Here is a 115343-nt window from a genome sequence, read left to right as displayed (position 1 = left end):
GATCAACGTGGTCATGTTTCCGAGTGAGTCCCTTTTGAGTAAAGCTACCATTGACGCCGCCGCGACGCAGGTAACGAACGCCGTTGCCGCGCTGTTCAGCGTGATCAGAACGATCGATCCTACAGCGGCCGGGGCGATTGCGAGGAATATCCACGACACAGCCGTCTGCGCTTTTCCGCGCATCATTATTGCAAAAACGATGACACTCGCCGCAAAAGCGAGCAACGTCGCTATCGCGCAGCCGACCGTTCCGTATCCCGGGATCAGGAGCATGTTGCCGATAACATTGACCAACGCGGCGGCGATGGCAGCGGTCATCGGAACGTAGGTCATCGACAGGGCATTTGCTCGGACCGCGTAGCCGATGGTTGCGGGCAGTGCAACCGCCGAGGCGGCAAGCAGTATCCATAGCGGAACACCGGCGGCGGAATATTCCGGGCCAAAGATCAACGGTATCGCATAATTTCCCGCGAGGCCGATCACCGCACACGCGACGCCCCAGCCGAGCGTCAGTACTGGCAGGACATTGCGAAAATAGTTCTGGGTGCGCGTGTCTTGATCCTCGGTTTGCAGCGTGATGAACAACGGCAGCAGGACCGTATTTGCGAGCGTTGGAAGCTGCATCGCGATGCCGTTGATCTGCGTGGCGACGGAATAAACACCGAGGTCGGAGGTCGAGAGGAATTTCGAGACGAACGCCGCATCGACGTAACTTCCCGACAGATAACCGACCAGCGTGAACGGCAGCAGCGGCAGCGAGAACAAGACGATCTTCTTCGCGATCCCGATCCCCAGCCTAAAGCGGCGGAAGACGAGATTTCGCAGCATTACCAACCCCACAACGGCCATCAACGCCGGTGCGGCAATATAGCATGCGACGACCGACGAGAATTCGAGTCCGCCCGTCGCGATCAGCCCGACGATGCCGAGGACGATCAGCAGGCGTTCGAGCATCTGAAGAAAGCCCTGTGCTCGCAGCATCTTTGCCGCCTGCAGGCTCATCTGCATGTGAACCCAGACGGCCGTAAATGCAAAGTGCGAAAGCACAAGCGGAAAAGCTGCCCACGTGAGCTTGAGCCAATCTCCAACGGGGCCAAACCAGTATTGCCCAAGCAGGCCGACGACGAAGAGGTTCACCGCGAGCATCACAAGCCGCGTCCAGAATGTCGCCGCGATCGCGCCGGCATCGACAAATTCCTCAACGCCATAACGCACGACGGCGACGCACGTCCAATTAACAAAGATCTGCGCGATCTGCGACGCCGCAATGATCGCCACCAGCGACCCGTAACCGCTGCTGCCGAAATACCGCGTGATCAGCCACACGGCCACAAACGAAAACAACGCACTGAATGCCTGAAAGGCGATCAGCGACACATAGTTTCGCGGCGCATTGCGAATGTCCCAGTCAGAGCTTCGTCGCTCAGAATTGTCGGGTGTCACGGAGAAAGTGTATTGACTCAGTCAGATTCGGTCAACGCGAGACCGCCACCTGTTCAAAGCCATCGGCGCACTTGCCGGCAATAATCTTCATACTCGCCGCCAAATTCACGCCGGCAGCGAGGCTCTTCGTGAAGGACTATGAATAGATTGAACGCGACGAAAACTATCGCAGCATATATCGCCAGCGCAAGACTCCAAAAGAATACGATCTCGCCGATCATGATCAGCATCACGCCCACATACATCGGATTTCGCGAATACCGATAGAATCCGCGAATGACGAGTTTCTTTGTCGGGTCGAGCGGTGAGAGCGTTCCTCGACCATCAGTCGCAAAACGTAGAATGCAGGACCCGGCTATAACGACGCCAAGCATCGCGAGAGCCGTCGCACCTAGATGCCTCACATTCCAAGCTCCCGGCACGATCTCACTATCCGTATATCTGAGTATCAAGTACGGGACCAGCCCAACAACAACACCAGGTTGCAGGATCGTAAAAAATAGATTTCTGAGCAAAAGCGATAACACGTCAGTTCAGCGTTGCGAAAGATTTTTCGGCGTTTCTCGATCCATACGCGTCAACATATAGTAATAACCCAGAAAGGCGAATTATGAATGTAAAATTTTCTGTTCTGATTTCATCTCTTTTCAGCATTCTGCTCCTCAGTGCTTCTGGAAATGCGCAAGAGATCAGAAGGATCACATACGACAACCTAGCTGTGGACATCGTGATCGATAAACCGGCAAACCACTTTGTGGACGTTCTGGTTGCCTATCACGGCACGGTAGCTAGCGATGATCAGATCTTACCCGCGGCCATCAACATCCTCAACCGGGTCAAATCGATCACAAGCCGAACCGATATGATGATCGTCAGCGTCGCCTATCCCCAAGAAGGCCGGCTGTTTGGAGACGGCATCCACGAGGCTGAGGCCGCATTGCTTTGGATCAAAGAAAGAACGCGGAAGGTCCTGAAAAGAAAGATACGAAAGATATTCCTGATCGGCCATTCGCAAGGCGGATACATGGTAACCAGATTGAATACGATGCATGCAACCAACGGGGTGATCGCGAATGGCCCGGGACCGTTGAATCTTGTATTTCGCTGCGGACTGGAGGAAAGCGGCCAGATACCGCAAGGCGCAGTTTGCACTATCTTAAGACAGGCCTATGGAACGACGACGCAGAATCCTGGGGCTTATATGGAACGATCTCTGCTGAACTTTACGAACGGTCATCGATCCGACATTCTTTTCGTTCAGGGAATGCAGGATTCGCCCGTTCAGATGGCGTCGTGGCCAACCTTCAAGCAGCAAATGACAGATTGCACCACCTGTCAGGATCGTCAATTCGTTGAGATCGCCAATGCCGGGCACACAGCACTGTTCGAAAGCCCAGTCGCGATCAGCTCGTACAACGCTTTCATCAATCGCTGATCTGGATTGTAATAAGTACCGCCAAGCACTCTTCCGTATCTACATTACGACTCAACGACGAAGCCGAGATATCCTTTCAATCCTTGCTCTCATTCGGGCAAATTCCCGTGATATATCTCGCTGCCTGTGGCGACGAACTCCTTTGCTTTCTCACTCATACCGACGGCAAGGGCCTTTTCCTCGGTAACGCCTTGTTCAGCGGCGAACTCGCGTACTTCCTGCGTGATCTTCATCGAGCAAAAATGTGGGCCGCACATTGAGCAGAAGTGGGCGAGTTTGGCACCTTCGGCGGGGAGGGTTTCGTCGTGGAATTCTTTGGCTTTTTCGGGGTCAAGACCGAGGTTGAACTGGTCTTCCCAGCGGAATTCGAAGCGGGCTTTGGAGAGGGCGTTGTCGCGGTATTGAGCCGCCGGATGACCTTTGGCGAGGTCGGCCGCGTGGGCGGCGAGTTTGTAGGTGATAACGCCTTCTTTGACATCTTGTTTGTTCGGCAATCCGAGGTGTTCCTTTGGCGTAACATAGCAGAGCATCGCACAGCCGAACCAGCCGATCATCGCCGCTCCGATGCCGCTTGTGATGTGGTCGTAGCCGGGTGCGATGTCGGTGGTCAGCGGCCCGAGCGTGTAGAAAGGTGCTTCGCCGCAGACCTCCAACTGCTTGTCCATATTCTCTTTGATGAGGTGCATCGGGACGTGACCGGGACCTTCGATCATCGTTTGGCAATCCATTTCCCAAGCGATTTTCGTCAGTTCGCCGAGCGTTTCGAGTTCGGCAAATTGGGCTTCATCATTGGCATCGGCAATCGAGCCTGGACGCAAGCCGTCGCCAAGCGAGAACGAAACGTCGTAAGTCCGCATAATCTCGCAAATTTCCCGAAATCGGGTGTAGAGAAAACTTTCTTCGTGATGGGCGAGACACCATTTCGCCATGATCGAGCCGCCGCGTGAGACGATGCCCGTCGTACGGCGCGCCGTCAAAGGAATGTAGGGCAGGCGAACTCCGGCGTGGATCGTGAAATAATCAACGCCTTGTTCGGCTTGTTCGATCAAAGTGTCGCGGTAAATTTCCCACGTCAGATCCTCCGCCTTGCCGTTCACTTTTTCTAGTGCCTGATAGATCGGCACCGTTCCGATCGGCATCGGCGAATTCCGCAAAATCCATTCCCGCGTGGCGTGGATATTTTTGCCCGTTGACAAATCCATCACCGTATCCGCTCCCCACAAAGTCGCCCAACGCATCTTTTCAACTTCTTCCTCGATGCTTGAGGCTATCGCCGAATTTCCGATGTTGGCATTGATTTTCACCAGAAAATTTCGCCCGATAATCATCGGCTCAGATTCGGGATGATTGATGTTCGCCGGAATTATCGCCCGACCTCTAGCCACCTCATCACGCACAAATTCGGGCGTGACAAATTTGGGGATGGACGCGCCGAATGACTGGCCGCCGTGCTGGTGCATCAGCGACGAACGGTCATCGCCATCACCGTTCTGGAGCGTTTCGAACGCGATCTTACGTCCCAGATTCTCGCGGATCGCGACGAATTCCATCTCGGGCGTAACGATGCCATTACGCGCATAGTGCATCTGCGTTACACACGAGCCAGACCTCGCTCGAAGGGGCGAACGTTTCAGGCCCGGGAATTCCTCCAAGCGGCCTTTACCGTTCGTTGAACCCTTATTTACGTGCGGGCTACTGACTCGTGCGGTCTCTTCTGCACCTGCACTCAAATAGCCATTGTCCTGCGGAACGACAGTTCGACCCTTATATTCCTCGACATCGGCACGCGCAAATATCCACTCTCGCCTCAATGCCGGCAGACCGTTTCGCACTGCGTGACCGGCGTCGGCATCCGTCCACGGCCCGCTCGTGTCGTAAACGCGCACCGACTGATTCTCGATGAGCGTGCCGTCCATCTCCTTTGACGGCGACAAGGCTATTTCGCGAAAAGGCACACGCATTTCGTGAGAACCGCCGGCCTCGACATAAACCTTTTGCGATGCAGGCAGTCTCACCTCATCGCTGTTCTTTTCTGCTTTTTGCTGACTGCTGACTGCTGACTGCTGTTTCATGGTTTTTCTCCCTTCGTCGGTATTATCCGCATCAGGTTTCTAGGGTAATGTCCCGCGTATGGAACAACTCTCAGCTATGGCAAGCTCCCCTGAAAACTCCTATCTGCACCTCTGATATTACGCTGAGCCCTGATCGACTGCAAAGAATCGTCGACGGGCTGCATCTTGTAACTGTGGTATAAGAATCTGAGATGGAGCGAAAGGGGATGGAGTTCTTATTTCTTCTGCTGACAGCTTGGTTCACGGCGTGTTCACCTGACGGAGCTCCGGAGAACAAGCTGGTCACTACCGTTGATGGCGTCCAATTTCGCGTCGAGGCCGTCGCGACCGGGCTCGAAGTGCCCTGGGGCTTTGCCTGGCTGCCGACGGGTGAAATGCTGGTCACGGAGCGGCCCGGACGCGTGAGGATAGTTGAGAAGGGTAAATTGCGGGCCGAACCTGTTTTCGTTGTACCGGACGTCGAGCCTTCGAGCGAAAGCGGGCTAATGGACATCTCGCTGCATTCGAATTTTAGCCACAACAACTTTGTCTATCTCGCCTATTCGTATAACAAGGACGGCAAACGCGTTAAGGTGATGCGTTATGTACTGAAGGACGGCAAATTCACCGAGCCGAAGGTCATCATCGAGGATATTCCCGGAGCGCCGAACCATGCGGGAATGCGGGCTCGTTTCGGACCGGATAAGAAACTGTATGTCACAACAGGTGATGCGACCGATTGGAACGCTGCGCAAAAGTTGGATACGCTTGTGGGCAAGACGCTCAGGCTGAATGACGACGGGACCGTTCCGCAGGACAATCCATTCATCAAACGTGAGGGTGCACGGCCCGAGATATGGAGCTACGGCCACCGAAATGCTCAAGGACTAGCCTGGCAGCCGGGCAGCGGGCTGATGTTCCAGACCGAGCACGGGCCGAGCACATTCGAAGGCAAGGGCTCAGGCGGCGACGAGGTCAACATCGTCGAACGCGCCTCCAATCTCGGCTGGCCCGAGATCCACCACACGGAAAAACGCGAGGGAATGGTTTCGCCGCTGCTCGAATACTCACCAGCGTGTGCACCGGCAAGCGGCACGTTCTACAACGGGATGCAGTTCCCGATATTCAAGGGCAATTTCTTTTTCGGCTGCCTCCGCGGCGCACGCATCATTCGCGTCATCCTGGACGGCCGCAAGGTCGTGCGTCAGGAGGACCTGCTGTCGGGTTCCTTTGGCCGAATTCGTGAGATCGCTGAAGGGCCCGACGGCTTTATCTATTTCGCAACATCCAATCGGGACGGTCGCGGGACGGCCGCCAAGGACGATGACCGCATCATGCGATTGGTCCTGGAGCCGAGAAGACCGGAGGATTAGGTCTTATCTCTTCCTTTTAGATGTTTGGTCGTATGCTCGGTCACGGACGAAAACAGGTCGCGGGCCGGCGGGGCCGGTATTTGCAAGTCGTTCGCTCCGATATCAAGGCCCTTGAGGATCTCAGTATCGGTCTGCGCCTCGGCGGCACCGTGTCGCGGAACGGTGAGAAATATCCCGTTCAGAATGAACCCCAGGCCTATAAAGAACGCTACGAGACCCAGCCCCGCAAGAAAGAGCAGGTCCTCCTGGCCTTTCACGATACTCACAAATGACATTGCGATCGCGGCGCCGAGGCCGATCGACGCCAGGATCGTGCCGATCCGCATGCGCCTGAGACGCCTTTCGGCCGGCGATTCGAGAAATTTCTCTATCTGGGGCAGCACCTCTTCGGTGACTGTCGACAACTCGGCAGCCGAACGGATCTCGCGAATGCGAGCGGCAACAGCAGCCCCGATCTCATTGCGGGCCGTCGCCGCTGACACCGTAATGGTGTCAGTGACCGCCGCTCTCACACCGCGCAGATCGGCTCCGCACGAGCGGCAAAACTGGTTCGCCGAAAGATCTTCAACTCCACAACCGGGGCAGAACATAGCTACTAGGAAATACGCGGCTTTCCGGCCAAGGTTCCCGCTACTCGCCTTCCAGCAACACCTTCGCCTCGGCAAGCTCGACCTTGTGGCTGTCGGAGACGACCGGATAATGCAGGTCTAAGGATTCGAGTTTTTGCACTATCACCTCAGACACCGCGAGACGTGTGAACCACTTCTTGTCCGCCGGAACGACGTACCATGGGGCATGCTCCGTCGAGGTTGCCTGGATCGCTTCGGTGTAGGCGTGCATATATTTGTCCCAATGTGCCCTCTCTTTGACATCGCCCATTGAGAATTTCCAGTTCTTGTCCGGCTCAGCGATCCTGTCGAGGAAACGCTGCTTCTGCTCGGCTTTCGAGACGTTCAGAAAGAACTTGAGAACGTGCACGCCGTTCTCGGCGAGATGTTGTTCCCAGTCACGAATATGGACGAACCGCCTGGTCCAGAAGTCGGGCGCATCCTGCACCTCCGGCGGCAAGCGCTGTGCACCCAGGTATTCGGGATGCACGCGGACAACTAGCACCTCTTCGTAATGCGACCGATTAAAGATGCCGATCATTCCCTTGCCGGGCAGGGCCTTCTGACAACGCCAGAGAAAATCGTGATCCAGTTCCTCGGCCGATGGCTGTTTGAATGAGACCACATGGCAGCCCTGCGGATTGACGCCAGACATAACGTGCTCGATCGCCCCATCCTTGCCCGCTGCGTCCATCGCCTGAAAGACGATCAGCAGCGAATACACATCCTGCGCGTAAAGCACGTCCTGCAGCTCGCGAAGCCGCTTGACGTTCTTCGCAAGGTCTTTCACCGCCGCATCTTTGTCTGTATAATCGCCGGTGAAATCGGTTGCATGTTCACGAAGGTCGAGTTTTGCGCCCTCTTTGGCGCGAAAGCTATCGATGTTCATAAGAAATAATCCGAAATAAGTGATAGGTGAAAAGTGCGAAGTCATAAGTTCTGACTTCTCACTTTTCACCTTCCACTTATACCTTATTCCGAGGGTAATAACATGAAAAAGCTCATTCTTCTGCTGATGCTCGCGATGTCGGTTGCCGTGGCCGCTCAGCAGCGGCTTGTCCCGAACAAGGTCACGCTCAAGAGCGGCAAGACATTTAAGCTCAATGTCGCCGAGGGCTTTGAGATCATACCGGCCTTGGAAGGGCTAAAGCGTGTCCGCTTCTTTGCAAAGGCACCCGACGGCCGCATCTTTGTTACGGATATGTACAACCTGACGGACAACAAGCGCGGAACCGTCTATATACTCGACGGCTGGGACGGCGCAAAGGGCACGTTTGCACGGGCGATCCCATATATGACCAATTTGCGTAATCCAAACAGCTGTCAGTTTTACCGCGATGCAAACGGGCAGGACTGGTTCTATCTCGCCGAGACGCATCAGTTGACGCGGCGAAAGTTCACGCGCGGCGAGACCAAGCCGACAGATAATCAGCCACAGGTTCTTGCGACCTTTCCCGATTACGGCCTGAGCTACAAATACGGCGGTTGGCATCTGACGCGCACGATCTCATTCTCGCACGGCGGTAAGCTCTATGTCTCGGTCGGCTCATCCTGCAACGCCTGCGTCGAAAAAGAAAAGGTTCGCGCGAGCATTGTCGAGATGAATCCTGACGGTTCGGACCAGCGCGAGCTGGCTCGCGGACTCCGCAATGCCGTCGGCCTGCGCGCTATCGGCAACAACGTATTTGCCACCAATCAGGGCTCAGATCATCTCGGCCTGCAGAAACCGGACGAGACCTTTTACGCGCTAAAGGACGGAGCCGATTACGGTTGGCCGTATTGCCATTCGTCGAACGGCAAGATATTTGCCGACCCCAAGTTCAAACGGCCCGGCCAATGTAAGGATGTGCCCGCGCCGTACGCCTATTTCCCCGCTCGCTCGTCGGCGTTAGGCTTTGATTTTTTTGACGAGGCGGACGCGCTGTTCGGCAAATTCGGTGTGTTCCTTGTAGCACTTCACGGCTCGACAAACAAGTCCATCGGCCACGGCTATCAGGTCGTCGCGATGCGAAAGGACGAACTCCTGCAGCCCGTCATCACTGGCTTTCTGACCGGGAGTACCGTCCACGGCCGACCGTGCGATGTCCTGCGGCTCGATGCGAATTCGTTCCTGCTTACCGATGATTTTTCGGGGATCGTCTATCTTGTCCGGCGAAAAGGAACAACGACAAACATCGCACACAACACCGAGAACGTCACCGAACCTCTCGCACAGCAGTCGTCACCTACGGATTCATCGCCAAGGGCGTGCCTCTCAATGGTCGTGTGTCTGGCTGCCGCATTGCTGCGCAGGGTGGCCTGATCAGGCTGTGAATTTCTCGACGGCGGCACGCATTTCTTCGAGGAATTCGAGGTCGTATTCCGAAAGGATGTTCTGCTGCGCCTGCATCTCGAGCATTAGATCGAGAGCTCGGCGGTAGTTCTCACCGGCCGATCGCAGTGCGTTTCTGAACTTCGCCGGATTGGCCTCATACAGCTTGCCGACCTCACCATATGCTGTTGCGAGGTTATTCTTTGTTCGCTTGTCGTTCGGGAACTGCCCGTTGACCGCCACATAGATCGCGACGGCCTGTTTGAATGTGTCAAGCGCAGGCGCGAGTTGACCCATCTTCTTCTTGGTATTAGCAAGCCTGAGAAGCGATGCGGCAAGGTCGGCTTTTAGGCGTCCGTTGCGAGTTTCGGTTTCGATAATCACCTGGTAGAGACGGCTTGATTCTTCGAGGTGTGCAAGGGCCTCGGCGGGGCGGCCGATGTTGTTCGCGGCCTGGCCGAGGTGCGAAAGCGATTTCGCAAGCCGTTGTTTTGCACGGATATCGGAAGCATCTCTAGCCACCGCGTCACGCGCCATTCGTGCCGCCTTTTCCTGAAAACGATAGAACCTCGGGTTGTCGATCTCCTCGTTGATATTGCCCGCCAACCAGTACGTCAGCCACATCGCATCCTGCGTAACGCCATCTTCAGGCGATTCAGCGGCCAAGCGTTCGAGCGTCTCAACGGCCCGCGTCATCTCGCTCTCGGCCTGTTCCTGCTTCGATTCCCAGGAAAGCGAATATGCCTTTTGCGCGTAGCAGGTCCCTAGCAGTCGACGTGATTCGGGCGAATTGCGCGGTTCGAGAATAGCAATGGCCGAGTCGTAGAACGGTATGGCCTTACCGTATGCACTCAGACTCGTCTGCCCGACGCCGGCGTCGTAGTTTGTCTGCGCGAGCGAGAATGCAACCTAGTCTGAATTGTCGCGAGCAAGCAATTCTTCGAGCATCTGACGCGCTGCGAGCATATGCGATTGCTCGCCGTCGTAATCGTTTGTCTCTGCCAGCACGCGCCCAAGCAGGCGATGGTTCTCGGCTGTTCGCCAGCGCAAATCGTTGTCGTTCGGAGTCTCATTGAGAATTGCCTTTCGTATCGCCAAAGCTTTTTCATAGCTGCCGATCGCATCGGCCAACATGATGAAGTTCGGGTTCGCCGGATTGCCTTGCAGGTCGCCGATCTTTTGATATGCGGAGGCAAGCTCGGCCTGTAATTGCAGGTCGTTCTGTGATTGCGAAGCGAGACTGTCGAGGTATTCAACGGCCCGTTTTAGAATGATCTCGCGTGCGGCAAGCGAGCCGGGCAGCGATTCGATCTCGGGTGCGATCTCGAAAAGGAGCGAATTCGACAGCCGCCGCACGTCATTGAACCGCTGTTCGGCAAGGTCGCGCTCTCGCCGAGCAACATTGTATTGCCACAGCGTGACGACGAGGCCGAGTATCAATGCGATGAGCACTGCCGCCGCCGCTGAGACCGCTATTCTATTGCGACGAAAGAACTTAGCGGCACGATAAGTGATTGTGGCGGGCCGTGCCGAAACGGGCCGCCCGGCGAGGTAACGCTCAATATCATTCGTCAGCTCATCGACCGATGAATAACGCTGCGTCTCGTCCTTCTGAATTGCTTTGAGAACGATGTTGTCGAGATCCCCCTTGAGAGTCGGGCCTCGGTCACCGCCGAACTCCCCAAGGTCGCTCGGCCTCGGCGGTTCGCTGTCGGACATCGTCCTGATGATCTCGTCGAGGCTGCGGCCGTCAAAATCATAAGGCTTCCGGCCCGTCAGTAGTTCGAACAGGACAACGCCGAGCGAATAGACATCGCTGCGCGTCGTCACATGCTTGCCGAGAAACTGCTCAGGGCTGGCATATGCGGGTGTGAACGCGCGGTTCACGGTCGCCGTCGTTTCAGCCTCAAAAATGTTCTGATCGACGATCTTTGCCAGGCCAAAATCGAGCAGTTTTGGCTCGCCGTTCGCGGTGACAAGAATGTTGCCGGGCTTGATGTCACGGTGGACGACGAGGTTCTGGTGAGCATAGCTGACCGCCGAGCAGATACGCGTGAACAACCGCAATCGAGCCGTGACATCGAGGCCCGCGTTGTCGCAAGATTCGATCAGCGACCGGCCCTCGACGTATTCCATCGCGAGGAATGGCTCGCCGTCGTCGGACACGCCGCCGTCGATCAGCTTTGCGATGTTGGGATGATTCAGGTCGGCGAGTATCTGCCGCTCGCGCCGAAAACGCCGCTCCGTCTCGGCGTCGATGATCGTATTTCGGATGACCTTGAGGGCGATCTGCTGGTCAAACTCGCCATCCGACCGCTTGGCGAGAAACACGGTGCCCATCCCGCCCGCCCCAAGCTCGCTAATGATCTCAAAATGCCCGAATTGCCGTCCGGCGTATTTCTCTCTGTCGCCCTTTATCGCCGCCGTCAGATCGACGGCGTTGCGTTCAAAACTGTCGTCCGCCTCGTCGTGCTCGGCCAGCAGCGACTCGACCTCTGAGCGCAATTCCGCGTCGCCTCCGCACGCCTCATCGAGAAAAGCCACACGCCCGTCCGGCGCGAGTTCGCCCGCCTCGACGAATATCTCTTTGACACGTTCCCAGTCAGAGCGGCCCATAACTAACGTTTCAGTTCGCGCCGAAGCCATGCCTTTGCAAACGCCCACTCGCGCTTGACGGTGCGTTCCGAGATTCCCAGCACATGCCCGGCCTCGACATTCGAGAGCCCGCCAAAGAAGCGCATCTCCACTATCCTCGCCTGTCGCGCATCGGCCTTCGCTAATTCCTGAAGCGCTTCTTCCAGCCGGAGCACGTCGATCTCGGTACTCTCGGCCAGCCTGTCGGCCTCGGAAAGCAAGACACGTTCGCCGCCATAGCGCCGCTGAGAGCCCTTGCCGCGGGCGTGATCGATAAGGATATGCCGCATCACTTGCGCCGCGACGGCAAAGAAGTGTGCGCGGTTCTGCCAACTGACATTGTCCCAGTTCACGAGCCGCATATACGCCTCGTGCACCAGCGCTGTCGGCTGCAGCGTGTGGCCTGAGCGTTCGTTCTTGAAGTACGCACCGGCCAACCGCCTGAGATCGTCATAAACGATCTCCAACAGGCGCTCGGGCGCGCTTTCATCACCGGCACCTATTTTGCCGAGTATGTCAGTGACATCCGATCGCTCGTTCATCGCTCCTTACAGGTTTTCACTGATTATACACGGCATTTCGGCTGACAACCTTTTTTTTCTTGCAACGCATGTCCCTTTCCCGCACCTGCCATCGCCTTATCGGTCGAAGGAAACATTCCTGCGGAGGCAAAACAATGAAGAGCAATACCGAGTCAAAACGACTCTCGACAATATTCAAGAACATTGCGGGCGGGCTCATGATCACGGCAATGACCGCGATCGTCGCGGCAGCACAGTTCACATACAACGGCGACTACGACCGCACGTTCGGAGCAACGAACGGATACACGACCGATCCCGGAGACATCGTTCCCGAACTGACGGGCGAGGTCACTCAGCTCTATACGGCCCAGCTGCTGCCGGACGGCTCGATCATCGCGGGCGGCCGCATGTATCAGGGCTCATCGCCCGATTTCTTCTATGTAAAGAAATACACGCCGGGCGGAGCAGTTGATACGAGCTTTGGCACCGGCGGCATCGCGATCGTCAACTTCTTCCAAAGGACGGCCGGCAGCCACTTTGACCCGGCGAACGGCCTGTCGGTCGAGCTGCCATCGAAGCTCGCCGTCCAGCCCGACGGCAAGATACTGATCGGCGGTCAGTGCATAGTCGATGCCCCGCCTGGACTTAACGGATTTGGGACGGATGCCTGTCTGATCCGCCTCAATGCGAATGGCTCCGTGGACACGACATTTGGCAACAATCTTGTAATTACGGCACAGGTCGGCGGGGTCAATCAGCAACAATGGCTGATCGGTCAGGGGCGAATGCTGTTCCAGACGGGCGCGATCGGTGACGGCGCTGTTTTTGGCACGGGCGGCACCATCAATGACATTGTCATCGAGCCGGACGGGCAGATACTTCTCGCAGGCCAGACACGTGACTATTTCTCGACCTTCTCCGTCCGCGGCTGGAGCGGATTTCTAATCCGGCTCAATCCCAACGGCACGCCCGACCAGAACTTTGGCGTAAACGGCGTCGCACGTTACGTCGGCTCGGCCGCCGGGAGCGGATCGAATCCTTGCTGGACCGAACGCCGTCTCGTCGGCCTGACGCTGCTGGAGGACGGCAAGATCCTCGGCCTCGGCAGCGACGGCGACAACGACACAACTGGCGGGCAATGCCTGCTGCGTTCAAAATTCGCCGTCACCCGCTGGTCGGCAAACGGCATCCTCGAGACGAATCAAACACTGTCACATGCTAACATCAGCGGCTTTGGCGCCAATTCGAGTTACACTGCGAAAGTGGTCGGCGGCGGCAAGGTGCTCATCTCGGGCTCGAACGCCGACAAGGCCGTGCTCGGGCGATTTCATCTCAGCACCCTGACGCCCGACACGTCGTTCTCGAACAACGGCTTTACCGAGTACCTGACGCCGCCCACGGCATCAGCACAGCGGCCGTTGTTCCTGATCGATGCGATCATGCCCAACGGCAAGATCGTCGGCCGTGATAACTATCATCCTTACAGCGTTCTGCGATTCAATCCAGACGGCTCGGCCGACCAGTCATTTGGCAACGAGAGTTGGAACGACGCGCTCGGCGAGCGTGGCCGCAGCGGCCCGATGGCCCTGTTTCCGAATGGGCAAACGCGCAATTACGTCATCGGTGCCACTCTCTTGAGGCCGAATGGCCGCCTAAACTTCGTCGGTTATGGCGACCCGTGCAACATTGGCCCGTTCCCCTGCTGGGGCATCGTTACGCAGCAGAATACGACGAGCGTCAGCGGCATTCAGGCCGATTTTACGAATGACGGCAAGGCCGAGATTGCGGTCTATCGCCCGGCCGATGGCATGTGGTATCAGCAGAATTCGTCCTCAAACGCCTTCTCGGCCGAGAATTGGGGACTTGCCGCTGACCGGCTCGCACCCGCCGATTTCAACGGCGACGGCAAGACCGACATCGCCGTTTTCCGAAACGGCGCGTGGTACATCAAGCAGAGCGGCACCGGCACGCTGCGGACCGAGTTCTTCGGAACTGCGGGCGACCTGCCGAGGCCGGGCGACTTTGACGGCGACGGCCGCGCCGACATAGCCGTGTTCCGGCCATCGAATGGCACATGGTATGCGATCCGCAGTCGCGACGGACAGTTCACCCAAAACCAGTTCGGCGCAAATGGCGACGCACCGCTGCTCGGCGATTTCGATGCCGACGGCAAGTCGGACATCACGGTGTTTCGCAACGGAACATGGTATCAACTCCTCTCGACCGTCGGGCTTCGCATCCTGCAGTTCGGCGTCGCGGGCGACGTTCCCGTGCCCGGCGATTACGACGGCGACAGCAGGGCCGATCTCGCTGTGTTCCGCAACGGAACGTGGTACATCCTGAAGACCACGAACGGCGCCGCCCGCATCGAGCAATGGGGCATTGCCGGCGACCGGCCGACACCCGCGGATTACGACAATGACGGGCGTACCGACATTTCAGTCTTTCGCAACGGCACATGGTGGACCGTCAGAAGCGGCGACGGCGGCGTTTCGTCCTCGCAGTTCGGCACGGCGGGCGATATGCCGGTCCCGGCCGCATATCTTCCATAGATTGGTTTCCGAAAAAACACTTGCGGGGCGGTTCACCGCCCTGCTTTTCTTTTGTAACAATATCTGTTACGATTTGCGCTATGAATATCGGCATCACGGTCTATCCGACTTACGGCGGGAGCGGCATTGTGGGCTCTGAGTTGGGTCGTGATCTGGCCGATCGCGGGCATAACGTGCATTTCATCTCGTCGGTGATGCCGATGCGGCTAAGCGAACCGCATGAGCGAATTCACTTTCACGAGGTCGAGATGATGTCGTATCCGCTCTTTGAGCACCAGCCGTACGACCTTGCTCTCGCGACCAAAATGGCAACCGTCGCCCGCGCCGAAAAGCTCGATCTGCTGCACGTTCACTACGCGATACCGCATTCGATCTCAGCGATACTCGCCCGCGAATCGATCAAGGAGAAACGCTATGTGCCCGTCATTACAACGCTGCACGGCACTGACATCACGCTGGTCGGCGCTGACAGGTCGTATCTGCCGATCACTCGCTACGGCCTGCAGCAATCTGACGGCGTGACGGCCGTCTCGAAGTTTCTCAAGCAGGCGACGATCGAGACATTCGATTTTGACGACATCGAGGTGATACCGAATTTTATCTGCCAGAACCATTACAAGCGGCTGGATGATTCGCCGCTGAGGAATGAACTGGCACCCAACGGTGAACGCCTGCTCGTACACGTCTCAAACTTTCGTGCCGTCAAGCGCCCCGTCGATTGCGTCGAGATCCTCGCAATTGTTCGTGGGAACGGCGTCAACGCCCGGTTGATAATGGTCGGCGACGGCCCAGAGTTGTCGGCCGTTCGGTATCGGGGCGAGCAGCTTGGCATGAACGGCAATGTGGTTTACGTCGGTAAACAGGCAAACATTGCGGACTATATGGGCATCGCGGACGTATTTCTGCTGCCGTCCGAACTAGAATCCTTCGGCCTTGCCGCCCTCGAAGCCCAGGCCTGCGAAGCACCGGTCGTGGCGACCCGCATCGGCGGCATTCCCGAGGTCGTGGCCGACGGCGAAAGCGGTTATCTCAGCAACGTCGGCGACGTAGAAAAAATGTCCGCCGACACGCTCAAATTGCTAAATGACGAGGAATTACGCCGCAGCTTCGGCGCCCACGGCCGCGACCTCGCCGTCCAGCGATATTCCACCTCAAAGATCATCCCGCAATACATCGCCTACTACGAAAAGGTCGTGAATAGCGCTCAGCTGTCAGCCGTCACCAGTCGGTAGATGCTCTCGCTGATGCTGACCGCTGATTGCTGAATGCTGCAAAGATACATGCACAACCTCGAACGCGACCACGCGATGCGCGATGACAATCGCGTAGTGCACCCGTTCGGCTGGGGTACGGAATTTATCGGCGAACACGCGAGTGGCGACGAGCCGAAAGAGGTATTTAGCGAGTATTCGAGGCAATCGGTCGTGAACAGCGACGAGTTCTTCTTTCTTCCTGAAATTTCAAATTTTAAATCTCAAATTTCAAATTCCGGCGAACAAGTAACCTGGACCAGCGGCATCGAGACGCCCTCACCCGAGAACAACACTGTCTATGCGCACTATTTTCCAAACCCAAGAGGCAACAAGACCGCCGTCCTCATCCTGCCGCACTGGAACGCAAAGACCGGCACGTATTTTGACCTCGCCAAGATCTTTAACCGCGTCGGCATCTCGGCCCTGCGGATGACGATGCCGTATCACGAGAACCGCAATCCGCCCGAGTGCGAGCGTGCCGATTACCTCGTCGCCCCGAACGTCGGCCGCACGCTGCAATCGCTGCGGCAGGCCGTGGTCGATGCGCGCTCCGCCGTTAGTTGGCTAAAACAGCAGGGCTACGAAAAGATCGGCGTCCTGGGCACCAGCATTGGCTCGTGCGTGGGCTTTTTTGTGTTCGTTCACGATATGCGGATCGATGCGGGCGTGTTTAACCACGTATCCGGCTACCCGGCGGACGTCGTCTGGCACGGCATTACGACGTATCACGTCAAAGAGGGCCTCGAGGGCAATCTCACGCTCGATGAGCTTCGCGAATACTGGCTGCCCATCTCGCCGATGAGCTATATCGAGAAACTCGCCGCCCAAACGCCCCGTCCGCAGCGATACATCTACGGCCTCTACGACCTCAGCTTCCCCGTCAACCTGTCACGCGACATCATGGCCGAACTCCGTCGCCACAACATCAACCACAGCGAGGTCCGCATCCCATGCGGCCACTACACCCTCGGCGAAAAACCATTCGTCTGGTACGACGGCTGGAAGATCGTGTCGTTCCTGCGTAAGCACCTGAAATAACTACTTGCAGCAGAATATCGGATAACTCTATAATAGACCCTATCCGATATGCCACAAGATATCCGTAAACGCATCGCAGAAAAGAAGGCAGCCTTGGCAGGTCTTCGGCCATTGCCCAAGGTTGCCCTTGAGCGTCTGCGTCAGGACCTTTCGGTCGAATGGACTTACAATTCGAACGCGATCGAAGGCAATACCGTTTCACTACGCGAGACGCGCCTGGTGATCGAACAGGGCCTGACCATTAGCGGAAAGACGCTGCGCGAGCATTTTGAGATAAACAACCATCAACGAGCGATAGAGTTTGTCGAATCCATCGCGAAACGGCGAACGCCGATAACCGAAGCAGAGACACTCGAAATTCATCGGCTTATATTGGACAATGTCGAGATAGAATTCGCCGGACGATATCGAACAGGCCGCGTCAGGATATTGGGCGCCAACTTTGTGCCGCCAAACCATCTGAAAGTTCGCGATCTCATCAGTGAACTTCTTAGCCAAATATCCAAAAGAACAAGCAAACCTGACATCATCGGCCTCGCCGCATATTTTCATCATCGATTCGTTTGGATCCACCCGTTCTACGACGGCAATGGCCGCACCGCAAGACTGTTGATGAATTTGCTGCTGATGAGAAACGGCTTCCCGCCCGCGATCATTCTGGTCAACGACCGAAAGAAGTACTATCGGGCACTGGACGCTGCAAACAACGGTAACCTTCAGCCATTCGAGCTCGTAGTCGCCCAAGCCGTCGAACGCTCGCTGGACATCTACCTCGAAGCCGCAGGCTACCGGCCCGAAGACGAGTACATATTGTTGTCGGAACTTGCGAAGAAATTCGACCTGTCACAAGAATATTTGAGCCTGCTGGCACGCAGCGGAAAGATTGATGCTTACAAACCGTCGCGGAATTGGCTCGCGACGGAAAAGGCTATACGGGATTATTTAAATCTGGTAGCCTTTCAGCGATTGAAAGAATAGACGATAGTCGTTCTAAATATTACAGGCTTATTTCCAAGCAAAAATGGTGCAAACTTGGCTTGTTGCGCCGCCCTTATTGCTGCCATACGTAAAAGAGGATGGCCCGACACGGCCCTGGCCGACTGAACATTTCCAACGTCATCGATCAACACCTCGACATTCACCTTTCCAGAGGCATTCACATGCCCCGCCGCGTCCGGATATTGCGGTTTCGGCAGCGAGATAGCGCGTTGACTGCACACTCCACAGCTAACTATCAAAGTCTTTCTCTCGGCCTCTTCCCGCACCCCTTCGACGGTGGAAAGTTATATACAACCAAACCTGTTCGTTCCATAGGCGGAGCGTGCCCATGAGACCTGAACCTAGCTTGTTTCGCGGCGGCGACCGCCGCGCCTCGGAAGAACTGATTACCTGAAATGGCCTCTGCGTCTTTGACACGACCGTCCTTCGAGATAAGCACCTTTACGCTGACTTGTCCGCGAGCACAAGCATCCAGCGGCACGCTTGGGTAGGCGGGTTTCGGCAGCGATGTGGCAGAATCGTTCATGATCCAAACGTAGGGAATAGTCTGCTGCCCCAACGCCGGCATGAAACCAGTCGTCATAACCGCGAGAAGAACCCAGATCTTCATAGCTTATGAATTAGACCCCAAACAACTATGTTTGTTCCAGCTTACATCCAATCGGTGCTAAAATCTTCTCGCCTGACGGATGAGTCCTGTCGCTGACAAATTTCACCAGACCATCGACGAAGAGGTCGCGCATTTGATCTCGCGTGCGGAGAATGCTCGCGGGATGACGGCCGACCGCGTGAGGCCGCGTGTCGATGCGGCGCTTGAGAAATATCTTTTCGCGGCGGACGCAAAGCCGGAACATGCTGAGATCAAAGAATTTATCGACGAGATACGTTCTGACGATCTTTGTTTGATATTGGCGTGCGAAGGCGGTGACGAGCAGGCTTGGGAGGATCTGGTCGCGAATTTTGATTCGACGGTAAAGTCTGCCGCGCGAAAGATCTCGTCAAACTCCGAGGATGCCGAGGACCTGGCGTCGTCGATCTGGGCCGAGCTTTACGGGCTGCGGACCGACGCCGAGGGAAATAAAAAGAGCAAGCTCGCGTATTATTCCGGCCGCGGTTCGCTCGCCGGCTGGCTGCGGGCGGTCGTATCGCAGCTTGCGGTCGATCATTATCGTAAGGTCTCGAAATTCGTCCAGATCGAGGAAGACCGTGAATTCGAGAATCTCGCGGCCGAGGCCGCCGGGAACGATAATCACCATTTCACATCGCACGTAGTAAATCCCGAGGACGAACTGACCGACACCCTCGGACAGGCCGACGTGACCGAGGCGTTAGCGGCAACGGTCGCTTCGCTCGATGCCGAAGACCGGCTGATAATGAAGCTATACTATTTTGACGACCTGAAATTAAAGGACATCGCCGCGACCTTCGGCTATCACGAAGCCACCGCCAGCCGTAAGCTCACGCGCGTGCAGGCCGACATTCGAAAAGGCGTCGAAAAGCGGTTGAAGAACAAACACGGCTGGACCGACAATGAGGTAAAAAAATACCTCAGCGACACTGCCGCCGGCCTCGGGCTGAATCTGGAGACGATGTTCGCGGCGATCGCGTTACTTGTCCTGGTGCAAGATTTTTGGCTCTAGCCGTTCTTTAGATGGCAAATCCTCAGTGTTCTCTGTGAACTCTGTGGCTTAGAAGATGGAACTGGAATTCGACAAAGAAATTGACGCTATCCTGCGAAAAACGCGGGCCGACGCCGCTTCGAGCATGATGCCTTCGGGCGTCCATCTCGACGCCGACGCCGTGGCGGCATTTGTCGAAAATACCCTGCCCGACAAGGCTAAACATTTGTATATAGAGCACTTTGCCGACTGCGGCCCGTGCCGAAAGCTGCTCACTCAGAGCATCCTGATCAACCAGACAGCGGCCACGACGGCCGCAGGTGCGGCCGAAGTTCTTGATGCGGTCAACGTCATACCCTGGTACAGCCGGTTTTTCCGCGCACCGAGCCTTGCCCTTGTAATGGGTGCTATGGTGATCGCGTTTAGCGGCGTGCTTGGCTATCTCGTCCTGCAGAACCGCGAATCGCAGAATGCGACGGTTTCACAGGTAGCCAACCGACCGATCGTGAACAGCCCTTATTCGACCAGTGGCTCCGCAGCATCGGACGCAGCGAATGCAACGGCTGCAAATACAAGCGCCAACACGTCGGAGCCTGCCCCGATGGACGCTCCGCCGCGGGGGATCGCAAATTCAGGGACGGGGCCGTCCGTATCCGGCGACGGCGTTATCGATGATCGTTTTGCAGGTGCCCAACCGGAAGCTCCGCGAGCGGCAGACAAGCCCCTCGATCTTGTGACCAGCGAATCAAAACCGCCGCCGCCGGCCGCAGCGCCACGCGAACAGCCCGCAGCCGTTGGTGGCCTAACGCGCGAAGAGGCAGCGAGTGAGCGTAAGGACGAAGACGCCAGCCTCGCCAAGGGAAAGGCCGCGGCTCTCGATAGCGGCCGCCGGGACATGCCTGCCGCACCCGCGAAGTCCGGCCCGGCACGTGCCTCAGGACCTGTTCAGATGCAGTCGAATCAGGTAAACGCGCAGACGTTCGAGATGGCGGTCAGTCGCAAGGTAGGCGGCCGGACGTTCGAGAACAGGAACGGTGCCTGGTATGACAGCAAATACACCGGGCAGGCGACGACCAACATCCGCCGAGGCACCGACGAATTCACGAAACTCGACAGCGGCCTTCGCAAGATCGCCAAGGAACTCAATGGTGTCGTAGTGGTCCTCTGGAAGGAAAAGGCCTATCGCATCAATTAGCCTTTGGTACACGCCCATTCGATTTCGGTCGGCCTTAGAGCCGATCCTTTGCGTTTTGCGTCGTAATTGTGTCATCGATTTTACCTTCCGTTTGTGAGAAACTAAAGTTTTCGCTGGTACTTTTGAGGACGCAATTTAGATGAAGAAATTATTGCTTTTATTGGTCGTCTCCATCGCCGGATCGAGTTTCTCGGAACGCAGGGCGGCCGCCGACGGCGGACAGCCTGAGATGCCATCGCCGCATCTCGTTATCAGTCAGTTTCAGGGCGGCGGTTCAGTCGCGGAGGACGAATTTGTAGAGATACACAATACAAGTTCGAGTCCCGTAGATCTCAACGGTTATCGGCTGATTTACCGGTCCGCGAACGGCTCTAATGATGTAACCAACCCGTTCGCCGCATGGACATCGAGCACGATCATCCCGCCCGGAGGCTTCTACCTTGTTGCATCAACAAGCTATGACGGCTCAGTGCCCGCCAATCTGACCTACAGCCCGACCGCATGCTCGTGCTCTATGAGCGCAACGAATGGCGGCCTCGCAATACGCAACGGCCCGAACAACACAGGTGCGATCATAGACTCCGTCGGTTGGGGAACCGTTACGAACGGCTTTAATGAGGGCACGGCTACGACCGCGCCCGGCCTTAACAACAGCCAGGCCCGTAAGCAGAACGGTTGTCAGGATACTGACAACAATCTGGCTGATTTTGAGAATCTCGTCCCGTCGGCCCCGCGAAACGCTTCTTCACCTGCGTCGATCTGCAGCGGATCAGGCACGAACCTCTTTGCAGCGATGTCGGCAAACCCGACGAGTGTAGCTCCGCCGGGAACGACTTTGCTAACCGTTACGGTCATTCCCGCGACCACGCCGCCCAGCACGAACATTACCGTAACTGCGAATCTCATCAACATCGGCGGCCCAACCTCGCAGCCTTTCTTCGACGACGGCACTCATGGCGATGTGACCGCCGGCGACAATATTTTTTCTTATCTCGCGACTGTGCCTCTCGGCACGCCGGGCGGCACGGCTTCGATCACCGGTGTCGCACAGGATGGCCAGGGCCGAACGGCAAATGTCGGCACTAATCTGACGATCAACGCTGCCCCGCCCGGCGAAGACCCGCTTCTGCTCGGCAATCCGTCAGGAGCTACCAGTGAGATCGCCAACGAGAACAACTATCTGATGATCAAGCCGGCATACGCCTTGTCATACAACCGGTCTAAGAACACACCAAACTGGACGGCGTGGCGACTCGATCAAAGCTGGATCGGTACGGCAAACAACGGCAGTTTTGCCCCCGACACGACGCTGCCGGCCGGCTGGTATCAGGTATTGCCGGAGGACTACTCAGAGCCGGTCTATGATCGAGGCCATATGTGCCCGTCGGGTGATCGCACGAACACACAGACCAATAACAACTACACGTTCCTGATGACCAACATCATCCCGCAGCTTCCCGCAAATAATCAGGGACCGTGGGTTGACCTTGAGAACTATTGCCGCACGCTTGCGAGCCAGGGTAACGAGATCTATATCTTTAGCGGCGGTTACGGCCAGCACACGACCATCGGCTCGACGCCGCAAAACCGCATTGTCGTGCCGACGCTTACGTGGAAGGTCGTCCTCGTTCTGCCCATCGGCAATAACGACCTCGCACGCGCTTCGGCCAAGAACACAAGGGCCTTCGGCGTGATCATGTCGAATGTCTCGATCAGCCAGAGCGCACCATGGCGTAATTTCCGCACGACGGTGGACGCGGTGGAATATCTGACCGGCTTCGATTTCTTCAACCAGATCCCGAAGAACACACAGGAAATAATAGAAAGGCGACGCGACCGCCTCTAAATACATCTGAAAGATCATGAAATTGAGGATCATCATCGGCGCCCTTCTGGTACTGACGGGCGCCGCTCCACTCTTGGCTCAACGAGAATATCCGATCTCGGGCATTCAGGGCAGTAAGAATTATTCGTCTCGCGAACGTGAGATCGTAAAAACGTCGGGCGTGGTAACGGCACGTACGAGGACGGGCTTCTTTATCCAGACACCTGACGATAAGGTAGACGGCGACCCGATGACATCCGAGGGCATCCTCGTCTATACGCGCGACGAGCCCGGCGGCGAGGCCGCTGTCGGCAATATGGTCGTCGTCTCGGGCCAGGTGCAGGAGTTCAAGCCTCGCTCCGAGCCCAACACGCTGCCGATCACCGAGATATCGATGCAGCGAGGGCGAGATGTCGTGCAGGTCCTCTCAAAAGACAATCCGCTGCCAAAAGCGATAGTGCTCAACATCGATAACTTTAAGATCAACTCGATAGATCAACTCGAGAAGTACGAAGGCATGCGCGTGACCGTTCCGGAGCTGACCGTTAGTGCGCCGACCGACGGTCGAGTCGATAATAAGAACAATCGAAGCGAATCGAACGGCGTCTTTTATGGCGTGCTCAAGGGCATTCCAACGCCATTTCGCGAACCCGGCTACGAGCTCTATGACTTCCTCTTCCTGAACGAGAAAGAACAGGCTGAGTTCAAGAAGGCATATCCGAAGATGCGTTTTTTTGATGGCAATCCGGAACGCCTCCGTGTCGAGTCGTCTGCACAGCTTGGCTCACAGCCGATCAATGTCGCCGCCAACACTGAGCTAAAGAATGTGACGGGTGTATTGCATTACGCCTATCGGACATGGTCCGTCCTCATTGATGCGGCGACGCGGCCCTCAATGGCGAGTGTGCCGAAGCACGTCAACCTGCCGGCCGCCGGTGAGCGACAGTTCACTGTCGCGGGCATGAACCTCGAGAACTTCTTCGATGACGAGGACGACCCGGCGATCAAAGAGGACATCGTCACGACCGAATCATTCAATGCGAGGATGAAAAAGATCTCGGCGGCCATTCGCGGGGTCATGCAGTCACCTGATGTGATCGGCATCGTCGAATCTGAGAATCTGTCTGCCCTAAAGCGCCTCGCCGCAAGGATCAACGCCGATACGATCGCCGGCGGCAAGCCCGACCCGAAATATGAGGCGTACCTCATTGAGGGCAATGACGGCCGCGGCATCGATAACGGCTTTCTCGTCAAGTCTTCGCGGATCAAGGTCGTGGACGTCAAACAATACGGCAAGGATGAAAAGTTCAAGAACGCTAATACAAAAGAGGACAACTTCCTTAACGATCGGCCGCCGCTGGCCCTAAGAGCTGCCATAAATGATGTGAAGACCGACGGCACGTTCGAGTTTACCGTTGTAGTGAATCATCTGAAATCGTTCCTTGGCTACAGTGACCCTAAACAGCAGGACAACGTCAGATTGAAGAAACGCCTTCAGGCTGAATTTCTTGCCAAATGGGTTCAAGAGCGGCAGAAGGCCAATTCGGTGGAACGTATTATTCTGATAGGTGATTTTAACGCCTATCAGTTCAATGACGGCATCGTGGATGTCATCGGCGCGATCAAGGGCTCGCCAGCGGCTAAGGATGCCGTGCTTAATCCGTCAGAGGACCTTGTAGAACCTAACATGACCGACCTCGTAGACCTGATAGCGGCCGATCAGCGATATTCATATCGTTTTGACGGAAATGGGCAGGTATTGGATCACATGATCATTACCGAGTCGCTGATGCCGTATGCTCAGGGCTTTGGTTATGCACGCGTAAATGCAGATTTTCCTGAGAGTTATCGTAGCGAGGACAGACCCGAACGCTACTCGGACCATGACCCTGCGATCGCCTATTTTAACCTTGATGCGAGGCCGGCCGCGACGGCAACGCCGAAGCCCTAGTTGCGTTCGAGAATGACCTCGGCAACGGCGTGTTCGGTCGTGTGGGCGAGCGATATGTGTATATGCGTTGCCCCAAGCTCATTCAACAGGCGACGGGCCTCGCCGGTGACGTTGAGTGTTGGGACGCCATTCGCGTCGGGGACGACCTCGATCTCGCGCCATGCGACCTTGCCCCGCCAGCCGGTCTTCAGGGCTTTGAGAAATGCTTCTTTCGCAGCAAAGCGAGTAGCAAATGACTGGGCAGCCGCCGCACCTTTTGCCTCGCAGTATGCGCGCTCAGAGGGAGTAAAAACGCGATCTACAAATCGCGGTGTGCGGCTGACAGTATCGCGAATGCGATAGACCTCAATAATGTCGATACCGATGGAAACGATCATACCCGAATCGCACGTCGATGATTCACAGACTTTAGCAGATTCGGGATTCTTCTGGCGAGAGGCCGGCGGCATTAAGGTCCTCGTCAGCCGGGCTCTCGAATCTGCGGGCTTTGTCAATGGTTTCTCCACCCGGCACGGAGGCGTTTCAGCCTTTCCTGAGAACAGCCTCAACCTTTCCGGTTTTGACGACGACACCGAAGAGAATATTCTCGAGAACCGTCGCCGGTTCCTGGCGGTATTCCCCGGTAAATATTCGCTTGCCCTGGCTTTGCAGGTCCATGGCGTCGATATTCGCGTCGTTACCACGAAAAAGGACATTGGCGATTCCGAGATCAATGCCGACGCAGTGATGTCCAGCCTCAACAATGTCCTTGCCGCCGCGAAGACAGCAGATTGCGTTCCCGTGCTGATCGGCGACACGGCGTCCGGAGCATATGCCGCCGTTCATGCAGGCTGGCGAGGTACGGCGCAGTTGATAGTCAAGATCGCTATCGATAGGATGCGCGAGCTTTACGGCTCACAGCCTGCTGACCTGGCCTGTGCTATCGGCCCTGCGGCCTGTGGCCGCACCTACGAGGTCGGGCCGGAGGTGGTCGATGTATTTGTCCGGAGCGTTAATGACTGGAGCCGATATTTCACACCGACCCGCAAGGGCCACGCGCTCGTAGATCTGCATGCCTGCAATCGCGATCAACTCATTAGCTCAGGGGTCAGGGCAAACAGCATCTCGATCGCCCCCTTTTGCACGATCGAACGAAGCGACCTGTTCTTCTCTTACCGACGAGAAAAGGGCGATTTCGGCCGGACCGGCCGCCTGCTGTCGGTGATCGGGCGCGGCGACGGCTAGATCACGCGAGCCGTCAATGTGATCTGCTTTGTCTTTGACGGATAACAGATCTCGTCGGTACACGATTGGGAACGGACGGTCACATTCACTCGGACAGTCCGGCCGCGATACGTCGCAGGCACCGTCACATTGAATCCAAATGACACGCGTCCCTCATAAACATTAATGGGGTGTTCCGAAAAGCTGAATTTACGGTTTCGGCCTCGCGGATAGCTAACCGGGCCTAAACGAACCCCGCCGCTGCTGCTCACCCTCACATTCGTCGGGACTGAATATTCGCTATTCGGGCGGTAGGAGTTCACATGCAGGCCGCTGGGAATGCTAAGTGTGACCGTTCCGCGCACGGTCTTACCACGCTCGGCTGTTCCGTTGGCAATTGAACCTCCAACGCTCTGGGCCTGGGCCGCAATACAGCCGAATAGGATCACGGCAGCGGCTGCGACCATTGACATCGTGTATGTAATTCTCATCTTATTACTTCAATCGTAAGCTCTCGACAAGTTCCTCAGTCTTACGTGCGATATCGTCCGATGTTTCAGCGAGCCGCGTCACTTCGAGAATGTAATGCCTTCCATTCTTTGCGACAGTATTCCTGAGAACAACGACTTCGATGCCCAACAGCGAGGCATTTGCTTCCGTTATCTTGTAAACATCGTCGCCGATCACCTCGCTGCGTGCCGTTATCACATCCTCGCTATCGTCCGTTCTATCCGGCTCGATGACCATGGTCGCTCGTGCCTGCCTGAGCTTCGCTGCCGGACCAGTCCCAAATTCTTTTGAATACGCCTCGAACGCGAGCCGCGGATCACCGCCGACAACGCTAAGGAAACCGTCCGGTTTTTGGATGCTGTATTCGTCTGTTTCTACTGTCTCCGCCTCGAATGCTGCCGCCGCCGACCGTTTAATGCGCGTCGAGACATACGCCATCAACGCCACAATGATGATGCCGATTATCAGGATCTCCATAACGCCTAATTCGATGCTGCCTTAGCGGCAAGCTGGCCGCACGCGGCATAGATATCACGCCCGCGCGGCGTCCTGATATAGGCATCGACGCCTCTCGACTCAAGAATGTTCTTGAACCTTGTTACTCGCTCGGGTGTCGATGTACGGTAATTGAGTTGCTCCGATCCGTTGTGCGGTATGAGGTTTATCTTCACGCTCCGCAACTGATATCGTTCGATCAGATCGGCTAGGCGCATGGCGTCCTCATCAGCATCATTCACGCCGCCAAGCATTACGTATTCAAACGTAAACCGCTCGCCACGCCGCAGACTCGTCTCAAACTCTTTTGCTGCCGTCATCAACTCATCGACATTCCACCGTTTGTTGATCGGCATCAGCCGATCGCGAAGCTCGTCAGTAGTCGCCGTGAGCGAGATCGCCAAATGCGGGCGATCAGCGATCTTTGCCATCTCATAGATCTTAGGCACGATGCCTGCGGTCGAGACAGTCACGCGGTTAGGCACGATGAACAGCCCATCCTCATCAGCCATCAGCCTGAGAGCGGCTAAGAGATTGTCAAAGTTCATAAATGGCTCGCCCGCCCCCATGCCGACCAGATTAGTGCCATGCGGTGTTTCAGCCCCGACGCCGTAAACGTCATTCAGGACGATAATTATCTGCTCAACGATCTCGCCGGCGGTGAGATTGCGCAGCAGGCCGAGCTTCGCGGTCAGACAAAAATCACATTTCAGCGAACAGCCCGACTGCGACGAAAAGCAGATGGTATCTCGATTCTCTGTCGGAATGTATACCGTCTCGACCGGCCGTCCGTCTGGTGTCCTCATCAGGTAACGCCGCGTCCCGTCGCTCGAGACATATCTCGACTCAACACTCAATCTACTGATCTCGGCCACCTCCGCGAGCCTCTGACGAAATTTTTTTGGCAGGTCGGTGATGCCATCAAACGAGAGCAACCGCCGCTGGTGCACCGCCTTAAAGACCTGTGTCGAGCGATATTTAGGCTCCGAGAGCGAGAGCACAAGCTCATCCAGTTCGCTCCGTGTAAGACTCGTAATATGGAGTTTCTCCACCACAGTTACAGTTTAACGCATCGCTCTGAGTTTAGGCTTCCGACGTTTTTGTTAGACTTTGAGCCTGTATGGTGAGAACTGCCATCGGCATCATCTTACTCACGCTGGCGACTGCCTGTGGCTTTGTGGCCCATCGACGCAGTGAAGGCCCGACAGCCGCGCCCAAGCCAGACCGCGGTTCGCATCTCCTCTTCGGCAACCCGTCAAATGCGACGGCTGACCCCGCAAATACTGACAACTACCTGCTCACCCACGGCGATCTTACGATGTCCTACAACAACTCGCGCGGCACGCTAAACTGGATAGCTTGGCGAACGACGGCTGCGGATCTCGGCAAACGCCGCGAGCGCCCACTTTTCAAGCCAGATATGTCCCTGCCGCCAAACTTTCGCCGCGTTCAGTATTACGATTATGCCGGAAGCGGCTACGACCGCGGTCACATGGTACCTGCGGCTGATAGGTTTGCTGACGAGCAGAAGATGGCGGATACCTTCCTGATGACGAATATCGTCCCGCAATCGCCTGATCTCAATCAATATCCGTGGAACAAGTTCGAATCCTACATTCGCGGAACGGTCCGCGGCCGGACAGATGCCTACATGATCGCAGGCGTCTACGGAGAAAAAGGCAGCATTCGAGGCCGGATCACGATTCCGACGAACGTTTGGAAGGTCGTAGTTCTCTTGCGCCCCGGCACTAGCGAGATCACCGACGCAACACGCATCATAGCCGTGGATATGCCTAACGAGAATGGGATCGCGGACGTCCTTTGGCAAAATTACATAACGACCGTCCGCGATATCGAACTGCGAACCGGCCTTGACCTGTTCAGCAACCTTCCAAAGGAACTGCAGGACCGTGTCGAAACGCGCCCGTTTCAGTCAACTGTGTACTAGACATTGAACCGGAAATCCACCACGTCGCCGTCCTGCATCACATACTCCTTTCCCTCGAGGCGGGCAAGGCCCTTATCTGCGGCGGCTTTGCGGCTGCCGCACTCGACGAGGTCGCTGTATGAAACGATCTCGGCGCGGATAAAACCGCGTTCGATATCAGTGTGGATCTCGCCCGCGGCCTGTGGGGCCTTTGTCCCGATCGGGATCGTCCAGGCGCGCACCTCCTTCTCGCCTGCCGTTAGAAAACTCATCAGGCCGAGCATGTGATACGTGGCTTTGATGAGTTCATCAACGCCGGATGATGCAAGCCCAAGGTCCTTTAGGTATTCCGCTCGGTCGGCGGGCGGGAGGGCGACAAGCTCCGCCTCGAGTTTCGCGCAAATCACGACGACGTCGGAGTTTTCCTTTGCTGCATAGTCGCTGACCGCAGCGACATGCGGATTGCTGCCCGCGTCGGCGAGCGTTGCCTCATCGACGTTTGCGGCGTAGATCGTTGGTTTCGTGGTGAGCAAGAACCACGACCTGACGAGCGCCCTTTCGTCGTCATCCAGCATCGCTGCACGCGCAGGGCGGCCCGCCTCAAGGACCGGCTGTATCTTATCGAGTATCTCCAGCTCGCGTTTCGCGTCCTTGTCGCCTGCTTTGGCAGCACGCATTGCCTTTTCGCGGCGTTTATCGGCCGAAGCAAGGTCTGCCAGGGCCAGTTCGATCTGGATCGTCTCGATATCACGGATCGGATCGACCGAGCCCTCGACGTGGACGATGTTCTCGTCCTCAAAACATCTGACGACCTGTATGACCGCATGCGTCTCGCGAATGTTGGCAAGGAACTGATTTCCGAGTCCCTCGCCCTTTGACGCCCCCCGAACGAGGCCGGCGATGTCGAGGAATTCGACGGTCGCGGGCACTTGCTTTTGCGCGTTGTGGATCTTTTCGAGCACCGCGAGGCGTTCATCAGGCACGGCAACCACGCCGACATTGGGTTCGATCGTCGCGAAAGGATAGTTGGCCGCAAGCGCCGCCTCCTGAGCGGTCAGGGCATTAAAGAGTGTGGATTTTCCGACGTTGGGCATGCCAACGATACCGGCTTGAAGCATAAGGTTGTGATTCGGCCCGTGAGGCCAAAAGACCTAATATTACAGGGAAAAAGTGGAAAAGTGAAAGGCGGGGAGGTTCTATCGGCGGGCGTAATACATTCCGATATTTTTCAGCCGTGCCGCGTTCTTCGTGTCGAGCCATGGAAACTCACGCATTGCCGCCGGCATGATCTCCTGTTCCGATATCTTGTCTGCCATTTCATCCTCGGCAAGTGCGTAGATGCGGCTCTCGACGCGTCGTGCTATCGCAGTCAGTTCATCGATCTCTGCATCACTCAGGTACGGATGCGTCCGTCGGATGCGGTCGTGGATCGGTTTGCGAAAATTCTCACCCCATTCGGTTACGAGTTCGAGCGCATTGTTGAGGAGTTCGTTGTCTAATTCCATTGATATGACGGACTATACCACGCCCGCTACATCCGGGTTCATTGCGTTTTTTCAGCAAACTAAAGTAAGTTATCTATTAGCCCCGCTCGCTTATTTATGCTGGTATCGCTGCTGCTCCTTTTGCTGATCGCGTCGGCGGGAATGATGCTGACGTATTTGATCGCCGACGACGAGCCACTGCTCTGGCGGCTCGCAGCCGGCTGCGTGGCCGGTTCGGCCGTCTTTGGGATCGCGGCATTCGCTATCTCGTATGCTGTCGGATTCAGCGCGGTCTCCGTAGTCGCGGCCCTCGCGGTTACGTCGGCCCTGTTCTTCCTGATCAGATATCGAGATACTGCAAAACGGTTCAAACACGACCGCGACAAGGCGAAGGGTAGGCTCGACGGTGCAAATCTTAGAAAGGCCCTTGGCTTTATCTACTACGCCTTCTTTTTTCTGCTCTTTTGGTTCTTTTTTGGCCAGACCGTCTATCAGACGAGTGAAGGCATCTTTACCGGCGGCTCACAGAATCTCGGTGATCTGCCCTACCACATCGGAGCGATACTCGGCTTTAGCGAGGCCGCAAAGTTCCCGCCTGACAATCCGATCTGGGCCGGGGCGAAGTACGCGTATCCGTTCATCACCGACTTTATCTCGGCCTGCTTCGTAAAGTTGGGCGTAAGCTACCGCGACGCCATTGTCACGCAGAACGTCCTCTGGACATTCTCGCTCTTCGTTCTGCTCGAGCGGTTCGTTGCCCGCGTGACGGCAAACAAGCTCGCGGGACGCATCGCTCCGGCATTGCTCTTTCTTAGCGGCGGACTCGGATTCCTGTGGTTCCTCGGCGACGTTGATACGTCGGGTAAGGGTATTATCAGCGTGCTCTCTGCCCTTCCGCGCGACTATACGATCGGCGAACAGTTTCGCTGGGGAAATTCGCTGGTAGTCCTGTTTATCACTCAGCGGAGCATGCTGCTCGGCTTGCCGCTTGTGGTGTTGGTTCTGGGCGTGTTGTGGAAGATCTTTATTGGTGAAAATGTGAAGGAGGGAAAGAGTGAAAAGGGTCCCTTCGCCGACTTTTTCACATTTTCACAGTTCCCCTTTTCTACCTTCACAGTTGGCCTGCTGGCCGGCACACTGCCGCTGATTCACCTGCACAGCCTGGCAGTGCTCTTTATCGTGACGGCTTTCCTGTTCGTGCTGCGGCCCGCGCGCTGGGTCGAGTGGATCACGTTCGGCGTCGGTGTCGCGATCGTCGCCGTTCCGCTGCTCGCGTGGACGATGACCGGCAGTGCAAGCGACACAACGAGCTTTTTCGGCTGGGAATTCGGTTGGGATAAGCGAAATGACAACTTCTTCTGGTTTTGGTTCAAAAATACGAGCCTGACCATACCGTTGCTGCTCGCGGGACTTGCACTCTGGTATTGGGGCAGCGGCAAAATCGCTTCGGGCGAGCCGGACAAGAAAACGAAAAGTGCGACGGCGACACCGGTCGATCCGGTGCCACTATTACTTTTTTATATCCCGTTCGCGTTCCTATTTGTTCTCGGCAACACCGCGAAGCTCGCTCCTTGGGTCTGGGACAATATCAAGATATTGATCTATTGGCATATCGGCTCGATCATCTTTATCTCGTTTGCGATCGCGTGGCTATGGCAAAAAGCGGCCGTGACGAAGGTCATCGCTGTCATTTTGCTTGTTTCGCTGACATTTGCCGGTGGCCTGGACGTTTGGCGGACCACGGCGGGCACTGTGAAAACGCGCGTCTTCGAACCGGATGCTGTCCGGGTGGCCGACCAGATCAGGCAAAAGACCGAAAACACTGCGTTATTCCTAAACGCTCCGATCTACAATACCCCGATCGTGCTGACCGGACGCCAGTCACTAATGCGCTATACAGGTCACCTGTTTTCGCACGGCATCAACGCTTTCGCCCGTGAGGCAGATGTCAAACGCATCTACGAGGGCGGCGGAGTATCTGAGATGCTGCTTCGCCAATACAATATCGATTACGTGCTTGTGTCGCCCGAGGAAAAGAACACTCTCAAGGCGAACGAGGAATTCTTCAAAAAATATCCGCTCGTGGCCGAGGCCGGCCAGTATCGGGTATATAAGGTCAAATGAGCAAGAAAAAGAAAGGCAAAAAACCATCCGGACAGCCGCGTGTAGTCGCGGCAGAGCAAACGTCGCAGGCCGCAGTTCCACCACAGAAGCCAAAACGGCAGCCGGCCGCTTTCCGCTCGGTTGACGAATGGCTGACCGACCAGCGTTGGTTCGTCGCAGCCGGAGTGATTACTCTGATCTCGATCTTCTTACGCTTTTGGCAGCTCAGCCTAAAGCCGTTCCACCACGACGAGGGCGTGAACGGCTTCTTCCTGCGAACTCTATTTCTCGACGGCACATATCGCTACGACCCGACAAACTATCACGGCCCATCGCTGTATTACATCTCGCTGGCGTTTGCCAAGGTGTTTGGCCTCGAGACCATTCCCGTGCGGGCAAGCATGGCGATCTTTGGCGTGCTGATGGTCGCGCTGGCTTTCTTCCTCAAACGCTATCTCGGCCGCGTCGGCAGCCTCATGGCCGCACTCTTTCTCGCGATATCGCCGGGAATGGTCTTTATTTCCCGTTACTTTATTCACGAGATATTCTTTGTGTTCCTCGGCCTCGCTCTCGCGGTCGCGGTGGTCTATTTTGTCGAAAAGCAGCGGGTGGGCATTTACGCTATCGCATGGACAGCACTGATCCTGCTGGTCTGCTACGCGCCCTCGACGGTAAAGCTCTCTACATTTCTCGGCGGTGATAGTTCAGCAGCCCTCTGGGGCTTTGCGATACTCTTCTTTATCGTCGAAGCGGTCCTGACCTATCTCGTGATCAAATGGCTGCTTAGTTGGGATAATGGGCGGCCGATCTACATGATCCTCGCGTCGGCATCCGTGGCAATGTTCTTCGCGACAAAGGAAACGGCGTTCATTACGCTCGGCACCATGCTGATCGCGTGTGTCAGTGTCTGGATCTGGCGGCGCATAATGCCGGATGCAACGCTGGACAGGAACAGGTTCAATCTCACCCTCGCCGTGACGGGCCTCGCGGTCATTTTCCTGTTTCTATCAGGGATGTTTGGCGACGCCTATAAATGGCTGTTTGATACGTTCATGCCGACGGGACGCCCGCCGGAGACGTTTGTTTTTGTCGGTATCGTCGGTATGATAGCGGCTGCCGTAGCTGCATGGCTGATCTTCCTCTTTGCTCAACGGAGCTCAAACGAATCGGATATCGTCGAACCGTCCGCGCTCACCTGGGGCAGCTTCCGAGCCGCGCTTGGCGACAACCGCAACCTGATCATGATCGCAACCGCAGTCATCATCACTTTTGTATATCTCTGCGTTCTGTTCTTTACGTCGTTCTTTACCTACGCAGAAGGCTGGAAGAAGGCCTTTGAGGCGTATGCCGTCTGGACAAAGACCGGCAGCCGCGACCATACGATGCACGGCTGGACCGGTTACATCAAATGGGGAATGAAGATCGAGTCGGCGATCCTGATCCTCTCGCTGCTCGGCGCCCTGGTCGCTTGGGTCAAGGCAAAGCATCGTTTTGCGATCTTCGCGGGATTCTGGAGCTTTGGCCTCTTTGCGGCATATTCGATAATTCCGTACAAGACGCCGTGGCTCGCGCTCAGCTTTCTACTGCCGATGTGCCTGTCAGCGGGCTATGGGCTCAATGAATTGATCGGATCGCGGGATAACAGGCTCCGGTTCCTGGGCGCGGCACTCGGAATTGTCGCCGTCAGCGTGCTGGGCTACCAGACCTATCAGCTCAATTTCGTCAAATACGACAATGACGAGATGCCATATGTCTATGCCCACACGCGGCGCGAGTTTCTCGATCTTATCAATGAGATCGCACGCTACGCCGACAAGAGCGGCAAAGGCAAAGATGCCCAGATCGAGATCGTGTCGCCTGACTATTGGCCGATGACTTGGTACGTTAAGGATTACGGTAAGGCCTATTTCCAGGGCCGCCCCGTCGACGCGAGCACGGCCGAGATGATCGTGGCGAAAAAGGGCGACCAGGACTCAATAGTGGCGCAAAAATATGCGACGCACTACAAATTTGCCGGTGTCTATCCGCTGCGGCCCGGTGTCGATCTGATGCTGCTCGTGCGAAATGACCTAGCCGAAACGAGCGCACTCGACCTGTCGAAGATACCCGAATATAAGAAGCCCTAGGAGACGAACACCCCTACCGCGACAAGCCCAAGGCCGATGACGACATGCAGTATGTCATCGGCCTTTTTCCATCGAAATTGTTGGATCGGAAACCATCCGCAGCGGCTCGCGACCGCCTGATAGAGGTCTATCAAGCCGAAACCGATATTGAAGCTGCGAATCAAGTCATTGTTGCCGGTGTAGATCGCCCCGAGGCCGATGATCCCAAACGCAATATGAAAGACATTATAGGCGTGAGCACCGCTCGTGAGGCTCTTCTTTTCAGGGACGATAAAACCGAGGATGCCGACCAGGATCAGGATCGGTGCGAAGGCCAGCAGGACGTAGTAATTCAATCCCATCTTGTAGGCGTATCGTAGCGCCGATGGTGCCGACACGCCAATTGAGATCCGGGCTGCCGCCTAACCTGAAACTTTAGCCGGTCAGGCTCGTATATCTCGAAATGAAATTTGTCTGTAGTGCCCTCATGGCAATGGTTCTTTCTCTCAGCATCTCTGGGCAGGCCAACGATGCCGCGGACGCCCTTTCTGTCGTCAACAAGCTGTTCGACGAGATGGCCGCTGCGAACCCGGACGGCATACTCGCGGCCGGCACAGCCCAAAACCAGTTGGTCGCGGTAAGAAAAATGAAGGACGGCCAATCGCGGATCGACGTGATCAGTGCCGACGCGTTCACAAAATTCTTCACGAAGCCCGGTGCGGTAAAGGAAGTAATGTACAAACCTCATGTCGAGGTCAGCGGCGACTGGGCGATGGTCTGGGGCAGATACGTTTTCTTCGCTAACGGCAAGCTTTCACATTGCGGCACCAATCAGTTCAATCTCGTTCGCACCAGTGCCGGCTGGAAGATCGCCAACGGCGCATCGACCATCGATCCGGCCGCGTGCACAAAAAAAGAACAAAAGATGAAACCCTGAGGCGGCTGCGGGCTATCTCGGACTGTTGGCAGGTAATCGCGGCGGGGCAAAAGTGCTCGCTCCCGTGCCTCTGAAGAGTGGCGTAAAGATCCATTTTGAATGGTTCTCGATGCCGTAATATGCGATCACAGACTTGCTGCGGCTCTGGCTGGCAACGCCGATGAATGGTGTATTCTCGGTCAGCACATCAAAACTGTCGTCGCCTTCGTTATCGCTGTCAAGATCCGTATTGAGTGAATTCACCAGCACGATCGCGAACCGGTCAAAGATCTGAGGATTTGGGTTTGCGGGCAGGATGCCGCCGTTATAGTTCTGCACCCGACGGGCAAATCCGCCAATCGAATCGACGTCGGCCTTTATCAGCCTCCACTTGCCGTCCTCGCTGAGCGGGTCGACGGCGGCCGATGCCCTTAGGATCTGCCGCTTCTTAGTGCCGTACGGCAGGCCCTCGAGCAGGTCGTCCATCGAGCTCGGCAGTTTTGCACCACGGTAAAACTCGACGTATTGACGGATGGCGTCGGCGATCTCCTCGCCTCGCCGTATTGCTTCAAGCTCCTTTTCACGCTGGACCTCTTGTTGGACGGCCGGAGCAACCGCAAGGAGCCCGACCGCAAAGATGACCATGATCGCCATCACGGCAAAAAGGGTCATTCCGCGTTCGTCGCTAAGGCTTGCCATCATCTACTGAATCGTCAACGTCCTGTTTCAGCTTCTCGATCGGCCGTCCCATAGGCGGCTGCGGAGGTACATACCTCGGAAGATTGTCCGGGATTCCGGGAATGCCTTTCATCGTCGTCGGATCGAATGGCTGCATGCCGTCCATTGGCTTGCCGGCGGTGCCTCCGGTAGCTGTGCCTATCGGGGCCTTAGAGATCGCGATCGGATGCCGGAAACCGAGCTGCGTGTCCTCGAATATTACTTCGGCCGGTGATATATCGACCAGTCGGAACCGGCCGCCTAGAATGTCGTTCAATCGTGCTCCGAATGGCGCAGTTTTCCCGGTCTCTATCAGGTATGCCGTATCGTTGTTGTAACGTTTGCGGCCGATCATCCCGATATATTGATAGCCCGGCTTTGGCGGCGCTGCTATCGATACAAAGATCGGATTTGAATAGAGCTTGCCATCCGGCGTTCGCATCATCACCTGTGCCTGTGTTTCCTGCGTGATCAGATTGGACGGAATGTCAGTAAACGCACGCTGGCCGTTAACGTAGGTCGTCGGCATCTCGGCCTGATTAAAAAGGATGCGGGCATCCGGCGGAATGTGGTCACCATTCAACTCCAGCCGAAAGCCGCGCGAGCCGGCATATACCGACTGTGGATTGGCAAATGCCAGAATGATGGGCGGCGTCGGCACCGGCGAAGGTGGTTTTGGCGGCGGAGGTGTCGGTATCGGCGTGGGCGGACAGTCGTCCTTACACGGCGGCGGCGGCTCGTAAAAAGCAAAGATGTTGCGGCCCGCATCAGGTGCGTAGGCATTGCCCGGCTGATACATCACCGGCGTCGTCTCGTAAACGAATTGCTGGTCCTGCAGCGAAGGGAGCGACGCATCGGCACGGTTCGGCCCCGGCGTCGAACGCGGCGTCGGCGTCGGCGTTCCTTTTCCTGTAGCCGTGGTCGATGAACCACCGAGAAGGCTTCGTCCGAAGGCAAGATACAACGCAATGAGCGCAACGATGCCGAGCACCGCCGCGGCGATGATCTTATTGCGTTCAGCCGGAGATTTACCTTCGAATAGACCCATTACTGCTGTTGCGTCGGCTCCACGGGGGCCGCGTTTGGCCGGCGGAAATACGCTGCCATCTCGATCCGCAAGCTGACGATCTCGCCGTGCATCTTGCCCTTTTTCGAACGTTGCTCAGGCTGGACCGGTGCCTGCGGAACCATTGACTGGCCGCCCATCGTCGTGTTGATCCTTGCCTGAATGTTCTTTGCGGCCGGTGCTCCCGGCTGGACGGGCTGTGCCGCGGGCTGTGCCTTTTCCTTATCCGATTCCGTATCTGACGGGGCAAGCTCGACGGCGCTGACAATGACGAACTCGCGGCCCGTCTCTATCTCCCGAATGAACCGCCGCAGATTCTGGTATGACCCCTCGACGGTCGTCGTGATATACATTCCCGGATAAAGGCTGCGGAATTTGGCACGACCGCGCTCCTCGTCCGATTGCTGGCCTGTGTTCATGTCAGCCGTCTCGAGCGGCTGGTAGTCGGGCCCGGCCGTATTCACAAGTCCGTATGCCGCGATCAGGCCGTTGATCCGTTGATAAAGCGCCGTGCGTCCGACGGTCGTGACCGGCAAAAATCGGGCTTCAAAATCATCTACGCTCGTAACGATCTTGTCCACCTGCTCCTGCGTTGTCGTGATCTCGCCGTATTTCGTCTTGGCGGAGACGACCTCTGCCTCCAGCCTGTCTGCTTCTGAGCGGTTGCGTGCCAATTCACGATTCGATGGCAGCACGAGGCCAAAATAGATGCCTATTGCACCGACCAGCGCGAGCAGGCCCAAAGCCACGGCCCCGATCTCAAGGGGGCCCCACATGCCTCCATAGACCTTGCGCGGCCGATTCGGCGGAATAAAGGCCGGCATCTCGGCCGCCTCGATCATGACCGTCTCGGCCTCGGGCATTTCGTCGTCAGGATTCAGTTGTGGATCAAGTTCTGCCACGCTTACTGCACGCCCCCGTTTTGTGCAAGATCGGTCACCGGCGCGGCTGTCGAGTAACCGTAGGCCGGTGTATAGACAAGCCGAAAAGTATATTCGGTATATACGATCCGCTCGTTCTCCTGCCGGTCCTGGCCGCGCAGTTCGGCGGCAAAGAGGCCCGAATTGTTCATATTCTCGATCATCGCCATCACGCTCGAGTAGTCACGGGCCAATACGCCGAACTCAAGCTCTGCTTTGACGCGGTCGCCGTCCTGATAGATATTCTCAACCGCGATCCGCGACGCCGCGACACTCGAAGGCAATACGGATTCAAGGTCGGCAAACAGGCGCGACCAGCCAAACGTCTTATTGGCGACCAGCTTATGAGCCGCGGTCAAGAGAGCCTTCTGATCCGGCGTCAAGAGTTGCTGCACCTTTTCGCCTTCGCCCTTGAGCCGCGCGATCTCGGCCTGGCGTTCAGCTATAGCCGCAACCAATAGATCGTTTCGCTTCTTGTTGTCATTAAGGCGATAGATGCAGTAAGCACCGACGACCAGGCTCACAAGCAGCAGCAACGCAGCCCCGAGATATGGCAGCATCCGGTTGCGAAATGGATGTGTGGAAAGGTTTAGCTTGGCGATCACTTGTTAACTACGGAAACACAAAAATGCACTGCGTCGAGCGTCTAACGAAAAACAACATTCTAGCACGACACGAGAACCGTTGTCTTATCACGCCGAAAGCGTGTAAATTGTTGCAAAATGGTGAACGAAGCGAACGTTAACCCTCGAAACTGGTACCGTGTTGCCAGAGTTCGTATTCGCTCAGATCAATGTTGGAGTTCCAAACAATGGCGTAGCCGTGCCGATCGACACGAACGGTTCTGAAGAAAGCGTGATCCCTCAGAGGGGCAAACATCTCTGTTGCAAGCAGCGGTCTGACGTCGTAGAGCTTCTTTACTTTATTCTCGAACTCGATCAGAAGAGTATGGTCATCGAGAGCCACGGCGGAATGTACTTTTGGACAGATCGGGTTCATTTTAGTGGCGGCAATTTCCGGAATTCCTGAGTGTCCCACATTTCCTGAAGGTCACGCTGGTTGGGTTTGGCCCATTCCAATACCAGGTTTTTCGCTCGTGTAGGCAGATCGCCCTCAAACATTTCGAGAGTATTTAAATCAAACAAACCTACATACTCACCGTAGACGGCATGAAAATGCGGCGGCGGATGATCGCCAAAAAACAACTTGATGACTATTCCGTAAAACCTCGCGATCTCAGGCATGATCGGTATTATATCCCGATTGAGCTATCGAGTGTCACGCCGAATATTGATGAGAGACTCAACCATATAGCTCAGTCCCGCCGCGGGGGCAGGTTTCGTTGGAGTTCCTCTCGCGATATGTCGCGATACGCGGCGACGCGGTTGCGGCCTTCGCGTTTGGCCCGATAGAGGGCGGAATCGGCCATTTCGACAAGTTCGATCGGATCTGACGAGTCGTCAGGAAACGAGGCGACTCCGATGCTGACGGTGATATTGTGGGTCTCTTTGGAGCCTTTGCTGACAATGCTAAACGGATAATTCTCGACGGTTGAGCGAATGCGTTCGGCCGCTACGATACCTTGGGCGAGCTCGGCGTCGAGCAAAAATGCTGCGAATTCGTCGCCGCCGAATCGAGCTGCAGCATCGCCGCTTCGCAGGTTCGTCATTATCGAAAATCCGATCTCTTCGATCGTTTTGCTGCCCGTAAGGTGCCCAAACGTATCATTTACACCCTTAAAATTGTCGCCGTCCATCATCAGCACGCAGAACGGGCGGTTTTCGGCCGTAGCCCGGCCGGCCTCACGCCTCAGTTCGGAAAAGAACGACCGGCTCGAAAGCAGCCCGGTCAGGTCGTCGTGCGAGATCAGGCGGTGGATCTGCCTCTGATATTCGCGGTCGATCTCGTCAAGCAGGTCAAAGCGTAAAATGGTGTCGCCGATCGTGATCTTATCTCCATTCTCCAGCTTTTCGCGGCGGACGCGGCGGCCGTTGAGAAACGTCCCATTGCGTGAATCCAGGTCCTGCAGCAAATATTCCATCGCGACGCGCGACTCGGTCGGCGCGGCCGTGATGCGGGCATGCTGACGCGACACGAGCGTGTCGTTGACGCGAACGTCAGCCTCGAGAGCACGGCCGAGGATCACCTCTTCGCGTTCAAGCGGGATCGGCACGGCGATCAGTTCGCCGCTCAGGAACACGAGCGCCGGTTTCAGGTCTCGCCGCAATATCTCAGAATCATTCATACAGGCCGGGCGGGAGGAACACGGGGCGGCAACGATTAGGATAACCTACCGGCGAGAGAGATTGCCACAGTTTTTCTGTCGAGCCGCGAGCCGGTCTCACACAAGGGGAGCGAGGCAGGAAACGTCTGCTTGGGCCATCTCGAGGTCAGGAAGGGGTCTTGGCCCCGATCAGATCCATCAGGTTCAACGCTGGGTTGAATGGCAGCTAAGGTCAGCGGGGCCGAGGCCCCTTCCTGAGCTTGAGGATTAACAGCAGCTGAATTTTTGCCTCAATCTGTATCGACAAAATGGTCAGTTGTATCGACATTTTTACCCTGCTGTATCGACAGTTTTTGGCGGAAGATCCTCTCCCTCATTCGCTTCCGTTTCCATGAGCATCGTATGCCCCGTCATCGGCGACATCGTTTCGGCCGGTCGCCTCGACGGGAAGCTCACGCCCGCAAAGACGGGAAAGATAGCGAAGCCCGCAAATTGGGTAAGCTCAGCCTGCCGAACGAGGCTTGCAAGGACGTTGCACATATGCTACAATACAAGGCTCAGTGACGATAACCATCACAAAAGGAGAAATACAAAACATGGAACCAAAATGGGAGCTTTTTCAGGGCCGGCCGTATGGCCGAAAGTCAAACGCCGGGCCGAGGGTCACACTCGGGCAAAAGGGCGTGTTCTATCTTAACCGCCGTGCGTTTGAACTGATTGGCGAGCCAAAGGCCGTCGAGATGCTGTTCGACGGCGGCCAGCGGCTTATCGGTGTGCGGCCGAGTGATCCGAAAAAGCCAAACGCGTTTCCGGTCAGGCTGCACAGCGGCGGCAATTACCGTCAGATCAACGCTGCGGCATTCTGCCATCATTACAGGATCAGGACGGAGAAGACGGTGCTTTTTGAACGCTTTGCAGTGGTGCGGGGCGTGCTGACGCTGGATATGGAGCAGACGACGGTTGTGTCAAAAGGGGCGAGGTAGAAAAAATCTCATGGTCAGGAAGGGGCCTGGCGGCATCTCAGGGTCAGGACGGCGCCTTGGCCCCGCTTGGGTCCACCAGATTCAACTGTAGGGTGAGTGACAGCGAAAGTCGGCGGGGCCAAGGCCCCTTCCTGACCCCGAGGTTTACTCTGGTTGGATCTTACCGAACGGCCTTGATCCGTTTTTGCGGGAGGCCTTCGTCCATTGAATCGAGTGTTGCGATAGCTTTTGATCTTATGCCGTCGGCGTCAAGGCCGTATTGGGCGAGTAGGATCTTTGGATCGCCGTGGGTGACGATCTCGTCGGGGACGCCGAGGCGAACGACGCGGCATTCGTCGGCGAGGCCTTGCTCTTCGAGGCATTCAAGGACGGCCGAACCGAAACCGCCGGCCAGATAGGCGTTCTCGACGGTCAGGATGAGCCGATTGCTGCGGGCGAGCAAAGCGATCAGATCGGCATCGAGCGGCTTTACAAATCGAGCGTTCACGACCGTAGCATCGATACCGTCTTTGGCAAGCAATTCGCCGGCCGTGATCGCTGCATCGACCATATCGCCGTAGCCGAGGATAGCGACTTCGCCGTTGCCTTTTCGCAGCACCTCGGCCTTGCCGATCTCGATGAGTTTTGGCGGCGAACTGATGTCAACGCCAAGCCCGTTCCCCCTCGGATATCGCAGTGCGGCGGGGCCGTTGTGCTCGATCGCTGTCAGCATCATATCGCGCATCTCGGCCTCGTCCTTGGGGGCCATCAGGACAATGTTCGGATAGCCGCGAAGATAGGCGATATCGAGCAGCCCGTGATGCGTCGGCCCGTCTGCACCGACGATGCCGGCGCGGTCCATCGCGATCGTCACGTCGAGGTTCTGAAGACAAACGTCGTGGATCACCTGATCGAATGCTCGTTGGAGGAATGTCGAATATATCGCGGCGACGGGCTTTAGTCCTTCGCACGCCATTCCGGCACAGAAGGTCATTGCGTGCTGCTCGGCAATGCCGACGTCGAATGAGCGTTCGGGAAATTTCTCAAGCACCTTATCGACGCCCGTGCCGTCAGGCATCGCTGCCGTAAGGACCACGACGCGAGGATCCTGTTCCATGATCTCGCACATTGTGCGGCCAAAGACCTCTGTGTAGGTCGGCGCAGGTGCGGACTTGCTCGATTTGTAAGGCAGGCCCGTTTTCGGGTCAAATGGCCCCGTCGCGTGATAGGCGTAATAGTTGTGCTCTGGATTGGGGAAGCCTTTGCCTTTCGTGGTCAGCGCGTGAACGATCACGGGACCGTCATCGACCTTTTTGGCCTCGTTCAGAGCCTCGACAAGGGCCGCGACGTTGTGGCCGTCAACGTAGCCGATGTATTTGAAGCCAAGCTCATTGACGAGCGCACCGGGCAGCACGGCCGCGGCGATGGCGTCTTTTACGGATTTTGCGACCGAGCGGAGCTTGCCGCCGATTCCGGGCACGCTCTCAAGGGCGTCGCCGATCTCTTCTTTGAGGTGTTGGTAGCTCTGGGCCTCTTTGATCCGGTTGAGATAGCCGCTGAGCGAGCCGACCGCCGGTGCGATCGACATGCCGTTGTCATTTAAGAGGACAATGAGCCGTGATTTGAGATGGCCCGCCTGGTTGATGGCCTCCATCGCCATGCCGCCCGCGAGGCTCGAATCGCCGATCATGGCACAGACGTGAAAATCCTCGCTCTTTCTATCGCGTGCAACGGCCATGCCGAGTGCCGCCGAGAGCGAGGTCGATGCGTGGCCCGCACCGAACGTATCGTATACCGACTCGTCACGTCGAAGAAAGCCCGACAGGCCGCCGTATTGCTTGATCGTGTGAAGCTCATCGCGGCGGCCGGTGAGTATCTTATGAGCGTAAGCCTGATGCCCGACGTCCCAGACAAGTTTGTCCGTCGGCGTGTCAAACACATAATGCATCGCGACCGCCAATTCGACCGCGCCAAGCGACGCCCCTGTATGGCCACCCACACGCGAACACGTGTCGATAATGAACTGACGAACCTCGTCAGCGACCGTCTGCAGGTCCTCAACCTTAAGCTGCCGCAGGTCTGCGGGCGAATTGATCTCTGACAAAAACCTCATGGTAACTCAAGACAATTTACCATTTACGGACGAGCGTTTGCCAATTTTGGCCTTTACATTTCTTTGCACAGCTGAGCGAAATTCTTTCGCCTTTTATAGGATAAGGCGCGTCAAACATTCGACGGGCGACAAGCTCAAATTTTTTTACGAGGTATGAATATGTCTTCAAAATTCCGTTTCATTTCGATCCTGACGCTGGCGATTGCCGTTTTTTCGACGGCAGTGATGGCGCAGGAAGACAAGACCAAGGCTCCTGTCACAGGCGATACGGCCACCGAAGCCGGCAAATGTGGCATGGGCAAACATAAAATGGGCAAGCCGGGCTTCGGCGGCAAGTTTGGCCGTCATCGTGCCGGTATGTTTCGCATGATCGAGGGCCTCAACCTGACCGAGGAGCAGAAACAGCAGATCAAGGCTATCCGCGAGGCAAACAAGCCTGATATGGCCCTGATGGAAGAGCTTAGAGCGATCCACGAAGCCCGCAAGGCCGGCACCGACCTGACCGCGGAGCAAAAGGCCCGCATCAACGTCATCCGTGACCAGATGCGTACCCACCGGCAGAGTGTTCACGATCAGATCCAGAATATCTTCACCGCTGAGCAAAAGGCACTCATCGAGCAGCAAAAGCAGCAGATGAAGCTGCGTCGAGAGCAGTTCAAACAGAACCGTGAACTCCGACACAAGCAGAAGGTTGACGCGACGACAACTGAAAAACCGGCTGTCTGACCATTGGCCGCTGAATAACGGGCAAGGGCCGACGGGAGCAGAAAGTGCTCCGGTCGGCCCTTCTGCCGTTACAAACATGACTGCTGCGGCAGGTCTTGTATAATCGATACAACCATGAGGAAATTTTCCGCCCTTGTCTTACTCGCTCTGATCGTATCAGTCATTAACGGTTGTGCCCGTGGCCCGGAACGTGTTACCGAGCCGGACCACCACCGTCCCGAGCCTCAGCCATACAACCGGGCTGAGGACAAAGCCGCCAGGCCGAAGAAGCCCGTCCCTGCCTATCAGAGTAAGGACAGTATTCAGAAACTCAACCCAACGCTGTCGCCTGACCTCTTTCAGGGCGAGACGCGCGCGGCCTATGCGGCGGTACGTGCCATACCAAAGACCATCGCGCAGCTCCCGTGCTTCTGCCGCTGCGACAAGAGCGTCGGGCACAAGAGCCTGTATTCCTGCTTTGAGGACGATCACGGTGCTAACTGCGGCATCTGCATGAACTCGGCGCTGAAGGCCTACAAGCTGGAGAAGGAACAGAAGATGTCAGTAGAGGAGATACGGGCCGAATTGATCAGGGAATACGACGGCTATTGACGGTGCAAATAATGGTGCCCTCGGTAGGATTCGAACCTACAACCAACGGATTATGAGTCCGCTGCTCTAACCGTTGAGCTACAAGGGCAGCCGAATTAGAGTTTAGTTGAATCGCAACTGTCTCGCAAATATTGGCCGTCGGGGCTTGGAACTGAGTGTCACAACTGATCGAAACCGAAGAGACTCTGATCATAGAAACACCCGAGCGTGTGCAGCTCGAGTTCGCCCTCGCATCCATTGGCAACCGCTTTCTGGCCGTTACTATCGACCATCTGATCCAGTATCTCTCGATATTTCTGATCGCCTGGTTCTTCTTGAGCATTGCGGGCTATTCAGGATCGGACGTCGTCGATGCACCCGAGCAGCTTCTGACCGAAGCACCAAAATGGGTTGTAGCGACGCTGATCATTATCCTCTTCCTGATATTCGCGGGCTATTTTATTGCGTTCGAATGGCTGTGGAGCGGACAAACCCCGGGAAAGCGGCTGCTAAGACTGCGGGTCATCCGCGAAGACGGACGCCCCCTGACCTTATGGGAATCCATCGCTCGCAACCTCCTTAGGATCGCCGACGCGGTGCCCGGATTCATTCTGCCTGTCTATTCCGTCGGGTTGATCGCGATCTTTCTTAACAGCCGCGATCAGCGGCTTGGCGACATGTTTGCCGGAACCGTCGTGATACGCGAACGAGCCAACGAGGCGCCAACATTTGTCGAAACTTTCTCGGATCGAATCGCCGACTCGGTTTTCGTCCGCGTTCAGGCCCCGGTCTCGATCAGCGCCGACCTGACTAAACTGAATGAGCGAGAGATAGAGGTCGTGGAATCGTTCCTCCGCCGCCGCTGGGACCTGTCAGAACGCCAACGCCTGTGGATGGCCTGGCGCGTCGCCCTGCCACTCATGCACAAACTACAGCCGGCCTATAACTTTGAGTCATTTTCGTACGAGGGGTTCCTAGAAGAGATTCACCGTCGGTTTCACGCCAAACAACGTTCTCTCAACTAGGCGATTCGTTATACTTGCGGTATGCAAAATGTCCTTGTGACCGGCGGCGCCGGATTTATCGGGTCCCATCTTGTTGATCAGCTTCTCACCGAAGGTGAATGGCGGGTGACTGCGGTTGATGATTTTAACGATTTCTATTCGCCTGAGATCAAGCACGGCAATATCTCTGAGCACATCGGATCGTCCAATTACCGGATCGTCGATGCCGATATTCGTGACTGGCGCACCATGGAGGCGTTGTTCACACAATATCATTTCGACACCGTTGTTCATCTCGCCGCCCGCGCGGGCGTCAGACCGTCCCTATCTGACCCGCGACTGTACGCCGAAACAAACATAAACGGCACGCTCAACCTGTTAGAGTTAGCACGCACGCATCGGGTCGGTCACTTTGTCTTTGGTTCGTCATCCAGTGTTTATGGAATCAATACTAAGGTTCCTTTTGCTGAGGATGACCGCATCCACCAACCGATCTCACCCTACGCCGCAACAAAGGCCGCGGGCGAACTACTTTGCCACACGTATTCGCATTTGTATGAGATGCGGATCGTGTGCCTAAGATTTTTTACGGTTTATGGCGCACGACAGCGGCCTGACCTGGCGATACACAGATTTGCCCGACTGATCAGCGAAGGCAAGCCGATCCAGGTCTTTGGCGACGGCACGACGCGTCGTGATTATACGTACATCGACGACATCATTCAGGGCGTTCGGTCGGCAATCGACTATGACCAGTCGCAATTTGAGATCTTTAATCTCGGCGAGTCTCAAACCGTTGAACTGAATGAACTTATATCGCTCTTGGAAAACAGTCTTGACCTTAAAGCCGTGATCGATCACCAACCGCTGCAGCCGGGCGACGTGCCGATCACATATGCCGACATCACAAAATCGCGCAAACTGCTCGGTTACGATCCGCATACAACGATTGCGGAGGGCATACCTAAGTTTGTCGAGTGGTTCAAAACGACGCGCTAGCCCCAGCCGAATAAGCGCTTCATTAGCGGCAGCAAACGATGGATTCTCGCGGCCCTTGCTCATTTCTCAAGATCGCTTCCCAATCCTTGCGTAGTCAAATGACTTCATGTATATTCGTAGTCAAGTAGCTACGCAATGAATATTAGACGAGACGTTTTCCAGGCAATAGCGGACCCGACCAGAAGGGCCATACTCGTTCTTGTCGCTTCGCAAGGAATGACCGCCGGAGCAATTGCAGCAAATTTTGACACAGCCAGGCCGACAGTTTCAAAGCACCTACAGATCCTTACCGAGTGCGAGCTGCTCGAACCGCAACAAAAAGGCCGTGAGATCCACTATCACCTAAACCCGAAAAAGATGAAAGACCTTGCTGACTTTCTCGACCCGTTTCGTGAAATGTGGGACAAGAGATTTGATAAGTTGGAAACGGTGATGAACGAATACCGATCGGACGTGTAAAGATGGAACGAAAAACTACGATCCATGCCAAAGTGGGCAAACAGGAGCTTGTGATCACGCGGGAATTTGATCTGCCCGTCGACCTGCTCTTTAAGGCACACGCTGACGCGGCCCTGTTCGAGCAATGGATGTCGCATGAATATGGAACGACACACGTCTTGAAACTCGAAGGCCGCAAGCACGGCAGCTGGCAGTTTCGAACAGTAGATGCCGACGGCAACGTGCTATTCGGAGCGAGCGGTACCATCCACGAATTTGCTCCCGATCACAAGATTACGCGGACATTCGAAATGGACGACTCTGCATTCGACGTCCAGCTCGAGTTCTTAGAATTCGAATCAACCTCCGACGACACGAGCAAGCTTACTATCCATACAGTATATAGATCGGCGGATCTCCGCGATAAAATGCTGAAATTGCCCTTCGAGTACGGCCTGAACATGGCCCACGACCGTTTGCAGGAAGTTGTAGGCAAATTGAGGTAACATGACAAAAACGCAAAAGGTTATCTATTGGATCGCAACCATCTGGTTGTCATTGGGAATGGCGTCAAGTGCCGTCGTTCAACTGATACGTATTCCCGAGGGTGTCCAGAGCGTAACACATCTGGGTTATCCGGAATATCTGCTGACGATACTCGGCGTTTGGAAGATTCTCGGCATCGGTGCCATCCTTGTTCCCGGCCTCCCGGTGGTTAAGGAGTGGGCATATGCGGGCTTCTTCTTCGTTGCGTCGGGCGCGATGACGTCGCATCTAATAATGCGTGATCCTTCTGGCGAGCTGTTCCCCTCAATACTGCTTCTCGTTCTCACGGTCGTGTCGTGGTGCCTGAGACCCGAATCTAGAAAACTAACAGCCGCGATTAGCAGTAAAGCAGAATGAATCCCAAGGTCGATATCTATCTCACATCGGGCTGCGGACGCTGCCCGCTCGGCAACACGCCGGACTGCAAGGTCCACACATGGGTGGAAGAACTCGAAACGCTCCGCCGGATCGTCATCGATTGCGGCCTGAACGAAGAACTAAAGTGGGGCGTGCCTTGCTATACCGATAACGGCAAGAATATCTTGATGGTTGGAGCGTTCAAAGACTACGCATCGCTGAGCTTTTTCAAGGGTGTGCTTCTCCAAGATGACGGTAACCAACTCGTGTCGCCGGGCGAAAACTCTCAGTCCTCACGCCTTCTAAGGTTCATTTCGGTTGAACAGATCAGGGCTATTGAGCCTGAAATTCGCGACCTGATACGTCAGGCGGTCGAGGTTGAACGTGCCGGGATCAAGGTGCCGTTCAAATCTATCGACCAGCACGATGTTCCCGTAGAGCTTGTCGAAAAGTTCGAAGAAGATCCTGCCTTCGAGGCCGCATTCAACGCGCTGACGCCCGGCCGTCGTCGCGGCTATCTGATACATTTCTCTCAGCCAAAACAGTCGCAAACCCGCATTGCCCGTATCGAGAAATGCTCGCCGCAGATCTTTAACGGCATCGGCTTTCACGACAAATACAAGTCGATGAAGAGGTGATACCCGCCGTGTATTTTCGTGGCTCCGGTCTTAAAGAAACTAACCACCCGAATGACACAAAACGACGCGAAAGCTAATCCCAATCCTTCTTGAGCATCAGTTGTTCGATGAGGTATGCGTGGTGCATTTCGTGGACGTAGAGGTGGCGGAACATGATGAACACCGAATAATGATCGAACGCCTCGTGGACGGCGGTTTTCTGCCACTCGTCGGGCGTGAGCTGCTTGAGTATCTCGACGAGCGAAGCGCGTTCGCGGACGTATCGCTCGAGGCTCTCGTCAAGATCGACCTCAAGCATCGCACCGGCCTCGTCCTCAGCCGAATTCTCGATCACCTTAATGAACGGCTCGTCCTCCGCCAATATCAGCTCCAGCCGCGCCCGAAACGCCACGTCCGACTGCGACAAATGCACCGCATTCTCATACGCCGACCATTTCCCCACCTCCGGCCGCCGCCGCAATATCGCCTCCGGCACCTCGCGGATCAGCGGAACGATCACGCCAGGAGCGGTTTCTAATGCGGAGATCAATGTAGCTGTATAGCGCATAGGTTACTATGGTCAGATAACAGCCGTTTACGGCCGAAAATTCGGTTCCCGCAGCTCAAGTTTCACTTTCCGCAGTGGGTGGGGTTACCACCGTTTTGTATTTATAGCCCTGACTATGAACTTCTTTCCAACGGTAAAATGCGGACTCTTGCGCGGGTCTCGTCCACGACGATCAAGGCTCCTTGATCAAGAGCGCGTTCATGGTCTTGAATAATAGAAATAAGCGTACCTGCGAGACTCGACGGCAAAACATCCTGCGTGCGAACCTGGATAACGCTTGGGCCTGCCGCCCGGGTCAAGGCCAGGATCGTTCCAAAATCGAGGTCATGAGTGAAAATAACAAGGTCGTTCTCACGTGCATAGCGAATTATCTCAGTGTCTTCGGCTTTTGGGTCGCCAACCGTTGACCAATGCACCGAGGCGATATTTTCGTCAGCGAATGCCTTCACCCAATCGGGTGAAAGGTTCATATTCGATGAGGATCTTCATGCGGCGGCAAGCGGCAACTCAATTTCCTCTACGCGCCAGGCGGCGTATGCCAGGGCCTCACGCAGATCTTCCTCTTCGAGATACGGATACGCTTTCAAAATATCGACGAAAGAATGTCCGGAAGCCACAAGCCCAACAATAGTTCCGACCGTTACCCGCAAACCGCGGATACACGGTTTTCCGCCCATGACCTTTGGATCAAATGTGATTCTTGCAAGCGCTTTCATTGCTTTGCCTCCTTAGACAGCTGCTACTCGATTATACACCGTATCTCTTTCAACAGCCTCGAAGCCGGCGCGTTGGATCATTTCGATGATCTCTTGCTTGGTCATTTTGACTTCGTTGTTCGATTCGACGGAGTAGCTGTGGGTGAGTTCGCCGCCGTCGGTGATGGTGCCGTCTAGGTCGTTGGCACCGAAGTGAAGGGCGGTTTGGGCGGTGGATTTGCCGAGCATGACCCAGTAGGCCTTGATGTGGTCGAAGTTGTCGAGCATCAGGCGGGAGACGGCGATGGTCTTGAGATTATCGATGGCGTCGGGGCCGGGAAGCGTCGAGAGGGCTGTGCCCGGAGGGTAAAACGCGAGCGGGATGAAGCACTGAAAGCCGCCGGTCTTGTCCTGCTGTTCGCGGAGGCGGACGAGGTGGTCGATGCGGTCTTCGATGGATTCGATGTGGCCGTAGAGCATCGTTGCGTTGGTTTTGAGGCCGGCGTTGTGGACCTTGCCGGCGAGTTCGAGCCAGCGGTCGCCGTCGCATTTGTGGTCGCAGATCCGCGAACGCGTGGGCTCTGCGAATATTTCGGCACCGCCGCCGGGACATGAGTCCATTCCGGCAGCCTTGAGCTTTGAGATAACGTCTTCGTCCGACATCTTGTAAAAGCGGGCGAAGAAATCGAGTTCGACCATCGTCAACGCCTTGAGATGCAGCTTTGGAAACTCGCATTTAAGCGATGAAAACAGGTCGGTGTAGTATTCGAACGGCAATTTCGTGTTCAAGCCGCCAACGATGTGCAGCTCGGTCGCTCCCTCGGCAACGGCGGTTCGGGCGATCTCGATGCCTTCCTCGATCGAATGCGTGTACGCGTCGTCCTGCCTCGCCCTTCGATAAAAACCGCAAAACTTGCAGTCCGCGACGCAGATGTTCGTGTGATTAAAATGCCGGTTGACGTTGTAATACGTCGTCAGCCCGTGCTTGCGACGACGAACGCCGTCAGCGAGCTTACCGACGACGTTCAGGTCATTCGAGGCGTAGAGATCCAATCCGTCGTCAAACGACAACCTTTCACCGTTCGCGACCTTGTCAGCTATCTCACGAAGTTTGGGATCAGTCGAAAGCTCCATCTATGCTACGATTTTACCAAAGTTATGAAATTCGGACAGGTTGATGATCCCGGAGCGGTGGATTTTACGATTCCGCCAGACCATCCGGACACTAAACGTGTGCTCGCAAAGAGCAATGGCAATGACCTCGAGGTGTGTGTAGGGTGTGCGAAATGGAACAGCAAAGATCTAAAGGGATTTTATCCGAAGGGCGTCAAGGACGAGCTGGCTTACTATGCTTCACAGTTCAACTGTATCGAGTTAAACGCTACATTCTACAAGCGTTATTGGGAAAAGCAGTACACGGCCTGGCGCGAGAGCGTGCCCGATGGCTTCAAATACTTTGTCAAATTCAACCAAAGCATCAGCCATTTTTCGCGACTGAAAGACGTCGAAGACAAAGTGGCGGAGTTTATGGAGAATGTGGTGTTTCTCAGGGACAAGCTCGGTATGCTCTTCCTGCAAATGCATAACAACTTCGGGGCGAAAGATTATGAGCGAGTCGAGGCGTTTGTCGAGAACTGGAAACAGTACGACACGCCGCTGGCAATGGAGTTTCGCAAGGAAGAGTGGTACAGCGACCCGGCAATCTCGGCGCAACTGTATCAACTGCTCGAGTCCGACGGCATCACAAACGTCCTCGTCGACACGGCCGGCCGCCGCGACCTGATGCACATGCGGCTGACGACGCCGACGGCATTCATACGCTGGGTCGGTGCGAATCATGAATCCGACAGGCCGCGGCTCGACGAATGGGTCGAGCGGATCGCGGACTGGAAGAAAAAGGGGCTCGAACGGTTGTATTTCTTTGTCCACCAGAATGTTGAGAAGGAATCGCCGCTGCTGTCTGCACATTTTATTGAGCGGCTAAACAAAAGGATCGGCACTAACCTGCACGTCCCGCAAACATTGTGACAATACGGCTGGAACGCACCGATAACACGGACCAGGTCTTCCGCTCGCTAGTCGTCGAACTCGACCGCGAGCTGGCGGTCCGTGACGGCGACGAGCACGCGTTCTATGCGCAGTTCAACAAACTCGACGCAATGCTCGGTGCGGTCGTGGCCTATGATGGCGAGACAGCGGTCGGGTGCGGAGCATTCAAAAAGCATACAGGCGATACGGCCGAGATCAAGCGAATGTTTGTCCGTCCCGAAAGCCGTGGACAACGGATCGCCGCACAGGTGTTGAGCGAACTTGAAACATGGGCAAGCGAAAGCGGCTTCACTGTGTACGTACTCGAAACAGGCCTTAAACAGCCTGAGGCGATCGCATTATACAAACGCTCCGGTTACACCGAGATACCGAACTACGGGCAGTACGCGGACATAACAAACAGTGTTTGCATGCGGAAGGTAATCGACTAATTCACGAAGGCCGCTCCACCAAAGGTGACAAGAAGGATCACGCTTACGAATGCGTTGGTCGTAAAGAATGCGGCGTTCATTCTGGAGAGATCGTCTGCCCGGATGAGCGTATGCTGAAAGACGAGCAGGGCGGCGGTCGCCGCAACGCCGATCAGTGCGACCCAGGCCATGCCTGTTGACAGATACAGTAAGAGCAGCACGATGAATGCCTGAACGTGAAACAGTCGGGCGATCCACAACGCGTTCCTTATACCGAACCGGGCCGGTATCGAACGCAGACCTGCCCGTCGATCAAACTCGTGGTCTTGGCAGGCATACAGCACGTCAAACCCCGCTGTCCACATCAGCACGAGCAGCGACAGCAGTATTGGGACCTCGTCGGCCAGAGATCCACGAACGGCAATCCATGCCGCCGACGGCGAGATCGCCAATGCGAGGCCGAGCAGGACATGGGCGAATGAAGTAAACCTTTTTGCATACGAGTAACCGAGGATCACCAGCAACGCGACCGGCGACAGAGCAAATGTCAGCCAGTTAAGCAGGTACGACGACGCCAGAAAAACACCGATCGAGACATATAGAAATACCCAGGCGAAACTGACCGAGAGTTTGCCGGTCGGCAGCTCCCGCAAGGCGGTTCGCGGATTTGCGGCGTCGATATCGCGGTCGACGATGCGGTTGAACGTCATCGCGGCCGAGCGCGCCCCGACCATTGCAACCGTTATCCAGAGTGTTTGCCACCATGTCGGCAGCCCGTCGGCTGCGAGTATCGCGCCGAGAAACGCGAACGGCAGAGCGAACAACGTGTGCTCGAACTTGATCATTTCGAGTGTAGTTCGGAGTTTTGCCGCAGTCGATCCCATTCAGTGCTTTGGACCACCCGTTCGGGAACTGTGAAGCCGCACGGCCTGACGGCGGACCGCGTCGGACACGTTCCGATTCTTTGAAAGCGCAAGCAGGTCGCGCAACTGCAGACGGCTCATGATCGTCATCACATTTGCGAGCGGCGTTCGCGGGTTCTTGGCGAGCGAATGCATAACATTATAGTTTTTTGACCATTGCCGGTTAGCGGCGATCTGGCGAAGTATCTCCTCGGTGATCGAACGCATTGACGCGATCATCTCGATCTCCTGCTCGGTGATACGCGGGTTATTGACAACGGCGCTCGATACCAGCCGATTCGGGTCACGAATCAGGATATTCCGGGCCTCGCGATCGCCCTTCATTCCCAGTTTTACACGGTCCTTGACGCCCATTTTCATGATCCGGTTGATCATCGAGATGCGGTCGCCGGGGATTTCTTCGCCCTCCATTTGGAGTTCGCCGATGATCTTGCCGATGGCAGCCTTTCGCTGGTCCTCGGTCTCTTCGTAGATCTCCTCGATATATTCGAGACCCATCCACGAGTCGTCAGTCTCATGGTCGGGAACCTCGATAAGGTCAGCCAGCAGGATCGCGTCCTCGACAGTCATGCCAGGCCCGTCGAAGTCATCGGTAAATTCCGCTTGCTCGATGAATTCGGCGGCAGCTTCTTTGCCTCGAGCCCGAAGTTCGTTTGCGATCTGCTGTGCACCGCGCTCTTTTTCAAAAAACTCGCGTCTTACTTCAGTGGCCCGCCGTTCTGCCTCAGGCGTACGGTTCGAGTTTCCGATGATCGCGTCAATGATCGACGGATTCTGGATAAGTAGCTGTTGGTTGAACGAGATAAGCTCAAGCAGCGCACCATTTTGCGTCGAGCGGGCAAGAGCGGCTATCGTATCCGGCGGCGTACGCGGATCTGTGATAACCGCCTCATGAACACCCGCTGGAAGCTCACTTTGCGTGGCAAAATAGCCAAGAACACTTGGGGCGACCGCCCCTGAACGAACCGCCGCCTCGATATCGCCCGATTGTTGTGATCTGAGCGCGATAACTGCATTCTCGCGAAGTTCCGCGTCCTCGCCCTGAAACAGCGCAACGAGGATCTCAAGCAGATCGGCCTGCGCTAAAGGCAGAGCTCCTCGCGACGCAGCCAATTGAGCGGCGCGTGGTGCGGAACCGTCGAGTACGGCCCTCACGACCGGATTTGCCGAGACGATCTCAGAACTCATATAGGAGAACCCACGCTATTTCGCCTATAAAACTATAAGGAGGAATGATCAAGCCAACGCGATAATTCTAGCACAAGGCTCCAATTTTCTTGACTAACTCGCAGTGCATAACATAGTTTAATAGTTTGGGCCGGGCGGTCAGCAAACCGCTTCGCAACATTCCTCAGCGCTTCATCATAACGAATGATAAAACAGGAACTTAAGCAATCGATCGCCGATCATGCGGCGCGGATCGGTGTCATCGGCCTGGGCTACGTCGGGCTACCTCTGATCGTGGAGTTTTGTCTCAAGGGTTTTCACGCGATAGGGTTCGAGGTCGATAAAGACAAGGCCGCTGAGATAAGTGCCGGCCGCTCATATATCGTCGACGTGACGGATGAGAGTGTCGGCGAGTGCATCGAGTCGGGGAAGCTCATCGCGACCACCGACTTTGGCCGCCTTGCTGAGTGCGACGTGATCATCATTTGTGTGCCGACGCCGCTGCGAAAGACCAAGGACCCGGACATGTCCTACATCCTCACGGCGGGTGGAGAAATACAGAAACACCTGCGTCGCGGTCAGCTAATTATTCTTGAATCAACAACTTATCCGGGCACCACTGATGAAGTACTGCAGCCTATGTTTGAGCGGAAAGGATTCGCGCTCGACGAAGATTTTCTGCTCGCATTCTCACCCGAACGTGTCGACCCCGGCAATCCGCAGTTTCAGACGCACAATATTCCAAAGGTCGTCGGTGGCGTATCAGCGGACTCGACCGAGACGGCGGCTTTGCTGTATTCGCAGATCGTTAACGAAGTGCACCCGGTCTCGTCAGCGCGTGTGGCTGAGGCCGCAAAGCTTTGGGAGAACACGTTTAGGGCAATAAATATCGGAATGGCAAATGAGATGGCCAAGCTCTGCAATGCCCTCGGGATCGATACCTGGGAGGTCGTCCGCGCGGCTGCGACAAAGCCGTTCGGCTTCATGCCGTTCTATCCCGGTCCCGGCATCGGCGGCCACTGCATACCGCTCGACCCTCATTACCTATCATGGAAGGCCAAGCAGCATGGCTTTGATTCGCAATTTATTAGCCTTGCCGAACAGGTCAATTCGACGATGCCAAACTACGTAGTCGAGCTCGTCACACGTGCCCTAAACGATGCGAAGAAAGCCGTCAACGGTTCAAAGATACTGATTCTTGGCGTTGCCTACAAGAAGGACATCGACGATATGCGCGAGTCCCCGGCTCTCTCGATAATCGATCTCCTCCGCGCCGATGGGGCCGATGTCGTCTATCACGATCCATTCGTTCCGCAGGTTACCTTTGACCACGCCTATACTATCGGCGATGGGGAACCATTGACGAGTCAAGAGCTAACGGAAGACCTAGTTGCTTCCTCAGATTGTGTGATCATTTGTACGGAACATTCCGGCGTAGATTATCGACGTGTTTGCGAGGCAGCCCCGTTGGTTGTTGATACTAGAAATACGTTGTCACTCGAATTGCGTGCTGAGTGCAAAGCTCGTGTGATTCGACTGTGACCACTGAACCTTGCGATCTCAAACCGAAAAACTGAAGGTCCTCCTCATTGCCGGTGCCCGACCGAATTTTATGAAGGTCGCGCCGATCTATGCGGAGATGCGGCGACGTTCGGATGAGTTTGAGCCACTGATAGTGCATACGGGGCAGCATTACGATCCCGCGATGTCGGATGCATTCTTCATTGATCTGGGATTGCCGCGGCCGGATATTTATCTGGGCGTCGGGTCGGCATCGCACGCGGTGCAGACAGCCAAGATCATGACTGAGTTTGAGGCGGTTTTGCTCGAGCAAAGGCCGGATTGGGTCGTTGTCGTCGGCGACGTCAATTCTACTATTGCCTGTGCCTTGGTTTGCTCGAAACTCGGCGTGAAAGTTGCCCACGTCGAAGCTGGCTTGCGCTCGGGTGACCGTTCGATGCCTGAGGAGATCAATCGTATCTTGACCGATGCTATCTCCGATCTGCTGTTCACAACGTCGCAGGATGCTGACCTAAATCTTGCAAACGAAGGAGTGGCGGCAACGAAGATCCGCTTTGCCGGCAATGTGATGATCGACTCGCTGCTGGAGCACATCAAACTCGCTGAGCACTCGACCGTCAGGACCGATCTCGGCCTGAAAGACAATGATTATGCCGTCCTTACGCTGCATAGACCGTCAAATGTTGACGATCGCGAGACGTTTGATGCCATCTCCGCCGCACTTGTCGAGATCGCAGCTAAACTACCTCTCATCTTTCCCGTCCACCCGCGAACGAAGGCTCAGATAAATGAATTTGGGTTGGCCGGCCGCCTTGAGGATGCGGGAGTCCGCCTGATCGAGCCGCTCGGTTACCTTGATTTCATACGGCTCTATAGTGGAGCTAGGCTCGTGCTTACGGACTCAGGCGGGTTGCAGGAAGAGACAACGGTTCTCGGCATTCCGTGCCTCACACTCAGGAATAACACTGAACGCCCGATAACGATCGAGATGGGGACAAATATTCTCGTCGGAACTGATCCGAAAAAAATCACACGGGTGGCGTTTGCGGTGCTCGGAGATGAGCAGGCAAACGCCAAGCCCAAAATTCCGCTGTGGGATGGCCACGCCGCGAAGCGCATCTGCGACGTGCTGCTCGGCGTTGCAGCCTAGAACGTCGGGCTGCCTTACTCGAACTTTACCGAAACGATCCGGGATACGCCGGGCTCTTGCATCGTAACGCCGTAGAGAGCACGGGCAGCCTCCATCGTGCGTTTGTTGTGCGTTATGACGATAAATTGTGTCCGTTCAGACATTTCCGCAATCTTGCTGGCGAAGCGGCCGATGTTTGCATCGTCGAGCGGGGCGTCGACCTCGTCGAGCAGGCAGAATGGCGACGGACGATACTTGAAGATGGCCAGTACGAGCGCGATGGCGGTCATCGCCTTTTCGCCGCCTGACAGAAGTTGAATATTCTGCAGCCGCTTGCCTGGCGGCTGCGCCACGACCTCGATTCCGGCCTCGAGAATATCCTCTGCCTCCATTAAGGTCATCTGGCCTTGGCCGCCACCAAACAGTTCCTGAAAGAACTCGGTAAAATTCAAATTGATTGACTCAAAGGCAGTGCGAAACCGTTCACGCGAGCGCTTCTTGATCTCGCTGAGCGCTTCCTCTGTAGCAGCGATGCTTTCAATAATATCCTGACGCTGCCCGGTTAGGAACAGGTGGCGTTCCTCGGCCTCACCAAGCTCCTCGAGGGCAAGCATGTTGATCGCGCCAAAACCGTCGAGGCGTATACGGAGGTCTTCGGCCTGCTGACGAGCGTCAGTGAGGACGAAGTCCGGAACGTGGGTAACCTCACCCAACAGGTCCGCAAGCGGCAGGCCGAGTTCCTGTTGACACTTCTCACCAAGATTCTTTAGCTCCGTTACAGCCTCAGCCTGTCGGATCTCGATCTCCGCACGTTCGTTGCGGGCCTCGCCAAGCCGACGATTGATGTCAGCCAGCTCATCGCTTGTAGCATCAGAAAGCTGACGGGCCTCGTTCATCTCCGTCACCGCCCGAGTGATCTCGCCCGTCTCGCGTTCTATCTCATCACCGGCTGAGGCGATCCGGTCGGTAATGGATGTGATCTCCTCGTGCAATGCCTTGATCTTGGCCTCTGCCTCATTGTGTTCGAGCCCCAGAAGCGTGAGACGTGACTCGATCTCTTTGGCCTCATTCTCGACACGACGAAGAGCCGATATAGCCGACCGACGCCGTTCATCAGATGTCGCCGCGATCATGCGCTTTTCGCTCAGCACAGCAAGGGCAGCTTCAGTGAGCTCCCGGGCAGTTGTAAGTTCCGCGGCAATGCGTTCGAGATCTGCAAACGTATCCGCTCGTGCGGTATCCGCTTTGTGTTTTCCAGCAAGAGCTTCGGCACGTCTGTGCGTTGCGTCATCTATTTCGGCCTTGACCTGTCCTGATTCGTCGGCGACAAGCTGGCGGTGCCGCTCGGTACGGTCGATCTCGTCCTTAGCGGCCTTAACCTGGATCTGAAGGCCGTGAATGCCACGATCCACCTTGATGATCAACGACTGCAGATCGACCATCCTGCCTTCATTCTCCACGAGCAAGGTGCGAGCCGCTTCAACAGCGACTCTTGCCGTTTCGATATCCACGTCAAGACGGATGCAGTCCTTCGCAAGCTGGCTCAACTCACGCTTAAAGGCCAAAAGCGAAGCATTGGTCTCGCCCGCCTTCTGTTTGCCAGCGATCATTAAGCGCCCGCTGAGGAGAATGTCGCCACTAAAATTGACCAGAGTTTCGCCCATGAATACACCGTCAAACTCATGAACAAGCCGAGCCGACATCTCGCGCGGGAAAACCTGCCACATCGCCGCCTCGAGTTCACCAGAAACGCCGAGAGCTTCTGCGATCGTACCCTTGGCCGCTGTTCGCACAATGGCCGGAGCTCCCGACAGAACAATGATGGCGGTACGTCCGACGTCATTCGCATTCAGCCAAGCCGAGACGCGGGTTGCATCGTCGATCGAATCGACGATCACGGATTCCAGAAACGACCCGAAGAGCCTTTCAACCGCGGTCTCGGCCTCCGGAGCAACATTAAGTCGATCTGCAAGGACACCGCCGAGACGGACTCCGATATCCTTGGCGGCAGTAAAGAGTTTCTGCACTTGAGGCGTGTAGACGGCACGGTCCTGTTCGAGTTCCTGCAGCGTGGCGAGGCGATGCCGTTTGGCCGAATGTTCATCCAGCAAGCCTTGCTGTTCAGCCTCTGCGGCCCGCAATGCGCTGCGTGCGTCGCTTGTCACGGCGAGCAGGGCATCTTTTTCAGCGTTAAGCCCGACGAACCTGGCTTCCTCGGCCGTGAGCATTTCGGCAAGTCTTGAAGCGGTTCGTTGATTTGTCCCAACGGCTTCGTCCGCCCGCTGACCTTCCTTTTCGAGTCCAACAGAACGCAAGGTGAGGCGTTCAAGGTTGTGGTCGAGTTGACGTGCTATCTCATCGAAACGCTCAACAGCCGCAGTGTGCTGCAACAACTCGGAGCGAAGCGACTCGATCGAACCCTCAACGAGGGCAAGCGCCTCGGACTCGTGCCGATGTGCGTCTTCGGATTCGCGAAGCACCGATTCGGCTGCTGCGTGCTCAGCACTCTCACGTCGTTCATCCTCTGCGAGCCGCTCGATCTCTTTGGCAAGAAGGTCTTGCCGCTGACGACTGGCCACGATCTCACCCCGGAGCGTCTCACACCGCGCGTTCAGCCCGACGATCTGGTCGGATTTATAGATATGCTCACGTTCCGCTCGGTCGCGCTCAAGCGCATTGTTCGCGTGAATTCGGCGAAGGTCGGCCAAGCCTTCTTCGGCAATCCGAGCACGCTGCGTAGTATCTTTTGCCGCTTCCTCTTTTCTACTGAGATCATCGTGAAGATGTGTCTCAGCCTCGCCCGCATGTGCAAGCTGGATCTTTAGCGTCTCTGACAACTCAGACAGGTAACAGCCCTCAGCGGCGTAGAGCTTGCGCAGGAGGTCGCGAAACTCTTCCTGAAGTATCTTGAACCGGCGCGTCTTTGCGGCTTGGCGGCGAAGCGAATTTACACGAGTCTCAACCTCAGAAATAATATCGAAAATGCGGGTAAGATTGGCTTTAGCTGTTTCGAGCCTGGTTTCGGCGGCACGCTGTCGGGCACGGAATTTTGAGATGCCGGCAGCCTCCTCGATGAGGCTACGGCGGTCTGCCGGCTTTGCCGACAGTATCTGGCCGATGCGACCCTGCTCGATGATCGCGTAGTGAGCTCCAGAAAGACCTGTTCCCGCAAACAGGTCTGTGATATCGCGAAGCCGGCATGCTCGGCCGTTGAGCATATATTCGCTCTCGCCCGACAGGTACAACCGGCGTGTGACGCTAACGGCCTCGCCGGGTGCAAAGTCCAGTGCGAATGAGCGCGGTCGCCAATGGCGCTTCGCCTTGACCTTGGTCTCGACGACCTGTGCGGATCCGACGGCAAGGGCCTTGGCGATTTCGACCTGTTCGATCTCGACGGCATCGTGAAAGCCATTGTCCTCGGCACCCGTCTCGGCAAACTCTGGTTCATGCTCGGGCCCGAGTATCTCATCCATATCGACAGCCGAATCATCGATACCGGTCAAGGCTTCGTCAATGTCCTCAAGCTCGCTCTGATCGATATCGAACGTCGAATCGTCTCGGATCAGGTGCAGCACTACCTCGGCCATGCCGCCGGGCTTTCGATCCTTGGTCCCGGCGAAGACGACGTCCTTCATCTCGCCGCCGCGAAGCGACTTCGCTCGCTGCTCGCCCAGCACCCATGCGATCGCGTCAGATACGTTCGATTTCCCGCAGCCATTCGGCCCGACGACCGCCGTAATGCCGTTGCCGGTGAAGACGACCTCCGTGTAGTCAGCAAACGACTTAAATCCGGTGATCTCTAGGCGCTGGAGTCTGAACATCTATATAGTGCTTCTGAATCGGGACAGCACTATATTTTGTTGTATCTGAAGGTGAAAGTCAACCTAAATGATCTCAGTGCCAACGTCGCGAAGCCCCTGCTTCTCGGCCCGCTCATTGTCTAGGTCGGTGAGAACGTCGAGTAGAAAATTGGTGTTGCTCGACACATTGATCACCACCGGAAATTCGTGATCGGCAGTCGAGAACTCAAATGTTCCGCTGTTTACGTCGATCAACTGCCGAAACGCGGTAATTCCGTTGTGGCCATTACACTCAGCATCGACGATCTTGCCCTCGTTGAATGAAACATTGCCGAGATGCAGGTCAGATTTGATGATAAGCAGGCCCGTCATCTTTGAGCTCTCGATAACCTGCACCGAATCGAAGATGCTGACGTATGCGAGATTGCCGGCAAAGGTCACGTCCGTTCGCACCTTTTGAGGCGACCGGTCGCGGTTGACGGCGAAGTCCGGGCGGCGGGCACGGCGAATGGCCTCCAGGCCTGGTGCGACCGATATTCTCGGGTCGAGTAGCTTGGCCTCCTGCAAACGGTCGTAGGCGAGGTCAAAATCCTCGCGGCCAATATACAGGCTCACGAGGGCGAGACACTGTTTGGCGGCCTCGTTTAGGTTCTTTTGCCTAACGCAGATCTCGCGCATTTTCTCGCGAAGCCCGATCGAGCGGGGAGAACGTTCCAACGATGTACGAAGCAGATCAAATGCCTTCTCTGGCGATGAGTACTTAACAAAAAGGTCGGCGTCGAGCAATACCGATTCGATCGTTGTCTCGGTAACTGGGATCGGGGCCTCTGTCAAAACCTGTTCCATACAATGCGGTTGAACAAAAATGTTCAACAGTCAAATCTAGCACGTCTTCGCGATCACGTCACTACATTTTCTCCGGGCGCAAAACGGCCGCCCATTGTCGGGCGGCCAGTATGGTAAGGCTAGAAATCAAACCGAAGACCCAATCTCACCGTTCGCGGCCGATAGGTCCGTGTCGGTGCCAGGAATTGATCCATCGCACTCTGGCGAAGGATCGCGTTAGACGAATTGAGACTGTCAAAATTGATGAAATTCGACCCGAAGCTGAAAACACGCCAGTTCAGCACATTACCGAATTCGGCCGACGGCCGAAGCTGATAACGGTCGCCGAACTTAAAGATGCGGCTAATATTCAGGTCAAAGATATACTGACGCGGACCATGGCCGGCATTGCGCGGCAAATTGCCCGGGCTGCCAATGGTCGGCTGAGAAAGTTGAGCAGCCAATGACGCAGGAAAGGCGGTCCCGAATGTGCGCCATTTGAGATCTTTCAGGTCGCCGCTAAAGTTCGGACGATCGGTCCCGACATCGTCGAGGTTTCGATCATTTCCACCAACGGAAACATTGAAAGGAGCACTCGTGCCAAATCGGAAAAGCGGCGAAAATCGCAGCTTGCCGAGCCACGTCGGCGTGTCGAATGTCCCTGTAAACGCAATGCGGTGGCGACGGTCGAGCAGGCTCCGTGAGTATTCTGATGCAAAATCGCCCACGACCTGAGGCGACGATGTGTTGACGATACCGTCATCCTTTAGGCTCGAAAGTGTATAAACGAGCCGCATCGAACCCGCAAATCCATGGCCCCATTTTCTATATCGGTTTCGCAGCTCAAATGTGATGCCCATGTACTGGCTGCGGCCCGGCGAGTAAACATGCTCAAACTGGCTGAGATTGCCCGAGGCAAAGCCGGGACGTAAGGGGTGGATCGCGGCCAAGGCGCGGCATATTGGCGAAAGCGTAGGTGAATTTATCGGGTCGAGCGCACTTTCGCAGTCGGACCTATTCTGGGATGAATTCAGATTTACATTACATACCTCGCTCGCGCTGCATGATCCGCCGTTAAGGTCCAGTAACCCTACGTCGTCAGTTGGCGAGCCAAGGAAGAACCGGGAAATTCCTGTATTGACGCCCAGAAGATAGTCAGTAAACGTGATACGGCCGTCGTTGTCGCGGTCGGGCGTGCCCGCAGGCAGCACCGGGGCATTGATATTCTTCTCGCGCCAGAGGTGAATTGTACGGTTGTACGTTGCGTTTGTCTCGAAGACGATACCCTTAAAGATCTCGCGCTCAAATCCGACGTTGAACTGATAACTTTCAGGGATCTTGATATTTGGATCAAGTTCGCGAAAGCCACCCGTGCGGGACAGCTCTCTCACGGTCATCGTCTCGGTCGCATTGACCTGGATAGCTGTATCGAGCGTCAGCGGATTGGGGAATTGCTGACTTAGGAAAGTTCGGATACGGGCGAACTCTACGTTAGCCGGAAACCGTATTCGTGAATCGAAACGCAACTCCTGAGCACCCGATGTAAAATCGTCAACCGTGCGAAGCAGCACACGGTTAAAGAACCGGCCTGCACCAAAGCGGATGACCGTCTTGTCACCTTTGAGCGGATTCCAGGCGAATGAAAGACGCGGTCCCCAGTTGTCCTTATCGCCAATGATCGTTTCGCGCTCATAACGAAGACCAAAGCTCAGCGTAAAGCGCGGTCTGATCCGCCATTCATCCTGGCCAAAAAAGCCATAATACTTGTTCGTCAAAGCGGACGACGTGTTGAAGTTCTGCTGAAAGCTCGTGACGTTATTCTGGTTAAAGAAATAGAAGTTAGAAAATCGGTACGTTCCAGTGGCGTCGAATCTATCGATGTACTCGGTGTCGACATTATGAAAATCGCCGCCAAAGCGAAGGTTATGCGAGCCGGCGATGTGCGTATAGGTGTCCTGGATCTGAATGCGGTCCTCTTTACGGTCGCTTGATCCTGATGTTGACGCGCTGAATATCTGACTGGCCGAGAACGGTTCGCCCGGCGGTGTAAATCCGCCAACAATAACGACCGGGGCACCGGAACCGCCGACAGGGGCGGCCGACGGCCGTAGCCGCGAGTATTGAAATCGCAGTTGATTGACATCATTCGCTCCGAGGACCAAGTTATGCGTGGCGTTAAAGCCGTCCGTATTTCGAACGCGGCCGATCAGGGCGTCGGCAAGGCGGTTGGTACCCGAATACTGCCTGAGGTCGTTAAAACGGCCCAACTGATACGCGAAAGTAAATGAGTTCTTTGCGTTGGCGTTCCAATCGATACGAGTCGAGAACGTATGTCGTTTCGACGGAGTGTCCGCCAGAGAGATATAGGGAGCAACGAGGATAAAATTCGAACCGCTGTTCGATGGGTATGTCTGCGACGGATTGGTCGGTGCAGGCAAGTCGAGTCGGGATTGATTATCGACCGGGACAAACACGTCGATTATCGTATCCTCAAGGTACTTGTCATATTCATACGAGGCAAAGAAAAACAACTTGTTCTTGATTATCGGCCCGCCGAATGTAAAGCCAGGGTCGTGGTTCTGAAGTGGCGCGCGTGCGATGCCTCGACGATTGTTGTTCCATGTATTTGCATTCAGCGCTTCGTCTCGGAAGAAATAGAACGCTCGGCCGCGATAGCGATTGCTGCCGCCGCGCGTGCGGATATTGACGCGACCGCCTGAGGCCCGGCCGTATTCCGCCGAAAACTGGTTGGTTATGACTTGCACTTCGGCCACAGACTCTAACGACGGCTGGAAGCGAAAGCCGGCCGAGCGATCGTCGTTGTTATCCAGGCCGTCAACCGTAATATTGTTTGAGTAGGCAGCTCCTCCCGAAAGGGCGAACGTCCCGGCCTCCTCGGGCGTTGTTCCCTGAGCATAGCTGCCGCGCGTGCCGCGATCCCCGGATAGATCTCGCGTCGAAAGGGGTTCCTCGGTAACGCCTCCGAGAGTCAGCACCAGATCAAATGGATTACGGGTATTGTTCGGAAGTTCCTCGATCTCTCGTTCGGTCACCGTGCCGCCGACGACCGTCCGAGTGGTATCAACAACCGGGCCATCGTCGCCTGTAACTGTCACGGTCGTTTCAGCCCGAACGTCCGCCGGCGACAGGCTGAAGTCCTGCACCACATTCTGCGCCGCAATCGTCCGAATCTCTTCGGTAACCTGTACCCCAAAGCCACTCGCCTCAGCCTTCACTTTATATGTTCCCGGCTTCAACTGGACGATCTTGTAACGACCGTCGTCGTTGGTGGTGACGGTGCGGGTCTCGCCGGTCTCAACGAGTGTTGCCGTCACTGACGCGCCGACCACAGCAAGGCCATTGCTATCAGCCAAACGGCCTGCGATTGACACATTATCGAGGTCTTGAGCGACCGTAACCGAGGTCAGTACAGCAAGTAGGGCGCACACGACATACGCACGTAAACATATTCTTCGAAACATTGAATTCTCCTTAGATAGAACGGGCTAGTTTCTAGAAATCCTATCCCAGAACGAACGCGAAAGCAACGAGAATGCAAATGTTTAGGATCATTCGTCATCGATGCCGTGACCGCGAAATCGGGTTACTCGCAATCGAGAGACGGGAATGAGGGCAGAGCTTGCCGAGAATGTTTCGGTCTGGCGGGAGAATTCGCTGGCGTGAGCTTTGAGGTATTCAAAGAACTGCTCAAATTCGCGCTGCATCTGATCCATCTTTTCACGCATGTTGAGGATTATCTCAACGCCGGCCAGGTTGACGCCCAGATCGCGGGTGAGAGAAAGGATCACTTCGAGACGTTCGACGTCGGCATCCTCGTAAAGCCGCGTATTGCCAATCGAACGTGACGGTTTTAGCAGGCCTTCGCGTTCATACAGTCTCAGCGTCTGCGGATGTATCTCGTACATTTCCGCGACGGCGCTGATGGTGTATGTGCGGGGCTTTTTCTTCATCATCCGTTCAGAACCACCCGCTACCGCAGGTGTTCTGACTTATTCCAGTCCCATCGTCTTGCGAGGGTTCTCAGGATTTAGCTTTTCAAATTGTCGCAATAGCTCCTTTGTTTCCTCGGAAAGCACCTTCGGCAACGTGATCTTTACTTCAACAAACTGATCGCCGCGTAATTGCGGGTTTCTCAGGCTTGGGAAACCGCGTTCGCGCAGGCGGAATTTCTGGCCCGACTCAGTTCCAGCCGGGATTTTTAGATGCGCACGGCCCTCAACCGTCGGCACTTCGCTCTTGGTGCCAAGAGCGGCCTCGGGGACCGTGATCGGGACGGTCACGTAGACGTTATCGCCCTTTCGCGTCAGGAACGGATGTTTGCCAACGTTCGTGAGGATGTAAAGGTCGCCTGGTTCGGCGCCGAGGCGGCCGCCGTGGCCTTTTTTAGGCACGCGGACGCGTGAGCCGGTATCGACGCCTGCGGGTATTTTGACCTTGACCTGTTCGGCCTTTGGCGTCGTGCCTTTGCCGTGGCAGAGGCTACATGGCTCCCGGCGGCGGCCGGTGCCATTGCAGTCGGTGCATTGGCCCGAGAACTGAAGGCGCCCGCCCGTCCGCATCACCTGCCCGGTGCCTTTACAAGTCGAACACTGGACGACCGGGCCGCCGGTGTCGCCCGCACCCTGGCAACGTGAGCATTGTTCGGAACGATTGACTGTAAGATTGCGCGTCAGGCCGGTGAACGCCTCTTCAAAACTCAATGCCAGAGGCATTTCGATGTCGCGGCCCTTCTTAGGCATCGGCCGCGGTGGCTCGGGCTGGGTTGGTTTCGCCCCGCCCCCAAACAGGTCGGAAAAGATATCGCGAAAGCTCGATCCGCCGGTCGCCCCGGTCGAACTAGTGTCCCAGGTGAATCCTGAGAAATCGAACCCCGGCGAACCGGCGGTTCTCGCACCAGCACTGGTCGCGAAGGGCGAGTCGGGATCGAGGTTGTCGGCGTAGTAACCAAACCGGTCAAAGACCTTACGCTTCTTCTCGTCCGAGAGAATGTCGTAAGCCTCCTGCACGTCCTTGAACGTATCCTCTGCTGCCTTGTCACCCGGATTTACGTCAGGGTGATGTTTTCGCGCGAGACGGCGATAGGCCTTCTTGATCTCGTCGGCCTTGGCATCCTTTTTGATGCCGAGAATTTTGTAGTAGTCCTTTTTGGCCATGCAGGAAAATTAGGGACAAGTTTAGAGGGACAAGGGACGAGAGAGCAACCCGACCACTTGTCCCTCGTCACTTGTCGCTAGATTGTTACTTCTTTTCCTCGCCTTCGTCGTCAACATCGACGTATTCGGCGTCGATGACGTCGCCCTCTTCTGATGAGGCAGTCGTTGCCTCACCGTCGGCCCCGGCTGTCGCGGACGAAGCTTGCTCATCGGCCTGTTCCTCAGGTCCTTGCGCCGTCTGGCTGTAGAGCATTTCGGCCAGCTTATGCGAAGCTGTCTGCAGGCGGTCAAACGCGTTATTCATCGCATCGACATCCTCGCCACCCAGGGCTGTTTTCGAGTCTGCTATCGCCGATTCGATCTCGCCCGCGGTTGCGGCGTCAAGCTTGTCTTTATTCTCAACCAGCGTCTTTTCGACGCTGTAAACCAAACCGTCCAGGCGGTTGCGGGCCTCGATCGCTGCCTTTTTCTTCTCGTCTTCACCGGCATGCGATTCAGCGTCTTTCATCATCTTGTCGATCTCTTCCTTTGAGAGGCCCGACGATGCGGTGATTGTGATCTTTTGCTCGCGCCCCGTGCCGACGTCCTTGGCGGAGACGTTAACAATACCGTTAGCGTCGATATCGAATGTCACCTCGACCTGCGGCACGCCACGTGGTGCGGGCGGGATACCCACGAGGTGGAATTTGCCGAGCGTTTTATTGTCCCCTGCCATTGGCCGTTCGCCCTGTAAAACATGGACCTCGACCGACGTCTGATTGTCCGACGCCGTGGAAAATATCTCCGATTTTCGCGTCGGGATCGTCGTGTTTTTTTGGATCATCGGTGTCGATACACCTCCCAAAGTCTCGATGCCCAAGCTGAGCGGCGTCACATCCAAGAGTAGGATGTCCGTCTTCTCGCCGCCGAGAACGCCGGCCTGCACGGCGGCGCCGAGGGCCACGACCTCGTCAGGATTGACCGACTTGTTAGGCTCCTTGCCAAAGTATTCTTTGACCATTTCCTGGACCTTCGGGATACGGGTCGAACCGCCAACCAGCACGATCTCTTCGATGTCCTTGGGCGTTAGGCCGGCGTCCTTGATCGCCTGCTCGACGGGCGGCATGAGGCGTTTCAGGATGGGCTCGGCGAGCTGCTCGAATTTGGCACGCGTGAGCTTCATCACCAGGTGCTTTGGGCCTGAGGCGTCGGCCGTTATGAACGGCAGGTTGATCTCGGTTTCCATCGCGTGCGACAGCTCGACCTTGGCCTTCTCGCCGGCTTCCTTGAGCCGCTGTAGGGCCATTTTATCGTTGTGCAAGTCGATGCCCTGATCCTTTTTGAATTCGTCAATTATCCAGCCGACGAGGACCTCATCAACGTCGTCACCGCCGAGGTGCGTGTCGCCGTTGGTCGATTTGACCTCGACGACGCCCTCACCGACCTCGAGGATCGAGATGTCAAATGTTCCGCCGCCAAAGTCGAACACCGCAATGACCTCGTCCTTTTTCTTGTCCAGGCCATACGCCAGTGCGGCTGCGGTCGGCTCATTGACGATACGCAAAACTTCTAATCCAGCGACCTTGCCTGCATCCTTCGTCGCCTGACGCTGGGCATCGTTAAAGTAAGCAGGCACGGTAATTACGGCCTTCTCAACCTTGCTGCCGAGATAATCCTCGGCAGACTGCTTGAGCTTTTGCAGCACCATCGCGGCGATCTCAGGCGGGCTGTATTGCTTGCCCTCCGCATCGACACGGACGTCGCCATTCGATGCTTTTTCGACCTTGAACGGGACCTGCTTGATCTCCGATCCTACCTCGTCAAACTTGCGTCCCATGAACCGCTTGATCGAATACAGCGTGTTCTCGGGGTTCGTAACTGCCTGACGCTTTGCGACTTGCCCGACCAGCCGATTGCCGTCCTTCGTGAACGCCACGACCGATGGCGTCGTGCGGCCGCCCTCAGAATTTGTAATGACGACCGGCTCGCCGCCCTCCATGACCGCTACGACCGAATTGGTCGTCCCGAGGTCAATACCGATTATTTTGCTCATATATCACTCTCCAAAACTATAATTGCCTGCTCACAGATCTAACTTGAGCACTAATGAATGATAATAGTTGAGTGTGTTATTGTCAAGTCTCAAGTATCCTCTTGATCTTGATTTATTCGTGCATTCGTGGCTATCCTTTCCAGACCGGCGATTGCCACGAATGCACGAATAAGCCAGCCAAGTTGTATCGACACTTTTGCGGTTTGTATCGGCATTTTTACAGGTTTGTATCGACACTTTTCAGCCCTTTTTCATACGCGTCTCGTTCCGGTAACACCTATTGTCGCCGATGTCATTTAGGCGGCGTTGCCGTGGTCAAACTTTTCGGTCCTTGTCGTGTTAACCGCGTCGTCAGGGATAACACGAGCGGCGGATCGTCATCGTTAATGTTCGTTCCAGCCTGTCCCCGAAGGGGACAAATTTAATAGCGTCGGGTAACACCCGACGATGCAGATCGGATAGCCGCACCGTCCCTGAAGGGGACGAACAATATGTCCCCTACAGGGACGATTCCTATCGACGCTCGCAACGTCGGGATGCTTCCGAGGCTACTAAATTGATCCCCGTTTGGGAATTGAAACCCAACCACTTGACGAGCCTGTTGCATCTATGCTAGTGTGTTTCACGCAAATACACACAAGGAGAAACTACCAACACTATGCAGACACAGATGGAATGGGCGACATTTCCGGGCCGGCCTTTTGGATACAAGGCGGCCGAGAACGAAGTGCGCGTGACGATGCGCCCCGATGCGACCTTTTACCTAAACGCAAAGGCCCACGCGGCATTGGGACACCCAAAGCACGTCGAACTGCTCTATGACGCCGCCCGCCGCACGATCGGCATCAAGCCCGGCAACCCCGACGCCGCAAACACCTTTCGCCTCGTCGATCACGCAGGCCGCGGCAAATACCGCCGCATAAACGCCGCCGCCTTCTGCCGCCACTTCCGCATCCGCACCGACCGCACAATCCTCTTCCACGCCGCCACTATGGACAATGACAAGGTCCTCCACTTGGATCTGACTCAAACTGTCGCCGTGAGCAGAGGTGCGAGATAAAGTTTGCAAATAGCATACTATCCGTGCTAATATGCTTGGCGGATGATAAGGTCGTTTGCCGACAGAGCGACGGAAGATATTTTTGACGGGCGAAACTCGGCGGAGGCGAGACGGGCACTGCCGCGTGACCTGTGGAAACTGGCCGGTCGAAAGCTCGACCAGATCAACGTCGCCGTCGCGTTGGACGATCTGAAAGTGCCGCCGGGCAACCGGCTCGAAGCACTACGCGGCGACCGTCGCGGGCAATACAGCATTCGGATCAACGACCAGTACCGAATTTGCTTCCAATGGGATGAGGGAGAAGCTATTGCCGTAGAGATCGCAGATTATCACTAGAGAGGACGAAATAATGATCAGAGTTCCAAAGAATCGTCGCGTGACGCATCCGGGAGAGATGCTGAGAGAGGAATTTCTTGCCCCGATGGGAATAACGCAGCAGGCACTCGCCGACGCCATCCGTGTCCCATTCCAACGCGTCAATGAGATCATAGGCGGCAAACGCGGCCTCACGCCCAGCACTGCATTGCGGCTGGCGAAATTCTTCGATATGTCGCCCGGATTCTGGCTCAATCTGCAAATGGTCTATGACCTGCAGCAGGCCGAAACCAAAGAGTCCGACATCCTAAAAACCATCCGCCGAGCGCCCTCACTCCAAAAGGCCTGATCCTGCTCCAACGGATGCGGCGGAATTGCGTTTTCGTGTAATAATGCGGGGCATGGCCGAGCCGGAAAAGCTGATACCAAAGCACGGCGGTTACCGTAGGCTCAAGGGCTTTCAGGTTGCGCAGCTCGTGTATGACGTGACCGTGCGGTTCTGCGACCGCTACATTGACACGCGCAGCCGCGCGCACGACCAAATGGTCCAAGCGGCGCGCAGCGGCGTCCAGAACATCGCCGAGGGCAGCCAAGCAAGCGGCACGTCGAAAAAGTTCGAGCTAAAACTAACCAGCGTCGCCCGCGCGAGCATCGAGGAACTAAAGCTCGACTATGAGGATTTCCTGCGTCAACGCTCGCTGCCCGAGTGGCCGCAGAACGACGCTCGGCGGGCGGCATTGATCGACCGGCGGCCTAAGACGGCGGATGAGGTGGCGGAATGGGTGGTTGAGGTCAAGAGAGGGTCGTGTGGACATAGTGGACAAGATGGACAGAGTGGACTGGCCACCTCACAACCGTCCACCCAGTCCACAACGTCCACCCCGTCCACTCTTAGTCCCTCTTACCCCGAGATCGCCGCCAACGGCGCCCTCGCCCTGATCACCGTCGCCTGCAGCCTCCTCAACCGCCAGATCGCCTCCCTCGAAAAAGCCTTCGTCCAAGAAGGCGGATTTACTGAGCGGCTGTACCGCGTCTGCGTTGGTCGAGGTGCGGGATTATAGACGGGGTTCCTATCCACTGATTCGTTAATCTTCTTCACCATGTTTTGGCAAAGTCTGCTAACATAACGCCATTCGTACATCAGGTCTCCGTTTTCAGTGCGGAGAGTGGAGGTTGTCGGCACCGGCTCTGTCGCCTAACTTTATATTCGTATGGAAAGAACTCAATCCGTTCAGCAGCTTATTCAGGATATCGTGGACAAGAAGGTTGTTCTCCCAGAATTTCAGCGGGATTTTGTCTGGGAGATCACTAAGACATACGATCTTTTTGACTCTATTGTTAAAGACATCTTTGTTGGAGCGATCCTCGGCTGCACGGATCTCGATATTGCTTTTGTAGTGCCCGCGACGGAAATGGAGGGCATCCTTCCGGAGTTAAATACAACAGATCAATATCGAGAACGGGAGAACTATTGGCACATATTCATGCGGGAGGAAGACTCAGGGCAATATGGAATTGTCCTGTCGAAGACTGGCGGTTTTTTCAACCTGAATAGATTTGCTATGAGCCTCTCAGATTGAGGATTTCTATATCGTTACGACTCGCAACTCACGAACTCAGTGACGAAGATGGAAGTTATCGAGGCAAGTTAGGTTACAATCTGATATGACCAATATCCCGCAAAGGAGGACGGTCAGGGTGGTGGACAAAAACAGAATCTACAACGAAAAAATCAGACAAGTTTACGGTAGCGACCCGCGCGAGGTGCCGTTGTATGGATTGCAGGAGACGGCGAAGTATCTCAAGGTCAATATTGCGACCCTGACCTCTTGGGTGCGTGGGCGCACGTATCGACTGGACGACGGTACGGAGAAATTCTGGGAACCGGCGATAAACCTGCCCGATGCGGACAAGCCACTTTTGTCATTCTTTAACCTCGTAGAGGTTCATGTATTGCTCGGTATTCGGCGAATACATAACGTGCGGTTTCCAAAAGTGCGTACGACACTCAAGTATCTTGAAGCCACATTCCCCGATCAGAGGAATCCGCTCGCTACCTTAGAATTCTGGACCGACCGATTTGAGCTGTTCATCAAAGAGGCCGGTGACTTGATCTGCACGTCGCAGCGAGGTCAAATCGTTATCGAAGAGGCGGTAAGACAATATCTGCACCGGATCGACCGTGACGTCGATCTTGCACCTTTCCGTCTTTATCCTTTCTCATCCGAGATACTTTTCTCGACCGACGACAAGAAACGTGGCCCAGATATACTCGAGAGTCAGCCAAAGTCGATTGTCATCGACCCCCTTATCTCATTCGGAAGACCGACATTGGCGGGCACTGGTATCCCGACCAACGTGATCGCCGGACGATTTGCGGCCGGCGAAAAGACGGGGCCCATTGCCCGCGACTATGGCATCGAAGAAGCGCAGATCAAAGAAGCTCTCCGCTACGAAGGAGCTTTACAAAAAGCAGCTTGAGGAAAGCGTTTTCTTTGTTGACAGGTCCTCCGGCAAGCACGTTCTCGCAGATGGTCTAGCCGCGCTCGGGCTAAATGTCGAGCGTCACGACGACCACTTTGATCCGACAACTCCCGACCCGGATGGGATAGCCGCGTGCGGCTCGAAAAGCTGGATCATTGTAAGCAGCGACCGTGCCATCAAACGAAACCCGCTCGAACAAAGGGCCCTGTTGAACGCGCGTGTCGCAGCTTTTTTCTTCACGAGCGCCAACATAACGAGTGCTGAACAGATAGAGGCTTTCAGCAAAGCCTTGGATCGCATCGCAAAGATGTTGACGACCCAGCCGCGTCCTTTCATTGCCCGCATATCCAGAGACGGCAACGTCGAATTATGGCTTGACCACAAGGGTCAAGATCGATTGAGTAGGTGAAATCATCTAAATTTTGGTTAAGCCGATCGATCATCGATTCAGCCTCGCTTCGCGCATTAGTTTGGCTACCCAGTAGATGTAGTGGAAGCCGGAGAGGATGGCGAAGGCGGCGACTATTACGTAGACGGTGGGTAGATAGATGCCGTTCCATTGGGGGTTTAGGGCGGCGACCAATATTAAGATGACGGCGGTGGCTTGAAGAAAGGTACCGGCTTTGCCGGGCCGGGATCGAAGGCGGTTCCGAAGGTTGACCGGCGGCGTGGAGCGATCTATCATCAGAAGTTCGCTGCCGGAGTGGCGAAATTGGTATACGCACCAGACTCAAAATCTGGCGGGCTTAACGCCCATGTCGGTTCGAGTCCGACCTCCGGCACCAATCAGTGAACAGTGAACAGGTAACAGTGAACAGTGGCACGCTTTGGCGTGCCGTTTCGGTTTTGGAATGAGGATAGAGGAGTTTGATTTTGAGCTGCCCGAGGGGTTGATCGCGCAGGCGGCGTTGGAGGATCGCGCTGGTTCGCGAATGTTGGTGGTGGATCGGGCGGGCGGGACGTTTGAGGATCGGCGGTTTAGGGAGATCGGAGAGTATTTGCGCGAGGGCGACGTGTTGGTGGTGAACAACACGCGAGTGTTTCCGGCGAGGTTGTTTGGGCACACGCGCACGGGGGCATCGGTCGAGGTGTTTTTGGTTCGCGATGTGGGCGGCGGCGTCTGGGAGACGCTGGCGCGACCGGGGCGGCGGCTGGCGGTTGGAAAGAAGGTCATTTTTGACGACGGGACGGCGGGCGAGGTTGTTGAGAAGCGCGATGACGGGCGTGTCTTGGTGCGCTTTGATGGCGAAGTTCTAGAGACGGCCGAGCGGATCGGGCGGACGCCGCTGCCGCCGTATATCAAGCGTGATGCGGGCGAGGCAGATCGAGATCGCGAGCGGTATCAGACGGTTTACGCGCGTGAGCGAGGTTCGATCGCGGCACCGACTGCGGGGCTGCATTTCACGCCGGAAGTGCTCGATGGCGTGAGAGATATCGGCGTGACGGTTGCCGAGATCACGCTGCATGTTGGCTACGGAACGTTTGAGCCCGTGCGTGTTGAGGAATTGAGTGAGCACTCGGTCTCGCCCGAGGTCTATGAGATCGATGCGGCGACCGCCGAGGTGTTAAACGCGGCTCAGGCCGACGGGCGGCGGATCGTGGCGGTGGGCACGACGGCGACGCGGGCTTTGGAGACGAATGCCGCGCGGCACGGGCGGTTTACCGAGGGCGTTCACGAAGCGGACTTGACGATCGTGCCGGGGCATGAATTTCGCGCTGTCGACGCGCTGCTCACGAACTTTCATCTGCCACAGAGCTCGCTGCTGGTGCTGGTTTCTACTTTTGGCGGGCACGAACTTATAATGAGGGCTTACCGGCACGCAGTCGCGGCAGAATACAGATTCTATAGCTATGGCGATTGCATGCTCCTTATTTAGTTTGTGGAGTTCATAGAGTTCGTAGGGTTCATGGAAGTTTTGAACTCTATGAACTCCATAAACTCTACAGACTCATAACTTTCCAGTGGCTGTTTTAGAGACCATCCGAAGCTTTTTTGTCCCGGTATTCGCGACCGAGCCCGAGGTGATCGTGCCCGCTCCGCCGTCGCAGTATGCGATCAGGCCATTGACGATGGAGCAGCTACAGGACGTACTGCGGTTGAATATTCGATGTTTCAGGAACGGTGACAATTACACGAAGCATACCTTTGAGTACCTGCTGGGGGAGCCGCGGACGTTGGGTTTCAGGACTGTGAATGAGGAGGGCGACCTGGTCGGATTCGCCTTTGTGATGGTCAATGAGAACAACGCTGCGCACCTGACGACCATCGGCGTCGCTCCCGAACACCGCCGTCGCGGCATTGCCGCCGGGCTGCTCGACCACGTCGAGGATGCGCTGAGAAAGCGCGAAGTCGGCACGATCATGCTCGAGGTCCGCGTCTCGAATATCGCCGCGCAGGAGCTTTATCGACGCCGCAATTACACCATTGTCCAGCGGATCGGCAAGTACTACAACAACGGCGAAGACTGTTTTCTGATGATGAAGGCGGTCTTTTGAATTTCACGCTCCCCAAAATATACCCGATCACCGACAGACGCCTCTCCGGCCTGTCACACGCCGAACAGGTCCGACGGCTGGTTGCCGGCGGAGCGACACTTATTCAATTGCGTGAAAAGAGCTTGTCGCCGCGGGACTTTTATGACGATGCCGTGGCGGCCGTTGCCATTGGACGTTCGGCAGATGTGAAAATATTGATCAACGACCGTGTCGATCTCGCCATTGCGGCGAAAGCCGACGGTGTTCACCTAGGCCGGGACGATATGCCCGCAGACGCTGCGAGACGGCTGTTGGGCCTCGATGCGATAATCGGAACTTCGACGCATTCGGTCGAGCAGGCTGCCGCCGCAATCGAGATGTCGGTCGATTATGTGGCGATCGGGCCGGTGTTCGCTACGGCGACCAAGGACGATACATCGCCGGTGGTCGGCCCGGCCGGCGTCCGGGCCGTGCGCGCTGCCAGAGGCGACATTCCACTGGTGGCAATTGGCGGGATCGATAAAGGGAACCTCGATACGGTGATCGCGGCCGGTGCCGACTCGGCAGCAATGATCTCAGCCGTGGTCGTTGGAGATATCGAGCAGAACCTGAGACAGCTATTGTCAAAGTGACCAAACACATTTATCATTGCCAAAAATCTTCTTGCATTCCACGCAGCGATAACTGATAATTGATTGAAGGGCTGTTTCTGCCCACCCTGCCTCATTTTCGCATTCCTTTGCGGGAGAAGAAATCACACACATGAGTCTGCTTGATGTTGCGCCCATTATTGAGCATATGCTGCTCACGTCAGAGAACGTGAGCGACCTCAATTTCTCGGCAAATCAAAAGCCGCAGGTCGAGATCAACGGCGTACTGTATCCGACGTCGCCGCTCGGCTTGGGCAAGCTTACAGCTTTCCAGACCGAGATGATCGCGATGTCGCTGATCCGCGATAATCCGGACGCGGCCAATCAGCTCGTCAAATATCGGACGGCGGACCTGAGCTACGCCCTGCCGGGCAAGTGCCGTTTTCGCGTGAATATCTTTCAGCAGCGGAATTCATATTCGGTGGTCATGCGCGTCATTCCGCATGAGATACCGAGTTTTGAAGCCCTCAGGCTCCCGCCGCAGCTTGCCGAGATCGCCGATATTCGCAATGGCGTGGTGCTGCTGACAGGGCCGACCGGTTCGGGAAAGAGCTCAACGCTCGCGGCGATCATCGACCGGATCAATGAGACCAAGGCGTATCACATCGTCACGATCGAGGACCCGATCGAGTTCCTGCACGGCCACAAGAAAAGCACTATCAATCAACGTGAGGTAGGGGCAGACACAAAGGATTTTGCGTCGGCGCTGCGTGCGGCGCTTCGCCAGGCGCCAAAAGTGATCCTCGTGGGCGAAATGCGTGACCTGGAGACGGCCGAGATCGCATTGGAGGCGGCCGAGACAGGCCACCTCGTGCTCTCGACGCTTCATACGATCGACGCGTCAAAGACCATCGACCGCATCATCGGCCTGTATCCGAAGAACGAAGAGAGAGTGATCAGAACGCGATTGGCACAAACATTTCGCTATATCGTATCGCAAAGGCTTATCCCGACGGCCGATGGCCGCGGCCGTATAGCGGCGGTCGAGATACTAAGGTCAAATCCGCGAACGCGCGAATATATCGAGAAGGGCGAGCAGGAAGGTAAGACGCTGCTCGATGCTATACGCGACGGCGAGATGGACGGCATGCAGGATTTCGATTCGGTTATCCGCGACATGATCGAGAAAGGCCTGATAACGATGGACGACGGCCTGTCATTCGCCACGAACCAGAACAACCTTCTGCTTCAGCTAAAGGGCCTTGCATCGACCGAGGACTATGTCAAATCCGGCTCAGGCAGGCCGCTGCCCAAGCCGGCTGTCCCGCCTCCGCCGCCGCCGGACCCTGACTCGGTACTCAACATGATCGAATAAACACACGACTATGATCATTCGCTGCGACAATTGTTCCGTTTCACTGCAACTGGACGAATCAAAGATACCGACGGGCACCTTCTCTGTTCGCTGCCCGCGATGCCAAAATCTGCTGCGTGTCCAGAAGGATGCGTCAGGCAAGGCTCCGTCAACGGTCGATCAACTGACGGCCAATAAGCCCGCCGAAGCCTCGAGCGACAGTCCCGCAGATTTTGCACAAAAAGAATCGGAGCAGCAGGTGAATTCCGCCTTGCGCTCATTGCTCTCGGCACTCCAGACCGATAAGGCCACTGCCGTCGATGACGAAGATGACGAAAAGCCGCGGCGCATCTTGCTTTGCCTCGGCGAAAAAGCCGACGAGACGGCACGGCTATTGGCAAAGTCCGGCTACAAGGTCTATGTCGCGCAGACGCCGGCACAGGCAAATGAACGCTTGCGCGAGGGCAAGACCGAACTCCTGATGTTCTCACCGGATTTCGCCGCCGACATGGGCGGCGCGGCTGTCATTCAGCAGAAGGCAAATGCGATGTACTCGTCCGAGCGGCGACGCCTGTTTCTGATCTCGCTCGAGGACGAAGGAACGACCATGAACGCCCACGACGCATTCCTGCGAAATCTGAACCTGATCGTGAATACCAATGACGTGCAGCAGCTGCCGCTCATTCTCAATCGTTCGCTGGGCGACTATAACGATCTCTACAATTACTTCAACAAGGCCTCAAATCTGGCGCCTGTCTAGCCGGCGGCCAGTTCGCAGGCGAGCATCTCGATCTGCATGCGGGCGCCTTTCGGGCCCGTGCCGCCGATCGATGTCTTGATGGCGAGGTCCGTCTCGGCAAGTCGCTGCAGGGCGTGGCGAATACTCGCGACGTCGGAGCGTCGGGCGGCGGCAAAGAACGATTCCTGATCGTTGTAACGCATTTTCACCGCATTAGCGACCTCACGTCGGTCAGCGCCGCGCTGCATCATGTCCTTTACCGACAGCAATGTGCGGTATTTGAATGCCATCGCGCCGATCAGCGCTACAGGCTCCGCGCCGTCGTCGAGCGTCTTTTTGAGAAGGGCCAGCCCTCGCTGCGGCCGCCCGGCGATGATCTCGTTGACGAAATCAAAATTGTCGATCGCACTCGAATCAGGGACGAGCCCGGCGATCAGATCCTTGGTTATCTGCCCTGACGGCATCGCGGCGGCGGCGAGTTTATCGATCTCATTCGCGAGACGCGCAACGTTGTCACCGACCCGCAACAACAAGAGTTGAAACGCCGCCGGATCGATCGAGGCTCCGGTGTCAGCCAGGTGCTTGCGGGCCCACTCGGCCAGCGCGGGCCCCGTAGGCGGGGCAAACTCGACCGATGCCGTCTGCTTCTCGAGGAGCTTTCCCATCTTGCGAGACCTGTTAAATTCGTCCGCGATGAAGACAATGACCGTTGTCGGCTCAGGCGAACTAAGATAGTCGGTCAGTACCGGCTCATCGGCCTCGGTTATGGTGTCGCGAAATCCGGTCTGCGAGATCCGAACGTCAGTGATGCGGATGACCCGGCGAGCAGCCATCATCGGCAACTGACGGGCCGATGTAAGCGCTGCCTTAAGGTTCCCTTCTGTGTTCAGGCTGAATGTTGTCTCGTTAAAATCCCGAAAGTCGCCCTCGCCAAACGCGCGTTCGACGATCGTCTTGGCGGCAATGCCGCGAAGGTATGCTTCACGACCATACAAGAGATATACAGGCGCGAAATCACCGCGTCGAAGTTGTTCCCTGAGAGCGCTGACGTCCACTATTTTTTCTCTTCCTTGACGCCGATGCCATTTATGAAGGCTGAGACGGCGGATTCGGCAAATGCGTGGGACATGCGTTCGACGGCAGGGTCCTCTTCATTAAAGAATGACCGCGGGTCCGAAGTAAACTCGAACGAATCGCGGAACACAAAGTTCTGGTTGTCGTAGAGGATCTTGTTCTCGCGAATGTCGCGGATAGTGACGGCCGTTACGACGGTTACCTCATAGACGCGAGCTCGGCCCTCGCTGTCGAGCAGAACGCCCGAGAAACTAAAATCGCGGATCGTCCCCTCGAGCACTGCATCAGCACCGATGCGAGAGGCCGTTACCTTAAGCCCGTTGCCCCGACGGATGATCTCGCGCATAACGGCATCGGTAAATCGTGATTCGACACGGTAGCGGAGGCCTTGCGTCTCAAACTGAAACGCCGGGACGGCGATGGTCCGGATGTGGCGCGGCAGTCCTGATCTCGTCACCGGCTTGTAGCAATCGGTAAACCCTGAGACCGAAAGGACACTCGCAATGCAGACAGATATGAGCCAGTATCTCATTGCGGCCTTCTGAACAGTTTTCGTCCCAGCCAAACGAAGAGCAGCCCACCGAGAAATGCGGCGATGACCCCCATTAGGACAAAACTCCAATCGGTCGGCGGTACCTCTTTTGGCGGCGGGATATCGGCAAGAACGGTTATCGAGAAGATCGCAAGCAGCAAACTGACAAGTAGAGATCTAACTTTCATTGTGGTTACCTCCGGTTTCGATCGCCTTGAATACTCGCAACGCAGTCACAGTCTCCTTAACATCGTGGACACGAACAATTTTTGCCCCTCGCCCAACAGCCGCCAAGGCGGCGGCTATGCTACCGCCAAGTCGTTCGCCTGGAATTCCGTCGCCAAGGATCTTGCCGATGAACGACTTTCTGGATACTCCGGCCAGCATCGGATAGGCTGCGAATTCGCCTATCAGTCTATCAAGGTTTGAGAGCAATTCTAAACTTTGCTCGAATGTCTTCCCAAAACCGATGCCGGGATCGAGCGCGATCTGTTCGTCGGCAACACCCATTTCCTTGGCCTTTACGATAGATCCCGCCAAACGGTCCTTGGCATGGGCCATGATGTCCCCCACGGGCGGTGAGGAATGCATTGTCTCGAATGTGCCGCGCGAGTGCATGAGAACGAGGCCGGCACCGGTTTGAGCTGCAATTTCGGCCAGGTTCACATCCCAACGGAGGCCCGAAATATCGTTGATGATCTCGGCGCCGCCGTCGAGAGCAGCCCGAGCGACGAGATGTTTCGTCGTGTCGATGGAAACCGGCGTTTCAAATCGGGCCGTTATCGCGTTAATTACGGGTAAAGTTCGTTCAAGTTCCGTGTCAGCATCTACGCGAATGCTGCCGGGACGCGTTGATTCTCCGCCGATATCGATGATATCGGCACCGTCCTCGATCATTCGCTCGGCGCGCCTCAAGGCATCGTCTGGCAAAAAATACCTTCCACCGTCCGAAAAACTGTCCGGCGTGACATTGAGGATGCCCATCACGAGCGGGCGCGACAGGTCGAGAGTTCGGCGTGCGGTTTTCCAGTGCATAAATAATTGGCCCTATAGGTCATATACGACCTATAGGACCAATTAGCAACCTTGAGACCGCTATGCGGTCGCCGGATTGTTGCCGGGAAGCGGCAGTATCGGATTGTTGAACGACCCCTCCGATTCCTCTGATTGCGGCGATCCCTCATCGTTGGTATTCGCTGACGTCGTGCCCTCGAGCGGCAGGCCGGCGACCACGCGACGGATCTGCACCGAATCAAGCGTCTCGTATTCGAGCAATGCCTCGGCGAGGCGGATGAGCACGTCCTTGTTGTCCTTTAGGATCTTCTCGGCACGTTTGTATTGCGTCGAAACGATCTTTTGGACCTCGGCGTCGATCTTGATCGCGGTGTCCTCAGAGTAATCACGATGCTGTGCGATCTCGCGGCCGAGAAAGATCTGCTCTTCCTTCTTGCCGAATGTAAGCGGCCCAAGGTCGGACATGCCATATTCGCACACCATCGAACGGGCGACCTCGGTCGCTTTTTCAATGTCGTTTGCCGCACCTGTCGTGATGCTGCCGATGAACATGTCCTCGGCAATACGGCCGCCCATCGCCATTGCGATCTGGCCGAGCAAATACTCTTTTGAAGCCGAGAGTCGATCCTTTTCGGGCAGGTACATCGTCACGCCAAGTGCCATGCCGCGCGGGATGATCGTGACCTTGTGCACAGGATCGATGTTCGGGACCTTAAGTCCGACGAGCGTGTGCCCGGCCTCGTGATAGGCGGTGATGCGCTTCTCTTCGTCCGAGATAACCATCGATTTGCGCTCGGCACCCATCATCACCTTGTCCTTGGCGATCTCAAAATCGGCCATGGTAACGACTTTTTTGTTGTAGCGAGCGGCGTTCAATGCGGCCTCGTTGACGATATTCGCGAGGTCGGCACCCGTAAATCCGGGAGTGCCGCGGGCGATCACACTGACATCAACGCCCTCATCAAGCGGTATCTTTCGCGTATGAACTTTCAGAATGCCCTCGCGGCCGCGAACGTCAGGCCGTCCGACGACAACGCGCCGGTCAAAACGACCAGGACGCAGAAGGGCCGGATCGAGCACGTCAGGCCTGTTGGTCGATGCCATCAGAATGACGCCGTCATTCGATTCAAAACCGTCCATCTCGACGAGAAGCTGGTTGAGAGTCTGTTCACGCTCGTCATGCCCGCCGCCGAGGCCTGCGCCGCGGTGACGGCCGACAGCGTCAATCTCGTCAACAAAGATAATGCACGGAGCGTTCTTCTTGCCCTGCTCAAACAGATCGCGGACGCGGCTGGCCCCTACGCCGACGAACATCTCAACAAAATCCGAACCTGATATCGAGAAGAACGGCACATTCGCCTCACCGGCGACTGCCTTCGCGAGCAAGGTCTTCCCTGTTCCCGGCGGGCCGACCATCAGGACGCCCTTTGGTATCTTGCCGCCGAGTTTCTGAAATTTCTGCGGGTCCTTGAGGAATTCGATTATTTCCTGCAGCTCTTCCTTAGCTTCATCAACGCCTGCCACATCCTTAAAAGTGACGCGTTTCTGCTGGTTATTGAGCAATTTCGCCTTGGATTTGCCAAAGCTCAACGCCTTGTTGCCGCCGGCCTGCATTTGCCTGAGCGTAAATGCCAAGAAGCCCATCAGCAGGATGAACGGAAGAGCATTGACTAGAACAAGCCAGCCGAGGCCGCTTGACGGCGGTTCGAGCTTGATGACCGTATCGGTTTCCTTTGCCGCAGCGTAGATCTGGTCCCGTGTAGAATCGCTGGCGTCGAGGCGGACTGAGAACTTTGCGTCGCTGCGGTTGGTCAACTCGAGCGAATCCTGCTTTATGACAGCCTCTTTGATGTCCTTATTCTTGATCTGAGTGAGCGCGGCATCAAAGGACAATTCCTTTGGCGGCGTTGTCTGCTTGGTCTGGAGATACCAGACAAAGACGAGCGCGCTCGAGATTATCATCAACCAAAGTAGGACCTGTTTCGCTTTAGAACTCAAAATTCAAATGCCTCCGAAGCAGCTTTCATTGGATGAAAGTTGCCGTCCGGGCGTTGTTCCTGTCGTGGCGTGCCCGGCAACGCGCCAATATTCGATTTTACGGGGCTGATTGTCGTTTTTCAACCTTATTCTGCTCATATCGCAGCCGCCCGCCCGACTTTACGACGCTGCCTCCCGGAACCTGTGCTACGCGGCCGCTTTTGGCGCTAGTAACCAAACGCTCTATTGCCTGGATATGTTTCAGCCCGAGGGAACGCGTATTTCCGCGATGGAGCTTGAACCAATCGCGGATCGTCGCATAAAGCGTCGATTGCGGCAGCGAGCGGAGGTCGGCGAGCTTGAGTTCGCGGGTCGTTTCGGAGTTCAGTGTTTTTTCCGGCGGAGCCGAGCCTTGCATCAGGCCGGCCGTATTGGCGAGTGTCTCAATGATGGCCGGGTTCATGTCCTCGAGCAGCGGGAGCAGGATCTTGCGAATCCGCACCCGCTTGAACGCGGTGTCTTCGTTCATAGTGTCGCAACAATATTCGACAGCGAGATCGCGGCAGAAACGCTCGGTATTCTCGCGTTTTGCCCACGTCAATAGCGGCCGGATGAGCAATAGCGACGGATCCGCGAGGTGTCGGATCGGACGGATACCGGCGAGGCCGTCGGGGCCGCTGCCGCGGATGAGATTCATCAGGAATGTCTCGGCTTGGTCATTGATCGTGTGAGCGGTCAGCACGGCAAACGCGCCGACGGCCTCGGCGGTGCGTTTGAGAAACTCGTATCGAGCGATCCGGGCGTTCTGCTCCACATTTCCACCAATATTGACCTCGGCGTGGCCGACAGCCAACTCGATACGACGCTCGGTCGTGAGCCGCCTGACATAGGCCTCGTCGCCATCACTCTCGTCTCCACGGAGCTTGTGATTGAAGTGAGCGGCAATGATCCGGTTGCCAAGTTTTCCCGCCTTTACCAACTCGTGCATCGCCAGCAGCAAACTCACAGAATCGGCCCCGCCGGAGACGCCGAGAACGAACGTCTCGCCCTCGGTCGGCAGTTCGAGCCGACGCCATTCGGTAATAAAGTTGCGAAGAAATTGGTTCACGATGGCCGGTATGCTACCCGTTTTTGCAGCAGCAATGTGATGCGGGATGTGCAGACGAGTTTACCGCGATCATTCGTGATATCGATTGCCCAAACGCTCATCGTCTTTCCCTGATGGACCGGTTTGCCCTCAATGGTTATGCACCCTTTGCTTACGGCCCGCAGGTGATTTGCGTTTATCTCAATGCCTACGGGCGTGACCTTTGTCAGGTCGGCTCCCGCCACGACGCCGATCGAGGCGGCCGTCTCAGCGAGAAAAAGCGAGATGCCGCCATTCATGATGCCGAGGTATTGATGGACCTTTGGCGTCACCTCCATCGTCAGCACAACCCGATCTGCTTCGGCCACGTCGATCTTAACCCCGAGAAACCGCAGCAATTCGTTGTCCGCAATATCCTTAAGAAGTTTCGTCTTGTCCATTTAAGTGCCGAGATACTCTCGTGCCGCACGAAGAGCCTCCGCGACACGTTCGGGCGACGTACCGCCGATCGAAGCCTTTGACGCGAGCGACGCGCTGATATCGAGGGCCTCCTTGACTTCGTCATCGACTTCAGATGCAAACTCGCGAAGCTCATCGACCGAAAGCTCATGCAACTCTTTACCCTCGTCGATGGCATACAAGACGGCCCGGCCGACGGCCTCGTGGGCCGTGCGGAAGGCGACACCCTTACGCACGAGATAGTCGGCCATGTCCGTGGCGTTAAGATAACCGCGAGTCGCAGCATCCATCGTCGCTCCCTCATTGACGACGATATTCTCAACAACGATCGCCGCGGCACGCAGGCTGATCTTGACGGTATCGACGGTGTCAAAAAGAGCCTCTTTGTCCTCCTGCAGATCCTTGTTGTAGGCCAGCGGCAAACCTTTGAGCATCGTGAGCAGCGATAGGTTATGGCCAAAAACGCGGCCCGACTTTCCTCGAAGCAACTCAAGTGCGTCGGGATTCTTCTTCTGCGGCATCAGGCTCGAGCCCGACGACACAGCATCATTCAAGGTCACAAATCCAAACTCCGCCGATGCGTAAACAATAAGGTCCTCGGCCATTCGCGACAGATGCACCGTTGTCAGCGAGCACGCCGCCGAAAACTCGACCGCAAAATCACGATCCGAGACGGCGTCAAGGCTATTTGCCGATACGCCGTCAAATCCCAATTCGGCCGCGACAGCGTCACGGTTGATCGGAAAACCGGTTCCGGCAAGGGCTCCTGAACCGAGCGGCATCACGTTAACTCGTGCAAAAACTTCGCCTAGCCGCTCGCGGTCGCGTTTCAGCATCTCAAAATACGCCAGACACCAATGGGCAAATAGTATCGGCTGTGCCCGCTGAAGGTGCGTGTAGCCCGGCATAACAGCATCGCGATAGCCCTCGGCGATGTCAACCAGGGCTGCCTGCAGGTCACCGATCAGCCCCGCGATGTTCTCGATCTCATCACGCAGCCAGAGCCGTAGGGCCGTCGCGACCTGATCGTTGCGGCTGCGCCCCGTGTGAAGCTTTCGGCCCGTCTCACCTATAGCCTCGATCAGTTTCGCCTCTATGAATGCGTGAACGTCCTCAGCCCCCGAAGCGAAGAAATCGGACCTGTTCTCCGCGTCGATCAACAGTTGGGTCAATCCGCCGACGATCGTGTCTGATTCACTGCGCGGGATCACACCCGAACGGCCCAGTTCATTCGCGTGTGCGATACTCGCCCGCACGTCGGCCGCAAACAGCCGCCGGTCAAACCGGAACGAATCATTGAACTCGGCAAAGGTTTCGTGCGGGGCATCACTAAATCGTCCGCCCCACAGCCGTGCATCTTTGGTCATCGATCTCTCCGTGCGGGTATAATTGTAGCCGATTTACCGATGACCAAGAACATAAACAAAATCGTCCTCGCCTACTCCGGCGGCCTTGACACGTCGGCGATGTTGTTATGGCTTAAGGAGACCTACAATTGCGAGGTCATCTGCTATTGCGCCGACGTCGGCCAAGGCGACGAGCTGAGCGGCCTGGAAGAAAAAGCTCTCGCTACCGGTGCCTCAAGGCTCTACGTCGAGGACCTGCGCGACGAGTTTGTCAGCGATTTCGTATGGACCGCCGTCAAGGCAAATGCCGTTTACGAGGGTGTTTATCTGCTCGGAACATCGCTCGCACGGCCCGTGATCGCCAAGCGTCAGATCGAGATCGCCCGACGCGAGGGAGCCGATGCAGTGGCTCACGGAGCAACGGGAAAAGGCAACGATCAGGTGCGCTTTGAGTTGACCTATTACGCATTGCAGCCCGACATTACGGTCGTCGCGCCGTGGCGGCATTGGGATTTTACCGGGCGATCAGACCTGATCGCGTATTGTGAAAAGCACGGAATTTCGGTCACTGCTACCACTGAGAAACCATACTCGATGGACCGCAATTTGATGCACGTCTCCTATGAAGGCGGTATTCTCGAAGACCCGTGGACAGCACCGCCCGACGATGTTTTTCTGATGACTAGATCGCTGCAGGATGCCGACGATGATCCTGCAGAAGTAGTGATCTCGTTCGAGAAAGGTGAGCCCGTCGCTATCGATGGCGTCGCTCACGGCCCGGTCGATCTGCTGTCGCATCTCAACTATCTCGGCGGCGAACACGGCATCGGCCGCGTCGATCTGGTCGAGAACCGCTTTGTCGGGATGAAGTCGCGCGGCGTTTACGAGACGCCCGGTGTCACCATCCTGATGGCCGCGCATCGCGCGCTCGAATCCATCACAATGGATCGCGAGATAATGCGGCTCAGAGACTCGCTCTCGACCAAGTTTGCCGAGTCGGTCTATTACGGATTCTGGTTCGCGCCGGAATCGGAGATCATGCGAGGGCTGATCGACCAAACACAGGAGAACGTCACCGGCGACATCCGCCTAAAACTCTACAAGGGCAACACCGTCGTCACTGGCCGCCGCTCACCCAATTCGCTCTACCGCGAACGGATCGCCACATTCGAGGACGACGCTGGTGCTTACGACCAGCACGACGCAGAAGGGTTTATCAAGCTGCAGGCACTGCGGCTAAGGTTGCGAAACATAGAATAACGGTTGTTGCGTGTTGTGCAACACGCTATAATGATTCAGGATGATCAAGTCGTTTCGTCACAAGGGACTAAAGAAGTTCTTTGAAACGGGCACCCGGGCGGGAATTCAACCACCCCACGCGAAACGGCTGAGAATGCAATTGGCAGCCCTGGATACCGCCCAGAGCATCGAAGATATGGACATCCCGGGTTTCCGCCTTCATTCTCTGAAAGGCAGCGAACAACGTCGATGGTCGATCTGGGTAAATGGAAACTGGCGGATCACATTCGAATTTATTGACGGACATGCATATGTCCTGGATTACGAGGATTATCACTAATGGCTATGCACAACCCACCACATCCCGGCGAATTTATTTCTGAGGTCTATCTCAAGCCCAATGACATCAGCGGTCGTGAACTCGCCGCCACGTTGGGCGTAGCGGCCTCAACATTGAATCGCATCCTAAACGGCCTAAGCGGAATTAGTCCTGAGATGGCCTTGCGGCTATCTAAGGCTCTCGGCCGTTCTCCAGAGAGTTGGCTCGCGATGCAATCGAACTATGACCTCTGGCACGCGAGACGCTCCGTGAAGCTCGGAAGAATCGGAAAACTCGAGTTGAATGCGGTCTAGGAAAGAATCTGACGGCGCCGGGGCCTGATGCAGAAGGTATAGTGGGGCTACCGACGCTGAGGAGAATGGAATAAGACAAGGTTAATTCAATAGCCGGTGCCTATTTATTTATGATGTTCTAAACTAAATACTTGCCATCTATTTGTTCTTCTGTTACTTTAGTATCAGAGTCGATGGAGGCAGATCATTATGATTAAACGTCACGAAGAACAGTTGTGGTCACGTCTTGACCAGTTGTTTGCAAACGGAACATGCTTCATAAGCTGGGGAGAGTTGTATCACTGGTATAATGTTGAAAGAATTGCTAAAACACCTTGGCGCGATATTAAGGCTCGATGGGAGCAGCTACTTGAAGAAAGAAATCAGAGATACTCCGATCCGCAGATAGCCCAGGTGCCAGGTGGAGTTTCGTTTTTCTTTTCTCGTACACCAGGACACCTTAGTAAGATGGCCGCCTAATTTTTCGCTGCGCAATCAACCTCACGAAAGAAAGCCGCGAAACTTCTCCTTCGTCGGCGAGTAATTCGGAAAGATCTTTCCGAGGTCGTCAGCTCCCATATGCTTGTATGCGGCCTCGGCGAAGACGTCGCGGAAGTCGGTCGTGACGTCGAGGTCGCGGCCTTCGTAGAGTTTGTCGCTTTTGAGGCCGCGAAAGTCGCCGTAGACGCTACCGCCCTTGACCGAATTCCCAAGCACGAACATCGCATTCGCATGGCCGTGGTCGGTGCCGCGCGAACCGTTCTCACGTGCTGTTCGGCCGAATTCGCTCATTGTGATAAGCACGACATCGTCCATTCGCTTGCCGAGGTCGGTCGAGAATGCCGCGATCGCAGTCGAAAAATCACGCAGGAGATTCGCTAGCTGTCCGGCCGACGGATTCTGCAGATTGCCCTGGTTCGAATGCGTGTCCCAGCCGCCGGTCTCGGCAAAGGCGACCTCTAAGCCGACGCCGGCCTTGATGAGTTGCGCGATCTGCCTGAGCGAACGGCCAAGCTCGGTCTGCGGATAGACGGCGCCGTTCTCGGGTTTGTATTGCGATGGGTTGGCCTGTTTCAGGTAGTTGACCGCCTCGAAGGTTTCCTTGCCCGTTTCGCCGAGCGTATCTTTTGCATTCTGATGATAAAGCCCTTCGAATCCGCCCTTTAGGTCATGAGTATAAAGCCCGGCCTTGATCGAAAAATCCGAGAGGTTCGTCATCGCGACCGACGACGCCCTGCCATACAGCGAGCGCGGCAGCGCTTGGGTAATCGAGACGGCACGGAATGGCGATGCGTCTTTCGCTTCGGTCGATTGCAGCACGCGGTTGAGCCAGCCGTCCTTTGTGCCCTTGTAGCCGGGCGTGCCCGATTCCATATAGTCCTGGGCGTCAAAGTGCGAACGCGTATTGTCGGGCGAACCCGCAGCGTTGATGATCGCAAGCCGTTTGTCTTTCCACAACTGTTCGAACGGCTTCATTGACGGATGCAGGCCAAAGTGGCCGTCGAGGTCGATCGCACCGCCGTTAACACCGGGCTTTTTGATCGCGATCGTGCGGCGCCGGTTGTAATATTCGCTGTCGCCATGAGGCACCACCATATTCAGCCCGTCCACGGCGCCGCGTTGAAAGATCGTGACCAGCACCTTCTTTTTTCCGTAGCCTTTCACCGCCGTCTGCGCCGCCGCAAACTGATGCAGAAACTTCGGCGCAGCCGCCATCAAGCCAAAGCTCGCCAATCCTATGCCGCTCTGTCTAATAAAATATCGTCTGTCCATAGTTCCGCCGGCATATAAACCGTACTGAAGTATTAGATGCAATAGGCTTTCGTCTGGCCTTTATAAATTGCCTCCAGCTTTAGCTGGAGGTGACCGGTTCAATAATCATCGGGCTTTAGCCCAAGCATGGGTTTCGGCTAAAGCCGGTTTGGGATGAGTACTCAACCTCCAGCTAAAGCTGGAGGCAACTCATAAGGCAGGTTCATTGAATAAATACCTCATCCACGAATATCCACGGATCGCCGCCGGCTCCTGGGTGCCATGACGGGATCTTGCCGATGTTGTCGGCGCGCACGCGCACGTAGCGGGCCGTCACGGGCGTGATCGTTGCGTAATAGTCGCGGATCTGCGGCTTCATATCGGTGACGGCGACATCGGTTTTGATACTGGCGACCTCAGACCAATCGGAGCCGTTATTTGAAATTTCAAATTTGATATTTGAAGGCATCCATATCCACGGCCCGACAACTTGCAGAAAGCTCGCACCGACCTCGCTTATGGTGGTCTCTCGCCGTAGATCGATCACCGCCTCATACGGCTTGCCCTGAATGCCCTGCCATTCGCCGCTGGCAAAATTCGTCGTCCCGCGAATGCCGTCGATGATGGCATTTTCGCCGCCGCCGGTATATTGCGTGCTGTAAGGCGTCAGTACCTTCACCGTCCAATCGTGCGGTCGGCGGGTTAGTACAGCTTCGACCGGAAAACTCGCCGTGCCGTTTGCACCGATCGCGACGGCCTTGACCGTCGTTGTCCGGTCGACGCTGAACGGAGCGGTAAAAACTTTCGATGCTTTTGTCGGAACGCTGCCGTCGGTCGTGAAATGGACTTTTGCGTTCGGCGTAAGTGTTGAAATCGTTACCGTTGAACTGTTGGCAAATGTTCGTTCGCCTGTGATCACCGGAACCGCGACGGTATTGATGCCAATCGACGATACAGGAAACTCATTGAACGCCGTCTCGACGGGCTGATCGATCATCGAGAATTCCAGCACGCCGCCGCGCATTACGTCCTGATGCGTGATGAATGCTTTCTTGTATGGAGCACCGTTGAGCTTTGCGTTGAGAATGTACCGGTTCTCTGACGAGATATTTTTGGCCCGGTTCGTAAACGTCTTGCCGTTCTCAAGGCGGTAGGTCATTTCGGGGAACAACGGCGTGCCAAAGGCATAAACGGGCGAACCGGGCGCGACGGGATAAAAGCCGCCGGCGCTCATTATGTACCACGCCGACATCTGCCCGCAGTCTTCGTTACCGATCAGGCCGTCAGGTGCGTTCTTGTAAAAGTCGTCAAATATCTGGCGGACGTATTTCTGCGTTTTCCACGGTTCTTGCGCGTAGTTGTAGAGATACGCGATGTGGTGCGAAGGCTCGTTGCCGTGGGCGTACTGGCCGATCAATCCGGTCAAGTCAGCCTGTTCACGACCGGAAAGTTTGGCGTTTGTCGTAAACAATTCGTCGAGCTTCGCGACAAATTTCTCAGGCCCGCCCATCAGCGTCATCAGGTGCGATACATCCTGCGGCACGAAGAACGAATACTGCCACGAATTGCCCTCGGTAAATCCAAAATTCACCTCGGTCGGCGAGAATGGTTCGACAAAGCCAGCATTCTTTTTGGCACGGAAGAATCCGGTTTTTGTGTCGAAGAGATCTTCGAAGTAACGGGAGCGCCTATCGTATGTTTCAACATCCGCCGGCTTTTTCAATATCTTCGCCATCTGCGCGATGCACCAGTCGTTATAAGCATACTCAAGTGTCTTTGAAACAGACTCGTTCTCGTCCTCCATCGAGATATACCCGCGTTTCTTGTAACCCGCGAGGCCGAAGTGGTCGAGTTCGGCTGAGTGTTTTGCGGCGGCATAGGCTTCTTCGTAATCAAAGCCTTTGATGCCCTTCGCCATCGCATCGGCGATGACCGAGACGGCGTGGTAGCCGATCATCGTGTCGGTCTCTTCGCCCCACAATTCCCAAACCGGCAGCCGCCCGCCCTGCTCGTAGATGCGAATGAAGGTGTTGATGTAATCGACCGTCCGCTTCTGATCGATGATCGTATAAAGCGGATGCGCCGCCCGGAATGTGTCCCACAAGCTGAATACTGAGTAATGATCAGAACTTTCACCGCTGAGACGCAGAGACGCAGAGGTTTTCAAATCATTTCCTCTTGCTTCTATTCCTCTCTGCGTCTCTGCGTCTCTGCGGTTAGTAAGTTGATGAAGCTTCCCGTCGTGACCTTTGTAGCGGCCGTCAACGTCGTTAAAAACATTCGGATGGATCATCGTGTGATACAGCGCGGTGTAAAAGTTCGTCGTCTGTTCCGGTGTTCCGCCCGAAACTTCGATCTTCGATAGTTCTTTATTCCACGCCGCCTTCGCATCTGCCCGGACCGTGTCAAAATCCCAATTTGGCATCTCGGCTTCGAGATTCTTGCGTGCGCCTTCGATGGAGACGAATGAAATTCCGACCTTCAGTTGTATCTGTTCCCCTTCAACTACAGTGAAGTCAAATGCAGTGCTATATCCGATCGTCCTTGTTGATCCAGGGAAAAGCGTGACATCTTCATCTATCCACTTTTTGTATTTGCCATTTCCGAATGGTTTCGAAAACTCAGCGACGAAATAGATGGTTTGGTCTTTAGCCCAAGAAGTAGAACGACGATAGCCTTCAATTCTCCTCTCATTGATAGTCCGCACCTTTATGTCAAGAGGCTTGTCCCGCCATGTCATGTTCAGCTTGACGCTCGCCTTACCCGATTTTGGAAACGTATACCGATGTAGCCCAACCCGATTTGTAGCCGTAAGCTCGGCAAGAATTTCTTCGTCGTCCAGTCGCACGGTATAGTAACCAGGTTCTGCTCTCTCGTTCGCATGCGAGAATTTAGAGCCGTAGACACCAGCAGCTTTGTCGCCCAACTTTTCGAAATATCGCGTATTGCCCATAGTCGGCATGAACAGAATATCGCACCCATCCGGGATGCCTGTGCCGGAGAGATGCGTGTGCGAAAAGCCGTAGATGATGTCGTCCGAATAGTGATAACCGGCTGAGCCGTCCCAGTTATCGATACGCGTGTCAGGCGAGAGCTGCACCATCCCAAACGGCATCGTCGCGCCAGGGAACGTATGCCCGTGCCCGCCGGTGCCGATAAAAGGGTTGACGTAGCGGGTGTAGTCGAGGGTCTGAGCAGCAACAGCGGTAGGCAGTAGGCAGTAGGCAGTAAGCAGGAGAAGAAAACCGCAGAGACGCAAAGACGCAGAGAAATTTCCGGATCTTTTGCCTTTTATCTTTTTACTATTGCCCTTCGCTTGTCCCATGTCCCATTTGTCCCACGTGTCCCAGTGTCCCAACTGTCCCACAGAGGTTTGGGACCGCAAAATGTCCGGTGCGTTCCGAGCGTGTTCCACCCGTGGGTGGAACGCTGTAAACTGTTGTCTCCATTAGGCTTAACATCGCTTTTCAGGCCGTGTTCCACGAATTTCGCGCAAAAATGGAATTTGTCATACACGGAAGTGCTAAGTGTTGCAAGCATAGCACATTCGTGCACAAGAAGTCAATATTTTTCTAAGAGGAGGTAGTGTCTTAATTCGTGCATCCGTGGCTGGTCATGCCTGCCAGAAAATTAGCCACGAATGTACGAATAAAACTAAGACGCTACCCTAAGAGGCCGAGGAGTTCTTTTAAAGCCTCAGGCAGTTCTTGCGTAAATTCCATCCGCTCGCCCGTCTTTGGATGCGTAAAGGCGAGCCGCTGCGCGTGCAGGAAGAAGCGGCCAAGGTGTTCGACGGCTTTTTTGAGGTTGTTGTCGGCTATATGAGCGTCGCGGCCGGCGTTGTAGGTGGCGTCACCGACGACGGGGTGATTGATCGAGGCGAGATGGACGCGGATCTGGTGCGTGCGGCCGGTCTTGATGTCGATGTCGAGGAGAGTGAACTTTTCGAAACGCTGCCGGACACGCCACAGCGTCAACGCGTTGCGGCCATTAGCGGCGACGGTCATTTTTGTGCGGTTGTGGCGGTCACGAGCGATCGGGCGGTCGATGGTGCCGGAGTTTTCTTCGATCACGCCGTGGACAAGAGCGACATAGGATTTCTCCACCTCGCGGTCGTGGAACTCGCGTGATAACTCCTCGGCGGTTTGTTCGTCTTTGGCAACGACGATGAGACCCGACGTATCCTTGTCCAGCCTATGGACGATGCCGATCCTGTCAGAACCGCCTGCGTCTGCGGGCGGCCAGTTGGGTTCCGTTTTCGTTGTATCCGACGAAACGAACTGGCCGCCCGCTGACGCAGGCGGTTCTGACTTGAAATGCCAAGCTATCGCATTCGCGAGCGTCCCGTTTGGCACGCCCGCGCCGGGGTGGACGACCATTCCGGCGGGCTTATTGATAACGGCGAGACATTCGTCCTCGTAAACAATATCGAGCGAAATGTCCTCAGGCTCGAATTGGGCAGGAGGAATCTCTGTAAGTTCCACCTCGATCTCATCGCCTTCGCGGACCTTGTAGGACGATTTGACGGGACGCCCGTTGACGAGAACGTCTTCGTCCTCGATCAGCCTCTGCAGCCGCGAACGCGACCAGGTATCTATGTGCTCGGCGAGAAAGGCGTCGAGACGCGAACCGGCTTCGAGAGATGAAGGATGAAGGATTTGCGAATCGGTGCCGGACATAGGCGGAAACACGACCGGTAGGGAGTGTGCTCCCAACGAAGAACCTTACGCGTCGGGCACACTCGCTACCGCTCGTGTTTCTACCCGCAGGCGCCAGATCATGAAAACAACCGATACAGCAGCGACGATCAGGCTCACGATCTGTGATGTTGACAGTCCGGTAAGCGTCGTCAGGCCAAGCAGGTCGCCGCGCGGGTCGTCGCGGATGAATTCGATAGAGAAGCGAAATATCGAATAGACAATGCCGTAGCCGATCAATACCTGGCCGTCAAACCGTTTGCGCTTGTGCAATAGGACGAGTCCGGCAAACACGGCAAGCATTGTGAACGATTCGATCAACTGCGTCGGGTGCAGATAGAGCGCCGAATGGTCAGGGCCATAGATCGGGACGCCCGTGTATTGATTACCTAGCTCTGTAAAATGCACGCCCCACGCAGCGTCTGTCGGCTTGCCCCAACAGCAGCCTGCGGCAAAACAGCCTTGGCGGCCGAACGCCTGGCCAAGGGCTACCGCAGGGGCAAATGCGTCGGCAGTTTTCCAAAACGGCAGTTTATAGAATCTGACAACAACCACGACGGCTAGAAAACCGCCGATCAGCCCACCATAAAATACGCCGCCGGAACGAAGAAAATCTAGCGAAAAGACATTTACATTGTCCTCGACAAGGAGCATCAGGACCTTTGAACCGACGAGGCCGCCTATCAGCGTCCAGAGGCCGAGGTCATAGATGTGGTCACGCTTAAGTCCGTCGCGTGCAGCGAGGCGCGACGCAGCGAACAAGGCCAGCAGCATCCCGACGGCCAGCCAGATGCCATACGTTGTAACAGGAAAGTCGCCGATTCTGAATAGTTCTGGATACATGTCGCTACGCGAAATACGAAAATCAAAAATCAAAAGTCTGCTCGAATTGCAGCGGAATATCGCGTGAGCATCTTACTTATCAATTCCAGATGTTCACGAAGTTGGTTTGTGTCGGCGTAACCTAGATCCGTCGATAGTCGCAGATAATATCTGCATTCTTCTAATGAAGCTAATGAGGTGTTATAGAAGCGAACTTTGTCGCGTTTACTGGTTTTCCGATAGCCCTCGGCGAAATTTGCGGGTATTGAGATCGCGGCACGCCGCAGTTGAGAAGTCAGACAGAAAAGCTCGTGTTTCGGAAAGGTCTCGGTCATCCTATAAACCTCAAGGACAAATCCATGGGCTTGTTGCCAAATGTCGACATCTTCAAACGTTCGTGACATAACGTTCAGGCCGGAACCTCTGGTTTTCGATTTTCGGTTTTTGTATTTTGTTTTTTCGACAGGAACATATCCAGAATGAGCAATCCTGCTCCGACGCAGATCGCCACATCGGCGACGTTAAAGGTCGGATAGTGCCAGGCGCCGAACTGGACGTCAATAAAATCTATTACATAACCGAACCGCAGACGGTCGGTTACGTTGCCGGCGATACCGGCAAGCAAAAGGGCCAACGAACCCAAGACACGATCGTCCGTTCGCGGCGTTCGCCAAAAGAAATACAGCACCAGCACGCCGGCTATGAATGCCACGGCCGACAGGCCCCACCGGCCGGTGTCGCCCCCCTCATCAAACATTGAGAACGCGATGCCCGTATTCGTCGCATATGCCAGATTTAGCAAGCCGTCGATCAGGGAGCGATCACCGCCGAGACGCAGTTCGCGGGCCGCCCAGGCCTTCGTAACCTGGTCGATCATGTAGACGCCTCCGGCGATGCCGAGATAGGCGAGCTTCCAGATGATGTCGCGTCTGGTCACGGATTCTTCTTGATCTCAAGAGATGGTTTCGGTTCCGCAAAGAAAGATTTATTTACGATCTTCCACTCGCCGTTGATTTTGAGCAGCGTCATGTAGTCGGTGAATTTGACGGTCGGATAGTCGAGTACGATCACGGCCATCGCGGCGTTGCCGACGACGTGGACCGATTCGATCCGGCGTTTGCGTTTTGCCTCGTCTGCCGCCGGTTTGCCGCTCGCACCGGCGATAAAGTCGGCGAACGAACGCGTCGTGTACTTGCCATCGCGGATGAATATCAGATTGCCGTCGGTATGAAAGGCCTTGCGATAATACTCACCGTCGCCGGTTGCGTGGGCCTTGAGATAATTCTGGAGCGGGACGAGCACGGCATCTTTCTCGCTGTTTTGGGCGAATACGGCCGAGCCAAACACAACAACCGTTGCGATGATCAGAATAAGGTACTTCATTTGCAATAACTCCGATTGGCGATGTCTCAGATCACACTGCCTTACGCTCGTGCTGTATCGCCGGTTGCGTTATGTCATTCAGTATAAGGGAAGATGCTCTTTGGTGCCTTGTATCGCCGCCACCAATCGACGTAGCAGACATCTGTGCATCCGATAGCGTAGTGAACGACCGTCCAGCGTGTTCCGGTCTTCTTCAACACCGCAAAGAAGTTATTGTCGAACATATCCGCGTTGATCGCCTCCTGATACGGCGTGTGACGGTAGTTTGGACGGCCGCCGGCAGGCGATTGGGGATCGCCGCCAACAAATGCCCATTTGCCGGAAACATTGAAGTATTCGGTCGCGAAAATGATCTTCTGGTTTAGTTCGCGCTCAACAGGGACTCGAAGCGCGTCCAGTATCGCTTTGCGTACTGCCGAGCCCCGAGCCGGCGTATAGACACTCTGTGCCATCGCGCCGGCAGTGAACAAGGACAATAGCACCGCCGCCTGCGTCATTTTGATAAGCATAAGGGCCTCCTTAGTCGGTCTCTACTCGACGATCTCGATCAACGCGTCGTTGCACCGCTCGCAAACGGTCGGGAAGCGTTCGAATTCGCCGACGCGCGTCGAATAGTTCCAACAACGCTCGCATTTTTCGCCGTCGGCCTTTCTGATCTCGACGGTCAATTTGTCTCCCTCACGAACCTCGACCTGCGAGACAATAAAGATGTATCGCAATTGCTCGTAATAGTCGAGCAGGAAGCGTGTAGTCTCGGCGTCAGTCGTGAGAAGGACCTTTGCCTCGAGCGACGAACCGATCCGTTTGTCGTTGCGGGCGGTTTCGAGAGCCTTGAGCACTTCGTCGCGGATCGTGAAGATGCGTTCCCACCGGAAACGCAGGCCGCCAGCCTGCGTGTCTTCAGCATTCCGACGCGGGAACTCCGCGATATGTACCGACGCCTCTTGACGGCCCGGCATGTTTTCCCACGCCTCGTCTGCGGTATAGGCGAGCAGCGGAGCCATCAATCGGATGAGCGAATCGCCAATTGTGTAGAGCGCGGTTTGCGCCGAACGCCTTGCCTGGCTCTTGGGTGCCAGGATGTAGAGCCGGTCCTTGATGATGTCAAAATAGCGAGCCGACAGCGTGATGCCGCAAAAATTGTAGAGGGCCGTGTATGCGGCCTGAAAATCGTAGCTCTCGTAACCATCCAGCACCTTCGCGGTCACAACGTCAAGTTCAGCCAAAGCCCATCGGTCGATCTCTTCTAGCTTCTCGGCCGGAACACTGTCCGTTCCGGGATCGAAACCGTCGAGATTCCCCAACGCGTAACGCAGCGTATTCCGCATCTTGCGATACGCATCAACGACACGCTGAAGGATCTCGTCTGAGCAGCGAACGTCCTCGGTGTAATCGACCGCCGCTGCCCACAGGCGAAGCACGTCGGCGCCTGATCTGTCGATGATCTCCTGCGGAGCGGTGACATTGCCGAGCGATTTGGATTGCTTCTTGCCCTCGCCGTCAACGACCCAGCCGTGGGTAATGATCTGTTTGTAGGGTGCCGTGTCGTGTGCGGCGATGCCGCAGCTAAGGCTGGAATTGAACCAGCCGCGATACTGGTCGCCGCCCTCGAGATATACATCGGCGGGAAACCGCAGCGTATCGCCGCGTGTTTCCAGCACGGCTACGCATGATGAGCCCGAATCGAACCAGACGTCGAGAATATCGGTCTCTTTGCGAAATTCACTGCCGCCGCATTTTGCGCATTTGTAGCCAGCGGGCAGCAATTCGGACTCGGGTCTCGCATACCACGCATCGGCGGTCTCTTTGGCAAAGATGTCGGCGACGTGATCAACGATCCTGGAATCGGCAACCGCGTCTTCGCAGCCCTGACAATAGAAAACCGGGATCGGCACTCCCCAGAAACGCTGACGCGACACGCACCAGTCAGGACGGCCCTTGAACATATTCGCCATGCGGCCCTGGCCCCACGCCGGATGCCATTTGACCTCAGCGATCTCATCGCACGCGCGTTCGCGTAAGCTACGACCGTCAACAGCTTCGTCCATCGAAATAAACCACTGCGGCGTAGCACGAAAGATCACGGGATTCTTACAGCGCCAACAATGCGGATAGCGATGGGCGTATCTCTCGGAATGCAGCAGCATTCCGTTCTCGCGCAAAAACTCGACTATCCTGGGGTTTGCCTCAAAGATATCCATACCGCCGAAATGTTCAACTTCATCGATAAACCGCCCGGCGTCATCTACAGGATTGTAGATATCGAGACCGTATTTCTTAGCAATATGAAAATCGTCGCCGCCGTGGCCCGGAGCTGTGTGAACGCAGCCTGTGCCGCTCTTCTTCGCGGATTTATCCTCGAATCGAACGTCCAACTCGACCTCAGCATCGGCCTCGCCAAGCGTGACGTGCTCACCGTTCATGATGAGCGACGGGCGGTCGAGCCATGCATGTTTCGCTTCCATTCGGTCGAGCTTTGCGCCCTTGAAGCGAGCGAGTTCTCTGACCGACCCAACCTCGCAGATTTCGCCAAAGGCCCCGGCAAGCTCACTCGCGACAATGTAAACCTCGCCGCCCGTCTCGACGGCCGAATAATCAAAATCCGGATGCACGGCGATGCCAAGATTCGCGGGCAGCGTCCACGGCGTGGTCGTCCAGATGACGAGGAAGACATTCCGCCCCGCCAGGGCCGGGTCGATCTCGGTCGGATTGGTCTTGAGCGGAAATTTGACGTAAACCGACGGCGAAGTGTGCTCCTTATACTCGACCTCAGCCTCCGCAAGGGCCGTCTGGTCGTAAGTACACCAATAGACAGGCCGCTGGCCCTTGTAAATAAAGCCACGTTCGAGGAAACGGCCGAAAAGCCGCGCGGTCGAGGATTCGTACTCCGGCGACATCGTTAGATACGGATCTTGCCACTCGCCCAGAATTCCCAACCGCTGAAAGTCACGCGTCTGGTTGTTCATCGCCGTCGAAGCATGCTCGCGACATATGCGGCGGAATGAGGCAACGGGGATGTCATTCTTGTTCTTGCCCTTATCGGCAAGCTTTTTCTCGACGATGGTCTCGATCGGCAGGCCATGACAGTCGTAGCCCGGCACATACGGCGCGTCGTAGCCCATCATCGAACGTGTTTTGACGACGAAGTCCTTGAGTATCTTGTTCAGCGCCGTACCGATGTGAATATCCGCGTTAGCATACGGCGGGCCGTCGTGGAGGATGAATTTCTCGCGCCCTTTGCGCGCTTCCAACACCTTTTCATACAAGCCTATTTCCTGCCACTTCTTCGAGCGTGCAGGCTCCATCTGCCCGAGATTCGCCTTTTGGGAAAAATCCGTCCTAGGCAGATTAACAGTCTTTTTCAGGTCCAATGGTTCCGTCATACTCAACGTTCAACAACCCGCTACCGCAGGTGGTTCTTACTACAAAATCAAAAAGCCCCAAGCCTTTCTCTCGGCTTGGGACTTGTCAGGCAAACTCGCCAACGCTCGGCCTAAGCCGAATCGGTCCCAATGATATCAATAATAATGGGCGATGGCCTCCGCATATGTTTCGAAGTACAGGTTAGCACATCGTAGGTGTTTTGACCTCAACCGGACGAGACGAAACGCGTGATGTCCTGAACGTTCTTGAACATTCGCAACGAATCGGGATATCTGACAAAACCTCGCTTCTCATACCATTTTGCAAGCCGCTCATTCCGGGCATCCAGGGCAAGACATCTGATCCCTACATGTTTTGAAATATCAGCTACCCTAAATTCAACGTCGGTCAATAATAGGTTACCGTAGTTCATGCCTTGGAATCCCAGATCGACACCTAACTGCCCAAGAAGGATCACCGGTATTCTTCGCTTTATTCGGGGCCTGTCGTCCGGGATCGTTTCCTGACCTACAGTCGAGACAAGCAGGGTATGGAAACCGATAATTCTGGTCGGATCAGCTTGTTCATCGATCAATACGCTTGTTCGACTAAGGAGCAGCTTTTGGTCATGCAGAGCCGCTTCACGCAGAAAAGTAGTTACTGAATCATCGCCACAATCAAAATGCTTGCGATCATGCTCGCGTGTCAGCGAAACGATGTTCATGGACGTTTAGCCGTTTCGAATCTGCCGTTTGTATTCGACTAGAGCTTTCATCGAATACCTCGATGGCTTTCGGGCCGGTTTGTCCATGTAGTTAAGAAAGAACTCATACTCTTTCTCTGACAATAGGATCTGCTCGTGACTTTCAATGATCTCGGATGCACGCTGGCCCAGCGTGCTAACGGTAAACTCTGTAAGATCCTGTCCGAGGATAGCTGCTGCGCGCATCACCTTGTCTTTAATATCCGACGAAAGGCGAATATTCAGCCTGCTAGGCTTTGATCTTGATCTATTCTTTACACCCAACATATCTACGTGGCAAGTTGCCACACAAATCATATCACACACCCTAACATCGGCCAATATGCGATCATTCCTCCTCCACCGTACACAACAGTGGGTATTCCCTTGCTTTCGCCAGGTTGATCGCTTTGTCGCACTTCATGGTTGCGATCTCGTAGGGGTAGATGCCGGCGATGCCGAGGCCTTCGTTGTGGACCTTCAGCATTATGGTGGTGGCGTCGGCCTCGTTGCGGCTAAAGACATATTGCAGGACGAAAACGACAAAATCCATCGTCGTAAAATCGTCGTTATGCAGCAGCACCTTGAAGAGCTTCGGCTTTTCGAGCCTGGTCTTTCGTTCAGGCAGAATATCAATGCCGCCGTTCTCGATATCAGGAAACCCGGGCATGAAGAAAATTATAGACTTTCGAACGAAGTTTCTGCTACATTCCAATTGCGCTGTTTACTTAGTATTCATTTTTGGTAGTTCTCGTCTGAAAGACGGCCTTAATTGGTTGTTTTGTTGGTCATTCGACAATGAAGAGGAACGCACCCACCAGCGAACCGAGCGGGAGCGGACAGTCAGCCGCTGCTCGCGCGATATCGCATGACTCCGTCGATGCGGTCTTTAAGAGCGTCGGCCAGAAGCTGCGCGAAGGGCTCTCCGGCGAGGCTGAAAAGCTCCTCACCCGGACAATTGAGGGCTACGACCACGAAGCGTCCAACCTAGCGAATCTCAAACGGCTGCTCTCATTCACGCTCGAGACGACAGGCCGATACAAAGAAGCTCTTGAGGTGGTCCGCCCGTACGAGGACGACAAGAACCGGGAACCGCTCTCGGACGAGACGCAGACGCGTGTTGCTACGCAGCTCGCGATCGCATTCAGCAACGCGGGCGACCAGCCAAAGGCGATCACGCTTCTCAAGGACATCCTGCAAAAAGCTGAAGCTGAGGAACTCACCCCGCTGCGAGGCTCGATCGAGATCGCGCTCGCCCGCGTCTATCGCAAGCTCAGCGAGTACCCGATCTGCCGCGATCATGCCAAGCGGGCGTTGGCCCATTTCCGCACTAACGGCGATTGGCTGGGAATGGCTGAGGCGTATCGTGAGATCGCAAACAGCCTACATCAGGAGGGCGACAGCGAAAAGTCCCTTGAGTATTTCGAACTCGGCATCAAGATCATCGGCAACAATCTGGCACCATTCATGCTCGGCAAACTATATACCGACATGTCGGGAGCCTATTGGTTCCTCCGTCGGCCGCAGGATGGCATAGAGTGCCTTGAGAAATCGATCCGCTTCTTTGACCAGACTGAGCACGTTCTCAATACTGTCATCGCCTACAACAATCTTGGTATTAACCTGATGCTGATCGGCGAATGGCAAAAGGCCGAAGAGATCATCACGCGTGCCCTCGACCTGGCCGAGGAACAGCAGCACTCACATGCTGCCGGTATCCTCGATTCGCTTGGCGAACTGAAAATACTGCGGGGCGAATTTGGTGATGCCGAGAAGCTGATCGAACGAGCGATTGAACGCGCGCGAGGCGATAAGAGGGCTTGGTACGAGATCCAGTCGATGCGAAACCTCGCCCGCTGCTATCTCGGCGAAGGTAAATACAACCGCGCAATAGTCAAGGCTGAAGAGACCATAAAATACTCGCGAAAGCTCGGCGACAGCCACTTTGCTAACATGGCCGGCCTCGTCCTGGCCGAAAGCCGGCTGCGTCAGGGCGGCCTTGAGGAATGTGAAGAAGCTTTGAGACTGATCGAAGAAGATGATGCCGCATCCGACTTCTACGTCTTGGGAAATATACAGCGCATCCGTGGCCTGGCAGCCCTCGAAGACAACGATACCGAGCTTGCTGTCCATCATTTCAGCCGAGGCCTGACGATCTTTGAAGCGGCCGAGGACCTGTATCACGCGGGCTTGCTCAATCACTTGCTGGGAGCGAATCTTTCGGAGCTTGATCCTGCTCGCGCCAAGCGGCATCTGGCAGCGGCGAATGATATTTTCAAGAAGCTCGGCCTCAAGCGTCTGACCGAGGACGTTAACCGCGAACTTGAGAAGCTGGAAACGGCCCCTAGCCAGAAAACGGCCGGACGGCGTTCCAATTCTGTTGTGTCACAGCTTCTGACCGTGCGCCTCGCCGAAGCAACGGCCTCGCGTGAACTGCTTTTCCGAGAGCTGATAGCTGTTCTCCAGCAGGAAAGCAAGGCAAAACGCATCGTAATTGCACAGGCCAACGACCAGAAACGCCTTCATCCATTCATTACGCACGGCTACTCGCCGCAGGAAAGCAATGAGCTTGTGGGCAAGCTCAACGACGCGATCTCGCGCGGTGATGAAAAGGGATTCTCGCGCGGCAAGGATATCGCCGTACTGCATCTTCGCGGCTCGGCCTCACCGACGGCAGTGCTGTTGATCAGCCCGGTATCGGGGGCCGTGCTCGCCGACGATACGCCGCTGCAGCCGCTGCTTCGGGTCGTGGCCCTTGGTATGGATGTGATCGCGCTTCGCGGCCGCGGCCCCTCGACACCTACCGAAGAGCAGTCGAGCACGCACACGTCGAGCAGCCTGATGCCGGGCTTTATTCACTCCTCGCCCGCCATGACGGCTCTGGTCGATGAGGTGCATAAGATACGGTCCTCCGATGTGACGGTATTGGTCACGGGCGAGTCGGGAACGGGAAAAGAGCTTGTATCGCGGGCAATTCATACGCTCTCGAATCGTAAGGATAAGATATTCGTGCCATTCAACTGCACGGCAGTGCCAAAGGAACTGGCCGAAGGCCACCTCTTTGGTTACAAGAAGGGTGCCTTTACCGGTGCCGTCAACGATTCGCCGGGCACCATCCGAACGGCCGATGGCGGGACGCTCTTCCTCGATGAGGTCGGCGATCTTCCTCTCGATGTGCAGCCAAAGCTATTGAGATTTTTGCAGGAGGGCGAGATACAGCCGCTAGGTGAGAAGCGGCCGATCAAGGTTGATGTCCGCATCATTGCCGCAACAAATATGCCGCTGGAGGAAAAGGTCGCCCACGGGTCATTCCGTGAGGACCTTTACTATCGACTGAACGTCATTCGCCTGCGCGTGCCGCCCTTGCGCGAACGCAGGGCAGAGATCCCACCTATTGTGAATTATTACATCAATCACTACTCGTCACGCTTCGATAAGCACGACGTCACGTTTACTCCGCAGACGATCGATATGCTCATGGTCTGCGATTGGGAGGGCAATGTGCGGCAGCTTTGCAATGAGGTCCAGAGGATCGTCGCCCGGGCTGAGGACGGCGAGGTTATCACGCCCGCCCATCTGTCGCCAGAACTAAAACGCAGCGCAAGACCGTTGACACCATTCGAAACGGGCTCAAAGGATAAGCCCATTGCGTCATTCGACGGCGTTTATTCGCCATTCACAAACATCTCGTCCGGCGGCACGCTCGAGCAGGCTGTTTCGGAACTCGAGATGCAACTCATCCGGGCATCGCTCGCGCGCCACAATTGGAACATCTCGCGCGTTGCTAACGAACTCGGCCTCACTCGCCGCGGCCTCTACCTAAAACTCTCTCGCTACGGCATTGAGAAAGCCGCGTAGCCTCGGGCTCACGATAGGGCGGGGCAAGATCGAACACACCGAACAAAACTTAGCCGCCGATAAAAAGATAACGCGGATAAGGAAGATATGAATTTATCTGTCTTATCTGCGTTATCCGCGTCAACTGCGGCCAAACCACCGCACGAACACACTCAACTAGTTCCCGTAAGCGCTCGGCGTCGGCTTGTCCCCATTCTGCCCCCACGGGAACACGGTGAACTGGCCGTTCGAGCTGCGTTTGATGTACCAGGTGCCGTCCGATGGGCGCCAGACGCCGATATCAGCCTTGCCGTCGCCATCGTAATCGCCTGCGACGGGAACATCAGCCGGTGCTCCGAATACATCATACGAATACGTCGCCGTCGCACTGTTTCGGATCACCCAAAGCCCCGTTGACGGGCGATAGATAGAGATGTCTGTCTTGCCGTCGCCATCAAAGTCCGCCGGTGCGATCTTGTCGCCGGTCTGGCCGAACCTCTCGCCAAACACCGATCCATTCGACGAGCGAATGTTATACCAATCCCCGTTACTGGGCCGCCATATGCCGAGGTCGTTCTTCCCGTCACCGTCAAAGTCACCGACTGTCGGCACATCGCCATTCGCCCCAAACTGCATCCCAAACGTAGAGCCGTTGGACGAATTCGTCCGATACCACGTCCCCTGACTCGGTCTGAACACCGTCAGATCTGCCTTTCCGTCACCGTCATAATCACCCGGAGCAGGAAGATCCTCAGCCACGCCAAACACCGGATACGACACGGTCCCATTCGAGCTGTTCAGGATGTACCAGATTCCCGTTGATGGCCGATATATCGCAATATCCGTCTTACCGTCACCGTCATAGTCCGAAGGCGTCAGCTTGTCGCCATTCGCCCCGAACTGAAGCCCTTGGAAACCGGCAGTCGATCTCTGCAGATACCACGCTCCACTCGACGGCCTGAATACGGAGAAATCGGGCTTGCCGTCATTGTCGTAGTCGAACGGCACCAATAAACGCGATGGCCCGACGATTCCCCAGTATGCAAACTTGGCTTGCAAGAGGTTGTCAAAGAGAAGCGGTGCTTCGAGGCGTGGGATCGGGAAATTCGAGAGCCACGTATTGTCATCAGCCAAGCCCCAGGTCGTGACCGAACTTAGCTTGCCCTGTGCGTTGAGCTGCCTAAACGCGGTGAAATAATCGCGATAGAGAAACCCTTGACGACGGAGCACTTCACGAGGAACCGATGTGTAGGTCTGCGTCCCGTTGTTATAGACGCTGATGTCGAGCTCGGTCACATGATTATCAATTCCGGGGATCGCAGCGAACATATTGATCGTGCTGGTCACCGAGGCGGCGGACGGTCCGTCAATGTTGCTGTGCATCTGGTGCCCAACACCGTCAATCGGTATCCCCCGATTCTTTAGGTCCTGCACGAGATTCAGCAGGAACGCTCGTTTGGTCGGATTCGTTGTGTCGTAATCATTGATAAAGAGTTTGGATTTCGGGGCGACCTCACGTGCCACCTGAAATGCCTTATCGATATACTCCGTCCCGCATATATTGAACCACTGGCTCCTTCGGTGACCGTCCGGCTGCGCCGGATCGATCACCTCATTTACTACATCCCACGCATATACATTGCTGCCAAAGTGTCCGACCACTGCACGAATGTGGGCATCTAGCCGAGCCAGCAGGAGTGCCTTGTTTTGCGGCGAAGGTGTCATGGGCTGCCCATTACCGTCGAGAAAGAGCCAGTTCGGATTCTGCTCGTGCCAGACCAATGCGTGGCCGCGCACCTGCATCCCATTCGCTACGGCAAACGCCACCTGAGCGTCCGCCGGCCCGTAGTTGTAAGTATTCTCCGCCGGATGGATCGGGCCCCATTTCATGTCGTTTTCCGAGGTGATGCTGTTGAAATGCTTGGTGAGCAACTGCGTATGAGCATCACCGCCGATCGCACCGGCCCCTATTGCCGCTCCCATCTTCATCGGGGCAAGGAATTGGCGGAGCGACAGAAGCTCTTGCTGGATCTGAAGCGGCGGCAGGAATCGGAGCTCAAAGTCGTCTATGAAGAAAGAAGGTGTCCCTGTATCGGATTCCACATATAGCCACAGCGTGTCATGAGCCAAGGTGTAATTGTAGGTCGATGACAATTGGACCCAGCCACTATCGGTAACAGCCACATTGCCGGTAACACCATGATACGTAGTGTTCCCACCCAGAGTACGCTCCAGGCTGATCCGCAGGCTTGTTGCCGGCGAACCCGGGGCGAGCTTTGCCCAGACCGATATCTGATAACGCGACCCGGTCGCCATCTGACTGGTTACGTTTATCTTGCAGCCGTAGAAAGGCTGCTGTCGGCCCGACGTCAGAAGGCTGAAGTTCCCTGAATGTTTATCGACCGACGTCGGAGCCACAATTTCAGGGCCGATCCGGGGAAGCCAGCCTTCCGCTGTGTTTGTTTCAAAGGTCGATGTGATGTCCGATGGGGCCATCGGCTCAACGGCGGCCGTTCGATGCACAAAAGCAACCATGCTCGCCATCACAAGCCAGCCTGCCAAAAGGGCCTGCCCAAACGTCTGTCTGCTGAATTCTCTTTCTCGCATATTGCTCCTGACGGAAAACATGGGTTTTCATGACTTTCGTCCACTAATATCCACTAAATAAGGCGTACTGTATCATCAAAAAGGCTCAGGCCTCGGAGAAATTTTGCTGACGGGCAACCCAATTCCTTGTGTAGAGCACTACCGGTGTAAAGGTAGTATCCGTCTGCGATTGCGACAGGCAGCGATTTGCCATTCGCCGTTTACGTTTTACAATTACGCTTGTTTTGAACGCAAAACTTACCATTACGGACCCGACCGGACACACGTGGGAAACGGAGTGTCCCTCGGGCGAAACAATCACGATCGGCCGTGCTCGCGAGAATGTGATCACGCTCAATGACCGGCGCGTCTCGCGAAAGCACGCCTTCATCATTGGCGAGGCCGGAGCGTTCCGCATTGTTGATGGCAATATTGAAAATGGCCAGTTGGTCCGCAGCGTCAATCATGTTTTTGTCAACGGATCTCAGCATTTGGAGGCAATGCTGAATGACGACGATGTGATCGTGATCGGTGAGAGCCAGCTTGTATTCAGCTCGGTCAATACGAGCGCAGAGGCTGAGCCGAAGCCGGCGGAGCAAGCCGAAGATTCATCCGCACCGAGCGTGACCTTTGACGATGCGCCGATGGGGCACACGCAGGTGCAACTCTCGGTGAATGAGTTCATGGGCCGCCGCTCTAATTTGTCACTCGAGGCAGAAGCGGTGACGCCTGAAGAGGTTAAGGACCTCAGGCGCAAGGCCAAGATACTTGAGCTGCTGTTCGAGATGAGCAAGATGCTCGGAACGGTATTTGACCTCGAGGAGATATTTGAGCGGGCAACCGACCTGATCTTTCGCGGCACGCCGGCCGATCGTGTGATCGCGCTCTTGACCAATGAGGAAACTGGAGCGGGAAGAGACGACCTCCACGCATCGCTTTATCAGATCGGGGCAAAAACGCGCGAGGCCAGCTTCGCAAAGCTAAGCGAGAAGCTTGGTGTCAGCCGCACCATCACTCGCAAGGTGATGAACGACCGTGTGGCCGTGCTCTCTCAGGACGCAAAGACCGACGAGCAGTTCGGCGGAGCCGAATCTATAGTCTCACAGGGCGTTCGCTCGACGATATGCGCACCGCTGATCACGCAGTCAGGCGTTCACGGCGTGATCTATGCTGACCGGCTCGATCCGTTTGCGGCCTTCCGGCAGGACCACCTCGAGTTGATCTCGGCCGTCGCGGCTCAGACCGCGGTAACCGTCGAAACGGTAAAAGCCCACCAGCGCCTCGCCCGCGAGGAGGTTGCCAGGGCGAATTACGGCCGGTTCATGCCCGAATACGTCGTCAAACAGCTCCTGGAAAATCCGGATTCGTTCCAGTTAGGCGGCGTGAATGAGACCATCACCGTCCTGTTTGCTGATATTCGTGGGTTTACGGGCATATCGGAACGTGCCGACCCGGAGCAGATCGTCGGACTTCTCAATCAATATTTTTCGGCCATGTCCGAGATCATTTTTGAGAATGACGGAACACTCGACAAGTACATCGGTGACGGCCTAATGGCCCTCTTTGGAGCGCCGAAACCAACACCGAATGACGCAAGGAACGCGTTGACCGCTGCTGTCGCCATGCAAAAGAAGCTGGCTGAGATGCGTTCGGGCCCTAGAGGACAGGAATTTGCACAGTTATCCATCGGTATTGGCCTGCACACGGGCGTCGCCACTATCGGCTACATCGGTTCGGAACGGCGGTCTGAATACACCGCCATCGGGGATACGGTCAATCTCGCCGCGCGTCTCGAATCGAATGCAAAGGGCGGCCAGATACTCATCAGTTCAGAATGTGCCTCGGCCGCGGGCAACATTTTTCCTCTAGATCGCCGCGAGCCGATCACCGTCAAGAACCGCACCCAACCGGTCGAGCTTTTTGAGGTTCGATGGCAGTAACTTAGAGCTTGGAAGCTGCATCGAATTGGGCATATAATCTGACGTGATAACCATCACTGATCATTCTCGGGCCTTATGCTGAAGATCTCGTCGCTCAAGAAACTGGTGACCGATTCCATGGCTATTGACCTTGGAACGGCGAGCACGCTCATCGGGGTCAAGGGCCGTGGTGTCGTACTCGACGAGCCGTCGCTGGTCGCTATCAACGAATTGAGCGATGAGATCGTTGCCTTTGGCCAAGACGCAGCGGGAGATGGCGGGCCGTGAGGGCCGCGACGTTGTCGTCAAGGCTCCGCTGATCGGCGGAGTGGTCGCGGATTTTGAACGCACAAAGCGAATGCTTGCCCACTTTGTAAAAAAGGCAAAGACCGGCGGCTCTAACATCGCGATCCAAGCCGTGATGTCGATGGTCTCTGACGTGACGCATGTTGAGCAGCGGGCATTGCTCAATGCGGCCGACGATGCGGGGATCGGCAAGGTATTCATGATGGAAGAGGGCCTTGCGGCGGCATTCGGCGCCGGGGTTCTGCCGACCGACAGGCGAGCATCTGCGATCGTCGATATCGGAGCCGGGACGACCAGCATCGCGATCATCGCTAAGGGCACCATCGTCCACTCGACGTCAGAACGCTATGGGTCGAACGCGATCAACGAGAGCCTGGCTACGCACCTGCGGCGTCACAGCGGCCTGCAGGTCGGCGAAGAGACCATCGAGATGCTGAAGACGACCTTCGCATCTACTTTTCTCCCTGAAGAGCTCGGCAAATCGATGGAGGTGCGCGGGCGAAATGTTGAGACGCGCAGCCCGGCCGCTCTTGAGATCACGACCGGTGAGGTATATCCGATCGTCGAGGCTATTGTCCGCCGTATCGCGCTTCTCGTCCAGGATACGCTGACCGAACTTAGGCCGGAGGTAGCCGCCGACATTTATGACCGCGGAGTGATCCTGACCGGCGGCGGTGCTTTGCTCGATGGTATCGATCAATACATGCGTTCAGTCATTAACCTGCCGGTAACCGTAGCTGACGAGCCGCGTTACGCAACGGTGAACGGACTCATCAAGATGTTTGACGACCAAGAACTCCTCGAACGCGTTTCACGCAACGAACTCGGCGTTCTGCAGAACGCGGAGATACCGTTTGAGGCCTGATCTATTCACTACTCCTCTCGTCCAAAAAACGGATCCGCCGGCTGACGGCTGTGCTATTCTAGAACGCACAGCGGACGGCCCGGGCGATGCAGTTCTCAGACCTAATTCCTGCGATTGGCGGCTTGCGTAATATCCTTGATATTGCGCTCGTTTTCGTCATCGTTTATGTCGTGCTTAAACTGCTCCGCGGCACCCGTGCTGTACCGACTGTGATCGGACTGCTGCTGCTGGCACTGCTATATTGGTTTGCCGCCACTCAGGAATTGACGACCCTCGAATTCGTTTTGCGGTACGCCGTCGGTTTTATCGGGATCGCGATAATAGTCCTGTTCCAATCCGAGATCCGACAGGCACTGATGTTCTTTGCCAATAGGCTGCGCTTCCCGATAATGAAGCGGCAGCGCGGCCAGTTTGGCGGGAGCGTTTATGACGAAATGGTGCTTGCCGTGACCACGCTCGCCTCAGAAAAGACCGGTGCACTAATAGTCATCGAACGCAATGTCGGGCTGCGTAATTTCGTCGACGCCGGTGTCCAGCTCGATGCTCGAATAAGCTATGACCTGTTAGTGACGATATTTGACCCGGCGACGCCGCTGCACGACGGCGCCGTTGTGATCCAGAACGAACGCCTGGCAGCTGCCTCGGTGTTCCTGCCGCTCACAAAGAATCCTGAGGTTTCGCGAGAACTCGGCACACGTCATCGCGCGGCCATTGGCATTACCGAAGGCTCAGATGCTATCTCGATCGTCGTATCAGAGGAAACAGGCCTGATCACTTATGTCGAGGCGGGCGTTGTTCACCGCAACATCGACGCAACACAACTTCGCAAACTCTTGTTAAAGGCCCTGCAGATACCGTTGATCGAGTCTCGTCAGGAACACTTCGCCGACAAGACCGAGCCAACCGAGATAGCCTGATTCGCCCGTGAACACGAAGTACTTCGCAAAGCACATCATCCGCAAGATATTCTTCGAGGATTGGGCCCTGAAGCTGACCGCGCTTGGGATCACGCTGGCCCTCTGGTTCGTCGTCACCGGCCTGAGCACGCCGACGACACGCCGGATCATAGTGCCACTGAACCTGACGACGGCAAGCAATGCCCAGATCTCAAGCAGTCCGCAACAAGAGGTCGAGATCGAGATCAGCGGCGACAAACGCCGTATCGAACAGATCAATCGCGGCGAACTCAGCGCAACCGTCGATCTGACCGAATCTCCCATGGGCGATCGCGTAGTATCGCTTGAGCCCGAATCCGTTTACGTGCCGCTCCCGCAGGGCGTAAAGCTGACCGTGGTAGCGCCCAGCCGAATAGTGGTCAGCCTCGAGACAGTCGAGGAGAGAGAACTTGAGGTGCGGGCCGAAACACGCGGCAACTTACCGGCAGGATTTGAATTGTATGGCCTGACCGTCATCCCGCCAAACGTCACCGTCCGTGGCCCCGCGAGCGTTATGGGTTCTCTCGATATGGTCAAGACCGACAAGATCGACATTACCGGGCGAAAGGCAGAATTCACCGAGTCGAGAGTTCCGGTCATCGCGAATCAGCGGGTCGTTGTATTGAATACCGTAGTCGATGTGATTGTACGAATCGGCGAACGCCGCATCGAACGCTACTTCTCCATACATGTCGGTGAAAGTGGAAGGACGGCGAGTTTTGTCCTCTACGGCCCCCGTAGCCTGCTGGCCAGGATCCGCGCGGACGAATTACGCATTGATACGAGCCTTAACGATCAGGGCGAAGAGGAATCGCAAGTCGTTCTGCCCACTGACCTCCAGAACGTGGTCGAAGTGCAGCGGCTTGTTATCAAGTGAGATCGGCATCACGACTGGGGACAGCCGCAGGTGAATCCATCGGTCACGACCAGGTCATCGATGTACTGGCCCTCACGAAATGTTCCGATGTCTGTGCCGATGCGCCACCTCAACTGGACGAGTTGCCCGGCGGCCGACGGCGGAAGTCGGGCCACCGAAAGAATGAACTCTGATGTTTGGTTGACGCCGCTGCGGCCCGACCAGCCGGGCTCGCCGCCGAGCGGGTTTTGGCAGCAGGTATCGATCGGGCCATCATAGCCGCCGGACTCGAAAATACCGCCGGCCGAGGTGATATTTTGCCACGCCCCGTCGCCGATCCTGATCTCAAGGATCGAACCATCGTAACGGCGATTACGGAGGAAAGTTGTCTCCAGATCATACCAGTTCTGAAACCGCACACGAGCTGACGACGAGCGAACACGAAATTGCGGTGTGACCATTTCATTCACGCCCACGAACTGCAGGTCTTTTGAGAAGGCCGCTTTCCCCGACGATGTTGACCTTGCGTTGCTCGTACGCCAATTGCGCTCACCCGGCGGCTCGAATTGGTTAGAATGCGACTCCGAGCGTGCCCACCTCGGCGGCAGAAAGCCAAGCGGCGTCCGGTCAAACTGCTGCGAGAATGCTATCTCCTGCTTTCCCGTCTGCAGTTCTACAAAAGCACTGCCGAGGTCGCTTGCGCCGTCCTGAAGGTGAAATGTCATCGTCACCTTACTCCCGCACAGCATTGTCGGATCGACCGTAAACGTGAATGGCCGCGAGACGGAGATCCCATTGACCGGCATCGCTCCATAATTCTGCTGCGGGCCCGGACCTGTCACGCCGCCGCCGGCAAGAAGCGTCGCAGCAAGGTTCTGAGTCGGAACCGTGCCCGTGTTTCGCAAGCTGACTGCAACGGTTACCGTTTCGCCCGGATCGGGAACGCCGTTGATCGCGCAACTCTCGGCTGTCAGAGTGACACCCGTACTGTCGATCACGGGAACAGGTTCGAGCGCGAAATTCTGCGTGGCCGTCTGTCCGTTGCTGAGAGTCAACAATACGTTCTGCGAGCGAAAGCCTCTTTTGCTCGCCGTCACCGAATAAGTGCCGGGCAGCACCGCGAGCTCTCCGTAGCTGCCATTCGTTCCGCTTCGTCGTGAATACGCCGCTGCTGACACTATCGCTCCGTCGAGTGGCTGACCGCCCGCGGCGCTCGTAACCGAGCCCGTTATCACTGCGCGCGGGGCCGGCGTGCATTCCGGGAACTTGAATCGCCCGATCCGCGTCAGCCAGGTCATCTCGTGAAACTGCTGACTCTCTAAGGTGTAATATTCGCCCGTCATCCAAAAGGTGCAGTCGTCAACCGGATCGACCGACATCGCACTGTAGTCGCCCCATCGGCCCACACTTTGGATCCGCTGAACGCCCGTGCCAGTTACAAGCGTCCCTTCGTCGCGAAATGTTCCCGCGGGCTCACTCGCCAAGCGGCCGGTGTAGAGCAGCGATGGCTGGCGGTCGTCCGCCACATGGTTATAGCCAAGCGCGAGGTTTCCTTGCCCGTCCTGCGCCGCGCTGCCTATCCAGCGTGACGACTGAGCCTCGCCGATCGTCGCTTGCTCGGTGACGGTGAATGTCGCTCCGTTCCGCTTTAGCTCGTAGAGACGAATACCTGCTCGATACGGCACTTGTGATAGGCGGACCGTTTGATTCACAACGATGGATTCGGTGCTGCCAAGGTTGCGATATGCAGCTCGATAACCTAGCCGGTCGCTGTTCGAATCGAGCATCGCCCCCGGCGGCGGCTGGGCAATATCCTCACGCCCGTCCGGACTCGTCGGGTCAAATGGCGCGACCGCGAGCGGACTCTCCGGCCGTTCGGTAAATGTTGAGCGTGCAGGATCTACAAAATCCGCATGGAAATCAAACACCAGTAACGCGTCCTGAGCGTCACCATATTCGGTCGCTCTATAGCCAACAAACACATTCGCTGCACTGTCCGGCGGCGGCCTCAGGCCGTCAAGGTCAGACGGCAACAAATTGCCTCGCCTCGTTGCCGCCGGCGAGCTTCGGCTGAAGTAAATGTACGATGCCGTAGGATCACCGGTTAGCATCTTCGTACGGTCAAAGGCAAACATTCCCTGCCCTGAGAAATCCGCACCGGTAAACTCCTCAGTTGACATGTAATATCCACCCGGCCACACACCAAACTTTGCAAAATCGTTCAGCCTAATGTTTGGCATTACGAATTCGTAAACGAAATAGGCCCCCATCGGATCACCTGTCTGCGATACGGCGATCATCTGCCTGAACGGTGGGAAGGCATTGCAGTATTGACTCAGGATCCATCGGTCAGCCAGCGGATCATAAACTACGATAGGTTCGCCATCATCACGGGCCGAGCACACAGTGCCGAGCGGAGCGAACAACTGGCTCATCCGAAAGGGCGGCGCCATGGCATTGCCATTCTTGTCGAATATACGAACCAGGGCATTGATCGCCTGCACGTAATGGTTCGGACCCACGTCGCCAATCGTATCAGGCGGAATGATCACCGCGTTGTAGGCGGTGATGTTGTCATAGTTTGCGAGGCCGTCGAACGACACTGAAGGTGTCGGCATTGGCACGAGCGAGGATCGCGCGCGCGAGGCATCAATATCGTTCCTTCCCGACATGTTTGCAAATGTCGTGTCACCGTCGCGCCCGACCGTTCTAACAGAGATCTTGCCCGGCGAGATACGCCTTTTTACCGGACGGTTCCGCCCTGCAATTACTGATACTGCCTCGCTTATTCCGACCGCTTCCGCCGTGGAGATGACCGGGCCGCTTATCATGTGATCCGCCGTTGCACTGACCGCATCGGACGGCGACGCCACAAACAACATGGACGTGACCGAGCTCAAGATCGCTGTTAGAAGAGCAAACTTCAACATCCTTGACGTCCCGTTGGTCAAACCTCGAACAGCACCTCGATCGCCGTGCGTCGCTTGGCTTCGTCGAGAAACCTTCCGATCGACGCGCCGATCTTCTCATTCTCAAGTCTTTCGCGTATTTCTTCTCGTTTTTCGTCGAGCGTCGGCATCAGCAGGCCCGGAAAGCGGCGTCTGAAATCCGGAACGAAGATGTCACGATAGTAGCGCGTCACCTCATCTGCCGAGACGACCACAAAGCTGCGAAACCTAAAATCAATGTACTTTTCTATCGCCAGCCGTTTTGAGATCAGCCTCGCGAAGGCTGCGTCCTGCACGGATTCAAATCCGGCCATTTTCAGCCTTGCCTCAAATGCGGCCGCGGACGGAAAAAAGCTGATCAGCCGCCCGATCTCGGCGGTGATCTCCTTTTCTGTCGGTGCGGCACGCGGCAGCCGCTCGGCCTCGATAGCGAAAAGCCGCTGATCTATAAGGGTTTGCAGTGCACGATTGAGGTCCTCCGACCGCGGCGATTCGAGCTGAACGCCCGGCTCCAGAGCGAGTTGCCAGACGACGTCGGAATACGTGATCAGTTCGGTGCGCGATCCGCTAGTTACCGTCGCGACCGTTCGGTCAACGACTTGCTGTGCGACCGACGCCGTTACCATCGCCGCCGACAGGGTCGCGACCAATACAAGCATCTTTCCCGGGCCGCATATCATCACCTTATTTGTTGATTCTTAACACCTTTCCTTACTCTGTCAACCGCCACCGCTAATCGTTTAATATATTGACAAACTGTTGAAAATTGTTTGTAATTAACAAGGGGGTTTCCCGATACCGTCCCCGGTCGTTCGACCCTCCTAAACCGAACCATTCTACGCACCGACAGATCGTTCTCGGTGCGTACC

At 55.8% G+C, this 115343-nt stretch carries 110 protein-coding genes, 2 tRNA genes, 1 pseudogene and 1 riboswitch (1 of these 114 running past the window's edge); of the genes and pseudogenes, 51 read left to right on the top strand and 62 right to left on the bottom strand.

What is annotated here, in order from left to right; all coding sequences use genetic code 11:
* Both IPM59_05480 and IPM59_05475 read right to left on the bottom strand, forming a co-directional pair.
* Positions 1-1443, bottom strand: partial view of an oligosaccharide flippase family protein gene (locus tag IPM59_05480; GenBank protein ID MBK9215038.1) — the 5' portion only. It extends 24 nt beyond the left edge of the window; 1443 of the gene's 1467 nt are visible here — the first part of the coding sequence; its start codon is at positions 1441-1443; its stop codon lies beyond the left edge, outside the window.
* A 53-nt stretch (positions 1444-1496) separates the two neighbouring features.
* A complete protein-coding gene (locus tag IPM59_05475; GenBank protein MBK9215037.1) occupies positions 1497-1847 on the bottom strand; it encodes an isoprenylcysteine carboxylmethyltransferase family protein in 351 nt (116 codons plus the stop codon).
* A gap of 314 nt (positions 1848-2161) precedes the next feature.
* On the opposite strand from IPM59_05475, the gene IPM59_05470 reads away from it, so the two are divergent.
* Positions 2162-2878 carry a hypothetical protein gene (locus IPM59_05470; GenBank protein MBK9215036.1) on the top strand — a complete coding sequence of 239 codons (717 nt, stop codon included), beginning with the start codon at positions 2162-2164 and terminating at the stop codon, positions 2876-2878.
* Between the two features lie 89 nt (positions 2879-2967).
* On the opposite strand, the gene thiC is transcribed toward IPM59_05470, so the two are convergent.
* On the bottom strand, positions 2968-4950 hold the full coding sequence (thiC, locus tag IPM59_05465; GenBank protein MBK9215035.1) for a phosphomethylpyrimidine synthase ThiC: 1983 nt from the start codon (positions 4948-4950) through the stop codon (positions 2968-2970).
* Positions 4942-5051: riboswitch (TPP riboswitch) on the bottom strand. It overlaps the preceding gene by 9 nt.
* A gap of 90 nt (positions 5052-5141) precedes the next feature.
* Here thiC and IPM59_05460 point away from each other — a divergent pair.
* Positions 5142-6302, top strand: coding sequence for a PQQ-dependent sugar dehydrogenase (locus tag IPM59_05460; GenBank protein ID MBK9215034.1), 1161 nt, complete (start codon positions 5142-5144; stop codon positions 6300-6302).
* Here the strand turns inward: IPM59_05460 and IPM59_05455 are convergent.
* Together IPM59_05455 and IPM59_05450 are read right to left on the bottom strand one after the other, a co-directional pair.
* A complete protein-coding gene (locus tag IPM59_05455; GenBank protein ID MBK9215033.1) occupies positions 6299-6892 on the bottom strand; it encodes a zinc ribbon domain-containing protein in 594 nt (197 codons plus the stop codon). The genes IPM59_05460 and IPM59_05455 overlap by 4 nt on opposite strands.
* 40 nt (positions 6893-6932) lie before the next feature.
* Positions 6933-7799, bottom strand: a complete 867-nt coding sequence (locus IPM59_05450) for a polyphosphate kinase 2 family protein (protein MBK9215032.1) — start codon at positions 7797-7799, stop codon at positions 6933-6935.
* 102 nt (positions 7800-7901) lie between these two features.
* Between IPM59_05450 and IPM59_05445 the strand changes: the two are divergent.
* A pseudogene (locus tag IPM59_05445) lies at positions 7902-9074 on the top strand (glucose/sorbosone dehydrogenase).
* Between the two features lie 138 nt (positions 9075-9212).
* Here IPM59_05445 and IPM59_05440 read toward each other — a convergent pair.
* The 3 genes from IPM59_05440 to IPM59_05430 form a co-directional block, all read right to left on the bottom strand.
* On the bottom strand, positions 9213-9917 hold the full coding sequence (locus tag IPM59_05440; protein ID MBK9215031.1) for a tetratricopeptide repeat protein: 705 nt from the start codon (positions 9915-9917) through the stop codon (positions 9213-9215).
* A 213-nt stretch (positions 9918-10130) separates the two neighbouring features.
* Complete coding sequence (locus IPM59_05435; protein ID MBK9215030.1) at positions 10131-11837, bottom strand: serine/threonine protein kinase; 1707 nt, start codon at positions 11835-11837, stop codon at positions 10131-10133.
* Positions 11838-11839: 2 nt separating this feature from the next.
* A complete protein-coding gene (locus IPM59_05430; protein MBK9215029.1) occupies positions 11840-12397 on the bottom strand; it encodes a sigma-70 family RNA polymerase sigma factor in 558 nt (185 codons plus the stop codon).
* A 134-nt stretch (positions 12398-12531) separates the two neighbouring features.
* Here IPM59_05430 and IPM59_05425 point away from each other — a divergent pair, with 134 nt between their 5' ends.
* The 4 genes from IPM59_05425 to IPM59_05410 all read left to right on the top strand — a co-directional run bounded on the left by IPM59_05425 (position 12532) and on the right by IPM59_05410 (position 18200).
* Positions 12532-14931 (top strand): FG-GAP repeat protein, encoded by a 2400-nt coding sequence (locus tag IPM59_05425; GenBank protein ID MBK9215028.1) that lies wholly within the window; start codon positions 12532-12534, stop codon positions 14929-14931.
* 80 nt (positions 14932-15011) lie between these two features.
* Positions 15012-16163: an N-acetyl-alpha-D-glucosaminyl L-malate synthase BshA gene (bshA, locus tag IPM59_05420; protein MBK9215027.1), complete on the top strand. Its 1152-nt coding sequence runs from the start codon at positions 15012-15014 to the stop codon at positions 16161-16163.
* Positions 16164-16196: 33 nt separating this feature from the next.
* Complete coding sequence (locus IPM59_05415) at positions 16197-17222, top strand: abhydrolase domain-containing 18 (GenBank protein MBK9215026.1); 1026 nt, start codon at positions 16197-16199, stop codon at positions 17220-17222.
* 48 nt (positions 17223-17270) lie between these two features.
* Entirely contained in the window at positions 17271-18200 is a 930-nt protein-coding gene (locus tag IPM59_05410) for a Fic family protein (protein ID MBK9215025.1), read from the top strand.
* On the opposite strand, the gene IPM59_05405 is transcribed toward IPM59_05410, so the two are convergent.
* Positions 18182-18382: an energy transducer TonB gene (locus IPM59_05405; GenBank protein MBK9215024.1), complete on the bottom strand. Its 201-nt coding sequence runs from the start codon at positions 18380-18382 to the stop codon at positions 18182-18184. The two genes, IPM59_05410 and IPM59_05405, sit on opposite strands and share 19 nt — an antisense overlap.
* Positions 18383-18456: 74 nt before the next feature.
* Positions 18457-18831: an energy transducer TonB gene (locus IPM59_05400; GenBank protein ID MBK9215023.1), complete on the bottom strand. Its 375-nt coding sequence runs from the start codon at positions 18829-18831 to the stop codon at positions 18457-18459.
* Positions 18832-18910: 79 nt separating this feature from the next.
* Between IPM59_05400 and IPM59_05395 the strand changes: the two genes are divergently transcribed.
* The 4 genes from IPM59_05395 (at position 18911) to IPM59_05380 (ending at position 24811) form a co-directional block, all read left to right on the top strand.
* On the top strand, positions 18911-19861 hold the full coding sequence (locus IPM59_05395; GenBank protein MBK9215022.1) for a sigma-70 family RNA polymerase sigma factor: 951 nt from the start codon (positions 18911-18913) through the stop codon (positions 19859-19861).
* Positions 19862-19916: 55 nt separating this feature from the next.
* The gene (locus tag IPM59_05390; GenBank protein ID MBK9215021.1) at positions 19917-21035 is read left to right on the top strand and encodes a hypothetical protein; all 1119 of its coding nucleotides are present in this window, start codon (positions 19917-19919) and stop codon (positions 21033-21035) included.
* Between the two features lie 139 nt (positions 21036-21174).
* Positions 21175-22881, top strand: coding sequence for a DNA/RNA non-specific endonuclease (locus IPM59_05385; protein MBK9215020.1), 1707 nt, complete (start codon positions 21175-21177; stop codon positions 22879-22881).
* Positions 22882-22897: 16 nt separating this feature from the next.
* Complete coding sequence (locus IPM59_05380) at positions 22898-24811, top strand: hypothetical protein (protein ID MBK9215019.1); 1914 nt, start codon at positions 22898-22900, stop codon at positions 24809-24811.
* Here IPM59_05380 and IPM59_05375 read toward each other — a convergent pair.
* Positions 24808-25188 (bottom strand): holo-ACP synthase, encoded by a 381-nt coding sequence (locus tag IPM59_05375; protein ID MBK9215018.1) that lies wholly within the window; start codon positions 25186-25188, stop codon positions 24808-24810. The two genes, IPM59_05380 and IPM59_05375, sit on opposite strands and share 4 nt — an antisense overlap.
* On the opposite strand from IPM59_05375, the gene pgeF reads away from it, so the two are divergent.
* Positions 25175-26035 carry a peptidoglycan editing factor PgeF gene (pgeF, locus tag IPM59_05370; GenBank protein ID MBK9215017.1) on the top strand — a complete coding sequence of 287 codons (861 nt, stop codon included), beginning with the start codon at positions 25175-25177 and terminating at the stop codon, positions 26033-26035. The two genes, IPM59_05375 and pgeF, sit on opposite strands and share 14 nt — an antisense overlap.
* Here the strand turns inward: pgeF and IPM59_05365 are convergent.
* The 3 genes from IPM59_05365 to rlmN are packed head-to-tail and all read right to left on the bottom strand — an operon-like array spanning position 26032 to position 28074.
* Positions 26032-26505 (bottom strand): hypothetical protein, encoded by a 474-nt coding sequence (locus IPM59_05365; GenBank protein ID MBK9215016.1) that lies wholly within the window; start codon positions 26503-26505, stop codon positions 26032-26034. The two genes, pgeF and IPM59_05365, sit on opposite strands and share 4 nt — an antisense overlap.
* Before the next feature lie 4 nt (positions 26506-26509).
* Positions 26510-27001, bottom strand: a complete 492-nt coding sequence (locus tag IPM59_05360) for a hypothetical protein (protein MBK9215015.1) — start codon at positions 26999-27001, stop codon at positions 26510-26512.
* 5 nt (positions 27002-27006) lie between these two features.
* Positions 27007-28074: a 23S rRNA (adenine(2503)-C(2))-methyltransferase RlmN gene (gene rlmN / locus IPM59_05355; protein MBK9215014.1), complete on the bottom strand. Its 1068-nt coding sequence runs from the start codon at positions 28072-28074 to the stop codon at positions 27007-27009.
* Between the two features lie 65 nt (positions 28075-28139).
* Here rlmN and IPM59_05350 point away from each other — a divergent pair, with 65 nt between their 5' ends.
* On the top strand, positions 28140-28967 hold the full coding sequence (locus IPM59_05350; protein MBK9215013.1) for a DNA/RNA non-specific endonuclease: 828 nt from the start codon (positions 28140-28142) through the stop codon (positions 28965-28967).
* Here IPM59_05350 and ychF read toward each other — a convergent pair.
* Both ychF and IPM59_05340 read right to left on the bottom strand, forming a co-directional pair.
* Complete coding sequence (gene ychF, locus IPM59_05345) at positions 28964-30064, bottom strand: redox-regulated ATPase YchF (GenBank protein MBK9215012.1); 1101 nt, start codon at positions 30062-30064, stop codon at positions 28964-28966. The two genes, IPM59_05350 and ychF, sit on opposite strands and share 4 nt — an antisense overlap.
* Before the next feature lie 78 nt (positions 30065-30142).
* Positions 30143-30451 (bottom strand): hypothetical protein, encoded by a 309-nt coding sequence (locus IPM59_05340; GenBank protein MBK9215011.1) that lies wholly within the window; start codon positions 30449-30451, stop codon positions 30143-30145.
* Positions 30452-30547: 96 nt separating this feature from the next.
* Between IPM59_05340 and IPM59_05335 the strand changes: the two genes are divergently transcribed.
* Entirely contained in the window at positions 30548-32554 is a 2007-nt protein-coding gene (locus tag IPM59_05335) for a hypothetical protein (GenBank protein ID MBK9215010.1), read from the top strand.
* Positions 32551-34659, top strand: a complete 2109-nt coding sequence (locus tag IPM59_05330; GenBank protein ID MBK9215009.1) for a glycosyltransferase family 39 protein — start codon at positions 32551-32553, stop codon at positions 34657-34659. The genes IPM59_05335 and IPM59_05330 overlap by 4 nt, the downstream gene beginning before the upstream one ends.
* On the opposite strand, the gene IPM59_05325 is transcribed toward IPM59_05330, so the two are convergent.
* Positions 34656-35036, bottom strand: a complete 381-nt coding sequence (locus tag IPM59_05325) for a hypothetical protein (protein MBK9215008.1) — start codon at positions 35034-35036, stop codon at positions 34656-34658. The two genes, IPM59_05330 and IPM59_05325, sit on opposite strands and share 4 nt — an antisense overlap.
* 89 nt (positions 35037-35125) lie before the next feature.
* Between IPM59_05325 and IPM59_05320 the strand changes: the two genes are divergently transcribed.
* Positions 35126-35575: a hypothetical protein gene (locus tag IPM59_05320; protein ID MBK9215007.1), complete on the top strand. Its 450-nt coding sequence runs from the start codon at positions 35126-35128 to the stop codon at positions 35573-35575.
* 12 nt (positions 35576-35587) lie between these two features.
* Here IPM59_05320 and IPM59_05315 read toward each other — a convergent pair whose 3' ends face one another.
* The 8 genes from IPM59_05315 to IPM59_05280 form a co-directional block, all read right to left on the bottom strand.
* On the bottom strand, positions 35588-36256 hold the full coding sequence (locus IPM59_05315; protein MBK9215006.1) for a hypothetical protein: 669 nt from the start codon (positions 36254-36256) through the stop codon (positions 35588-35590).
* Entirely contained in the window at positions 36240-37319 is a 1080-nt protein-coding gene (locus IPM59_05310) for a hypothetical protein (GenBank protein MBK9215005.1), read from the bottom strand. The genes IPM59_05315 and IPM59_05310 overlap by 17 nt, the downstream gene beginning before the upstream one ends.
* Complete coding sequence (locus tag IPM59_05305) at positions 37319-38239, bottom strand: hypothetical protein (GenBank protein ID MBK9215004.1); 921 nt, start codon at positions 38237-38239, stop codon at positions 37319-37321. The genes IPM59_05310 and IPM59_05305 overlap by 1 nt, the downstream gene beginning before the upstream one ends.
* Positions 38240-38241: 2 nt before the next feature.
* On the bottom strand, positions 38242-38862 hold the full coding sequence (locus IPM59_05300; protein ID MBK9215003.1) for a hypothetical protein: 621 nt from the start codon (positions 38860-38862) through the stop codon (positions 38242-38244).
* Between the two features lie 136 nt (positions 38863-38998).
* Positions 38999-39256: a DUF2442 domain-containing protein gene (locus IPM59_05295; protein MBK9215002.1), complete on the bottom strand. Its 258-nt coding sequence runs from the start codon at positions 39254-39256 to the stop codon at positions 38999-39001.
* On the bottom strand, positions 39253-39501 hold the full coding sequence (locus tag IPM59_05290) for a DUF4160 domain-containing protein (protein ID MBK9215001.1): 249 nt from the start codon (positions 39499-39501) through the stop codon (positions 39253-39255). The genes IPM59_05295 and IPM59_05290 overlap by 4 nt, the downstream gene beginning before the upstream one ends.
* Positions 39502-39572: 71 nt before the next feature.
* Positions 39573-40502, bottom strand: a complete 930-nt coding sequence (locus tag IPM59_05285; GenBank protein MBK9215000.1) for a GGDEF domain-containing protein — start codon at positions 40500-40502, stop codon at positions 39573-39575.
* Positions 40503-40811: 309 nt separating this feature from the next.
* Positions 40812-41021: a hypothetical protein gene (locus tag IPM59_05280; GenBank protein MBK9214999.1), complete on the bottom strand. Its 210-nt coding sequence runs from the start codon at positions 41019-41021 to the stop codon at positions 40812-40814.
* Between the two features lie 56 nt (positions 41022-41077).
* Between IPM59_05280 and IPM59_05275 the strand changes: the two genes are divergently transcribed.
* Positions 41078-41464, top strand: a complete 387-nt coding sequence (locus tag IPM59_05275; protein MBK9214998.1) for a hypothetical protein — start codon at positions 41078-41080, stop codon at positions 41462-41464.
* A 160-nt stretch (positions 41465-41624) separates the two neighbouring features.
* Here IPM59_05275 and IPM59_05270 read toward each other — a convergent pair whose 3' ends face one another.
* Positions 41625-43556: a 1-deoxy-D-xylulose-5-phosphate synthase gene (locus IPM59_05270; protein ID MBK9214997.1), complete on the bottom strand. Its 1932-nt coding sequence runs from the start codon at positions 43554-43556 to the stop codon at positions 41625-41627.
* A 159-nt stretch (positions 43557-43715) separates the two neighbouring features.
* Here IPM59_05270 and IPM59_05265 point away from each other — a divergent pair, with 159 nt between their 5' ends.
* Both IPM59_05265 and IPM59_05260 read left to right on the top strand, forming a co-directional pair.
* Positions 43716-44282: a Spy/CpxP family protein refolding chaperone gene (locus IPM59_05265; GenBank protein MBK9214996.1), complete on the top strand. Its 567-nt coding sequence runs from the start codon at positions 43716-43718 to the stop codon at positions 44280-44282.
* Between the two features lie 114 nt (positions 44283-44396).
* On the top strand, positions 44397-44873 hold the full coding sequence (locus tag IPM59_05260; GenBank protein ID MBK9214995.1) for a hypothetical protein: 477 nt from the start codon (positions 44397-44399) through the stop codon (positions 44871-44873).
* A 12-nt stretch (positions 44874-44885) separates the two neighbouring features.
* Here IPM59_05260 and IPM59_05255 read toward each other — a convergent pair.
* Positions 44886-44961 (bottom strand) — tRNA-Ile (locus IPM59_05255).
* Positions 44962-45028: 67 nt separating this feature from the next.
* Between IPM59_05255 and IPM59_05250 the strand changes: the two genes are divergently transcribed.
* From IPM59_05250 to IPM59_05225, 6 genes are all read left to right on the top strand, one after another.
* Positions 45029-45877 (top strand): RDD family protein, encoded by an 849-nt coding sequence (locus tag IPM59_05250; GenBank protein ID MBK9214994.1) that lies wholly within the window; start codon positions 45029-45031, stop codon positions 45875-45877.
* 21 nt (positions 45878-45898) lie between these two features.
* The gene (locus tag IPM59_05245; protein MBK9214993.1) at positions 45899-46855 is read left to right on the top strand and encodes an SDR family NAD(P)-dependent oxidoreductase; all 957 of its coding nucleotides are present in this window, start codon (positions 45899-45901) and stop codon (positions 46853-46855) included.
* A 135-nt stretch (positions 46856-46990) separates the two neighbouring features.
* On the top strand, positions 46991-47314 hold the full coding sequence (locus IPM59_05240) for a winged helix-turn-helix transcriptional regulator (protein ID MBK9214992.1): 324 nt from the start codon (positions 46991-46993) through the stop codon (positions 47312-47314).
* 2 nt (positions 47315-47316) lie between these two features.
* Entirely contained in the window at positions 47317-47799 is a 483-nt protein-coding gene (locus IPM59_05235; protein ID MBK9214991.1) for an SRPBCC domain-containing protein, read from the top strand.
* A gap of 1 nt (position 47800) precedes the next feature.
* Positions 47801-48196 (top strand): DoxX family protein, encoded by a 396-nt coding sequence (locus tag IPM59_05230; GenBank protein ID MBK9214990.1) that lies wholly within the window; start codon positions 47801-47803, stop codon positions 48194-48196.
* Positions 48193-48834 carry a YdeI/OmpD-associated family protein gene (locus IPM59_05225; protein MBK9214989.1) on the top strand — a complete coding sequence of 214 codons (642 nt, stop codon included), beginning with the start codon at positions 48193-48195 and terminating at the stop codon, positions 48832-48834. Before IPM59_05230 ends, IPM59_05225 begins: the two co-directional genes overlap by 4 nt.
* Positions 48835-48907: 73 nt before the next feature.
* Here the strand turns inward: IPM59_05225 and IPM59_05220 are convergent, their stop codons facing one another.
* From IPM59_05220 to mqnE, 4 genes are all read right to left on the bottom strand, one after another.
* Positions 48908-49381, bottom strand: a complete 474-nt coding sequence (locus tag IPM59_05220) for a DinB family protein (GenBank protein ID MBK9214988.1) — start codon at positions 49379-49381, stop codon at positions 48908-48910.
* Positions 49382-49494: 113 nt separating this feature from the next.
* A complete protein-coding gene (locus IPM59_05215) occupies positions 49495-49851 on the bottom strand; it encodes a DUF5615 family PIN-like protein (GenBank protein MBK9214987.1) in 357 nt (118 codons plus the stop codon).
* 15 nt (positions 49852-49866) lie between these two features.
* Complete coding sequence (locus tag IPM59_05210) at positions 49867-50097, bottom strand: DUF433 domain-containing protein (protein ID MBK9214986.1); 231 nt, start codon at positions 50095-50097, stop codon at positions 49867-49869.
* Positions 50098-50109: 12 nt separating this feature from the next.
* Positions 50110-51210 carry an aminofutalosine synthase MqnE gene (gene mqnE / locus IPM59_05205; GenBank protein ID MBK9214985.1) on the bottom strand — a complete coding sequence of 367 codons (1101 nt, stop codon included), beginning with the start codon at positions 51208-51210 and terminating at the stop codon, positions 50110-50112.
* Positions 51211-51234: 24 nt separating this feature from the next.
* Between mqnE and IPM59_05200 the strand changes: the two genes are divergently transcribed.
* On the top strand, positions 51235-52104 hold the full coding sequence (locus IPM59_05200) for a DUF72 domain-containing protein (GenBank protein ID MBK9214984.1): 870 nt from the start codon (positions 51235-51237) through the stop codon (positions 52102-52104).
* Positions 52105-52106: 2 nt separating this feature from the next.
* On the top strand, positions 52107-52556 hold the full coding sequence (locus IPM59_05195) for a GNAT family N-acetyltransferase (protein ID MBK9214983.1): 450 nt from the start codon (positions 52107-52109) through the stop codon (positions 52554-52556).
* Here IPM59_05195 and IPM59_05190 read toward each other — a convergent pair.
* The gene (locus IPM59_05190; protein MBK9214982.1) at positions 52553-53419 is read right to left on the bottom strand and encodes a UbiA family prenyltransferase; all 867 of its coding nucleotides are present in this window, start codon (positions 53417-53419) and stop codon (positions 52553-52555) included. The genes IPM59_05195 and IPM59_05190 overlap by 4 nt on opposite strands.
* Positions 53420-54646, bottom strand: coding sequence for a hypothetical protein (locus tag IPM59_05185; protein MBK9214981.1), 1227 nt, complete (start codon positions 54644-54646; stop codon positions 53420-53422).
* A gap of 183 nt (positions 54647-54829) precedes the next feature.
* Between IPM59_05185 and IPM59_05180 the strand changes: the two genes are divergently transcribed.
* Together IPM59_05180 and wecB are read left to right on the top strand one after the other, a co-directional pair.
* Complete coding sequence (locus IPM59_05180) at positions 54830-56167, top strand: nucleotide sugar dehydrogenase (protein ID MBK9214980.1); 1338 nt, start codon at positions 54830-54832, stop codon at positions 56165-56167.
* Positions 56168-56198: 31 nt separating this feature from the next.
* Positions 56199-57296 (top strand): UDP-N-acetylglucosamine 2-epimerase (non-hydrolyzing), encoded by a 1098-nt coding sequence (gene wecB, locus IPM59_05175; protein ID MBK9214979.1) that lies wholly within the window; start codon positions 56199-56201, stop codon positions 57294-57296.
* A gap of 14 nt (positions 57297-57310) precedes the next feature.
* On the opposite strand, the gene smc is transcribed toward wecB, so the two are convergent.
* The 6 genes from smc to dnaK form a co-directional block, all read right to left on the bottom strand.
* Positions 57311-61096: a chromosome segregation protein SMC gene (smc, locus tag IPM59_05170; GenBank protein ID MBK9214978.1), complete on the bottom strand. Its 3786-nt coding sequence runs from the start codon at positions 61094-61096 to the stop codon at positions 57311-57313.
* 63 nt (positions 61097-61159) lie between these two features.
* Entirely contained in the window at positions 61160-61921 is a 762-nt protein-coding gene (locus IPM59_05165; GenBank protein ID MBK9214977.1) for a DUF4388 domain-containing protein, read from the bottom strand.
* Between the two features lie 119 nt (positions 61922-62040).
* On the bottom strand, positions 62041-65382 hold the full coding sequence (locus IPM59_05160) for a TonB-dependent receptor (protein MBK9214976.1): 3342 nt from the start codon (positions 65380-65382) through the stop codon (positions 62041-62043).
* Positions 65383-65469: 87 nt separating this feature from the next.
* A complete protein-coding gene (locus tag IPM59_05155; GenBank protein ID MBK9214975.1) occupies positions 65470-65871 on the bottom strand; it encodes a helix-turn-helix transcriptional regulator in 402 nt (133 codons plus the stop codon).
* Positions 65872-65910: 39 nt separating this feature from the next.
* Positions 65911-67074 (bottom strand): molecular chaperone DnaJ, encoded by a 1164-nt coding sequence (dnaJ, locus tag IPM59_05150; protein ID MBK9214974.1) that lies wholly within the window; start codon positions 67072-67074, stop codon positions 65911-65913.
* 85 nt (positions 67075-67159) lie between these two features.
* A complete protein-coding gene (dnaK, locus tag IPM59_05145; GenBank protein ID MBK9214973.1) occupies positions 67160-69106 on the bottom strand; it encodes a molecular chaperone DnaK in 1947 nt (648 codons plus the stop codon).
* 658 nt (positions 69107-69764) lie between these two features.
* Between dnaK and IPM59_05140 the strand changes: the two genes are divergently transcribed.
* From IPM59_05140 to IPM59_05080, 13 genes are all read left to right on the top strand, one after another.
* Entirely contained in the window at positions 69765-70166 is a 402-nt protein-coding gene (locus tag IPM59_05140) for a hypothetical protein (protein ID MBK9214972.1), read from the top strand.
* Between the two features lie 42 nt (positions 70167-70208).
* The gene (locus IPM59_05135; protein ID MBK9214971.1) at positions 70209-70502 is read left to right on the top strand and encodes a type II toxin-antitoxin system RelE/ParE family toxin; all 294 of its coding nucleotides are present in this window, start codon (positions 70209-70211) and stop codon (positions 70500-70502) included.
* Between the two features lie 13 nt (positions 70503-70515).
* Positions 70516-70830, top strand: a complete 315-nt coding sequence (locus IPM59_05130) for a HigA family addiction module antidote protein (protein ID MBK9214970.1) — start codon at positions 70516-70518, stop codon at positions 70828-70830.
* A gap of 52 nt (positions 70831-70882) precedes the next feature.
* Positions 70883-71542, top strand: coding sequence for a four helix bundle protein (locus tag IPM59_05125; protein MBK9214969.1), 660 nt, complete (start codon positions 70883-70885; stop codon positions 71540-71542).
* A gap of 150 nt (positions 71543-71692) precedes the next feature.
* Positions 71693-72061, top strand: a complete 369-nt coding sequence (locus IPM59_05120) for a DUF262 domain-containing protein (protein MBK9214968.1) — start codon at positions 71693-71695, stop codon at positions 72059-72061.
* 121 nt (positions 72062-72182) lie between these two features.
* Complete coding sequence (locus tag IPM59_05115) at positions 72183-72962, top strand: DUF433 domain-containing protein (protein MBK9214967.1); 780 nt, start codon at positions 72183-72185, stop codon at positions 72960-72962.
* Positions 72895-73374: a hypothetical protein gene (locus IPM59_05110; protein ID MBK9214966.1), complete on the top strand. Its 480-nt coding sequence runs from the start codon at positions 72895-72897 to the stop codon at positions 73372-73374. Before IPM59_05115 ends, IPM59_05110 begins: the two co-directional genes overlap by 68 nt.
* 288 nt (positions 73375-73662) lie before the next feature.
* A tRNA-Leu gene (locus IPM59_05105) sits at positions 73663-73750 on the top strand.
* Positions 73751-73816: 66 nt separating this feature from the next.
* Complete coding sequence (queA, locus tag IPM59_05100) at positions 73817-74842, top strand: tRNA preQ1(34) S-adenosylmethionine ribosyltransferase-isomerase QueA (protein MBK9214965.1); 1026 nt, start codon at positions 73817-73819, stop codon at positions 74840-74842.
* Between the two features lie 85 nt (positions 74843-74927).
* Positions 74928-75461 carry a ribosomal protein S18-alanine N-acetyltransferase gene (gene rimI / locus IPM59_05095; protein MBK9214964.1) on the top strand — a complete coding sequence of 178 codons (534 nt, stop codon included), beginning with the start codon at positions 74928-74930 and terminating at the stop codon, positions 75459-75461.
* The gene (gene thiE, locus IPM59_05090) at positions 75431-76072 is read left to right on the top strand and encodes a thiamine phosphate synthase (GenBank protein ID MBK9214963.1); all 642 of its coding nucleotides are present in this window, start codon (positions 75431-75433) and stop codon (positions 76070-76072) included. Before rimI ends, thiE begins: the two co-directional genes overlap by 31 nt.
* 130 nt (positions 76073-76202) lie before the next feature.
* Positions 76203-77405 carry a PilT/PilU family type 4a pilus ATPase gene (locus IPM59_05085; GenBank protein ID MBK9214962.1) on the top strand — a complete coding sequence of 401 codons (1203 nt, stop codon included), beginning with the start codon at positions 76203-76205 and terminating at the stop codon, positions 77403-77405.
* Positions 77406-77415: 10 nt separating this feature from the next.
* On the top strand, positions 77416-78144 hold the full coding sequence (locus IPM59_05080; GenBank protein MBK9214961.1) for a zinc-ribbon domain-containing protein: 729 nt from the start codon (positions 77416-77418) through the stop codon (positions 78142-78144).
* Here IPM59_05080 and holA read toward each other — a convergent pair.
* The 8 genes from holA to argH form a co-directional block, all read right to left on the bottom strand.
* Positions 78141-79178, bottom strand: a complete 1038-nt coding sequence (gene holA, locus IPM59_05075; GenBank protein MBK9214960.1) for a DNA polymerase III subunit delta — start codon at positions 79176-79178, stop codon at positions 78141-78143. The genes IPM59_05080 and holA overlap by 4 nt on opposite strands.
* Positions 79178-79729: an LptE family protein gene (locus IPM59_05070; protein ID MBK9214959.1), complete on the bottom strand. Its 552-nt coding sequence runs from the start codon at positions 79727-79729 to the stop codon at positions 79178-79180. Before IPM59_05070 ends, holA begins: the two co-directional genes overlap by 1 nt.
* Positions 79726-79917: a hypothetical protein gene (locus IPM59_05065; protein MBK9214958.1), complete on the bottom strand. Its 192-nt coding sequence runs from the start codon at positions 79915-79917 to the stop codon at positions 79726-79728. Before IPM59_05065 ends, IPM59_05070 begins: the two co-directional genes overlap by 4 nt.
* Positions 79907-80764, bottom strand: a complete 858-nt coding sequence (gene folP, locus IPM59_05060) for a dihydropteroate synthase (protein ID MBK9214957.1) — start codon at positions 80762-80764, stop codon at positions 79907-79909. Before folP ends, IPM59_05065 begins: the two co-directional genes overlap by 11 nt.
* A 60-nt stretch (positions 80765-80824) precedes the next feature.
* Positions 80825-82705: an ATP-dependent zinc metalloprotease FtsH gene (gene ftsH, locus IPM59_05055; GenBank protein MBK9214956.1), complete on the bottom strand. Its 1881-nt coding sequence runs from the start codon at positions 82703-82705 to the stop codon at positions 80825-80827.
* A gap of 133 nt (positions 82706-82838) precedes the next feature.
* Positions 82839-83828 (bottom strand): tRNA lysidine(34) synthetase TilS, encoded by a 990-nt coding sequence (gene tilS / locus IPM59_05050; protein ID MBK9214955.1) that lies wholly within the window; start codon positions 83826-83828, stop codon positions 82839-82841.
* Positions 83825-84247 (bottom strand): PaaI family thioesterase, encoded by a 423-nt coding sequence (locus IPM59_05045; GenBank protein ID MBK9214954.1) that lies wholly within the window; start codon positions 84245-84247, stop codon positions 83825-83827. Before IPM59_05045 ends, tilS begins: the two co-directional genes overlap by 4 nt.
* Positions 84248-85633 carry an argininosuccinate lyase gene (argH, locus tag IPM59_05040; GenBank protein ID MBK9214953.1) on the bottom strand — a complete coding sequence of 462 codons (1386 nt, stop codon included), beginning with the start codon at positions 85631-85633 and terminating at the stop codon, positions 84248-84250.
* Positions 85634-85672: 39 nt separating this feature from the next.
* On the opposite strand from argH, the gene IPM59_05035 reads away from it, so the two are divergent.
* From IPM59_05035 to IPM59_05025, 3 genes are read left to right on the top strand one after another with little or no spacing between them, the layout of a single operon-like run.
* Entirely contained in the window at positions 85673-86872 is a 1200-nt protein-coding gene (locus IPM59_05035) for an argininosuccinate synthase (GenBank protein MBK9214952.1), read from the top strand.
* Between the two features lie 40 nt (positions 86873-86912).
* Positions 86913-87191 (top strand): type II toxin-antitoxin system RelE/ParE family toxin, encoded by a 279-nt coding sequence (locus IPM59_05030; GenBank protein MBK9214951.1) that lies wholly within the window; start codon positions 86913-86915, stop codon positions 87189-87191.
* Complete coding sequence (locus tag IPM59_05025; protein MBK9214950.1) at positions 87191-87484, top strand: HigA family addiction module antidote protein; 294 nt, start codon at positions 87191-87193, stop codon at positions 87482-87484. The genes IPM59_05030 and IPM59_05025 overlap by 1 nt, the downstream gene beginning before the upstream one ends.
* Before the next feature lie 480 nt (positions 87485-87964).
* Here the strand turns inward: IPM59_05025 and IPM59_05020 are convergent, their stop codons facing one another.
* From IPM59_05020 to IPM59_04965, 12 genes are all read right to left on the bottom strand, one after another.
* Entirely contained in the window at positions 87965-89236 is a 1272-nt protein-coding gene (locus tag IPM59_05020; GenBank protein MBK9214949.1) for a DUF1501 domain-containing protein, read from the bottom strand.
* 202 nt (positions 89237-89438) lie between these two features.
* Positions 89439-92540, bottom strand: coding sequence for a GH92 family glycosyl hydrolase (locus IPM59_05015; GenBank protein ID MBK9214948.1), 3102 nt, complete (start codon positions 92538-92540; stop codon positions 89439-89441).
* Between the two features lie 337 nt (positions 92541-92877).
* Complete coding sequence (locus tag IPM59_05010) at positions 92878-93894, bottom strand: RluA family pseudouridine synthase (protein MBK9214947.1); 1017 nt, start codon at positions 93892-93894, stop codon at positions 92878-92880.
* A gap of 45 nt (positions 93895-93939) precedes the next feature.
* Positions 93940-94755 carry a prolipoprotein diacylglyceryl transferase gene (lgt, locus tag IPM59_05005; protein ID MBK9214946.1) on the bottom strand — a complete coding sequence of 272 codons (816 nt, stop codon included), beginning with the start codon at positions 94753-94755 and terminating at the stop codon, positions 93940-93942.
* Between the two features lie 29 nt (positions 94756-94784).
* A complete protein-coding gene (locus IPM59_05000; protein ID MBK9214945.1) occupies positions 94785-95138 on the bottom strand; it encodes a four helix bundle protein in 354 nt (117 codons plus the stop codon).
* Between the two features lie 5 nt (positions 95139-95143).
* Positions 95144-95671: a signal peptidase II gene (gene lspA / locus IPM59_04995; protein MBK9214944.1), complete on the bottom strand. Its 528-nt coding sequence runs from the start codon at positions 95669-95671 to the stop codon at positions 95144-95146.
* Positions 95668-96117: a nuclear transport factor 2 family protein gene (locus IPM59_04990; protein ID MBK9214943.1), complete on the bottom strand. Its 450-nt coding sequence runs from the start codon at positions 96115-96117 to the stop codon at positions 95668-95670. The genes lspA and IPM59_04990 overlap by 4 nt, the downstream gene beginning before the upstream one ends.
* Positions 96118-96191: 74 nt before the next feature.
* Positions 96192-96626 carry a hypothetical protein gene (locus tag IPM59_04985; GenBank protein ID MBK9214942.1) on the bottom strand — a complete coding sequence of 145 codons (435 nt, stop codon included), beginning with the start codon at positions 96624-96626 and terminating at the stop codon, positions 96192-96194.
* 21 nt (positions 96627-96647) lie between these two features.
* Positions 96648-99500, bottom strand: coding sequence for an isoleucine--tRNA ligase (gene ileS / locus IPM59_04980; GenBank protein MBK9214941.1), 2853 nt, complete (start codon positions 99498-99500; stop codon positions 96648-96650).
* A 206-nt stretch (positions 99501-99706) separates the two neighbouring features.
* Positions 99707-100204, bottom strand: coding sequence for a GNAT family N-acetyltransferase (locus IPM59_04975; protein MBK9214940.1), 498 nt, complete (start codon positions 100202-100204; stop codon positions 99707-99709).
* Positions 100205-100210: 6 nt separating this feature from the next.
* Complete coding sequence (locus IPM59_04970; protein ID MBK9214939.1) at positions 100211-100432, bottom strand: DUF1778 domain-containing protein; 222 nt, start codon at positions 100430-100432, stop codon at positions 100211-100213.
* A 139-nt stretch (positions 100433-100571) separates the two neighbouring features.
* A complete protein-coding gene (locus IPM59_04965) occupies positions 100572-100892 on the bottom strand; it encodes an ATP-dependent Clp protease adaptor ClpS (protein MBK9214938.1) in 321 nt (106 codons plus the stop codon).
* Positions 100893-101020: 128 nt separating this feature from the next.
* On the opposite strand from IPM59_04965, the gene IPM59_04960 reads away from it, so the two are divergent.
* On the top strand, positions 101021-104080 hold the full coding sequence (locus tag IPM59_04960; GenBank protein ID MBK9214937.1) for a sigma 54-interacting transcriptional regulator: 3060 nt from the start codon (positions 101021-101023) through the stop codon (positions 104078-104080).
* A gap of 156 nt (positions 104081-104236) precedes the next feature.
* On the opposite strand, the gene IPM59_04955 is transcribed toward IPM59_04960, so the two are convergent.
* A complete protein-coding gene (locus tag IPM59_04955) occupies positions 104237-106666 on the bottom strand; it encodes an endo-1,4-beta-xylanase (protein MBK9214936.1) in 2430 nt (809 codons plus the stop codon).
* A 224-nt stretch (positions 106667-106890) separates the two neighbouring features.
* Between IPM59_04955 and IPM59_04950 the strand changes: the two genes are divergently transcribed.
* The 5 genes from IPM59_04950 (at position 106891) to IPM59_04930 (ending at position 111547) form a co-directional block, all read left to right on the top strand.
* Complete coding sequence (locus IPM59_04950; protein ID MBK9214935.1) at positions 106891-108585, top strand: GAF domain-containing protein; 1695 nt, start codon at positions 106891-106893, stop codon at positions 108583-108585.
* A 75-nt stretch (positions 108586-108660) separates the two neighbouring features.
* Positions 108661-108852, top strand: coding sequence for a rod shape-determining protein (locus tag IPM59_04945; protein MBK9214934.1), 192 nt, complete (start codon positions 108661-108663; stop codon positions 108850-108852).
* Positions 108803-109735: a rod shape-determining protein gene (locus tag IPM59_04940; protein MBK9214933.1), complete on the top strand. Its 933-nt coding sequence runs from the start codon at positions 108803-108805 to the stop codon at positions 109733-109735. Before IPM59_04945 ends, IPM59_04940 begins: the two co-directional genes overlap by 50 nt.
* An 86-nt stretch (positions 109736-109821) precedes the next feature.
* Positions 109822-110652 carry a TIGR00159 family protein gene (locus IPM59_04935; protein ID MBK9214932.1) on the top strand — a complete coding sequence of 277 codons (831 nt, stop codon included), beginning with the start codon at positions 109822-109824 and terminating at the stop codon, positions 110650-110652.
* Between the two features lie 7 nt (positions 110653-110659).
* Positions 110660-111547 carry a hypothetical protein gene (locus IPM59_04930; GenBank protein MBK9214931.1) on the top strand — a complete coding sequence of 296 codons (888 nt, stop codon included), beginning with the start codon at positions 110660-110662 and terminating at the stop codon, positions 111545-111547.
* Between the two features lie 8 nt (positions 111548-111555).
* Here IPM59_04930 and IPM59_04925 read toward each other — a convergent pair whose 3' ends face one another.
* The gene (locus IPM59_04925) at positions 111556-114456 is read right to left on the bottom strand and encodes a carboxypeptidase regulatory-like domain-containing protein (GenBank protein MBK9214930.1); all 2901 of its coding nucleotides are present in this window, start codon (positions 114454-114456) and stop codon (positions 111556-111558) included.
* A 17-nt stretch (positions 114457-114473) separates the two neighbouring features.
* The gene (locus IPM59_04920) at positions 114474-115157 is read right to left on the bottom strand and encodes a hypothetical protein (GenBank protein MBK9214929.1); all 684 of its coding nucleotides are present in this window, start codon (positions 115155-115157) and stop codon (positions 114474-114476) included.
* Between the last annotated feature and the right edge of the window lie 186 nt (positions 115158-115343).

This window comes from Chloracidobacterium sp., assembly GCA_016715795.1.
In the GTDB taxonomy this organism is placed as follows: domain Bacteria; phylum Acidobacteriota; class Blastocatellia; order Pyrinomonadales; family Pyrinomonadaceae; genus OLB17.
Note: the sequence above shows the minus strand (reverse complement) of the source record. Positions and strands in the feature narration are given on the sequence as shown.

What these genes read in the sequence shown, in the direction of transcription:
- IPM59_04925 (MBK9214930.1), bottom strand. Translation starts at nt 114,456, where the DNA reads ATGTTGAAGTTTGCTCTTCTAACAGCGATCTTGAGCTCGGTCACGTCC.
- IPM59_05460 (MBK9215034.1), top strand. Translation starts at nt 5,142, where the DNA reads ATGGAGCGAAAGGGGATGGAGTTCTTATTTCTTCTGCTGACAGCTTGG.
- IPM59_05045 (MBK9214954.1), bottom strand. Translation starts at nt 84,247, where the DNA reads ATGGACAAGACGAAACTTCTTAAGGATATTGCGGACAACGAATTGCTG.
- IPM59_05260 (MBK9214995.1), top strand. Translation starts at nt 44,397, where the DNA reads ATGAGGAAATTTTCCGCCCTTGTCTTACTCGCTCTGATCGTATCAGTC.
- IPM59_05035 (MBK9214952.1), top strand. Translation starts at nt 85,673, where the DNA reads ATGACCAAGAACATAAACAAAATCGTCCTCGCCTACTCCGGCGGCCTT.
- IPM59_05085 (MBK9214962.1), top strand. Translation starts at nt 76,203, where the DNA reads ATGAGTCTGCTTGATGTTGCGCCCATTATTGAGCATATGCTGCTCACG.
- IPM59_05230 (MBK9214990.1), top strand. Translation starts at nt 47,801, where the DNA reads ATGACAAAAACGCAAAAGGTTATCTATTGGATCGCAACCATCTGGTTG.
- IPM59_05415 (MBK9215026.1), top strand. Translation starts at nt 16,197, where the DNA reads ATGCTGCAAAGATACATGCACAACCTCGAACGCGACCACGCGATGCGC.
- IPM59_05435 (MBK9215030.1), bottom strand. Translation starts at nt 11,837, where the DNA reads ATGGGCCGCTCTGACTGGGAACGTGTCAAAGAGATATTCGTCGAGGCG.
- IPM59_05385 (MBK9215020.1), top strand. Translation starts at nt 21,175, where the DNA reads ATGAAGAAATTATTGCTTTTATTGGTCGTCTCCATCGCCGGATCGAGT.
- IPM59_05155 (MBK9214975.1), bottom strand. Translation starts at nt 65,871, where the DNA reads ATGAAGAAAAAGCCCCGCACATACACCATCAGCGCCGTCGCGGAAATG.
- ileS (MBK9214941.1), bottom strand. Translation starts at nt 99,500, where the DNA reads ATGACGGAACCATTGGACCTGAAAAAGACTGTTAATCTGCCTAGGACG.
- IPM59_05330 (MBK9215009.1), top strand. Translation starts at nt 32,551, where the DNA reads ATGAGCAAGAAAAAGAAAGGCAAAAAACCATCCGGACAGCCGCGTGTA.
- IPM59_04960 (MBK9214937.1), top strand. Translation starts at nt 101,021, where the DNA reads ATGAAGAGGAACGCACCCACCAGCGAACCGAGCGGGAGCGGACAGTCA.
- IPM59_05450 (MBK9215032.1), bottom strand. Translation starts at nt 7,799, where the DNA reads ATGAACATCGATAGCTTTCGCGCCAAAGAGGGCGCAAAACTCGACCTT.
- IPM59_05350 (MBK9215013.1), top strand. Translation starts at nt 28,140, where the DNA reads ATGGTGAGAACTGCCATCGGCATCATCTTACTCACGCTGGCGACTGCC.
- IPM59_05430 (MBK9215029.1), bottom strand. Translation starts at nt 12,397, where the DNA reads ATGAACGAGCGATCGGATGTCACTGACATACTCGGCAAAATAGGTGCC.
- IPM59_05130 (MBK9214970.1), top strand. Translation starts at nt 70,516, where the DNA reads ATGATCAGAGTTCCAAAGAATCGTCGCGTGACGCATCCGGGAGAGATG.
- IPM59_05425 (MBK9215028.1), top strand. Translation starts at nt 12,532, where the DNA reads ATGAAGAGCAATACCGAGTCAAAACGACTCTCGACAATATTCAAGAAC.
- IPM59_05360 (MBK9215015.1), bottom strand. Translation starts at nt 27,001, where the DNA reads ATGGAGATCCTGATAATCGGCATCATCATTGTGGCGTTGATGGCGTAT.
- IPM59_05000 (MBK9214945.1), bottom strand. Translation starts at nt 95,138, where the DNA reads ATGTCACGAACGTTTGAAGATGTCGACATTTGGCAACAAGCCCATGGA.
- IPM59_05410 (MBK9215025.1), top strand. Translation starts at nt 17,271, where the DNA reads ATGCCACAAGATATCCGTAAACGCATCGCAGAAAAGAAGGCAGCCTTG.
- IPM59_05240 (MBK9214992.1), top strand. Translation starts at nt 46,991, where the DNA reads ATGAATATTAGACGAGACGTTTTCCAGGCAATAGCGGACCCGACCAGA.
- IPM59_05015 (MBK9214948.1), bottom strand. Translation starts at nt 92,540, where the DNA reads ATGGGACAAGCGAAGGGCAATAGTAAAAAGATAAAAGGCAAAAGATCC.
- IPM59_05070 (MBK9214959.1), bottom strand. Translation starts at nt 79,729, where the DNA reads ATGAGATACTGGCTCATATCTGTCTGCATTGCGAGTGTCCTTTCGGTC.
- IPM59_05375 (MBK9215018.1), bottom strand. Translation starts at nt 25,188, where the DNA reads ATGATCGTTTCCATCGGTATCGACATTATTGAGGTCTATCGCATTCGC.
- dnaJ (MBK9214974.1), bottom strand. Translation starts at nt 67,074, where the DNA reads ATGGCCAAAAAGGACTACTACAAAATTCTCGGCATCAAAAAGGATGCC.
- IPM59_05390 (MBK9215021.1), top strand. Translation starts at nt 19,917, where the DNA reads ATGGAACTGGAATTCGACAAAGAAATTGACGCTATCCTGCGAAAAACG.
- IPM59_05215 (MBK9214987.1), bottom strand. Translation starts at nt 49,851, where the DNA reads ATGAACCTTTCACCCGATTGGGTGAAGGCATTCGCTGACGAAAATATC.
- IPM59_05340 (MBK9215011.1), bottom strand. Translation starts at nt 30,451, where the DNA reads ATGGAATTAGACAACGAACTCCTCAACAATGCGCTCGAACTCGTAACC.
- ftsH (MBK9214956.1), bottom strand. Translation starts at nt 82,705, where the DNA reads ATGATAATCTCGAGCGCGCTCGTCTTTGTCTGGTATCTCCAGACCAAG.
- IPM59_05165 (MBK9214977.1), bottom strand. Translation starts at nt 61,921, where the DNA reads ATGGAACAGGTTTTGACAGAGGCCCCGATCCCAGTTACCGAGACAACG.
- IPM59_04935 (MBK9214932.1), top strand. Translation starts at nt 109,822, where the DNA reads ATGCAGTTCTCAGACCTAATTCCTGCGATTGGCGGCTTGCGTAATATC.
- IPM59_05395 (MBK9215022.1), top strand. Translation starts at nt 18,911, where the DNA reads ATGAGTCCTGTCGCTGACAAATTTCACCAGACCATCGACGAAGAGGTC.
- IPM59_05320 (MBK9215007.1), top strand. Translation starts at nt 35,126, where the DNA reads ATGGCAATGGTTCTTTCTCTCAGCATCTCTGGGCAGGCCAACGATGCC.
- IPM59_04940 (MBK9214933.1), top strand. Translation starts at nt 108,803, where the DNA reads ATGAGATCGTTGCCTTTGGCCAAGACGCAGCGGGAGATGGCGGGCCGT.
- IPM59_05285 (MBK9215000.1), bottom strand. Translation starts at nt 40,502, where the DNA reads ATGAATGATTCTGAGATATTGCGGCGAGACCTGAAACCGGCGCTCGTG.
- dnaK (MBK9214973.1), bottom strand. Translation starts at nt 69,106, where the DNA reads ATGAGCAAAATAATCGGTATTGACCTCGGGACGACCAATTCGGTCGTA.
- IPM59_04955 (MBK9214936.1), bottom strand. Translation starts at nt 106,666, where the DNA reads ATGCGAGAAAGAGAATTCAGCAGACAGACGTTTGGGCAGGCCCTTTTG.
- IPM59_05310 (MBK9215005.1), bottom strand. Translation starts at nt 37,319, where the DNA reads ATGGGTCTATTCGAAGGTAAATCTCCGGCTGAACGCAATAAGATCATC.
- IPM59_05010 (MBK9214947.1), bottom strand. Translation starts at nt 93,894, where the DNA reads ATGTCCGGCACCGATTCGCAAATCCTTCATCCTTCATCTCTCGAAGCC.
- IPM59_05225 (MBK9214989.1), top strand. Translation starts at nt 48,193, where the DNA reads ATGAATCCCAAGGTCGATATCTATCTCACATCGGGCTGCGGACGCTGC.
- IPM59_05335 (MBK9215010.1), top strand. Translation starts at nt 30,548, where the DNA reads ATGCTGGTATCGCTGCTGCTCCTTTTGCTGATCGCGTCGGCGGGAATG.
- IPM59_05140 (MBK9214972.1), top strand. Translation starts at nt 69,765, where the DNA reads ATGCAGACACAGATGGAATGGGCGACATTTCCGGGCCGGCCTTTTGGA.
- IPM59_05110 (MBK9214966.1), top strand. Translation starts at nt 72,895, where the DNA reads ATGGCATCGAAGAAGCGCAGATCAAAGAAGCTCTCCGCTACGAAGGAG.
- IPM59_04945 (MBK9214934.1), top strand. Translation starts at nt 108,661, where the DNA reads ATGCTGAAGATCTCGTCGCTCAAGAAACTGGTGACCGATTCCATGGCT.
- IPM59_05030 (MBK9214951.1), top strand. Translation starts at nt 86,913, where the DNA reads ATGATCAAGTCGTTTCGTCACAAGGGACTAAAGAAGTTCTTTGAAACG.
- IPM59_05280 (MBK9214999.1), bottom strand. Translation starts at nt 41,021, where the DNA reads ATGTGCAACGTCCTTGCAAGCCTCGTTCGGCAGGCTGAGCTTACCCAA.
- IPM59_05220 (MBK9214988.1), bottom strand. Translation starts at nt 49,381, where the DNA reads ATGCGCTATACAGCTACATTGATCTCCGCATTAGAAACCGCTCCTGGC.
- IPM59_05180 (MBK9214980.1), top strand. Translation starts at nt 54,830, where the DNA reads ATGATAAAACAGGAACTTAAGCAATCGATCGCCGATCATGCGGCGCGG.
- argH (MBK9214953.1), bottom strand. Translation starts at nt 85,633, where the DNA reads ATGACCAAAGATGCACGGCTGTGGGGCGGACGATTTAGTGATGCCCCG.
- IPM59_05210 (MBK9214986.1), bottom strand. Translation starts at nt 50,097, where the DNA reads ATGAAAGCGCTTGCAAGAATCACATTTGATCCAAAGGTCATGGGCGGA.
- IPM59_05400 (MBK9215023.1), bottom strand. Translation starts at nt 18,831, where the DNA reads ATGAAGATCTGGGTTCTTCTCGCGGTTATGACGACTGGTTTCATGCCG.
- IPM59_05295 (MBK9215002.1), bottom strand. Translation starts at nt 39,256, where the DNA reads ATGAACCCGATCTGTCCAAAAGTACATTCCGCCGTGGCTCTCGATGAC.
- thiC (MBK9215035.1), bottom strand. Translation starts at nt 4,950, where the DNA reads ATGAAACAGCAGTCAGCAGTCAGCAGTCAGCAAAAAGCAGAAAAGAAC.
- IPM59_05190 (MBK9214982.1), bottom strand. Translation starts at nt 53,419, where the DNA reads ATGGGATCGACTGCGGCAAAACTCCGAACTACACTCGAAATGATCAAG.
- IPM59_05185 (MBK9214981.1), bottom strand. Translation starts at nt 54,646, where the DNA reads ATGAGTTCTGAGATCGTCTCGGCAAATCCGGTCGTGAGGGCCGTACTC.
- folP (MBK9214957.1), bottom strand. Translation starts at nt 80,764, where the DNA reads ATGCACTGGAAAACCGCACGCCGAACTCTCGACCTGTCGCGCCCGCTC.
- IPM59_04975 (MBK9214940.1), bottom strand. Translation starts at nt 100,204, where the DNA reads ATGAACATCGTTTCGCTGACACGCGAGCATGATCGCAAGCATTTTGAT.
- mqnE (MBK9214985.1), bottom strand. Translation starts at nt 51,210, where the DNA reads ATGGAGCTTTCGACTGATCCCAAACTTCGTGAGATAGCTGACAAGGTC.
- lgt (MBK9214946.1), bottom strand. Translation starts at nt 94,755, where the DNA reads ATGTATCCAGAACTATTCAGAATCGGCGACTTTCCTGTTACAACGTAT.
- IPM59_05025 (MBK9214950.1), top strand. Translation starts at nt 87,191, where the DNA reads ATGGCTATGCACAACCCACCACATCCCGGCGAATTTATTTCTGAGGTC.
- IPM59_05160 (MBK9214976.1), bottom strand. Translation starts at nt 65,382, where the DNA reads ATGTTTCGAAGAATATGTTTACGTGCGTATGTCGTGTGCGCCCTACTT.
- pgeF (MBK9215017.1), top strand. Translation starts at nt 25,175, where the DNA reads ATGGAAACGATCATACCCGAATCGCACGTCGATGATTCACAGACTTTA.
- IPM59_05065 (MBK9214958.1), bottom strand. Translation starts at nt 79,917, where the DNA reads ATGAAAGTTAGATCTCTACTTGTCAGTTTGCTGCTTGCGATCTTCTCG.
- IPM59_05020 (MBK9214949.1), bottom strand. Translation starts at nt 89,236, where the DNA reads ATGGACAGACGATATTTTATTAGACAGAGCGGCATAGGATTGGCGAGC.
- IPM59_04990 (MBK9214943.1), bottom strand. Translation starts at nt 96,117, where the DNA reads ATGAAGTACCTTATTCTGATCATCGCAACGGTTGTTGTGTTTGGCTCG.
- queA (MBK9214965.1), top strand. Translation starts at nt 73,817, where the DNA reads ATGAGGATAGAGGAGTTTGATTTTGAGCTGCCCGAGGGGTTGATCGCG.
- bshA (MBK9215027.1), top strand. Translation starts at nt 15,012, where the DNA reads ATGAATATCGGCATCACGGTCTATCCGACTTACGGCGGGAGCGGCATT.
- IPM59_05135 (MBK9214971.1), top strand. Translation starts at nt 70,209, where the DNA reads ATGATAAGGTCGTTTGCCGACAGAGCGACGGAAGATATTTTTGACGGG.
- IPM59_05380 (MBK9215019.1), top strand. Translation starts at nt 22,898, where the DNA reads ATGAAATTGAGGATCATCATCGGCGCCCTTCTGGTACTGACGGGCGCC.
- IPM59_05235 (MBK9214991.1), top strand. Translation starts at nt 47,317, where the DNA reads ATGGAACGAAAAACTACGATCCATGCCAAAGTGGGCAAACAGGAGCTT.
- IPM59_05440 (MBK9215031.1), bottom strand. Translation starts at nt 9,917, where the DNA reads ATGACGCGGGCCGTTGAGACGCTCGAACGCTTGGCCGCTGAATCGCCT.
- ychF (MBK9215012.1), bottom strand. Translation starts at nt 30,064, where the DNA reads ATGCTTCAAGCCGGTATCGTTGGCATGCCCAACGTCGGAAAATCCACA.
- IPM59_05265 (MBK9214996.1), top strand. Translation starts at nt 43,716, where the DNA reads ATGTCTTCAAAATTCCGTTTCATTTCGATCCTGACGCTGGCGATTGCC.
- IPM59_05315 (MBK9215006.1), bottom strand. Translation starts at nt 36,256, where the DNA reads ATGATGGCAAGCCTTAGCGACGAACGCGGAATGACCCTTTTTGCCGTG.
- IPM59_05455 (MBK9215033.1), bottom strand. Translation starts at nt 6,892, where the DNA reads ATGTTCTGCCCCGGTTGTGGAGTTGAAGATCTTTCGGCGAACCAGTTT.
- IPM59_05275 (MBK9214998.1), top strand. Translation starts at nt 41,078, where the DNA reads ATGGAACCAAAATGGGAGCTTTTTCAGGGCCGGCCGTATGGCCGAAAG.
- IPM59_04965 (MBK9214938.1), bottom strand. Translation starts at nt 100,892, where the DNA reads ATGCCCGGGTTTCCTGATATCGAGAACGGCGGCATTGATATTCTGCCT.
- IPM59_04985 (MBK9214942.1), bottom strand. Translation starts at nt 96,626, where the DNA reads ATGCTTATCAAAATGACGCAGGCGGCGGTGCTATTGTCCTTGTTCACT.
- IPM59_05270 (MBK9214997.1), bottom strand. Translation starts at nt 43,556, where the DNA reads ATGAGGTTTTTGTCAGAGATCAATTCGCCCGCAGACCTGCGGCAGCTT.
- IPM59_05080 (MBK9214961.1), top strand. Translation starts at nt 77,416, where the DNA reads ATGATCATTCGCTGCGACAATTGTTCCGTTTCACTGCAACTGGACGAA.
- IPM59_05290 (MBK9215001.1), bottom strand. Translation starts at nt 39,501, where the DNA reads ATGCCTGAGATCGCGAGGTTTTACGGAATAGTCATCAAGTTGTTTTTT.
- IPM59_05245 (MBK9214993.1), top strand. Translation starts at nt 45,899, where the DNA reads ATGCAAAATGTCCTTGTGACCGGCGGCGCCGGATTTATCGGGTCCCAT.
- IPM59_05120 (MBK9214968.1), top strand. Translation starts at nt 71,693, where the DNA reads ATGGAAAGAACTCAATCCGTTCAGCAGCTTATTCAGGATATCGTGGAC.
- IPM59_05365 (MBK9215016.1), bottom strand. Translation starts at nt 26,505, where the DNA reads ATGAGAATTACATACACGATGTCAATGGTCGCAGCCGCTGCCGTGATC.
- IPM59_05200 (MBK9214984.1), top strand. Translation starts at nt 51,235, where the DNA reads ATGAAATTCGGACAGGTTGATGATCCCGGAGCGGTGGATTTTACGATT.
- IPM59_05125 (MBK9214969.1), top strand. Translation starts at nt 70,883, where the DNA reads ATGGCCGAGCCGGAAAAGCTGATACCAAAGCACGGCGGTTACCGTAGG.
- smc (MBK9214978.1), bottom strand. Translation starts at nt 61,096, where the DNA reads ATGTTCAGACTCCAGCGCCTAGAGATCACCGGATTTAAGTCGTTTGCT.